Origin of the sequence: Neorhizobium sp. BT27B (genome assembly GCF_050455485.1) — a bacterium.
Classification (GTDB): Bacteria; Pseudomonadota; Alphaproteobacteria; order Rhizobiales; family Rhizobiaceae; genus Neorhizobium.
Map to the genome: position 1 here is coordinate 1 of NZ_JBCIYT010000008.1, position 114533 is coordinate 114533.

The 114533-nt window shown below is 57.6% G+C and carries 105 protein-coding genes and 6 pseudogenes (1 of these 111 running past the window's edge); 57 read left to right on the forward strand and 54 right to left on the reverse strand.

Annotated features, from left to right (window positions below; genetic code table 11):
* Window positions 1-308: hypothetical protein (locus tag AAIH70_RS20560; RefSeq protein WP_430035275.1), on the forward strand; the 308-nt coding region annotated here is incomplete at its 5' end.
* 413 nt (window positions 309-721) lie between these two features.
* Here the strand turns inward: AAIH70_RS20560 and AAIH70_RS20565 are convergent.
* Both AAIH70_RS20565 and AAIH70_RS20570 read right to left on the reverse strand, forming a co-directional pair.
* Window positions 722-1216, reverse strand: coding sequence for a ferritin-like domain-containing protein (locus tag AAIH70_RS20565; protein ID WP_430035683.1), 495 nt, complete (start codon window positions 1214-1216; stop codon window positions 722-724).
* A gap of 75 nt (window positions 1217-1291) precedes the next feature.
* Window positions 1292-2182 (reverse strand): PhnA-like protein, encoded by an 891-nt coding sequence (locus AAIH70_RS20570; protein WP_430035277.1) that lies wholly within the window; start codon window positions 2180-2182, stop codon window positions 1292-1294.
* 497 nt (window positions 2183-2679) lie between these two features.
* Here AAIH70_RS20570 and AAIH70_RS20575 point away from each other — a divergent pair, with 497 nt between their 5' ends.
* Window positions 2680-3084 (forward strand): host attachment family protein, encoded by a 405-nt coding sequence (locus AAIH70_RS20575; protein WP_132281894.1) that lies wholly within the window; start codon window positions 2680-2682, stop codon window positions 3082-3084.
* 120 nt (window positions 3085-3204) lie between these two features.
* Here the strand turns inward: AAIH70_RS20575 and AAIH70_RS20580 are convergent, their stop codons facing one another.
* Together AAIH70_RS20580 and AAIH70_RS20585 are read right to left on the reverse strand one after the other, a co-directional pair.
* Window positions 3205-3516: a hypothetical protein gene (locus AAIH70_RS20580; RefSeq protein WP_430035279.1), complete on the reverse strand. Its 312-nt coding sequence runs from the start codon at window positions 3514-3516 to the stop codon at window positions 3205-3207.
* A gap of 22 nt (window positions 3517-3538) precedes the next feature.
* Entirely contained in the window at window positions 3539-3985 is a 447-nt protein-coding gene (locus tag AAIH70_RS20585; RefSeq protein ID WP_245519446.1) for a hypothetical protein, read from the reverse strand.
* Window positions 3986-4474: 489 nt separating this feature from the next.
* Here AAIH70_RS20585 and AAIH70_RS20590 point away from each other — a divergent pair, with 489 nt between their 5' ends.
* The 3 genes from AAIH70_RS20590 (at window position 4475) to AAIH70_RS20600 (ending at window position 6051) form a co-directional block, all read left to right on the forward strand.
* A complete protein-coding gene (locus tag AAIH70_RS20590) occupies window positions 4475-4684 on the forward strand; it encodes a cold-shock protein (RefSeq protein WP_132281898.1) in 210 nt (69 codons plus the stop codon).
* Window positions 4685-4814: 130 nt separating this feature from the next.
* Window positions 4815-5039 carry a hypothetical protein gene (locus AAIH70_RS20595; protein WP_132281900.1) on the forward strand — a complete coding sequence of 75 codons (225 nt, stop codon included), beginning with the start codon at window positions 4815-4817 and terminating at the stop codon, window positions 5037-5039.
* 16 nt (window positions 5040-5055) lie between these two features.
* Complete coding sequence (locus tag AAIH70_RS20600) at window positions 5056-6051, forward strand: sensor histidine kinase (RefSeq protein ID WP_245519447.1); 996 nt, start codon at window positions 5056-5058, stop codon at window positions 6049-6051.
* Between the two features lie 324 nt (window positions 6052-6375).
* Here AAIH70_RS20600 and AAIH70_RS20605 read toward each other — a convergent pair whose 3' ends face one another.
* Complete coding sequence (locus tag AAIH70_RS20605) at window positions 6376-6708, reverse strand: ArsR/SmtB family transcription factor (RefSeq protein WP_430035284.1); 333 nt, start codon at window positions 6706-6708, stop codon at window positions 6376-6378.
* A gap of 476 nt (window positions 6709-7184) precedes the next feature.
* On the opposite strand from AAIH70_RS20605, the gene AAIH70_RS20610 reads away from it, so the two are divergent.
* The gene (locus AAIH70_RS20610) at window positions 7185-7484 is read left to right on the forward strand and encodes a hypothetical protein (RefSeq protein WP_132281203.1); all 300 of its coding nucleotides are present in this window, start codon (window positions 7185-7187) and stop codon (window positions 7482-7484) included.
* 78 nt (window positions 7485-7562) lie between these two features.
* Here the strand turns inward: AAIH70_RS20610 and AAIH70_RS20615 are convergent, their stop codons facing one another.
* The 10 genes from AAIH70_RS20615 to AAIH70_RS20660 all read right to left on the reverse strand — a co-directional run bounded on the left by AAIH70_RS20615 (window position 7563) and on the right by AAIH70_RS20660 (window position 19823).
* Window positions 7563-7916 (reverse strand): response regulator, encoded by a 354-nt coding sequence (locus AAIH70_RS20615; RefSeq protein ID WP_430035286.1) that lies wholly within the window; start codon window positions 7914-7916, stop codon window positions 7563-7565.
* A gap of 651 nt (window positions 7917-8567) precedes the next feature.
* Entirely contained in the window at window positions 8568-10226 is a 1659-nt protein-coding gene (locus AAIH70_RS20620; RefSeq protein ID WP_132281209.1) for a Na/Pi cotransporter family protein, read from the reverse strand.
* A gap of 103 nt (window positions 10227-10329) precedes the next feature.
* Window positions 10330-11376, reverse strand: coding sequence for a sn-glycerol-3-phosphate import ATP-binding protein UgpC (locus AAIH70_RS20625; RefSeq protein ID WP_132281212.1), 1047 nt, complete (start codon window positions 11374-11376; stop codon window positions 10330-10332).
* Window positions 11376-12224 (reverse strand): sn-glycerol-3-phosphate ABC transporter permease UgpE, encoded by an 849-nt coding sequence (ugpE, locus tag AAIH70_RS20630; RefSeq protein WP_430035289.1) that lies wholly within the window; start codon window positions 12222-12224, stop codon window positions 11376-11378. The genes AAIH70_RS20625 and ugpE overlap by 1 nt, the downstream gene beginning before the upstream one ends.
* A 9-nt stretch (window positions 12225-12233) precedes the next feature.
* Window positions 12234-13115, reverse strand: a complete 882-nt coding sequence (ugpA, locus tag AAIH70_RS20635; RefSeq protein WP_132281215.1) for a sn-glycerol-3-phosphate ABC transporter permease UgpA — start codon at window positions 13113-13115, stop codon at window positions 12234-12236.
* 67 nt (window positions 13116-13182) lie between these two features.
* On the reverse strand, window positions 13183-14487 hold the full coding sequence (gene ugpB, locus AAIH70_RS20640) for a sn-glycerol-3-phosphate ABC transporter substrate-binding protein UgpB (protein WP_132281218.1): 1305 nt from the start codon (window positions 14485-14487) through the stop codon (window positions 13183-13185).
* 91 nt (window positions 14488-14578) lie between these two features.
* On the reverse strand, window positions 14579-15400 hold the full coding sequence (locus tag AAIH70_RS20645) for an inositol monophosphatase family protein (RefSeq protein ID WP_132281221.1): 822 nt from the start codon (window positions 15398-15400) through the stop codon (window positions 14579-14581).
* 31 nt (window positions 15401-15431) lie between these two features.
* The gene (locus AAIH70_RS20650; protein WP_132281224.1) at window positions 15432-16490 is read right to left on the reverse strand and encodes an ABC transporter ATP-binding protein; all 1059 of its coding nucleotides are present in this window, start codon (window positions 16488-16490) and stop codon (window positions 15432-15434) included.
* A complete protein-coding gene (locus AAIH70_RS20655) occupies window positions 16487-18718 on the reverse strand; it encodes an ABC transporter permease (protein ID WP_430035291.1) in 2232 nt (743 codons plus the stop codon). The genes AAIH70_RS20650 and AAIH70_RS20655 overlap by 4 nt, the downstream gene beginning before the upstream one ends.
* Before the next feature lie 79 nt (window positions 18719-18797).
* Complete coding sequence (locus AAIH70_RS20660) at window positions 18798-19823, reverse strand: ABC transporter substrate-binding protein (RefSeq protein WP_430035293.1); 1026 nt, start codon at window positions 19821-19823, stop codon at window positions 18798-18800.
* 188 nt (window positions 19824-20011) lie between these two features.
* Here AAIH70_RS20660 and AAIH70_RS20665 point away from each other — a divergent pair, with 188 nt between their 5' ends.
* Both AAIH70_RS20665 and AAIH70_RS20670 read left to right on the forward strand, forming a co-directional pair.
* Window positions 20012-21013, forward strand: a complete 1002-nt coding sequence (locus tag AAIH70_RS20665; protein ID WP_430035295.1) for a LacI family DNA-binding transcriptional regulator — start codon at window positions 20012-20014, stop codon at window positions 21011-21013.
* A gap of 64 nt (window positions 21014-21077) precedes the next feature.
* Window positions 21078-21608 (forward strand): NUDIX hydrolase, encoded by a 531-nt coding sequence (locus AAIH70_RS20670; protein WP_430035297.1) that lies wholly within the window; start codon window positions 21078-21080, stop codon window positions 21606-21608.
* Between the two features lie 27 nt (window positions 21609-21635).
* Here the strand turns inward: AAIH70_RS20670 and AAIH70_RS20675 are convergent, their stop codons facing one another.
* Window positions 21636-22769, reverse strand: coding sequence for an ROK family protein (locus tag AAIH70_RS20675; RefSeq protein WP_430035299.1), 1134 nt, complete (start codon window positions 22767-22769; stop codon window positions 21636-21638).
* A 297-nt stretch (window positions 22770-23066) separates the two neighbouring features.
* Between AAIH70_RS20675 and AAIH70_RS20680 the strand changes: the two genes are divergently transcribed.
* From AAIH70_RS20680 to aphA, 11 genes are all read left to right on the forward strand, one after another.
* Window positions 23067-24059 carry an ABC transporter substrate-binding protein gene (locus AAIH70_RS20680; RefSeq protein WP_245519412.1) on the forward strand — a complete coding sequence of 331 codons (993 nt, stop codon included), beginning with the start codon at window positions 23067-23069 and terminating at the stop codon, window positions 24057-24059.
* 105 nt (window positions 24060-24164) lie between these two features.
* Window positions 24165-25247, forward strand: coding sequence for an ABC transporter ATP-binding protein (locus AAIH70_RS20685; RefSeq protein WP_430035302.1), 1083 nt, complete (start codon window positions 24165-24167; stop codon window positions 25245-25247).
* Window positions 25244-26926, forward strand: a complete 1683-nt coding sequence (locus tag AAIH70_RS20690) for an ABC transporter permease (RefSeq protein ID WP_430035685.1) — start codon at window positions 25244-25246, stop codon at window positions 26924-26926. Before AAIH70_RS20685 ends, AAIH70_RS20690 begins: the two co-directional genes overlap by 4 nt.
* 81 nt (window positions 26927-27007) lie before the next feature.
* A complete protein-coding gene (locus AAIH70_RS20695; protein WP_132281245.1) occupies window positions 27008-27973 on the forward strand; it encodes a protein phosphatase 2C domain-containing protein in 966 nt (321 codons plus the stop codon).
* Window positions 27974-28043: 70 nt separating this feature from the next.
* Entirely contained in the window at window positions 28044-29123 is a 1080-nt protein-coding gene (locus tag AAIH70_RS20700; RefSeq protein ID WP_245519414.1) for an SIS domain-containing protein, read from the forward strand.
* A complete protein-coding gene (locus tag AAIH70_RS20705) occupies window positions 29120-30037 on the forward strand; it encodes an ROK family protein (RefSeq protein ID WP_430035304.1) in 918 nt (305 codons plus the stop codon). The genes AAIH70_RS20700 and AAIH70_RS20705 overlap by 4 nt, the downstream gene beginning before the upstream one ends.
* A 20-nt stretch (window positions 30038-30057) precedes the next feature.
* Complete coding sequence (locus AAIH70_RS20710; RefSeq protein WP_430035306.1) at window positions 30058-31155, forward strand: N-acetylglucosamine-6-phosphate deacetylase; 1098 nt, start codon at window positions 30058-30060, stop codon at window positions 31153-31155.
* Window positions 31156-31209: 54 nt separating this feature from the next.
* Window positions 31210-31977, forward strand: a complete 768-nt coding sequence (locus AAIH70_RS20715) for a glucosamine-6-phosphate deaminase (RefSeq protein WP_430035307.1) — start codon at window positions 31210-31212, stop codon at window positions 31975-31977.
* Between the two features lie 67 nt (window positions 31978-32044).
* Entirely contained in the window at window positions 32045-32773 is a 729-nt protein-coding gene (locus AAIH70_RS20720; RefSeq protein ID WP_430035309.1) for an NUDIX hydrolase, read from the forward strand.
* A gap of 16 nt (window positions 32774-32789) precedes the next feature.
* Window positions 32790-34061 carry a D-tagatose-bisphosphate aldolase, class II, non-catalytic subunit gene (locus tag AAIH70_RS20725; RefSeq protein ID WP_430035311.1) on the forward strand — a complete coding sequence of 424 codons (1272 nt, stop codon included), beginning with the start codon at window positions 32790-32792 and terminating at the stop codon, window positions 34059-34061.
* A gap of 112 nt (window positions 34062-34173) precedes the next feature.
* The gene (gene aphA / locus AAIH70_RS20730) at window positions 34174-34869 is read left to right on the forward strand and encodes an acid phosphatase AphA (protein ID WP_430035314.1); all 696 of its coding nucleotides are present in this window, start codon (window positions 34174-34176) and stop codon (window positions 34867-34869) included.
* Between the two features lie 266 nt (window positions 34870-35135).
* On the opposite strand, the gene AAIH70_RS20735 is transcribed toward aphA, so the two are convergent.
* Window positions 35136-35576 (reverse strand): DUF930 domain-containing protein, encoded by a 441-nt coding sequence (locus AAIH70_RS20735; RefSeq protein WP_430035316.1) that lies wholly within the window; start codon window positions 35574-35576, stop codon window positions 35136-35138.
* A gap of 580 nt (window positions 35577-36156) precedes the next feature.
* Window positions 36157-38706 (reverse strand): HWE histidine kinase domain-containing protein, encoded by a 2550-nt coding sequence (locus tag AAIH70_RS20740; protein ID WP_430035318.1) that lies wholly within the window; start codon window positions 38704-38706, stop codon window positions 36157-36159.
* 341 nt (window positions 38707-39047) lie between these two features.
* Here AAIH70_RS20740 and AAIH70_RS20745 point away from each other — a divergent pair, with 341 nt between their 5' ends.
* From AAIH70_RS20745 to AAIH70_RS20755, 3 genes are all read left to right on the forward strand, one after another.
* Window positions 39048-40433 (forward strand): sensor histidine kinase, encoded by a 1386-nt coding sequence (locus tag AAIH70_RS20745; protein ID WP_430035320.1) that lies wholly within the window; start codon window positions 39048-39050, stop codon window positions 40431-40433.
* Window positions 40433-40807, forward strand: a complete 375-nt coding sequence (locus tag AAIH70_RS20750) for a response regulator (protein ID WP_430035322.1) — start codon at window positions 40433-40435, stop codon at window positions 40805-40807. Before AAIH70_RS20745 ends, AAIH70_RS20750 begins: the two co-directional genes overlap by 1 nt.
* A 121-nt stretch (window positions 40808-40928) precedes the next feature.
* Entirely contained in the window at window positions 40929-42659 is a 1731-nt protein-coding gene (locus AAIH70_RS20755; RefSeq protein ID WP_430035324.1) for a GAF domain-containing sensor histidine kinase, read from the forward strand.
* A gap of 178 nt (window positions 42660-42837) precedes the next feature.
* Here the strand turns inward: AAIH70_RS20755 and AAIH70_RS20760 are convergent, their stop codons facing one another.
* Window positions 42838-42984: a hypothetical protein gene (locus tag AAIH70_RS20760; RefSeq protein WP_165932174.1), complete on the reverse strand. Its 147-nt coding sequence runs from the start codon at window positions 42982-42984 to the stop codon at window positions 42838-42840.
* On the opposite strand from AAIH70_RS20760, the pseudogene AAIH70_RS20765 reads away from it, so the two are divergent.
* Window positions 42950-43345, forward strand: a pseudogene (locus AAIH70_RS20765) (OB-fold nucleic acid binding domain-containing protein); the annotation flags it as partial. The gene AAIH70_RS20760 and the pseudogene AAIH70_RS20765 sit on opposite strands and share 35 nt — an antisense overlap.
* Window positions 43346-43399: 54 nt before the next feature.
* Here AAIH70_RS20765 and AAIH70_RS20770 read toward each other — a convergent pair.
* Window positions 43400-43747: a DUF3253 domain-containing protein gene (locus AAIH70_RS20770; RefSeq protein ID WP_430035326.1), complete on the reverse strand. Its 348-nt coding sequence runs from the start codon at window positions 43745-43747 to the stop codon at window positions 43400-43402.
* A gap of 247 nt (window positions 43748-43994) precedes the next feature.
* Entirely contained in the window at window positions 43995-44672 is a 678-nt protein-coding gene (locus AAIH70_RS20775) for a ferritin-like domain-containing protein (protein WP_132281278.1), read from the reverse strand.
* 283 nt (window positions 44673-44955) lie between these two features.
* On the opposite strand from AAIH70_RS20775, the gene AAIH70_RS20780 reads away from it, so the two are divergent.
* The 9 genes from AAIH70_RS20780 to AAIH70_RS20820 all read left to right on the forward strand — a co-directional run bounded on the left by AAIH70_RS20780 (window position 44956) and on the right by AAIH70_RS20820 (window position 56427).
* Window positions 44956-45273 (forward strand): PepSY domain-containing protein, encoded by a 318-nt coding sequence (locus tag AAIH70_RS20780; RefSeq protein ID WP_132281281.1) that lies wholly within the window; start codon window positions 44956-44958, stop codon window positions 45271-45273.
* Between the two features lie 45 nt (window positions 45274-45318).
* Complete coding sequence (locus AAIH70_RS20785; protein WP_430035328.1) at window positions 45319-45930, forward strand: general stress protein; 612 nt, start codon at window positions 45319-45321, stop codon at window positions 45928-45930.
* 119 nt (window positions 45931-46049) lie between these two features.
* Complete coding sequence (locus tag AAIH70_RS20790; protein WP_430035330.1) at window positions 46050-49346, forward strand: GAF domain-containing protein; 3297 nt, start codon at window positions 46050-46052, stop codon at window positions 49344-49346.
* Between the two features lie 291 nt (window positions 49347-49637).
* Complete coding sequence (locus AAIH70_RS20795) at window positions 49638-50567, forward strand: ArsR/SmtB family transcription factor (protein ID WP_132281290.1); 930 nt, start codon at window positions 49638-49640, stop codon at window positions 50565-50567.
* A 141-nt stretch (window positions 50568-50708) separates the two neighbouring features.
* Window positions 50709-52220 carry an alpha-N-arabinofuranosidase gene (locus AAIH70_RS20800; protein WP_430035332.1) on the forward strand — a complete coding sequence of 504 codons (1512 nt, stop codon included), beginning with the start codon at window positions 50709-50711 and terminating at the stop codon, window positions 52218-52220.
* An 8-nt stretch (window positions 52221-52228) separates the two neighbouring features.
* Window positions 52229-53299 (forward strand): ABC transporter ATP-binding protein, encoded by a 1071-nt coding sequence (locus AAIH70_RS20805; RefSeq protein WP_132281296.1) that lies wholly within the window; start codon window positions 52229-52231, stop codon window positions 53297-53299.
* Window positions 53300-53385: 86 nt separating this feature from the next.
* Window positions 53386-54654 carry an extracellular solute-binding protein gene (locus AAIH70_RS20810; protein ID WP_132281299.1) on the forward strand — a complete coding sequence of 423 codons (1269 nt, stop codon included), beginning with the start codon at window positions 53386-53388 and terminating at the stop codon, window positions 54652-54654.
* Between the two features lie 91 nt (window positions 54655-54745).
* Window positions 54746-55600 (forward strand): carbohydrate ABC transporter permease, encoded by an 855-nt coding sequence (locus tag AAIH70_RS20815; RefSeq protein ID WP_430035687.1) that lies wholly within the window; start codon window positions 54746-54748, stop codon window positions 55598-55600.
* Window positions 55597-56427, forward strand: coding sequence for a carbohydrate ABC transporter permease (locus AAIH70_RS20820; RefSeq protein WP_132281302.1), 831 nt, complete (start codon window positions 55597-55599; stop codon window positions 56425-56427). Before AAIH70_RS20815 ends, AAIH70_RS20820 begins: the two co-directional genes overlap by 4 nt.
* Before the next feature lie 167 nt (window positions 56428-56594).
* Here the strand turns inward: AAIH70_RS20820 and AAIH70_RS20825 are convergent, their stop codons facing one another.
* Entirely contained in the window at window positions 56595-57755 is a 1161-nt protein-coding gene (locus AAIH70_RS20825) for an ROK family transcriptional regulator (RefSeq protein ID WP_430035336.1), read from the reverse strand.
* 183 nt (window positions 57756-57938) lie between these two features.
* Here AAIH70_RS20825 and AAIH70_RS20830 point away from each other — a divergent pair, with 183 nt between their 5' ends.
* The 7 genes from AAIH70_RS20830 (at window position 57939) to AAIH70_RS20860 (ending at window position 64784) form a co-directional block, all read left to right on the forward strand.
* On the forward strand, window positions 57939-59249 hold the full coding sequence (locus AAIH70_RS20830; RefSeq protein ID WP_430035338.1) for an extracellular solute-binding protein: 1311 nt from the start codon (window positions 57939-57941) through the stop codon (window positions 59247-59249).
* 75 nt (window positions 59250-59324) lie between these two features.
* Window positions 59325-60215: a carbohydrate ABC transporter permease gene (locus AAIH70_RS20835; RefSeq protein WP_430035340.1), complete on the forward strand. Its 891-nt coding sequence runs from the start codon at window positions 59325-59327 to the stop codon at window positions 60213-60215.
* A gap of 3 nt (window positions 60216-60218) precedes the next feature.
* Entirely contained in the window at window positions 60219-61136 is a 918-nt protein-coding gene (locus tag AAIH70_RS20840) for an ABC transporter permease subunit (RefSeq protein WP_430035341.1), read from the forward strand.
* 3 nt (window positions 61137-61139) lie between these two features.
* Complete coding sequence (locus tag AAIH70_RS20845; RefSeq protein ID WP_132281317.1) at window positions 61140-62264, forward strand: ABC transporter ATP-binding protein; 1125 nt, start codon at window positions 61140-61142, stop codon at window positions 62262-62264.
* On the forward strand, window positions 62261-63091 hold the full coding sequence (locus tag AAIH70_RS20850) for a glycerophosphodiester phosphodiesterase family protein (protein ID WP_430035343.1): 831 nt from the start codon (window positions 62261-62263) through the stop codon (window positions 63089-63091). The genes AAIH70_RS20845 and AAIH70_RS20850 overlap by 4 nt, the downstream gene beginning before the upstream one ends.
* 23 nt (window positions 63092-63114) lie before the next feature.
* Window positions 63115-63945, forward strand: coding sequence for a glycerophosphodiester phosphodiesterase family protein (locus AAIH70_RS20855; protein ID WP_132281323.1), 831 nt, complete (start codon window positions 63115-63117; stop codon window positions 63943-63945).
* The gene (locus AAIH70_RS20860; protein ID WP_430035345.1) at window positions 63942-64784 is read left to right on the forward strand and encodes an inositol monophosphatase family protein; all 843 of its coding nucleotides are present in this window, start codon (window positions 63942-63944) and stop codon (window positions 64782-64784) included. Before AAIH70_RS20855 ends, AAIH70_RS20860 begins: the two co-directional genes overlap by 4 nt.
* A gap of 187 nt (window positions 64785-64971) precedes the next feature.
* Here AAIH70_RS20860 and AAIH70_RS20865 read toward each other — a convergent pair.
* A pseudogene (locus AAIH70_RS20865) lies at window positions 64972-67327 on the reverse strand (hypothetical protein).
* A gap of 315 nt (window positions 67328-67642) precedes the next feature.
* Here AAIH70_RS20865 and AAIH70_RS20870 point away from each other — a divergent pair.
* Window positions 67643-68677 (forward strand): annotated as a pseudogene (locus AAIH70_RS20870) (Fic family protein); the annotation flags it as partial.
* Window positions 68678-68731: 54 nt separating this feature from the next.
* On the opposite strand, the gene AAIH70_RS20875 reads toward AAIH70_RS20870, so the two are convergent.
* The 5 genes from AAIH70_RS20875 to AAIH70_RS20895 form a co-directional block, all read right to left on the reverse strand.
* Window positions 68732-69163, reverse strand: coding sequence for a type II toxin-antitoxin system VapC family toxin (locus tag AAIH70_RS20875; RefSeq protein ID WP_132277628.1), 432 nt, complete (start codon window positions 69161-69163; stop codon window positions 68732-68734).
* On the reverse strand, window positions 69163-69462 hold the full coding sequence (locus AAIH70_RS20880) for a hypothetical protein (protein ID WP_132278033.1): 300 nt from the start codon (window positions 69460-69462) through the stop codon (window positions 69163-69165). Before AAIH70_RS20880 ends, AAIH70_RS20875 begins: the two co-directional genes overlap by 1 nt.
* Before the next feature lie 307 nt (window positions 69463-69769).
* Window positions 69770-70288, reverse strand: a complete 519-nt coding sequence (locus AAIH70_RS20885; RefSeq protein WP_207908284.1) for a hypothetical protein — start codon at window positions 70286-70288, stop codon at window positions 69770-69772.
* Between the two features lie 27 nt (window positions 70289-70315).
* Window positions 70316-70699, reverse strand: coding sequence for a hypothetical protein (locus tag AAIH70_RS20890; protein ID WP_207908285.1), 384 nt, complete (start codon window positions 70697-70699; stop codon window positions 70316-70318).
* Between the two features lie 131 nt (window positions 70700-70830).
* On the reverse strand, window positions 70831-71763 hold the full coding sequence (locus AAIH70_RS20895; RefSeq protein ID WP_132277630.1) for a LysR family transcriptional regulator: 933 nt from the start codon (window positions 71761-71763) through the stop codon (window positions 70831-70833).
* Window positions 71764-71875: 112 nt separating this feature from the next.
* Between AAIH70_RS20895 and AAIH70_RS20900 the strand changes: the two genes are divergently transcribed.
* Genes AAIH70_RS20900 through AAIH70_RS20915 form a run of 4 tightly spaced genes read left to right on the forward strand, consistent with a single transcriptional unit; the run spans window position 71876 to window position 74180 of the window.
* Window positions 71876-72706: an oxidoreductase gene (locus AAIH70_RS20900; RefSeq protein WP_430035348.1), complete on the forward strand. Its 831-nt coding sequence runs from the start codon at window positions 71876-71878 to the stop codon at window positions 72704-72706.
* Window positions 72703-73458, forward strand: a complete 756-nt coding sequence (locus tag AAIH70_RS20905; RefSeq protein WP_430035350.1) for an SDR family NAD(P)-dependent oxidoreductase — start codon at window positions 72703-72705, stop codon at window positions 73456-73458. The genes AAIH70_RS20900 and AAIH70_RS20905 overlap by 4 nt, the downstream gene beginning before the upstream one ends.
* Before the next feature lie 15 nt (window positions 73459-73473).
* Entirely contained in the window at window positions 73474-73953 is a 480-nt protein-coding gene (locus tag AAIH70_RS20910; RefSeq protein WP_430035352.1) for an SDR family NAD(P)-dependent oxidoreductase, read from the forward strand.
* A complete protein-coding gene (locus AAIH70_RS20915; protein WP_281033629.1) occupies window positions 73875-74180 on the forward strand; it encodes an SDR family NAD(P)-dependent oxidoreductase in 306 nt (101 codons plus the stop codon). The genes AAIH70_RS20910 and AAIH70_RS20915 overlap by 79 nt, the downstream gene beginning before the upstream one ends.
* Before the next feature lie 33 nt (window positions 74181-74213).
* Here AAIH70_RS20915 and AAIH70_RS20920 read toward each other — a convergent pair whose 3' ends face one another.
* Window positions 74214-74840: a TetR/AcrR family transcriptional regulator gene (locus AAIH70_RS20920; RefSeq protein WP_430035354.1), complete on the reverse strand. Its 627-nt coding sequence runs from the start codon at window positions 74838-74840 to the stop codon at window positions 74214-74216.
* 269 nt (window positions 74841-75109) lie between these two features.
* On the opposite strand from AAIH70_RS20920, the gene AAIH70_RS20925 reads away from it, so the two are divergent.
* Genes AAIH70_RS20925 through AAIH70_RS20935 form a run of 3 tightly spaced genes read left to right on the forward strand, consistent with a single transcriptional unit; the run spans window position 75110 to window position 78103 of the window.
* Window positions 75110-77173: a prolyl oligopeptidase family serine peptidase gene (locus tag AAIH70_RS20925; RefSeq protein ID WP_430035356.1), complete on the forward strand. Its 2064-nt coding sequence runs from the start codon at window positions 75110-75112 to the stop codon at window positions 77171-77173.
* 26 nt (window positions 77174-77199) lie between these two features.
* On the forward strand, window positions 77200-77490 hold the full coding sequence (locus AAIH70_RS20930; RefSeq protein WP_430035358.1) for a hypothetical protein: 291 nt from the start codon (window positions 77200-77202) through the stop codon (window positions 77488-77490).
* Between the two features lie 40 nt (window positions 77491-77530).
* A complete protein-coding gene (locus tag AAIH70_RS20935; protein ID WP_430035359.1) occupies window positions 77531-78103 on the forward strand; it encodes a hypothetical protein in 573 nt (190 codons plus the stop codon).
* A 317-nt stretch (window positions 78104-78420) separates the two neighbouring features.
* On the opposite strand, the gene AAIH70_RS20940 is transcribed toward AAIH70_RS20935, so the two are convergent.
* From AAIH70_RS20940 to AAIH70_RS20950, 3 genes are all read right to left on the reverse strand, one after another.
* Entirely contained in the window at window positions 78421-79995 is a 1575-nt protein-coding gene (locus tag AAIH70_RS20940; RefSeq protein ID WP_430035360.1) for a catalase, read from the reverse strand.
* Between the two features lie 491 nt (window positions 79996-80486).
* The gene (locus AAIH70_RS20945) at window positions 80487-80897 is read right to left on the reverse strand and encodes a hypothetical protein (RefSeq protein ID WP_132277646.1); all 411 of its coding nucleotides are present in this window, start codon (window positions 80895-80897) and stop codon (window positions 80487-80489) included.
* A 7-nt stretch (window positions 80898-80904) separates the two neighbouring features.
* Window positions 80905-81774: a TIGR02587 family membrane protein gene (locus AAIH70_RS20950; protein ID WP_430035362.1), complete on the reverse strand. Its 870-nt coding sequence runs from the start codon at window positions 81772-81774 to the stop codon at window positions 80905-80907.
* Between the two features lie 749 nt (window positions 81775-82523).
* On the opposite strand from AAIH70_RS20950, the pseudogene AAIH70_RS20955 reads away from it, so the two are divergent.
* A pseudogene (locus AAIH70_RS20955) lies at window positions 82524-84175 on the forward strand (alpha-amylase family protein).
* A gap of 21 nt (window positions 84176-84196) precedes the next feature.
* On the opposite strand, the gene AAIH70_RS20960 reads toward AAIH70_RS20955, so the two are convergent.
* From AAIH70_RS20960 to AAIH70_RS20985, 6 genes and pseudogenes are all read right to left on the reverse strand, one after another.
* Window positions 84197-85837, reverse strand: a complete 1641-nt coding sequence (locus AAIH70_RS20960) for a glycoside hydrolase family 13 protein (RefSeq protein ID WP_245519268.1) — start codon at window positions 85835-85837, stop codon at window positions 84197-84199.
* Between the two features lie 184 nt (window positions 85838-86021).
* Window positions 86022-87311: a DUF763 domain-containing protein gene (locus tag AAIH70_RS20965; protein WP_430035364.1), complete on the reverse strand. Its 1290-nt coding sequence runs from the start codon at window positions 87309-87311 to the stop codon at window positions 86022-86024.
* Window positions 87312-87374: 63 nt separating this feature from the next.
* On the reverse strand, window positions 87375-87875 hold the full coding sequence (locus AAIH70_RS20970) for a cupin (RefSeq protein ID WP_430035365.1): 501 nt from the start codon (window positions 87873-87875) through the stop codon (window positions 87375-87377).
* A complete protein-coding gene (locus tag AAIH70_RS20975; protein WP_132277656.1) occupies window positions 87872-88102 on the reverse strand; it encodes a hypothetical protein in 231 nt (76 codons plus the stop codon). The genes AAIH70_RS20970 and AAIH70_RS20975 overlap by 4 nt, the downstream gene beginning before the upstream one ends.
* 274 nt (window positions 88103-88376) lie before the next feature.
* Window positions 88377-88844: a large conductance mechanosensitive channel protein MscL gene (gene mscL, locus AAIH70_RS20980; RefSeq protein WP_430035367.1), complete on the reverse strand. Its 468-nt coding sequence runs from the start codon at window positions 88842-88844 to the stop codon at window positions 88377-88379.
* Window positions 88845-88994: 150 nt separating this feature from the next.
* A pseudogene (locus tag AAIH70_RS20985) lies at window positions 88995-89738 on the reverse strand (SDR family NAD(P)-dependent oxidoreductase); the annotation flags it as partial.
* Between the two features lie 180 nt (window positions 89739-89918).
* Between AAIH70_RS20985 and AAIH70_RS20990 the strand changes: the two are divergent.
* Entirely contained in the window at window positions 89919-90161 is a 243-nt protein-coding gene (locus AAIH70_RS20990) for a DUF2934 domain-containing protein (RefSeq protein WP_430035369.1), read from the forward strand.
* Between the two features lie 18 nt (window positions 90162-90179).
* On the opposite strand, the gene AAIH70_RS20995 is transcribed toward AAIH70_RS20990, so the two are convergent.
* From AAIH70_RS20995 to AAIH70_RS21015, 5 genes are all read right to left on the reverse strand, one after another.
* Window positions 90180-90410, reverse strand: coding sequence for a hypothetical protein (locus tag AAIH70_RS20995; RefSeq protein WP_132277664.1), 231 nt, complete (start codon window positions 90408-90410; stop codon window positions 90180-90182).
* A 112-nt stretch (window positions 90411-90522) separates the two neighbouring features.
* Window positions 90523-92256 carry a ubiquinone-dependent pyruvate dehydrogenase gene (poxB, locus tag AAIH70_RS21000; RefSeq protein WP_430035371.1) on the reverse strand — a complete coding sequence of 578 codons (1734 nt, stop codon included), beginning with the start codon at window positions 92254-92256 and terminating at the stop codon, window positions 90523-90525.
* Between the two features lie 324 nt (window positions 92257-92580).
* On the reverse strand, window positions 92581-92829 hold the full coding sequence (locus AAIH70_RS21005; RefSeq protein WP_430035373.1) for a hypothetical protein: 249 nt from the start codon (window positions 92827-92829) through the stop codon (window positions 92581-92583).
* 231 nt (window positions 92830-93060) lie between these two features.
* Complete coding sequence (locus AAIH70_RS21010; protein ID WP_430035374.1) at window positions 93061-93303, reverse strand: hypothetical protein; 243 nt, start codon at window positions 93301-93303, stop codon at window positions 93061-93063.
* A 10-nt stretch (window positions 93304-93313) separates the two neighbouring features.
* Window positions 93314-94735, reverse strand: coding sequence for a dihydrolipoyl dehydrogenase (locus AAIH70_RS21015; protein ID WP_430035376.1), 1422 nt, complete (start codon window positions 94733-94735; stop codon window positions 93314-93316).
* Between the two features lie 89 nt (window positions 94736-94824).
* Between AAIH70_RS21015 and AAIH70_RS21020 the strand changes: the two genes are divergently transcribed.
* Entirely contained in the window at window positions 94825-95016 is a 192-nt protein-coding gene (locus AAIH70_RS21020) for a hypothetical protein (protein WP_430035378.1), read from the forward strand.
* A gap of 165 nt (window positions 95017-95181) precedes the next feature.
* Here the strand turns inward: AAIH70_RS21020 and AAIH70_RS21025 are convergent.
* From AAIH70_RS21025 to AAIH70_RS21035, 3 genes and pseudogenes are all read right to left on the reverse strand, one after another.
* A pseudogene (locus tag AAIH70_RS21025) lies at window positions 95182-95601 on the reverse strand (glutathione synthase); the annotation flags it as partial.
* A gap of 44 nt (window positions 95602-95645) precedes the next feature.
* The gene (locus tag AAIH70_RS21030; protein WP_430035380.1) at window positions 95646-96281 is read right to left on the reverse strand and encodes a glutathione S-transferase family protein; all 636 of its coding nucleotides are present in this window, start codon (window positions 96279-96281) and stop codon (window positions 95646-95648) included.
* 80 nt (window positions 96282-96361) lie between these two features.
* Entirely contained in the window at window positions 96362-97339 is a 978-nt protein-coding gene (locus AAIH70_RS21035; RefSeq protein WP_430035382.1) for a L,D-transpeptidase family protein, read from the reverse strand.
* A 132-nt stretch (window positions 97340-97471) separates the two neighbouring features.
* On the opposite strand from AAIH70_RS21035, the gene AAIH70_RS21040 reads away from it, so the two are divergent.
* Window positions 97472-97729 carry a DUF6894 family protein gene (locus tag AAIH70_RS21040; RefSeq protein ID WP_430035384.1) on the forward strand — a complete coding sequence of 86 codons (258 nt, stop codon included), beginning with the start codon at window positions 97472-97474 and terminating at the stop codon, window positions 97727-97729.
* Between the two features lie 214 nt (window positions 97730-97943).
* Here AAIH70_RS21040 and AAIH70_RS21045 read toward each other — a convergent pair whose 3' ends face one another.
* From AAIH70_RS21045 to AAIH70_RS21065, 5 genes are all read right to left on the reverse strand, one after another.
* Entirely contained in the window at window positions 97944-99485 is a 1542-nt protein-coding gene (locus tag AAIH70_RS21045; RefSeq protein ID WP_430035386.1) for a response regulator, read from the reverse strand.
* Between the two features lies 1 nt (window position 99486).
* A complete protein-coding gene (locus AAIH70_RS21050) occupies window positions 99487-100056 on the reverse strand; it encodes a chemotaxis protein CheB (protein ID WP_430035388.1) in 570 nt (189 codons plus the stop codon).
* Window positions 100053-100886 (reverse strand): CheR family methyltransferase, encoded by an 834-nt coding sequence (locus AAIH70_RS21055; protein WP_430035390.1) that lies wholly within the window; start codon window positions 100884-100886, stop codon window positions 100053-100055. The genes AAIH70_RS21050 and AAIH70_RS21055 overlap by 4 nt, the downstream gene beginning before the upstream one ends.
* Complete coding sequence (locus tag AAIH70_RS21060; RefSeq protein ID WP_430035392.1) at window positions 100883-104263, reverse strand: response regulator; 3381 nt, start codon at window positions 104261-104263, stop codon at window positions 100883-100885. Before AAIH70_RS21060 ends, AAIH70_RS21055 begins: the two co-directional genes overlap by 4 nt.
* A gap of 609 nt (window positions 104264-104872) precedes the next feature.
* Window positions 104873-105076 (reverse strand): hypothetical protein, encoded by a 204-nt coding sequence (locus tag AAIH70_RS21065; protein ID WP_430035394.1) that lies wholly within the window; start codon window positions 105074-105076, stop codon window positions 104873-104875.
* A gap of 172 nt (window positions 105077-105248) precedes the next feature.
* On the opposite strand from AAIH70_RS21065, the gene AAIH70_RS21070 reads away from it, so the two are divergent.
* Entirely contained in the window at window positions 105249-105545 is a 297-nt protein-coding gene (locus tag AAIH70_RS21070; protein ID WP_132277684.1) for a BON domain-containing protein, read from the forward strand.
* Window positions 105546-106366: 821 nt separating this feature from the next.
* Here the strand turns inward: AAIH70_RS21070 and AAIH70_RS21075 are convergent.
* Both AAIH70_RS21075 and AAIH70_RS21080 read right to left on the reverse strand, forming a co-directional pair.
* Entirely contained in the window at window positions 106367-107137 is a 771-nt protein-coding gene (locus AAIH70_RS21075; RefSeq protein WP_430035396.1) for an MOSC domain-containing protein, read from the reverse strand.
* Between the two features lie 21 nt (window positions 107138-107158).
* Window positions 107159-108841, reverse strand: a complete 1683-nt coding sequence (locus tag AAIH70_RS21080; protein ID WP_430035397.1) for an FAD/NAD(P)-binding protein — start codon at window positions 108839-108841, stop codon at window positions 107159-107161.
* 188 nt (window positions 108842-109029) lie between these two features.
* Between AAIH70_RS21080 and AAIH70_RS21085 the strand changes: the two genes are divergently transcribed.
* Both AAIH70_RS21085 and AAIH70_RS21090 read left to right on the forward strand, forming a co-directional pair.
* Window positions 109030-109446 carry an NUDIX hydrolase gene (locus AAIH70_RS21085; RefSeq protein WP_430035399.1) on the forward strand — a complete coding sequence of 139 codons (417 nt, stop codon included), beginning with the start codon at window positions 109030-109032 and terminating at the stop codon, window positions 109444-109446.
* Window positions 109447-109538: 92 nt separating this feature from the next.
* Window positions 109539-110021 carry a pyridoxamine 5'-phosphate oxidase family protein gene (locus AAIH70_RS21090; protein ID WP_430035689.1) on the forward strand — a complete coding sequence of 161 codons (483 nt, stop codon included), beginning with the start codon at window positions 109539-109541 and terminating at the stop codon, window positions 110019-110021.
* A gap of 381 nt (window positions 110022-110402) precedes the next feature.
* Here the strand turns inward: AAIH70_RS21090 and AAIH70_RS21095 are convergent, their stop codons facing one another.
* Window positions 110403-111296 (reverse strand): LysR family transcriptional regulator, encoded by an 894-nt coding sequence (locus tag AAIH70_RS21095; RefSeq protein ID WP_430035401.1) that lies wholly within the window; start codon window positions 111294-111296, stop codon window positions 110403-110405.
* Window positions 111297-111426: 130 nt separating this feature from the next.
* Between AAIH70_RS21095 and AAIH70_RS21100 the strand changes: the two genes are divergently transcribed.
* The 3 genes in view from AAIH70_RS21100 to AAIH70_RS21110 are tightly spaced (at most 35 nt apart) and all read left to right on the forward strand, a layout consistent with a single transcriptional unit that may run on beyond the window.
* Window positions 111427-112977 (forward strand): ABC transporter substrate-binding protein, encoded by a 1551-nt coding sequence (locus tag AAIH70_RS21100; RefSeq protein WP_132277694.1) that lies wholly within the window; start codon window positions 111427-111429, stop codon window positions 112975-112977.
* 25 nt (window positions 112978-113002) lie between these two features.
* Window positions 113003-113884: a dihydrodipicolinate synthase family protein gene (locus AAIH70_RS21105; protein WP_430035403.1), complete on the forward strand. Its 882-nt coding sequence runs from the start codon at window positions 113003-113005 to the stop codon at window positions 113882-113884.
* 35 nt (window positions 113885-113919) lie between these two features.
* Window positions 113920-114533, forward strand: the 5' portion of a protein-coding gene (locus AAIH70_RS21110; protein ID WP_132277698.1) for a nucleoside hydrolase. 349 nt of this gene lie beyond the right edge of the window; only the first 614 of its 963 coding nucleotides appear in the window; its start codon is at window positions 113920-113922; the stop codon falls past the right edge of the window.

A 114533-nucleotide genomic window follows, 5' to 3' on the forward strand; every position in this document is an offset into this window, starting at 1 on the left:
GTCCACCTCTTTTTAAGTGGACACCACATGCCAAAGCTCAATCAATTGCAGAAGGTGCGGAGAAATTCGCGCTTACGCTCAAACGACCAGTTACACGATGTGAGAATGATTTTTATGGGCGGCCAACGGTCTCGAACCAACTTGGCAAGTTCAACGCCTTCGGCCTCGGAAAACAGGTCAATGTCCGTGATCATGAGACGAATATCGGGCTGCGTTTCCAGAACGCTTATCGCTTTGGCAGCATTTTCGGCTTCAAAAAACGTCATATCCCGCCTCTTGAATTTCCTCGACCATCAGGAACCTTATGACATGGTCGTCCTCGACGGCAAGAATGGTCGCAGCTCTCGGCATAGGTGGATACGCCCATCGTTTACTTTGTACGCTATAATACGCTCAGAACTGGTTGCGGTGATATCGGTTCCCTAGACGGTCGACAGAGCTGTGACGCAGTGGTCAGAAAATATCGGAGAAGATGAGGTTAGGTCCCGCGCCAACTCCACGGACCAAGTTGGTGAGTAGATGAGGGTGCCATTCAAAGCGAAGCGGCCGATCAGTGATGATCGGCCGCTTCGTGTTTGGAACCCATATCGCACCGGCGTCTTACTTTGCAGGAACAATCACTGCTCAGGCGAGGGCTCGGCGGCTTCGGATTCTGGATGACCCTTTGATGGTTGGCTCGGCCGAGCAGACTGCATTGCCTGCTCCCTATTTTCCCCTTGGTTCAGACTTCAGCGTTCTGGTTGACGACAGACGTCGCAAGCGAGGTAAGTGCAAGGTCCGTTTTCTGCTCTTCGTCCAGTGTCGTCTGCAAAAGGCCCGCGGCTTCGTTCAAGCCAAGTTCGAGCGCCCAAGGGCGCAAGGTGCCATATCGTGACATTTCGTAGTGCTCGACAGCTTGGGCGGCCGCGAGAAGGCCGGCGTCGAGCGCGGTCGATCCTTGGTACTCCTGCATGATCTCATCGGCCTCATCGGTGATGCCGAGAATGGCGCTGCAAGTCTTTGGTTCGGCTTGCTTGCCGATGAGCTTGAACACCTGTTCGATGCGCTCGATATGGACCTGTGTTTCGGCCAAATGCTTTTTAAAGGCATCCTTCAGCTGCCCGTTGCTGGCTGCTGTTTCCATTTTTGGGAGGGCATCGACGATCTTTCGCTCTGCAAAATAGATGTCTTTGAGGGTATCATGGAAGAGATTGTGAAGTTTCTTGTCACTAGCCATCATATGGCTCCTTGCAATCATGAGAACTGCCGCGGAGGTATTGCCCCGGCAGGCCGTCTGCGATTGGCGCCGGACTCAGATCGTGTCAGTGACGCTCAGACCGCGTTTCGTTCCATAGAGCCCACCGAACCAGGATGCGACTGCACCGAGCACCAGGGCAATGAAGCCGAGGATAGCGCCGGCTGATACAGTTGTTGCAGCCAGTTGCGCTGCCTCGAGTGCCTTCTGCTTGGCAGTAGCCATATTGTCGCGATAGGTTTTTTCGTACTGCTCTACCTGGGTCCGAGCTTGGTCCGCGGGGATGCCCTGCGAACGTGCAATGGCATCTGCCGCGCGGGTTCGTGTGTCTTCAGCCGCTGCCTGGTCACCCGTTACAACTGCCTGCATTGCAGTGACAGCTGCATCCTGCAGCGCCTTTGCATCGCTGCCGGTGGTGTTGCGAATCTGTTGCTCTATCCCCGCCATAGGATTTGCCGAATTCACCATTGCGGGGGCAGCTGATGCAGCTGTGGCCGCTGTCTGGCCGACGCCGCCGATAACGCTGGAGAGGCCACTGAATGCGCCACCGATCAAAGCTCCGACCGATGTCGTAAGAAGGTATAGTACGACAAGCGTTGTGACCGCCCAGGATGTCAGCCCGTGATAGCCGCCAGTCGACCGGCTTGCCCGGCCGGAGAGCCGACTTGCTACATAACCACCTAAAAAGGCCGAAACGATACCGGCAAGTACAAACCAGATCCCGCCACCGATTGAGAATGTTCTCACCTGCGGATTATCGGAGGTCGCAGGATCGAGAATGGCTGCGCCGATCCCGACGCCAAGGAGATTGAGAAGAAACTGGACGGCGAGCGCGATAACGACGCCTGCCAGAATTGCACCCCACGAGACTTTATGAAGCGATGCTGTCGAGTTGGGTAAGTTATCCAATGCATTTTCGACTGGGAGATTTGTGGAGAGGATGGTCATGATGACCTCCGTTGATGCCGTCACGGGTTCGTGAGTGAGGCAGCAACGTGTGGTGGAGGAGCATGTTCCTTAACAACGTATTTAATGTTGCCGGTGAGAAGGCGCATACGGCGCAGATTTTCCAGTCGCGGTATCTTGCGATGATTTCCATGCAGCCAATATTGGGCCGCGCTGGCATGCAAGCGCTTCTCATTTTCAAGCCTATCCTTTTGCGCAACGACGTGGTTTGCTCAACGTGTCATTGACAAAGCGCGCTCGCGTCTCGACCTCAAAGTTGAGTGAGTTCGTTGCGTCCTGATCGCGACCAGTTGCACTTAGTCCCGGTCGCCAAGTTGGCCTGCATTGGCTGCCAAACGCTATTGCAGCGATCGCTCGCCGGCATTCATTAGGGGCGCATGCAGGGAACTGATTGTCTGTGCCCGGGTTACTGTAGCCCTGAAACAAGCGCTGTTTCATCCAACAGGTTGAAGCGATGCTGCCCAAGATGGAGATCCTATATGCAACTTCCCCAGCACACAGTAATTGCTGTCGCCGATGGTGAGAAACTTGCTCTGTTCCAGAACGAAGGCGATGCGGCCAACGTCAAGCTCAAGGCAATGCCGTCAGCTGAGGTCGACGGCTCGAAGATCGCATCTGGCGCTCGCCATCCAAGCAGCGCTGCAAACCCTGACGATAGCCAGCAAGACGAGGATGGGTTCAGTAATGGCGTCGCTGGCTTGCTGAACGCTCGAGTGCTTGACGGCAAGATCAAGAGCCTTGTGATCGTGGCGGCGCCGCGCACGCTCGGCGAGATGCGCAAGAGCTACCATAAGTCGCTTTCCGACGTGCTGATAGGCGAACTGGATAAAGATCTTACGGGACATACTATTCCCGAGATCGAGAAAGCACTTGCAGCAGCTTGAGCTGCCGGCATGTCAAGACAAAGGGGGCGATCTGTAATGACCGGCCCCTTTGTCGTTTCAAGCTCATGGCGCTGAGGAAGCCACCTGCGCATCTCACGACCCGCCAGACTACTTAGACGGTCATCGCTCATGCGAGGGCTCTACGGCCTCGGATCCTGCTGAGGACAGCCTGTTAGCCGGCTCGCCAGCGACGCTTTCGGCGCTCGGTTGGCCATCCTCGCCACTCCAGGCGAGGTTTCGTTCCGCGGTTTCGATAGATCCTTCTACCGGATCTTGATCTGGGGGATCGTTAGAAAGAGCTGAGGCTTCACCGCTCATCGCTTTTTCGATGCCTCGTTCGGCCCCCCTGGCAAGTTTTTCGCGCGCGCGATCGGCCGTCTCGGGATCTGTCCGTGACGCATCACTTCCAAGATCATTTTGATCGTCAATCATAGTCGTGCTCCTCTGTTCGGATTCAACGTTCGCTGATGGAAGGAAGATGAAGCATGACCTCTCGCTGAGCTTTTTCGTCCAACGGCTCGACCTGTGCTTGCCACAACGCAGTCGCTTCCGCAGGCTCGTCTTCCCACGTCCGGGTGCTGACAATGTTGTCATCTACCTTGGCAAGGCGCCGTCCGCCCAGACGCATATACTCCATGGCGATCTGGTGCGATGATGTCTCCGCATCGTCTTCGCCAAGTTGATGCTCGACTTCATCCTGTGATTGACCAAGGACTTGTAGAAGCGCTGAGTGTTCTGGTTTCCCTGCTCGTTCATTCAGGAAATCAGCGAGTGGCGTTTTGGTCTCATGCCCTCCGGATGGCTCGTTCCCCATATGAAGGATGACTGCCTCGCCGCCGCTCATGTCCAACAACCAGCGATCACCGTTTGTGCTCACAGAAAATTCCTTGATTTCGCTCATTGGGTAGTTCCTTTTGGTGCAACTGGCTGGGGTGGTATCGACGCTAAATGCTCAATCGCGATAGGGTTTAGGGAGACCACAGTTTAAAGTGACCGACCGCTCGCGATGACGCGAGCAAATCACCAGTCGCCGCGCACAACGCGCGGCTTTACCGGCAGCTATCATGCGACACCATGCCCACTGCAGATGTCGTCGACGGAAATAATTCGGATAGCATTAAGGCGCTGAGGATGATGTCGTCGATCCGAGCTTGCCTTGGATTAATATGGGGTGTCGCAGCCAAGCTTCAATGGCGAGTCAAAACTAAAGGTTGACTTTGTATGTGTTGTCTCTATTTTAGGTTTTATCGATCTTTTGCTTGCTAAGCTTTGGTTACCGCGCGATTAGCACCGCGCCTTGAGCGAACTTTCCTTTCAAAAATATCGTTATTACCATCCGTGCAGCTCCGGTTCTGCGGCCCATAGTTCATGCTTTGAAAGGATCATCATCATGACCACAGGCACAGTAAAATGGTTCAACTCCACCAAGGGGTTTGGCTTCATCCAGCCTGACAACGGCGGCGAAGACGCCTTCGTTCATATCTCGGCAGTCGAACGCGCAGGAATGCGCGAAATCGTCGAGGGCCAGAAGGTTGGATACGAGCTCGAGCGCGACGTAAAGTCGGGCAAGATGTCGGCCTGTAATCTGCAGGCTGCCTGATCCTTACCCGGTTCCGTTCTTGACCACGGATGTACTGGCACTGACGAGACCGCGTTATCTGCGAGGCCGGGCTAATAGCCTGGCCTTTTTTTTGCCCTGATTTTTTGGGCGCCATTCCTTGGAATATACGATGACACAAACACGCGCGAAATCGCGACAGCAGGCCGAGACTGCTTTCAGCAACGAGCAGTCGCAATTCTTTGCTCGCGGTCACGCGGTTAAAGAAAAGGACGCCGTTGTCCAAGCCCGCAAGACCAAGACAATACGTCTTGGCGAAGCTCGGCTCGCAAGAAAGGCTCTTGACACTCAGGAGGCTTCCGCCGGCTTGACGAAGAAGCGCGCCGGCAAGACGTGACCTGAGGAGAACCTCTGTGACTGATGATCTGACTACCGAATGGAATCCGGATCAGCTACGACGCGCCTTCAAGGCTGCCGGAGTATCTCTTTGGACATGGAACGTCGATAACGATGCATTCATGATGGACCGGCGTGGGTATGAACTGTGGGATGTAGCTGCACACGGCAATCTGTCGTTCGAGGATTTGTCGGCCAAGATACACCCGGCAGACCGGGATAGGGTGCGCGCGGCTTTCGCGGCCACACGCGCGGTTGTCGGAGCCTACGAAATCGACTTTCGGATACTGAGCGCTCTTGATGTTCGCTGGATTTCGGCACGCGGACAGGGGAGTGACGAGGATATCGTCGCTCGTCTGATGACAGGAATTTTTCTTGACGTGACCGGCCGTAAGCAGGCCGAAGAGGGCCATGAACTTCTTGCAGGCGAAATGAGCCATCGCGTGAAAAACCTATTGGCTATCGCCACGGGGTTGACCCAGATAACATCCCGGTCGTCAAATTCGATCGCCGACATGACGTCTCAGTTGACCCAACGGCTGACCGCACTCGGGCGTGCCCATGACCTTGTACGGCCTTTGCCGGGAGGTCAGGGAAAGGCGGCGCTTTTGGGCGACCTGATCACGATCCTGCTTGCTCCCTATGAGGAAACGGCTGCATTCTCGGGACGCATCAGGGTCTCCGTCCCGAGGATGGGCGTGGGCGAGGGGGCCGCCACCGGATTATCGCTCGTCATCCACGAGCTCGCAACCAATTCCCTTAAATATGGTGCGCTCTCGCTCGCAGCTGGAACCCTTGACGTCTCGGGAACTGTCTCCGGAGATACTGTCATTCTAACTTGGACTGAGCAGGGAGGGCCTGAGGTGGTTACACCGGTGGGGGAAGGTGGCTATGGAAGCAGGCTACTTGAGCGAACAATGGCCGGGCACCTCGCAGGATCGATCACAATCAACTGGACGCCTGGCGGCGCGTTGGCGACGCTTAATATGGACGCTGCGCGGCTAGCTCTTTAGGTGTTTACGACTCATTCTTCATCAAATCGCCTCGCGTCGTTTTCCGCACATACAGCAATGAAGTGCGGGCGGCATATCTCTGGATGGACCCCATTGGTGACAGCGTGCTGGCAGAGATGGAGCGCTCTCCAGTAGATTGGGCCGGACCTGTGACCGATCGTCTTCATGTGTCGCAGCGCATCGGCCGGTCCCCATATTGTTTTGGTCAAAAGCGGCCCGTCGCCGACACAGACCGGCGTCTGCCAACGAGCCGCGAAATCTATTACAGTAACGCCCACGCCATTCTCCTTGTGTCTATCGAGATGCTCGTGTGAAAGGCAGATTTCATGCGGGGCCCGTTACAGAAGCCGGTCGCTTCTCGCTTAAATCGACCGAGGAAATCAGCGGGGAGACGGCCCCGAATATGTCGTAGAGAGTCTGCAACATGCGCCTGACCTCATCTGAATCGCTTCGATAGAACACCGTCTGGGCATGCTGCCGGGTCTGAACCAGCTTTGCACCTCTCAGTTTGCCAAGGTGCTGTGAAAGCGCCGATTGGCTGAGGCCTGCCATGACGGCGAATGGGCCAACCGAAATCTCCTGTTTGCTGACAATTTCGAGAATGAGGACACGCTTGGCGTTCGCCATCGCTGCAAGAAGGTTTGCGGCTTTCGCCACAAATCGCTCACAAGATAGGTCTGTGGGCATAAGTATCTCCGAGCGCACGAGCTCCATCCCCAGGACGGGGCAGGCAGATCTGCGGGATACGTGGGTGCAAACGAGAATTGCAATCTCGCGAACAGCCGCTACTCCTGCGGCAAGCCGCCAACAGTGGCAGCTATCGCGAGCACATGCAATATAAGTGTTTATGGATCGTCCAGGCTTGAAGGTCTCTATACAGGATCGACGATATGGTTCGTGATCGCAAAAAACTCGAACTCGCCTAGTCCGACACACTTGAACGCTCTGTTCAAGCCAGTAAGCCAGTGTGAAAGAAGATCCGCGAGGGCTCTCGACATCTGGATTAAAGGGTCAGCCTAGCTTTTGGCCGAGCGGCCCTTCGGGAAAGTGCGGTGAGAGTGTTGCGGAGATGACGCTTTCAAATAAGTTTCTCAATCGAAGGCATACGAGGCGAAGAGGTGAGTTGAAGGCCGATGAGAACCAAGTCGATGTGCCTCTGGCTGTCAGCACTTGCAATCCCAGTCTTTATCCTTGTTGCCGTGCAGGTCGACAAGCCCTCTTCGCCATCAATAGGCGGTGGAGGCTACGATCTTGGGCCGCTCGTTTATTCCTGGTTGTTGATCATGATCACCGTGCTGTGGTCAGTCTGTACCTTCGTCGCAGCAGTCAACTTCAAAGATCGAGCGTCGTCCAAGCGCGCTTTCATTCTAATGGCTATGGGCATTATCACCTTCACCGTGGTCCTTCTCGTCTATCACGATAATCTCTCGTAGGTCATGCTCGAGATGCGATTCCTGCGAGCCGACGGTAATGCTAAAATGGAGTGTGTAGGTCACTTCTGTCGAATGCGCTTATAAGTTGGAAAGTGCGCGAAGCTTGGCGATGATGATAGAAAAGTCATAAGGCTTTGCAAAGAACTCTGCCGACGCAGGAAGCGTCAGGTCTGCCGGAGTAAGGCGGCCCGACGACACAATGATGCCTGCATCTGGAAAGCGCTCGGCAACGGCATGAGCCAGATCCACTCCAGACAGCGTGCCTGGCATCTGAACGTCGGTGAAGAGAAGATGGACATGGCGATTTTCGATGACTGCGAGGGCATCGTCAGCCGTCTCGGCCTCGATGACGTGGAACCCAGCATCTTCAAGCGCGTCGATCACCGTCAGGCGGATCAAGGGTTCATCTTCAACGACAAGAACGGTTGCCACGCGTCGCCTCCAGTATGTTGCATCGCCAAACACCCGACCGTTGCAGTCTGGTCCTTGTCGGCGAAAGTTTGTCGCCTATTCGCTGATCCTGACAATCTCGCCATCAGCATTATCGCCTCTGCTCCAAGAGCCATTACCGGCAAGGGTCGATGCCGCAATAAAACTGCGGCTAGTCGAAACATCACGTAAACTCTAAGGTTGTGTGCTTATCCCCAGCCAAACGAACCTCCATATTCATGCGAGTCGTTCACCCTTGAGGACGTCCAGAGGGTCAAGTCTGAGGAGCCTGAGCTGAGCGGGCTGCTCGGCACACGGACAAAGGCGGGCGTCTTCAGAACCACTGCCGACTGATGGGCCGTCCGATTATTCAACAGCTGGATTTGGGAAGGCCTGAGTGCTTTTCATAATCCGCCACGGCCGCGATGACTGGGCGGGCCAACGGTCAAAAAAAAGGGCAAGTAGTTGCCAATACTGGACAATTATTCTTAGATATTTTCACTAGAACGGGTGCGAGAGTTCGTATCCCTTCAAGACCGACGTGGGAACTTGTCACCTTGGGAACTGATAATTGCAGGGGTTTACCTTACTTGACTAGCTATCGGTAAGATGAAACGCCCTAGCCATTCGGGCAAATAGGTGGCATTTTCCAAATCAGTGGCTCGTTGAGATCCTGCTTTGCAGCAGGTCGCCCTGCTGTTCAAGAACGGGATAGGCGGTTGCGGCGACAAGATGGGAGTTGATCTGCTTGAGGTCGCGCAGCAAATCGAGATGCAGGGAACTGGTTTCGGTTGCCGTGACATCTCCTTGCCGAAGCCTGTCAAAATGGGCTTTTGTGCCTTCGCGTTCCGCTTTCCTGAACGCAATTTTCTCTTCCACCAGCATGCGGGCCATTCGCCCGTCCTGCGACATGAACAAGGCGGCAGCGATTTGCAGGTTGGTCGCAAGGCGGTCGAAAAGAGCGTTCAATTCGCTTTTGGAGGTCTTTGAGAATGTCATGCCGCGCCGCAGACGTTTGGCGAGGTGTGGAAGTACATTCTGATCGAGCACGTCACCGGCATGTTCGAGCCCGGTGGAAAAGATCAGGATTTCTTCGAGCCTACGCTTGTCGGCATCACTGAGTTCGTCGGGATCGATGGAGGTCAGGTAGATCTTCACGGCGGTGTTGAGCCGATCGAGCACCGTATCCTGCTTGCGCAGAACTGACAGCGCCCGGCGATCGTTGGTCGAGAGTGACGCTTTGGTGCCCGCCAGCATTTCATCCAGAATATCGACGATCCGCAGGACCTCACGGGCTGCTGCCTGTAGCGCAACGATCGGTGTCTCCTTGGCCGAGGGATCGAGATAACGGGGCTGGCCTGGGTCGCTTTCGTCGATGCGTTGCGGCATGAACCGGACAAGAGCATTTGCGAATGGCGTCAGGAAGGGCATGAACAATGCCGCCACCACAAGGTTGAACACTGTATGGAAATTGGCCACCACGCGGCCGTCGTTGCTTCCAGAGGAGGTCATTAGGGTGGTGATCTGCTCGAGGAAGAGAAAAGCCAGCGCAACGCCGATGACGCGAGTGAGAAGGTTGCCGATCGGAAGCCGTCGCGCTGATAGATCGGCCCCTGACTGGCCCTCGACAACGGGATTGATGGCCGTTCCGAGATTGGCGCCCAGCGTCAGCGCACAGGCCTGATAGGGATCAAGAAGGCCCTGGCTTGCCAGAGACATGATCAGCAGCACCACTGCGACGCTGGAATGCGCTGCCCATGTCAACACTGCTGCCAGCAGGAGGCTGAGAAGGGGAGCCTTCGAAATTGCGTGGAGAATGGTCTCGAAGGCGGGTGTATGGGCATATTGCTCCAGCACATCGAGCAATTGATGCAGCGCCAGCAGCATGAAGCCGATACCGATGAACACGCGGCCAAGATCATGAACCTGCGGGTTCTGCACCTGCCGGAACATCAGGACGCCGATCAGGATGAGAGCCGGTGAAACTGCTGCGACATTGAAGGATAGCACCTGCACGATCAGCGTGCTACCGACATTGGCTCCCAGCATGACCGCCAACGCCGGCACCAGATCCACTAGCCCGCCGGCCGTAAAGCCCGTTGCCATAAGGCCCGTCGCCGTGCTGCTTTGCAGAACTGCCGTGACACCCATGCCGGCCAGAAAGGCTTTCAAGCGGTTGCTCAGCGCATGACCCAGAAACGAACGCAGGCTGGGTCCGAAGGCGCGCTGGATGCCAGTCTGCACCATGCGCGTCCCCCACAGAAGGAGCGCGATATGGCCGGCCAATGCGATCAGGGCTATGATGACGGACATGGATATTCCAGTCGAAAGCAATCGAATTTTCATTAGCCGTCTAATAATATTCAGGCTGTTGCGGTAATCAAGTGTCGGCAGGAAATGCTGCGCGATGATGCCGTCACGGGTTCCGCGGCTCCACGCGACGGCCTTCGGCGTCGAACAGGTGAAAACGATCCGGTGAGGCGGTCAGCGACAGTGTCTCACCGATCGCAATGACAGAGCGGCCGGGCACGCGGAACACGATCGCGCTGCCATCTTCCGTTAGGCCATGGACATAACTTTCCGCACCAACCAGCTCGACCGCCATCACCTGTACCTGCGTGCGAAAACCATCGTCCACAGCGGGATCCGCGATCAGGAGGTCCTCCGGGCGGATGCCGACAGTGGCCACATTGGCGGGCCAGTTCACGCCGCTACCCTGTTTGCCGGCCAGCGGCATCAGGTTCATCGATGGCGACCCAATGAAGGTGGCAACGAATGTGGTGGCCGGTTTTTCATAAAGCTCGATCGGTGTGCCGACCTGCTCGATGCGCCCTGCATTGAGCACCACCAGCCGGTCGGCAAGTGTCATCGCCTCCATCTGGTCATGGGTGACGTATATCGAGGTGGTAGCGAGCGAACGCTGAAGCCTGCGGATTTCGACGCGCATCTGCACGCGCAGCTTGGCGTCGAGATTGGAGAGCGGTTCATCGAACAGGAAGGCTGCCGGCTTGCGCACGATCGCACGGCCCATGGCGACACGCTGTCGCTGGCCGCCGGAAAGCTGTCGCGGCTTGCGGTCAAGAAACGGCTCGATTTCCAGCGCGCGGGCAGCCTCGGTAATGCGCCGGTCGATTTCGTCTTTCGGCGTATTGCGGTTCTTCAGGCCGTAAGCGAGGTTCTGGCGCACCGACATATGTGGGTAAAGCGCATAATTCTGGAACACCATGGCAATGTCGCGTTCCGACGGTTCAAGATCATTGACCCGGCGTCCGGCAATCGTCACGTCGCCGCCGGTAATGCTTTCCAGTCCGGCCACCATGCGCAGAAGCGTGGATTTTCCGCAGCCGGACGGGCCGACGAGCACGATCATCTCGCCATCCTTGATGTCGAGCGATACGCCCTTGATGGCCTCGATATTCGCACCATAGGTCTTGCGGACGTCCTTGAGTTCAATCGTAGCCATTACTTTTCGGTCTCCACCAAACCTTTGACGAACCAGCGCTGCATCAGCACCACGACGATGACGGGAGGGATGATTGCCAGGATCGCCGTCACCATCACGTAGTTCCACGGCGTCGAGGCATCTGCGAAATCCACCATGCGGCGCAGGCCGATGATGATCGTGTTCATCTCTGCCCTGTCGGTGACGAGCAGCGGCCAGAGATATTGCGTCCATCCGTAGATGAAGAGGATAACGAACAGCGCCGCGATATTGGTCATTGATAGCGGCAGAAGGACATCCTTCATGAAGCGGAACGGCCCGGCATTGTCGATGCGCGCCGCCTCCAGCATCTCGCCCGGAATGGTGAGGAAAAACTGCCGGAACAGGAAGGTGGCTGTCGCCGAAGCCATCAGCGGCAGGGTGAGACCGGCATAGGTGTTGAGCAGGCCGAGATCGACGATCACTTTGTAGGTCGGCAGGATACGAACCTCCACCGGCAGCATGAGCGTGATGAAGATCATCCAGAAAAAGCCCATGCGAAAAGGAAAGCGGAAGAATACGATGGCGAAGGCCGACAGGAACGAGATGACGATCTTGCCGATGGCAATGGCGATCGCGACGACAAAGCTGTTGAACAGCAGCCGTTCGAGGCTGACGCCGACGACGCGTTCGACGCCGCCGGAAATGGATTCCGTATAATTCTCCACCATATGCCCGCCCGGCAGAAGCGAAAGTGGTGGACGAACGATTGCGCCGGCCGGCGCCGTCGAGGCGATGAAGGTGTAATAGATCGGGAAGGCGACGATTATGATGCCGAGGATCAGCATCAGATGCGCCATCAGGCTTGCTACGGGTCTGTTTTCGATCATCTTTTCACCTCACGCATAATGCACGCGCCGCTCGACGAAGCGGAACTGGAAGGCGGTCAGCGCAATCACGATGACCATCAGGATGACCGACTGTGCGGCCGACGAGCCGAGATTGAGGTTCACGAAACCGTCGTTATAGACCTTGTAGACCAGCGTTTCGGTGGCCTTGGCCGGTCCGCCGCCGGTGACGGAATGGATGATGCCGAAGGTGTCGAAAAAGGCGTAGACGGTGTTGACGACCAGCAGGAAGAAGGTGGTCGGTGCGAGAAGCGGAAAGACGATTGTCCAGAATCGCCGTGCGCCGCGCGCACCATCGATTGCAGCGGCTTCCAGCAGCGATTTCGGGATGGCCTGCAGACCCGCCACGAAGAACAGAAAATTGTAGCTGATCTGTTTCCATGCGGCGGCCACCACGACCAGCGCCATGGCCTGATCACCGTTCAGCAGCGGATCCCAGGCGACGCCGTTGCGGCGCAGAATATAGGCGAACGTGCCCATGGCGGGGTTGAACATGAACAGCCACAACATGCCGGCCACGGCGGGCGCCACCGCGTAGGGGATGATCATCATCGTGCGGTAAAAACCTTTGCCGCGCACGACGAGATCGGCAGCCGTCGCCAAAAGCAAGGCGATGCCCATCGAGAGAAGAGCGGTTGCCACGCTGAACACGACAGTGACGCGCAGCGCATGCAGATAGTTCGGGTCCGACAGGATCGCCGAAAAATTGGCAAACCCGACAAAGGCGCTCTGCAGCCCAAAGGGGTCTTCCCGCATGGCAGACTGGTAAAGCGCCTGGCTTGCCGGCCAGAAGAAGAACACGATGGTCAGCACGATCTGCGGTGCGACCAGAAAATAGGGAAGGATCTTGTTCGGAAAGACGACGCTCTGCACCGGCAACCTCCTCGATATCGGGATAGCCGTCCGCATGGTTTTTACATGCGGACGGCGTATATGGATGTTATTTGCCGATCGCCTGCTGGATCGCCGCATTGCCGCGTTCGACGGCCTTGTCGAGCGCTGCCCTGGCATCCTGTTTGCCGGCCAGCATTGACTCGAATTCCTCGTTCATGATGTCGCGCACCTGCGGCAGGTTGACGAGGCGCACACCCTTGGAGTTTTCGGTCGGTGGCTTGCCCATCATCTGCAGAAGCGGCGTCTCGCGGCCGGGGTTCTTGTCGTAGAAGCCGGATTTCTTGGTGTCTTCATAAGCGGCCATTGTCACCGGCATGTAGCCGGACACCTGATGCAGGCGGGCCTGGATCTTGGTCTGCGACAGGAAGTTGAAGAAGGTGGCGACACCCTTGTATTCCGCATCGCTTTTGCCCGCGAACACCCACAGGCTTGCGCCGCCCGGAATGGTGTTCTGCGGCCGACCTTCGCCCTCATAATAAGGTAGCTGGCCGATCCCGTATTTCATGCCGGATTTGATGATGTCGCCAAGCCCGCCGGAGGATTCCGTCAGGATGCCGCATTCACCGGATGTGAACAGCTGCTTTGCTTCCGAGGTTCTGCCGCCATAGCGGAACGTGCCGTCCTTGGCGAGATCGGCGATCGACTGGAAATGTTTGACGAAGGGTTCGGCATTGAAGGCCAGCTTGACGTCGGTGCCGCCGAGGCCGTTTTCGTGGCTCGCATAGGAGAGATTGTTCCAGGCGGCAAGATTTTCGGTCTGGATCCAGGTCAGCCATGTCGAGGTGAAGCCGCAGTTCGCGGCCCCGCTGGACTTGATCTTTTTGGCGGCTTCAAACACTTCCGGCCATGTCTTCGGCGGCGCATCTGCGTTCAGCCCTGCCTTCGCAAACACATCTTTGTTGTAATAGAGGATCGGCGAGGACGAGTTGTAGGGGAAGGACAACATCGTGCCGTCCGGTTTCGAATAATAGGCGACGATACCCGGCAGGTATTGCGCCTTGTCGAATTTGAAGCCGCCCTTTTCCAGAACGTCGGCGACCGGCACGATAGCGCCTTGCGCGCCCATCATCACGCCGCTGCCGGCATCGAAAACCTGCATGATCGCCGGTGGCTGTTTGGCGCGGAAGGCGGCGATGCCAGCATTCAACGTTTCCGGATAGGTGCCCTTGAAGACCGGAACGATCTTGTAATCGGACTGGCCCTCGTTGAATTCCTTGGCAAGCTGGTCGATCACCTCGTTATTGGCGCCGGTCATGGCGTGCCACCAGGAAATTTCCGTGGCGGCCAATGCGCTGGATGCCATCAGAGCCAAGGCTGCGGTTGTCAGAACTGATGTCAGAACAGTCTTCATGGTCGTATTCCTCCCTTTCCATGAATAGGCCTGCCGCCCTATCCGGCGGTATTGTCTGAGGCCCTCCTCGGCCTCAGCATGTCCTTCGCAGCTACGCGGCGGCGACACCTTCCTTGTCGATACCGGAAATACGCAGCAGGTCTTCGATTGCGCCCGGACCGGCGGCGAGAACAGGTGCCCCCTTGGTCAGATGATCTCCTTCGCTGGGGAAAGGCAGAAACCAGCCTCCCGCTTCACGCACGAGGCAATAACCGCCAAGGCAATCCCAGGCATGCATGTATGGCTCGAAATAACCGACGAGGCGGCCTGCTGCGACATAGGCCAGCATCAGCGCACCGGAGCCCAGCCGGACGAAATTGCCACCGCTCGCCAGTAGATCCTCGACGATCTTCCCAACCGATTCCGGCGTCACATGATGATTGGCGCCGATACCGGTCACGGCATTGCGGATGGTTTTGGTTGTGCCAAGTTCAAGAAGCTTGCCATTCAGAGTGGCGCCTTGGCCCAGCGCGCTCGAATAAAGTTCGTCGTGGCACGGCACATGGATCACGCCGACGACCGGCTCGCCCTTGTGCAGCACGGCAATCGAAACGCACCAGTTCGGCATGCCATGCACGAAAGGGCTGGTGCCGTCGATCGGATCGACCACCCAGGTGTAGCCGCTATTGCCGCCGGTCAGGCCGTATTCCTCTCCGAGAAAACCATCCGCGCCAAAGGCATCACCCGTGCAGTTGCGGATCAGTTCCTCGACTTCGCGATCGGCGATCGAAACGACGTCCTGTGGATCGCCCTTGCTCTCGATCACCAGTGTGTCGCGGCGATTGAAGTAGCCGAGCGCAAGCTTGCCGGCTTCGACGGCGACGCGTTCGGCCAGCTTCCGGCGTTTTCTGATTTCGTCCTCTTGTGCTGCCATGGGCAAATATCCTTCGATCTGTGCAGGCGCATCACTGCGCGATGATGGCGATGCCGCGGTTTTTCAAACCGATCGCCACGCGGGTACCGGGTGCAAGAGGGCGGTCGACCGACGGGTCCACGATGAACAGGGTCCCGCCGCTCGTTTCCGCCTCGTATTCGATATGATCGCCCAGATAGGCCGCATGGCTGATGCGGCCCGGAAAGGCAGCCGTTTCGGCAGGCTCGAGCGTGATGGCGCTGGGACGTACAGCCAGCTGGTGCCTGCCGGGCCGGGCACCTCGGGCCGGCACGACGTGGCGCAATCCTTCGATGCTGATGGTCGCATCGCTGCCGGTGATGTCGATCACTTCACAGGGCACAACATTCGCCTCACCGATAAAATCGGCAATGAAAGGCGAGGCGGGGGCTTCGTAAAGCTCGCGCGGCGAACCCTGTTGGGCGATTTCGCCGTCCTTCATGACGATGATCCGGTCGGACACCGCCAGCGCCTCGTCCTGATCGTGGGTGACGTAGACGGCAGTAAACTGCAGGCGTTGCTGCAGCTCGCGGATTTCGGTGCGCACTCGACGGCGAAGGCGGGCATCGAGATTGGAAAGCGGCTCGTCGAGCAACAACACCTGCGGTTCAAGCACGAGCGCACGCGCCACGGCGACGCGTTGCTGCTGGCCACCGGAGAGTTCCGCCGGAAGCCGCCCGCCCATGCCGGCAAGGCCGACGAGTTCGAGCCCATGTTCGGCCTTCTGCCGCGCTTCCTTGCGCGGCAGACCGGAGGATTCCAGGCCATAAGCGACATTGTCGAGCGAATTCATGTGCGGAAACAGCGCGTAGGACTGGAACACCATCGACACATCGCGCTCGTTGGCGGGCAGCATGGTCACATCCTTGCCACCGATCAGGATACAGCCAGATGTCGGATGTTCCAGACCTGCCAGCATGCGCAGGGTCGTCGTCTTGCCGCAGCCTGAAGGGCCGAGCAGCGTCACCAGCGTGCCGGGTTCGACCGTGAGCGACAGGTCGGCGATGGCGGTGAATGCGCCAAACGTCTTGCGCACATTCTGGAATGTGACCGATCCGGCATTTCGGGTCATGCGGCTTTCTCCTTGGAGATGATGGGGAGGGTCGGCTGGTTCAGTCCGGCAACGCGGTTTTCGCGCCGCAGCCGTCGCTCGCCCACCAGCAATTGGAAGCCGGTGATGACGGTGATCATCACCACGATCAGCATGGAGGAATAGGCGATGGCGACGCCATACTCGCCGTTCTCGACCAGCCCGACGATATAGGACGTCGCCATGTTGTACTGGGCACTGACCAGGAAAACGACGGCGCTGATGGAGGTGATGGCGCGCACGAAAGAGTAGACCAGCGCTGCAGTGATGGCGGGGCGCAGCAGCGGCAGGATCACCTTGCGGGCGGTGCGGAAGGTGGTGGCGCGCAGCGTCATCGAGGCTTCGTCGAGGCTCTTGTCGAGCTGGCTCATCGCCGCGATGCCGCCGCGCACGCCGACCGGCATGTTGCGGAACACGAAACAGGCGATCAGGATCAGCGCCGTACCGGTCATTTCAAGCGGCGGCAGGTTGAAGGCCATGATGTAGCTGATGCCGATGACGGTGCCGGGAATGGCAAAACTCATCATCAGCGCGAATTCGAACAGCTCGCGCCCGGCGAATTTCTGCCGCACGATGACATAGGCCGTGGCAAGGCCGACCGCTGCCGTCAGCGGTGCGGCGATCAGGGCAATTTCCATCGTCGTCCAGAACGAGTTCCAGGCGACGCCTGTCCAGACCAGCGAGCCATCGCGGAACGTGATGGAAAACGCCTTGGCGTAATGGGCGAGCGTCAGACTGTTGTCGAGGCCCCAGGTTTTGACGAAACCGCCGAACAGGATCATGCCGTAGACAACGAGCGTAAAGATCATCCATGGAATGACCACGGCATGCACACCGATCGAAAGCGGTCTTGGCAGGGCGATATGGGCGCCGCTGTCGCCCTTGCCGGTAACGGTGGCAAAGTTCTTGCCCGACAGCCAGAGACGCTGGGCGAGGAAGGCGGACAGCGTGAAGCCGAGCAGGATCATGGCGAGCACGGCGGCGCGGGCCGGATCGTTCTGCGAACCGACGACGGCGAAGAAGATTTCCGTCGACAGAACGCCGTGGCTGCCGCCAAGCACCAGCGGATTGCCGAAATCGGCCATGCTTTCGATGAAGCCGATCAAAAATGCGTTGGCGAGGCCGGGCTTCATCAGCGGTAGCGAGACACGCCAGAAGGTGCGCCATCGATCGGCACGCAATGTCTGGGATGCTTCCTCCATCGAGGGGCTGACGCCTTCAACGACGCCGATCAGAACGAGGAAGGAAATCGGTGTAAACGACAGAACCTGTGCGATCCAGATGCCGGTCAGACCGTAAAGCCAGCGGCTCGGTTCGATGCCGAAAGTCGAAGACAGGCCTTGAGTGACGATGCCGGCACGGCCGAACAGCAAGGTGAGGGCCAGGCCGATCACGAAGGGTGGCGTGATGATCGGCAGGATGGTCAGAAGCCGCAGCCCCTTCTTGAACGGAAACCGTGTGCGGGTTGCGACAAGCGCGAAGGCAAGGCCAAGCGCGGTGGAGCCGGCAGCCGTCATGATCGCGAGGAACAGCGTGCGCCATGCAACACCGCAGCGGGCACCGCCAATGACGCAATCCAGGCTCCAGATCGAAGAGTCGACGAAATTGCGGGAAAAGCCGGCAAAATTCACCGAGCCATCGAAATCCTGAAAGGCACCGATGAACATGGCGCCGATCGGGTAAAACACGAAGACCGCAACGAGAAAGACCAGCATGGAAATGGTCGCGACGACAAAGGCATCGCCGCGCATGACGCCGCGTTCGGCAAGGCCGAAGGCGAATATCAGCACGAAGCAGATGGCTGACAGAACGGCACCCGCTCCCATCGGCGGCTGGCCGTCCGCCAGCGGACCGAAAATCGTTTCGCTGATCGTCCAGGTAAAACCGGTCATGCCGATTGCCAGTCCCTGCAGCGCAAGGAACAGCACGCCGAAACCGCCAGCAATGGACAGCAGTTTTCCGCGCAGCATCGGATCGGCGGTAAAGCGTGCGGCCACCGCCAGACCATAGGCAAGCAGGACGGCAATCAGCCACATGCGGCCATGCAGGGCGATTTGCAGGATGCCGGGTGCCACCGAAGGCTTGCCCGGAAAATCCGCCAGCCAGGTAAAGGCATAAAAGCCTTGTTCTATTCGATACCACGGCATGAGCACCAAGGCTGCAAAGCCGAGAGCCAGCACGATATCCATTCTGCGGTTATGATTGTTCATGGTGCGATGCGACCTCATCACATGACTAGTCGATCATGCCGCGCCCCGGTCAGCCGAAGCGCGGCAGACAGGCAAGGGATCAGTTGGCGTTGGCGCCGATTTCCTTGTCCCAGCGTTCCAGCACCTTCTTGCGCTCGGTCGGATCGCCATAGGTCTTGAAGTCGTAGTCGATCAGCTTGATGTCCTCGAAGCGCGGTGATTCCTTGGGAACCTCGGCTTGTCTGTTCGACGGCAGCTGGAAGGATTTTGCCTCCTTCATGTGCGACTGCACCTCGGCCGTCAGCGCCCAGTCATACCATTTCTTGGCGCTTTCCAGATTGCGGGCGCCCTTGATGATCGACATCGAGCCGATCTCGTAACCCGTGCCTTCGCAGGGCGCGATCGACTTGATCGGAAAACCTTCGACAGTCTGCGCCACGGCATCATGCATGAAAACGATGCCGAGGCCGGTTTCGCCGCGCGCTGCCGCCTTCACCGGCGCCGAGCCGGATTTGGTATATTGCGAGACATTGCCATTGAGCTGTTTCAGGTAATCGAACGCCTTGTCCTCGCCCATGATCTGCACCAGCGATGCGAGCGCGGTATAAGCTGTGCCCGAGGAATTCGGGTTGGCCATCTGGATTTCGCCCTTCAGGGCAGGGTCCAGCAGGTCGGCCCAGCACTTGGGCTCTTTGTAGTTCTTCTTTTTGAAGAGATCGGTATTGTAACCCCAGCCCAACGCGCCGGCATAAACGCCGACGGTTTTGTAGCCGGAGCTTTCCGCCTGTTTCTTGGCCCAGTCCTGCAATTCATCGAGATGCGGCGACTTATATTCCTGCGTCAGTCCTTCGGATGCTGCCTGCAGGTGCGGGTCGCCTGTCCCCGCCCACCAGATATCGGTTTTCGGATTGCGTGCCTCGGCACGGACCTTGGCATAGGTCTCACCCGAAGACAGGCGGACCATGTTGACCTTGATGCCGGTGTCCTTCTCGAACATCTGTTGCATCATTTCGCAGATCACCACATCGGCGGAACATATGAGGTTGAGGTCTTCGGCGGCTTTGGTCGCCGACGCATTCAACATCAGGCCGGCCAGAGCGGCCGACGCCATCAAAGCAAGACGCATGATATCCTCCCAGATTTGGATGACGCCTCCACATCATCCCGCTCTTGCAAGCGTGTGCAAAGGTTTCATGCGTTCATGCGGATTGTCAACCTCAAATATGCTAGGGCCAGATGCTGTGCATAAATGCGATGTCACACGCATGTTGCACTCCCTTGCAAAAAGATGCAGGAAAAGCGTGGGAGTATGTCGTGAGCCAGAAGATATTCGTGAGCGCCAAGGAAGTTGCGGAACGGGCAGGCGTGTCGCGCTCTGCCGTATCGCGTACCTTTACGCCCGGTGCCAGCGTTTCCGAAGAGACCCGCCGCCGTGTGATGGAGGCGGCGGAGGCGCTCGGTTATCACGTCAATCATCTCGCCCGCGGGCTGATGCGCAACGAGAGCGGCATCGTCTGTCTTATCGTTTCCGAGATGGATACGCCCTATCGCGCAAGCCTGATCCGGGCGATCTCCCGGCACCTTCAGAATGCCGCGAAGATTGCCATGCTGATCAACACCGATCGATCGGACAGAAGCGTCGACGAAGCCTTGAAGCTCGCCATCAGCTATCGTGCCGATGCCTCAATCGTCCTGTCAGGGATGCCGGACAAATCGATCACTGATCTGTGCGTAAAAAGCGGTCAGCGACTTGTTCTCATCAATCGCGACGAGGAGCGTGCAGGGGCTTTGATGATAAATCTCCGTGACCAGGAGGCGGCGCGGCGAGCCTTTATCGCGTTCCAGCGAGCCGGATGCCGCAGTCTCGCCTTCGCCAATTCCGATGTCGGCACACCCAGCCTGATGGCGCGCGAAGAGGGGTTTCGTGCGGCGGGACGAGAGTTCGGTATAGACGTGACCGTCGAGCGTTTCGGGCCGACCCGTTACCAGAGCGGTGTCGTGCTGGCGCAACGATTGCTGACGCGAGAGGTGCGGCCGGATGCGATCTTCTGCGCCAACGATCTTCTGGCCTGCGGCGTGATGGACACTGCCCGCCATCAGTTCAAGCTGGCCGTGCCGGATGATCTTTGTGTCGTCGGTTTCGACGATATCGAGCAATCCTCATGGTCATCCTATCAACTCACCACGTTCGCCCAGCCGGTGGATCGTATTGCCGAAGAAGCCGTTTCATGGCTGAGCCAGCCAATGACCGACAATGGTCAGTTTTGCAGAATGACCGCTGATCTGGTCTGGCGCGAATCCGTTAGGGGCGGATGATGCAGGCAAGGGTATGGCGCGCGAGCCCTATTGAACATTGATACTGTTTCGGTCAAAGCAGGTCATGAAAACCGTCAGGAAACAGAGCAAACCCAAGGAAACAAAGCCCAAGACCTTGCTGAGCCAGCTGGCGGCCATGCCTGACAAGCTGTTCAAGGAAGACTTTCGCCAGCAGTATGGCGCACTGTGTTTTCGCATCGTTGATGACGGCAATATCGAAATTCTTCTGATCACGTCGCGCGATAGCGGCCGCTGGGTCATTCCCAAGGGATGGCCGATGAAAAAGAAACAACCGCATGAAGCGGCCGCACTCGAAGCATGGCAGGAGGCGGGCGCCCGCGGTGTCGTCAGAAAGAAGCCGGTTGGCCGTTACACCTATCTGAAATGGCTGAGCGACCGTGATGTCTCGCCTTGCATGGTGGATATCTATCAGATCGAGGTCAAAGAGATGGCCGAGGATTTCAAGGAGGTCGGCCAGAGGAGGCTCGCCTGGGTCACGCCGGATGAGGCGGCGAGGCGGGTGCGCGAAATCGAGTTGAAATCCATTCTGGTTGATTTCAAGCCACGTGGCCGCGGGAAAAGTGGGCAGGTGTGAGATCCCGAGGGTGCGAACCCGGTTTTATCAGGCCCAGCCCTTCAATGCCCTGCCGGAATAATAACTTGGTGTCGTCGCCCGGTAGAGAGGGATCGTCGCCGCACCCAGATGCGGCACCTCGCTCAGGCCGGATTTGCGGATCTCCGGCGGTTCAACAAAAAAATCCTCGCCGAGGCTTTCAAGCGATCCCAACCTTTTGACGATCTCACCGATCAGCCAGTCCGGCAGCGAACCGCCGAACACGATGGCGGAAGGGTCGAGCGTTCTTGCAACGGTCAGTGCAAGCGCGCGTAGCTGGTCGGTCGCTCTTCCCAGCCATTCGGTCACTTTGGGATGGTCGGCATAACTTTCATCGATTTCGCATAGCCGGTTGATGGTGATGCCGCCGGATGCCAACTGATTGCACAGATCCTGGCCGGAAGGGCGGTGATGCGACTTTGGGAAAAGGCCGCCGAACTCGCCGGCATTCCTGTTGCTGCCACGATAGAGATGGCGTTGCACGACAACGCCGCCGCCGATGCCGTAGGTCAGCCAGATCATTGCGAAATTGGCGAGGTTTCGCCCGACCCCATAATAGAGTTCCGAGAGAATGACGGCCTTGCCATCATTCTCGTGATGCACCGGATAATCGAAGAAGGGCTGAAAATCCCGATCGACATCGACATCATGCCAACTCGCAAACTGCGGAATCTGGAAAACGTGGCCCGGATTGCGGGAGAAATGCCCCGGAAAGGACAGTCCGCATCCGAGGATGCGCGATGTATCGACATTCGCCTTCAGGACGACTTCGCGCGCGGCCGGTTCGGCGATGCTCATGATGTGTTGAAAACTGTGGTCCTGCAAATCCTGACGAATCTCGGCGCGGATCTGGCCGTTCAGATCCGCAACGCAAATTCGCAAATCGTCCGGGTTGAAATAGACGCCGAGAGTGAAGAGACCGTCGGGATCAAGCTCCAGGGCGGTCGAAGGCTTGCCCCTGCCGCCGCCGGTTCTGGCTTCATCGGCCTCCCGTATCATGCCGGCTTCCAGAAGGCTTGAGGTGAGACGCGTGAGCGTCGGTGCCGACACATCCATATCCCGCGCAAGTTCGGTGCGGGACATGCTTCCACGACCGCGCAACATCTCGATCAGGCGGCGTTCGTTATAGCCGAGATTAATCACGCCTGTTCCCCCATTACGCGAGCCGTCCGAGGCTTAGCGTAAATAGATAGTTCAAGCATGTGATTTCTTTGCCGGCTGTCGATCCAGACAGCGTTCTGCACAGCGGAGTGAGGGGAAAAATGGTTGCGTACCATATGGTTATATTAATTGTGACAGTTTCATGAAAACCGTCTTGACATATTTACTTACGTAATGAAAATTAAAAATAGGCGCCGACATGTGATCGATAGAACCGGAAAACCGGGCACAACATGGGTGAGACGCTCCCGGGAACCAAATATAAAAGTGGAGGCCATTTTGGGCTATTTTCGTAATGTTCTGACTGCTCTTGCGGCTGGTGCCGCCATGTTCGCATCCGTATCTGTCGCCCATGCCGATGGCACTGTCGTCGTTTATTCCGCAGCGCCGCAGCAGATGATGGATGAGTTGCTGCCGGCCTTCGAAAGGAAGACGGGCACCAAGGTCGAGCTGGTCAAGGCGGGTTCGGGCGAGCTGATGAACCGTATCAAGGCGGAAAGCGGCAAGCCTGCAGCGGACGTCATCTGGAGTGTCGATGGCACCGTCATCGATTTTTCTGCCGATCTTTTCCAGCCCTATGAGCCGAAGGAAGCATCGGCGATCACGCCGTCACTTTCGCCGAGCAAGAACTGGATCCCTTTCACGGCAGTCGTCACCGCGTTTATCGTCAACCGTGACGCGTTGAAGGGGGCGCCTGCTCCGACATCGTGGGAAGATCTTGCCAAGCCGGAATACAAGGGCCTGATCTCCTCGGCCCGCGCCGACCAGTCCGGTTCGGCCTATATCCAGCTGTCCACCGTGCTGCAGCTGTTCAAGCCTGAAGATAAGGCCTGGGACATCTACAAGGGCATTCTCGCCAACACCGTTTTCTCGACCTCGTCGGGCGCCGTGCCGCGTTTCGTCAATGACGGCGAACAGGCGATCGGCATCACCCTCGAAGACGCAGCGCTGCGCTACAAGCTCGGCAAGGCGCCGGTCGATATCGTCTATCCGAAGGAAGGCACTGCGATCGCGCCGGACGGCATGGCCGTCGTTAAGGGCGCCCCGAATGCTGAAAACGGCAAGGCATTCATCGATTTCATCGTGTCCAAGGAAGGCCAGGAAGTCGTCGCCAAGCACGGTCGCCGGCCGATCCGTGGTGACGTTCCTGCCAACGCTGCGCTCGTGCCGCTGACGGACGTTCCGGATGCGAAGTATGACTTCAAATGGGCTGCCGACAACCGCGATCGCGTCATGAAGGCCTGGAACGACGTCATGTTGGATATCCAGTAACAGAACCCGCGGCCATGACCCGTGAGATCATGGCCGCATCCTTTCGCAAATTCCTGTTCGTTTGACCGCAGGCGCCAATGTCCTGACGGTCCACGGAGATGCTTTATGTCCGCTGTCGAGATTTCCAGCATCCGCAAGAGTTACGGCGCGACGGTCGCTCTGTCGGATATCAATATTTCCATCCCTTCCGGCTCGTTTTTTACCCTGCTCGGTCCAAGCGGCTGCGGCAAGACCACGCTTTTGCGCACGATTGCCGGTTTTCATCAGCAGGACAGCGGCAGTATCGCGATTGCCGGCCACAAGATCGAAAACGTTCCCGCTCACAAGCGCGATGTCGGCATGGTGTTTCAGGATTATGCGGTTTTCCCGCATATCAGCGTTGCCGACAACATCGCCTTCGGCCTGAAGCAGCGCAAGGTTTCCCGGTCGGAGATCCAGAAGCGGGTTGCCGATATCCTCGATATCGTCCAGCTAAAACCCTACGCGCAGCGCATGCCGCACGAACTCTCCGGCGGTCAGCAGCAGCGCGTTGGCCTTGCCCGCGCGCTTGTCATCAATCCGCAGGTTCTGCTGATGGATGAACCGCTCTCCAACCTGGATGCTAAGCTGCGCGTCGATCTGCGCCGCGAGCTGCGTGCCATCCAGCAGTCGATGAACATCACCACCGTTTATGTCACGCACGATCAGGAAGAGGCGCTCGCCATGTCCGACTTCGTCTGTGTCATGTATGGCGGCGTCATCCAGCAGGCGGCGGCACCGTGGGAGGTCTATAACAGCCCGGCCAACCGTTTTGTCGCTTCCTTCGTCGGTGCCAACAATTTCATGGCGCTGTCCGTCGAAGGTGCACAGCCGGCAATTGCGGGCACATCCGTCGCGTTGCCGCAGCTGGCCGGCCTGCCGACAGGCCAGCCGATCGTTGCCGCAGTTCGCCCGGAATTCATCTCTGTCAACGCGGCCGTAGGCAGTGATGACCTCATTCGCCTTCCGGTGAAAATCCGTCAGGTCAGCTTTACCGGTCGCGAAATGGCGGTTGCTGCGGTGCTGGCATCCGGCGAGGAGATCGAGGCGATCACCAAGCCGACGCCGGATATCATCGCGCTTCACCCCAATGACGACGCCACCTTCGCCTTTGCCGCCGGTAGCGTCCAGTTGTTCGAGGACGGTGTCACCGGAGCGAGGTTGTTCTGATGAGTGTCGCCGCAACATCTGCCTTTTCAGGCCGCTTGAGAATGCCCGGTTTCTGGACGGTCATCACCATCCTCGCGGTTCTCCTGCTCGCCGTTTTCCTGCTTTTGCCGATCGTGAACGTGCTTGCGATCAGCTTTTTCGATGCCTCGACCGGTGATTTCGGCATTTCCAATTACGTGCAGGTTCTGACGCGCCGTTTTTATACGTTAGCGCTTTGGAATACGATCGTGATCGGCCTTATGGGCATGCTCGGCGCCTGCCTGATCGGCATTCCGCTGGCCTTTTGCACATCGCGTTATCGCATTCGCGGCCGCGCCGTCATCGCCACCTTTGCCGTTCTCGTACTGTGCGCGCCGCCGTTTATCGGAGCCTATGCCTGGATCATGCTGTTCGGCTCCAACGGTGCCGTCACCAATATCCTGTCGGCCATCGGCCTGCCGGCGCCGACGATCTACGGCATTCCCGGCATCGTCATGGTCTTCAGCCTGAAGTTTTTTCCCTACATCTATCTGATGACGGAAAACGCGCTGAACACGATCAACAAGTCCTACGAGGATGCCGCTGAAAATCTCGGCTGCACCGCGTTCCAGCGCTTCTACAAGGTCACGCTGCCACTGATCTTCCCGGCGGTCAGCACGGGCGCCATCATCTGCTTCGTCCTGTCTATCGCCGATTTCGGAACGCCGGCCATTCTCGGCCGCGGGGTTCGCACGCTGGCGACGATCGCCTATGCGCAGTACACGTCCGAAATGGGCGGCACACCGACCATGGCGGTCACCGTTTCGATGCTGATGATCGCCATTTCGATGATCGCGCTCGTGCTGCAGCGGCACATTCTTTCCAAGCGCAGATATGCCAGCGCCTTGACCAACCGGCCCGTCAAGAAGTCGATGTCACCGCTGAAGTCGATTCTGGTGCATGGCTTCTGCTATCTCGTCGTCTTCATCGCCATGCTGCCCGCCTTTACCGTCGTATACACGTCGTTCCTCGAAACCAGCGGCCCTGTCTTCACCGGCAATTTCGGGCTCGGTAGCTATGAGCGCATTCTTCGGGATAGTCCGCAGGCGATCTACAACAGTTTTCTGTTCGCGCTTGCCGCCGTCGCCCTGATCGCGGTGGTCTCCGGCCTGTTGTCGTTCATCGTGGTCAGAAAAAACAATGTCGTTTCCGGTTCGCTCGATCTGGTGCTGATGGTACCCTATCTCATTCCGGGCGTGGTCATGGCGATCGGTTATGTCGCGACCTTCCGTCATCCGCCATTCGATATCACCGGCACGGCGCTGATCATCATCCTGCTCGTCTTCATCCGGCGCCTGCCTTACGGCGTGCGCTCGACCACATCAATCCTGCGGCAGATCAAGCCCTCGATCGAGGAGGCGGCAGTCAATCTCGGCGCATCACCGGCGAAAACCTTCATGTCGATCACCGTGCCGCTGATGATGCCCGGCCTGATCATCGGTTCGCTGATGAGCTTCATCACCGCCATCAACGAACTGTCCTCGACGCTCATCCTCTACACGTCGCGGACCATTACCATGCCGGTGTTGATCTATGTGCAGGTCATCGACGGTGAGTTCGGCACGGCGGCGGCGCTTTCCACGCTTCTGCTGGCATCGACCGGGCTTTGCGTCTTCATCGTCTTCCGCTTTTCGGATCGCAAGGAAGCTGCCTTCGTCTGAGACTGGCCTTGGCCAATCGACAGTCCCGACCGGCGCCCTCGGGCGCCGGCTGGAGACCTGTCGCCAACAGGAATAGCATTTATGAATATCGAAGCATTTTCGCGCTCCAAATATAAGAACAGCACCAAGCCCGGCGACGACGTCGTTCTCATCGAACCGGACACTCTGCTGGCGGTTTTCGATGGCGCAACCGATCCGACCGGCGCCTTTTATGATGGCGAAAGTTCGGGTCGCATCGCCGCACGCAGTGCAGCCCAGGCGACCGCGAGGCTGGCCGCTTCCGGCAAGCTCATCTCCGCATCGAGCCGAGATATCTTCCAGGTTCTGAGCGACGCTGTCCGCGACGCCGCGATCGAACGTCACATCGCTCATCCGCCATCGACGACGGCTGCCATCGTCGTCAGCACCGGTGATCATTTCCGTCTTCTGGCCCTTGGCGACACCGGCATCCGTATCAATGGCAAGGTCATCTACCAGCACCATAAGCTGATCGACACGGTGAGCACGGCGGCCCGCATTGCCGTTCATGGCATTCTTTCGGGCCGGATGGACAACAGCGACGAAGCCGAGATGGCCACCCGCAAGGTGATTTTCGACGGTCTCGATGCGGCCGTTGAAACCGGTCGTTTGACGGAAGCCGATGCATCGGCTGCCATCGCCGCCGCCGTATCTGCCGCCGCGACATCGCCGAAGATCGCCGCGACCTTCCTGAAGGGCGGCATTCGTACGCAGTTCCATTATGCCAACAGCACGCAATTGCTCGGCTACGCCTCCATCAATGGCAAGGACATCATTGTCGATGGCATAACCGATGTGCTGTTGCCCAAGGCCGAGGTCAAAAGCATCGAGATCTTTTCCGATGGCTATGTCTCGATCCCGACCGATGGAATTCAGGTCGGCGACTGGGAGGCTGAGTTTGAACGGGTCGAGGCAGCCGATTTTCACAAGACGGGCGCTTTTCCGGCCGTGAAGGGTTCGACATCGGCCGAAAGCTGTGACGACAGGACGATCCTGTGCGCCATTCTCCCGCAGGCAACCGGGATATAATCCCGCCCGCATATCCCAATTTCCGCCAGCGTCACGCCGGCACTGAAACGAGCAAGAACAGGAACTGATCATGCGGCCCGAAGACAGCCAGACATGGAACGAGATTTTCGCACAGCCCCGGATCTGGGCCGAATGGGGCCCCATTCTTGCGAACCAGGCGCGAGACATAAGCGACTGGATCCGCGAGAAGCAGATCACGGAAATCATCTTCGCAGGTGCAGGCACCTCGGCCTTTATCGGTGATACGCTGAGCTTTGCGAAGACCTCCGGCCTGCTCATCAAGGCGATCCCGACAACGGACATCGTTGCGTGCCCCTTCGAATGCCTGCGGGATGATCCGCAGCTTCTCGTGGTGCAGTTCGGCCGTTCCGGCGACAGTTCCGAAAGCATCGGCACGCTCGATCTTCTGGATCGGCAGTTTCCGAAAGTGCAGCGGCTGAACATCACCTGCAATCCGACCGGCGCCCTTGCCACGCGACAGCCCGCAGGCGCCGGCGAGCAGAAGGTGATCGCATTGCCCGAAGCCACCCATGACAGCGGCTTTGCAATGACGTCGAGCTTCACGACCATGCTTTTGTCCGCACTGGCCTGCATCGATGAGCAGGCGGATGTGGCGGGAAATCTTGGCACGATCGCGGACAAGGCATCCGTCCTGTTGCCCGCGCTGCAGGCCATGACGCCGGCAAGGCCGGAGCGGGTCGTCTTTCTGGGATCGGGTGCCCTGAAGGGCGTTGCTCGCGAATCTGCCCTGAAGGTTCTGGAACTGACGGCCGGCCGAACCATGACCTCGTGGGACAGCACGCTCGGTTTTCGCCATGGTCCCAAGGCGGTCATCACCGGTCGCGACCTGATCGTGGTGATGATCCATCCCGATGCGCATACGGCGCTTTACGACTGGGATGTGGCCCGCGAAATCAAGGCGCAATATCCGGACGCCACGGTGCTGACGCTCGGCGGCGAAGGCTGTGACGTCGATCTGAGAACGCTCGGCGAGGCGCGCTGGGAGGCACCGCTCTATATTCTTGCCGCTCAGATTTGGGCTGTGGCGTGGTCGGGCGAGCTTGCGCTCAATATCGACAATCCGTTCGCGGGGCAGGGCAATCTTTCGCGCGTCGTATCCGGCGTGACGCTTTATCCGGTGCGGGCATGATCTGCGGCGGCATCGATATCGGCGGCACGAAAATCGAGGCGAGACTGTTTTCCGACGATCTCGCCACCGTCGAGATGCGACGTATCGCGACGCCGAAGGACAGTCTCTCTGACTTCATCGATGCCCTTGCAGAACAGGTGCGGTGGCTCGAGCAGCTTTCCGGCGAAGCGCAATCCTTGCCCATCGGTATGGCTATTCCGGGCCTGATCGATGCTCAAACCGGCCGCGCCTTCACTTCCAACCTGCCGGCCAGCGGCCATGACATCGGCTTGCTGTTGTCGAACGGGATCGCCCGCCGGCTGCCACTGATGAACGATTGCCAGGCCTTTGCACTTTCGGAAGCAAACGGTGGCGCGGGAGAAGGTTGCAGAAGCGTCGTCGGCCTGATCATGGGAACGGGCGTCGGCGCGGGGCTGACGATTGACGGCCGGCTGACGGAACGGTTCAACGGTTCGGCGCTGGAGGTCGGTCATATCGGCATTCCCGCCCATGTGCTGGTGCCGCGCGACCTGCCAATATGGCCCTGCGGCTGCGGCAAACACGGATGTTTCGAGCAGTATGTTTCCGGCAACGGCCTTGCCGCGCTCGGCTCCCATCGCCTTGGCCGCCCCCTGAAAGCAGAGGAAATCGTCGCGTCGGCGATGTCCGGTCAGGCAGACCATATGGCGTTGCTGTCGGAATGGGCTCACATCGCCGCGGAACTACTGCTGATCATCCAGCTTGGCCATGATCCCGATTGCATCGTTCTCGGTGGTGGACTGTCCGGCATCCCGAATGTCGTGCCGATGCTCGAAAAGCCGTTTCAATCGCTGCTGCTCGGAGAAATGCGGATGCCTTTTATCCGCACGGCCATTCATGGCGACAGTTCCGGTGCGCGCGGTGCCGCCATCATGGCGACCCGCCAGCTATCCTGACCCGTTTGGAGACTTTTCCGATGCGACAACTGATTGCCACCGATTACCTCTGGACCGATGGCGCGCTGCAAACTGGACTTGCCGCCGAACTGTCCGGTGGCGAATTGACAAGAATTCGGCCGCTTGAGAGCGGGGAGGTCCCTGACCGCCACGTCCATCTGCTCGGCCCTGCGCTGACCGATCTTCAGGTCAATGGCAGCGGCGGCGTCATGCTCAATTCCGCGCCGACGGCACAGACCATCGCTGATATCGTCAAGACCCAACGATCGCTCGGCACCGGCTGGGTCATGCCGACGCTGATCACCTGCGAGAGCGAGCGCATGCGCAAGACAGCCGCTGCGGCGCGGGACGCCTGGGGGCTGGATGGTTTTCTGGGGCTGCATATCGAAGGCCCGCATCTGAACGTGCTGCGCAAGGGGACGCATAATCCCGCCTTCATCCGCTCGATGGAGAATGCGACGCTAGAAATCCTTCACGACCTGCGCTCAGCCGGCATTCCGGTCATGCTGACGCTTGCGCCCGAGATGGTGGATGCGGAAACGATCCGCCGCATTGCGGATATGGGCGTAATCGTATCGGCGGGGCATACCGCCGCAACCGCACACGAGGCACGGATGGGGTTGGAAGCCGGCGTCAGCTGTTTCACGCATCTTTTCAACGCGATGCCGCCGATGGAATCGCGTGCGCCCGGTATCGTCGGCGTTGCGATCAATTCCGATGCCTATGCCGGCATCATCGTCGATGGTCACCATGTGCACTGGTCAATGGTCGCTCTGGCCTGCCGTGCGCGTCCCGTTGATGGACGTATGTTCATGGTTTCCGATGCGATGGCGACGATCGGGGGGCCCGATCATTTCGAACTCTACGGGGAAACCATCAGCGTACGTGACGGTGCATTGATCAACAGTGCCGGCTCTCTTGCCGGTGCGCATGTGGATCTTGCCACCTGCCTCTCGAACGCTGTCCATCACGTCGGGCTGTCACTGCAGGAAGCGTACAGCATGGCCGCCATGGTCCCTCGGGATGCAATGCGTATCGAGCGTCCGATACTTCGCTCAGGAACACCGGCTCACGAAATCCTCGCACTCGACGGCAATCTTCGTCGCATCTCACTTTGAACAAACACTTCGCCACCGGGCATCACGCTCCGACCTGTCTAAGGCTTGCACAAAATGGCTCTATCCTCGCAGACGACGGCACTGGCTCAGATTCCTCGCGTACATATCTTTCCGACGGCAGGTGAGGCGGCAGACGCGGTCGCGGAACATCTACTTGCAACGGTCAAGCGCAATCCGAAAAGCGTTCTTGGTCTGGCAACTGGCCAGACGCCGAGGCATGTCTATGCGAAGCTGGTCCATGCTTTTCGCGAAGGCAAGATCTCGTTTTGCGATGTCGAGACATTCAATCTCGACGAATATTGTGGCCTGACGGCCTCTCACCCGGATTCCTTTGCCGCGTTCATGCAGCGTGAACTGTTTGGTCTGGCTGATTTCGATCCGCGTAAGACCAACCTCATCAATGGCGATGTACAAGATGTCGTTGCAGAGGCCAGACGGTATGCAACGAGGTTGAAGGAAAGCGGCGCTGTCGATGTTCAATTGCTCGGACTCGGTACGAACGGACATATCGGTTTCAACGAGCCCGGTTCGGCCTCAGATAGCCATGTGAGAGTGGTGGATTTAGCCGATGAAACGCTTTCGGCTAATCAACCAAGCTTGATCGAACTTACGTCGGTGCCGGAGCGGGCGATTACCATCGGTATCGCCGACATTCTGCACGCGCGTGAAATCGTCATGCTGGCGACCGGTTCAGCAAAGGCAGGCGCCGTGCGTCGTAGTTTGCGGGAGGCTCCCTCCACTGATTGCCCGGCAAGTTTTCTCGGTACCCACCATGCAGTCCATTGGTATCTCGACAACGCCGCCGCTGCCGAAATCGGCTGAACACAGCATGTTCAGGTGACAACGAAAGACAATTGCCATGCCTCGTATAAGATTCAGCAGTCGGGAGTTGCGGCTCGCATTCGACGGATCATCAGTCGAATTCCCACCTGCATACAGCACGAAAGTCGAAAAATACTGGGCGAAGATCAATCACGAAGGTCGCTTTTTTAATGGGCCGGTTCTGTCTGCTTCATCCATTCCAAACGAGAACGAAGATTCCGCCGTCCATATGCAACTGACGGATTACGCACACTATCTGTACGCGGCGCAGGACGATGTTAACGAGTTTGATTGTCGCGCCGTTTTTTCAGCGGCGGTTGTCCTTACCTGCGACAACTATATTCTATTAGGACAGATGTCGTCGCACACATCGGCACCTTCGCAGATACAGTGCCCAGGTGGCGGCATCGAACTGGATTCCGATGGACAACTCGATGCTAAGCTCTGCTGCCAGCGTGAGGTCATCGAGGAACTGGGACCGGATTTCGGCGAAAAGCTAGAGCGGTATCGACCGCTTTGCATGAAATCAGGCGGTGACCTTTCCACCGTAGGAATTTTCTATGCACTGCGGCTCGATATGACTGCGGAGCAGGCTCAGTATTCCTTTTCCCATAACCGGGCAGCTCTGTGTGCTGCCGGCGAACGTCCCGAGTTTGATTGTCTGCATGCCGTGAAGTTCGAGCGCCGGGTGGTGGCAGAATTCGTCCAGACGAACCGGGAACAGGTCGTGGACTATCTCGCGCCGATCTTCCTGAGCGGTTGGCCCGATGTTTTCGAAGCCACTGCTTCCCCCTGATGCCACGGAGATTTTGATGACAAGCTCACCTCTTTTATCCTTGCGGCCGCGCCGTGATCGTGGCGAAAAATATGGAATAACATCGGTATGCTCAGCACATCCGGACGTCATTCGATCAGCTCTTCTTCTCGGGCGCAGTCTTGGCCAGCCGGTGCTTATCGAAGCAACCTGTAATCAGGTAAACCAGTATGGCGGCTACACCGGAATGACGCCGGCCGATTTTCGCGGCTTCGTCGAGCAGATAGCTGGAAGTGCCGGCTTCGACGTTGGAAGTCTCATCTTCGGTGGGGATCATCTCGGCCCTAATCCATGGAAACATCTGCCCGCAGTCGATGCAATGGCAAAAGCGCAGGAAATGGTCGCGGCCTATGCCAAGGCAGGATTCTCGAAGCTGCATCTCGATTGTTCAATGGGATGTGCAGGAGAACAAGAAGTTCTTGCCGATGAAGTCGTGGCCGAACGCGCGGCCGCACTAGCAGCGGTCTCTGAGAGCAAGAGCGCCAACCTGCCCGTCTATATTATCGGGACTGAAGTGCCAGTGCCGGGTGGCGCATCGCACGCCGTCGACCATCTGGATGTTACCGATCCGGCCGCGGCGCGCAGGACGTTAGATGTTCACTCGAAGTCTTTCGCAAAGAGGGGGCTCGAAGCCGCCTTTGAACGTGTCATCGGACTGGTCGTTCAGCCAGGTGTAGAGTTCGGCAACGCCAATGTGATTGCTTATGACCAGGATCGGGCAAAATCTCTCTCGCATGCGCTGTCTGACATGCCGAGTATTGTGTTTGAAGCCCATTCTACCGACTACCAAACCAAAGCAGCATTGTCCGCTTTGGTTGATGACGGATTTGCTATCCTGAAGGTCGGTCCGGGCTTGACCTTTGCTTTGCGCGAGGCGCTCTATGGTTTGGATCTCGTCGCTGCTGAACTGGACGGTGGTTCTCCGGGACTCAAGAATAAGTTGGAAGCGATCATGATGACTGATCGGGCGCACTGGGAGAAATACTATCCAGGCAATCTGACGGTGCAGCACGTTCAACGACATTACAGCTATTCGGATCGCATAAGGTATTATTGGAACCAGCCGGCTTCGCGGGCGGCTGTCGAGGGGTTGAAGCAACGATTAAGGAATGTCCGAATTCCGGAAACCTTGGTCAGCCAGTATCTCGCGCCGGCTGCTTCGCATGTAAGGTCCGGCGAAATTGAGCCAGAATTTGAAGCGATAAAGACAGCATATGTTCACGCAATTCTTCGTGATTACGCCAGCGCATGTGGCCATCACTTGAGTTGACTGTGTGATCATCGCGAGTGGATTTGCGCCCATTATCATTTACCCGCTGGTGGTATCGGTACCTCTGCCAGTCGCGCTCTAAACCCTACACGAATGTTTAAGGAGAATAGCGATGAAAGCAGTGAAGTTCGGGCTTGTCAGTATAGTCATCAGCGCATCCGTTTTTGGAATTTCGATGCCGACAGCTGCAGAAACCGGCGCATCCGGGGCCAGCACGGATGAGCTTTCCCATCAATATCCAATTCATTGGGTTGATATCGAAAAAATCGAAAAATCACTTGAGGGGCAACCGCCACTGACGGTCGGCTTTGACGTGGACGATACAGTTCTGTTTTCCAGCCCCTGCTTCTTTTACGGGCAGCAGAAATACTCTCCCGGTAAATTCGACTATTTGAAGAACCAGGAATTCTGGACAGATATTAATGCTAACTGCGATATCAACTATTCGCTTCCAAAAGAGGTTGCGGCCAAATTGATAGCCATGCACACAAAGCGCGGCGACAATATCTTCTTCATCACCGGGCGTACGGGCAGCCCAGGCGAACGGGTGACTGAAACGATCAAGCGGAATTTTCGCATGGCATCGATTAATCCAGTGGTATTCACCGCCGGTGATGCGACCAAGACGACTTTTCTCAAGGAGCACGCTGTAAAGATCTATTACGGTGATGCTGATGGAGACATGCGACAGGCCCTAGAGGTTGGTGCTCGTCCGATAAGAGTTCTGCGTGCCTCAAACACCACCTACAAACCCATGCCAAAGAACGGATCATTTGGGGAAGAGGTGATCGTCAACTCGGACCGTTGAGTGCGAGACAAGGTCGATCTCGTGAAATGATGTTCACCAATGGGCTCGAAACTGATTGGTCGCTTGTTGTATAAATATGAAATGATCGTAATTGATCGGCCCGCCGTCCAGAAATTGCGGGTCGAAGTGTGGGATGAGCAATTGCTCGACTAAGTGCTATCTAGCAAAGCCGGCACGCAAGAGCCGCGAAACGTAAAGCTTGGACGCCTGGTTCAGCGAGCAATTTTGTCTCGCCTCGTCCAAAGCTACGGATGGATCCCGAACAATCAATCGTACAAGAAATGCTTCTGCCACTTCGAGCGAGGCACAATCGGGCCGATTTCATAATTCAGTTTGTGTGCATCAAGATGCCGAAGACCAGTCGTACATGTGTACGACAATCGATACCATTCACCTCGGCTGCGTAGGACAGCGCCGGGGGCCACGAACGAGTTTTCGTCGCTGATCGTGTCGCCGAACGCATACGCGATAACTTTGTCGATGCTAAATTTTCGGCTTTCTCGATTTATCCGAAACATGACTTTGGTGTCGCCGGTTTGTTCAAGCCGAGTTTCAGGATCAAGCTTCATCAACTGTCCGTTCAGTCTCTCAACCTGCAAAGCGTGCGTGACCTCTGTCGAACTGAAAAATGCGATCGCTGCCCATAGAAAGACGAAGAGTTGCAACAGGGCTATTCGAACGGGTGTGTCTGGTTTCGCGCGTTCCATGACCCTGTTTAATGCTGTCGAACCTTACCGGTCAACGAAGTGATGAGAGTGGAACTCGCGCGCTTGTGGATAGGCGCATGCCATTCAAAATGGGGAGGCACAGGGAATATTCTTGTGACGTTGGGCAGAACCTTCTTTCTTGACGAGTGCTCTTTCTGGAGAAGGGCGGTAGATTTCCGCGCAGTGACTTGAACCGGCGACATATTTATTGAATTCATGATCGGAGGTCATTCAATTGCGGGTCGTAGGTACTGATCCCATCAAGAGCATGAGGCAGAAATTCCTGGCGGTAGTCTGTATCGGGCAACCGATAGAAACGGCCTTAGACCGGAACGAGAGGCGTTTGCTTCATTTGACCGCCGCCAGCACGCTCTGCTCCAGCTGTTGCAGACTGAAGGGCTTCGCCAAGATCTCGATGCTCGTTAGGCACGGGAGCCGCGCAGCGAGGACGCCCCCGGTTGGTGTCCCAGCGGACCCCGTTACCGTAAGCCTGGGTGTCGCCGCCGTCCTCAAGACGCTCGAAGACATCTTCTATCCATCGCCAGCGCGACTTCACAGGGTCACCTGACGTCAGTCAATATCAGACTGGAATGACCTGTTGAAGGGCGATGGCCAAAGCGCTCATCGCGACAGGCTTGCGCACGACCGGCACGCTGGAGAAGCGATCCGGGATGCTCACGCTGTCGCGGTAGCCGGTGGCGAAGACGTAGGGGACGTTGTGACGTTCAAGCTCGACAGCGACTTCCTCCGAAGAGGTCGACCCGAGGTTGAGATCAAGCACAGCGCAGGCTGGAACCGTCTCGGCGATTCTGTCGAGCGCAGTCTCGACATCGGCAGCTACGACAACCTCCAATGCCCCCATGGTCCGGAGCAGCTCCTCGGTATCCATGGCGATAAGCGCTTGATCCTCCACCAACAGAACTCGGAGGCCTACAAGCAGTTCGTCAGCCACGGAGATGTCCGACTGCTGACCAGCTTCCCGTTCGGTGACCGCATGCAGATGTTTGCCAGGGACCATGATCCTTGCCCGGAGACCTGCGGGCGCGAAGTCGATATCGACGGTGCCGCCAAGGTCGTGCGAGATGGTCTTCTCGATCAGGTTCGATCCGAAACCGCGCCGGGTGGGCTGCACCACTTCCGGGCCGCCGCTCTCAACCCACGAGAGCTCGCAGTTTCCTTCAGCATTTATTGACCAGGAGATGTCGAGCTTGCCCGATGGAACCGACAGGCTACCGTACTTGGCGGCGTTCGTCATCATCTCGTGAAGCAGGAGGGCAAACACCCCGAAAGCGCGCTCGGTGAGCCCGACCGGATCTCCGCCGATCGTGATCCTATCCGGCATCTGGGCGAAGCGGTGCATGCCAGCCTCGGCTTCGATAAGACCGCGCAACTCGCCACCATCGGTTCCGGCAAACGATTGGTCGTGTGCGTAGGAGAGAGCCCGAAGCCGTCCCTCGAACGACTTCGCGTAATCATCAACCGAGAGAGAGTTCGCTCCCGTCTGTGTCGCGATCGACTTCACCAGCGCCAGAATGTTCTTGACGCGATGGTTCAGCTCGGAGTTCAGCAACTTCCTCTGGTCTTCAGTTTTCTCACGCTGCTCCTCGGTTGCGTCGTTGTGAGAGAGCATGACATCCCGAACGTAGCCGCGGATGGCATCGGCGACGACCAGATCCGCATCGGTCCATGGAACCGACTTGTGCCGGACATCTTCCCTCCAGGTCTCGAAGCTGCCGCGTGGTGTCAGGCGCTCGCCCGACTCGGTTAGCTCGATCTTCTTTCGGGGTTCTCCGGCCCATTCTATCTGGTGCGCCTCTTCACTGCGGAAGAAGACGAGGAAGTCCGGAGCGGAAACCGAAATCGGGATGGCGAGCATTCCAGCGACGCGGGAGCCGTAGACGTTTTCGTTTCCGGTCTCTTCTCTGAGATCCTGCGTATCCCAGATGTTGCGGCCTGCCTTCTGCGAGATCAGTTCCATGAGAGACGGAACCACGTCCTCAGGCGGTGCGACACCGAATGATGCCCATTCTCCCTGCGTCCAGAGGCCTGCGCCATCGCTCGCGATCAGCGAGGAAAATTCGCGCAGTCTAGCCCGCAGCGTCAGTTCCACTGGATCAGCCGGGTCCACGCCAGCGATGATCGCGTCGAGGCGGGCGCGTGTCCCTACGGCAGCGGCCTTTTGGGCCCGATTTTCGATGGTCGCGACGTGAAGCGAGAAGTACTGAGCGAACATCTCAGTGGCGACTCGCAACGGGATGGAAAGATGCTTCGGTGTGTTGTGATGACAAGCGATCAGTCCCCACAGCTCGCCGTCAACGACGATCGAGATCGACATCGAGGCTGCTACACCCATGTTCTGAAGGTACTCGCAATGGATCGGCGACACGCTTCGCAGGTGGGCGAACGAGAGGTCAACAGGAGCCTCTTCATCGGAGATGCTCGGCTGCAGCGGCACGGGGACGAAGGATGCGTCGCCGATCACCCGTACCCAGTTCCGGACATAGAGCTTACGGGCCTGAACAGGAATGTCGGAAACCGGGAAATGCTGCCCCATGAAGCTTTCGAGCGAACCTTCCTTCGCTTCCGCCACGACGCGACCGGCTCCGTTGTGCAGGAAGCGGTAAACCATCACGCGGTCGTATCCGAGCATGGCCCTGATCAGGCGAGCTGTCGTCCGGAACAGGCCATCAAAGTCCTTCTGCGCGTCGACGCGTTTCATCAGCGACTGGGTCAGGTGGAGGGCGACCTCGGTATCTTCCAGTGAAGCCGGGCGTTCGAATTCGAGGAATGTTCGACCTTCATAACGGTGAACGGTGATGTCTGCGGTGACACCGCTGTCAACCATGTCGGCTTTGAGCACGACGGCAGCGATCTGCCCTGAACCTGCCTTGGCTACGGCGTTGGCGACGTTATGCGCAACGCCCGCTCCGACGACGTCGGCGAGTTCCGTTCCATGATAGTCGCGGTTGGTGTCGCCAAGGAATTCGCTGACGTTGGCCGATACAAATGAGACGAGGCCCGTCTCATCGTCTACGACCACCATGGCACCGTGCGGCTGGATGGAGCCGGGGATGTGAATGGGCTCCCGATCACAGTTCGTCAGATCGACCGTGCTTCTGTCATAGCTCAACGTCCGGTACTCGCTTTCCTGTAAGGGCGTGGATCGCCGATATTTGCCACAAGCAAACCCATGTCGCAACGTCTACGAAACGGGGGGCTCCAGATCAGCCAAAGGGAATCCTTGTTAGATTTCCGGGGCGCAGCTAGTTAGAAAATCGCATGCAAACGACGGGTTACGGGATTTCGTTCCACGATAGGACGCGCTAGCTGCATAATTTCGCATTGGCGGATGAAACCTTTTCCGATGTTTCAAGTTTCAGGTGCTGGGGAATGGGGACGTGGCTGCAGGCCGCTTAATCCTGACGTAATCAAATACGAACATGGTGTCGGACGGCCGGAGATTATGACCAATTGAATGAGCTTGCCAGACCGACGGATTTCGCCGCCATCCTGATGGGGATGCCGCAGCCCTATCTTGTTCTCGACACTGATCTTGTCATCGTCGGGGCTTCCGATGCCTACCTGAGCCTGACTGAGCGCACCCGAGACGACATCGTCGGACGGAGCATTCTCGAGGCGTTCCCGGAAAACCCTGACGCGGCCGGTACAGTGGAGCAGGGGCCGCTCGAAATCTCACTCCGTCACGCACTGGCTACGGGAAAGCCGCATGAGATGGCGGTTATCCAATACGATATTCCACAGCCGGGTGGCGGCTTTACTCAGAAGTTCTGGACTCCGATCCATACTCCTGTCGCAAGGCAAGATGGCACTATCCGATACATCATCCAGAACCCGATGGACGTGACCGAGAGCGTCGTCAAGCGGCGCGAGGCGGACGCACGGCTGCGTGTTGCGCTCCATGCCGCCGATCTGGCTTCTTGGGAATACGAACCGGAAACCGACATGTGGCGCAGGAGCCATGCGGTTGACGTGATGTTCGGTTTTTATCCCGGAGAGGGCGGTCCTGTCGCGAAGCCTTATTTTGCACGAATGCATCCAGACGATCTCGGTCGCGTTCAGCAAGTCGTTGCCAGCGTTCTGGACTCGCCCGACCAGACGGCAATGAACTTCGACTACCGCATCATGCTGCCGGATGGGAAAGTCCGCCACATCAATTCGCGCGGCGAGGTGCTCCGAACTTCAAGCGGCAAGGTTCGAATGATCGGTGTGATGATGGACATGACGGCCGAACGCGACCGCGAGGCGGAACTGTCGATGGCTTTGAAAGCACAGGAGCAGCTCCTTTCCGAAGTGAACCATCGCGTCAAGAACAGCCTCCAGCTCGTGGTCAGCACTCTTCGCCTGCAGGCCCGACGGCTGGAAAACCCAGTCGTTCTGCAGGCATTCGACGAGGCGATATCTCGCGTAAGGGCTATTATCTCGGTTCATGAGCGTCTTTACAGGACCCAGAATTCGCTGACCGTCGACATGTCTGATCACATCACCAAGCTTTGCCTTGATATTGCCGGATCGACAAAGGCACGCAGGATCGAGGTCACGGCCGACGAAATATCTCTACCGACCGAACGTGCGATCCCGATATCCGTTATTCTTAACGAGTTACTGAGCTCGCCGATGCGGAACGCGCTGAAGGAAGGCGCGGCCGTCCACGTATCCCTCCGGGAAATCGCAGGTGGTCTGATGGAGCTGGAAGTGAGCGATGCCGCGCAAGGCACGCTTTCCGATCTGTCACTCAAGCTCGTAAACAGCATGGCCTCTCAGATCGACGGTACGTTCCGGCAGTTGGAGGGAGCGATCTACAATGCGACGGTGACGTTTCCGAAGGAGCGCGACTGATGCCCCTTCGTGTGTTGATTGTCGAGGACGAGATGCTGCTCGCAATGGATCTTGAGGACATGCTTCTCGATGCGGGCTACGAGGTCGTGGGCCAGGCCTCCCATATGCAACAGGCTATCACGCTCGCCGAGCAGAACGTGGGCGTGATCGACGTCGCCATCATGGACATAAACCTCGCTCGAGGAACGAACGGGGTCGAGACGGCGGCTGCCCTACGGGAGCGTTGGAACATCCCGTCGCTCTTCGTCAGCGGGAACCTGGATGAGCGGACGCGGGAAGCCGCCCTGCCACTCGGACCGCTCGGCTTTGTGGGGAAGCCGTATTCCGAGAGGGAGGTACTCTCCTCTCTCCGCCAACTCGCGGTCTGTGACTGAATTTTCGGCAACCGCATATCTTTTGCAAAAGCCTCTTCACATAAGTTTTGCTATCAGAAATCGGAGCGCCGTGCGAACATGGGCGCTGATATAACGGCTAATACCGGAAAGACGATGGTCGATGGATCAGCGAACCAGACCTTCAACGCCACTCGCTTCTCTGTCCAAAGCTCTCGCGACGATCGCCCGGGCCCGAACGGTTGAGGCTGCCATTGAGACTGTTCGAGAGACCTCCCGGTCAGTGATCGGCTGCGACGGTATCGCGATAATCTTCAAGGATGGCGACCTCTGTCACTACGTCGAAGAAGATGCCATCGGCCCGCTTTGGAAGGGACAGAAGTTTCCTTCGATCGCCTGCGTCAGCGGCTGGTCGATGAGCAACAGGGCAACGGCGGTCATTCCTGACGTGACGAAAGATGACCGGATCCCTTACGAGCTCTATGCGGGAACCTTTGTCCGCGCGATGGCAATGGCGCCCGTCCGATCGGAGAACCCTGTCGGGGCGATTGGCGTATATTGGTCGCAGCCTTACACACCTGCTGACTGGGAGGTTGAGGCGCTCGAGGCGCTTGCCGAGGCCGCCGCTACCGCCCTGGAGAATGCCGCCTTCATCGAGTCCATGGCTTCGTCCAGGGTGCCAGCCAAGATTGACGTTGAGACGTCTGGTGAGGACTTCGCACACGATATCGAACGGGTTGCCGGGATCGCAGCCGTGCCGACGATGCTGGACGTTGTCCTGCGTATGACGGAAATGGGTTTCGCCGCGGTCGCGCGCGTCACCGAGAGCCGCTGGGTCGCTTGCCAGGTTCTCGACCCGGTCGGCTTCGGGCTAAAGCCCGGCGACGAACTTCCGATCGAGAGCACTCTCTGCAACGAGATTCGCAGTCATCGCCAGACGATCGTGTTCGATGATGCAGCGGAAGATCCGCAGTACCGGGATCATCATACCCCACGTATCTACGGTCTCCGCAGCTACATCTCGGAGCCTATCATTCTGGAGAACGGTGCCTTTTGGGGCACGCTGTGCGCCATCGACCCCAACCCTGCCAAGCTAAAGAACCCCGCAGTGCTGGGGGCATTCAAGCTATTCGCGGAATTGATCGCCCATCATCTGGATGCCGGGAAGAGGCTGGAGACAAGCAGTGCAGCGCTCGAGCAGGAACGGGCGCTTGCCGAACTACGCGAACAGTTCATCGCCGTGCTTGGTCACGATCTGCGCAACCCGATCGCGGCGATCGATGCGGGAACGACCAGGCTGCTGAGGGATGGATGGACCGACCGCAGTCCGGTCATCCTCAAGCTTATGAAGGCGAGCCTGTCCCGGATGTCAGGGCTGGTGGAGAACGTGATGGACCTTGCCCGGGCACGCATGGGGGACGGACTATCGCTTTCGTTATCAGAGGACGATCTTGCTCGAACGTTGCAGCATGTCATCGATGAGGTGCAGGTAGCCAATCCAGACCGTGAGATCACGGCATCCCTGAACGTTCCGGAAATTGTCTCCGTCGACCATCTTCGTCTGGCGCAGATGGTTTCGAACTTGTTGTCAAATGCAATCACTCATGGCGCACAGGATCAGCCGATCACGATCCGTGCTGAGGCAAGCGACGGGACGCTTGAGATCTGCGTGACCAACGGCGGAACGCCAATTGAAAAATCGCAGATCGACAAGCTCTTTCTGCCATTCAGGCGTGGCGAGGGCAAGTCCGGCACGCAGGGGCTTGGTCTTGGTCTCTACATCGCTTCGCAGATCGCGCAGGCCCATGCAGGGCGGATCGACGTAAGTTCAAACGAAGAGCAGACATGCTTCACCTTACGTATGCCGATGATTGCCGGAACCAGAGTTCGCTAAACCGGTCAGCATACGGTGTGTTCTTTGCAAGTTTCTGGTTGAGGTCGTGGGCTCACGAGTCGAGAGACCAGTTCCCGCCTCACGGCCTCCGTCAAACGGTGATTGCTCAAACGCCATGCCCCTCCCGCGAACGACCATTTACCGTCCATCCGGAGTTGCGGAAACGTCTGGTCTGTTATCAGTGACAATCAACAGGTAAGCCCCAGCGTGTATGCACCAGCTGCTTTTGGCCGCCGGCCGCGTTACCAACGATCTGCCCCATTTGGTCGGGGTTCGTCTGATAGGCGAGCATGCGCCAGCAGCCGGGATCAGTGAAGGATGTCATGTCCATCACCATCGAGGACGAAACCGGGCCGGCCAATATCGTCGTCTGGCCATCGCTGGTCGAGAAACGCCGTCGCATCGTGCTCGGCTCCAGTATGATGGTAATCAATGGCCGCATCCAACGCGAAGGCGAGGTCGTGCATCTGGTCGCGCAGCAGCTGTTCGATTTGACCGCTGATCTGTCAGGCCTGGCGGACCGGGATGCCGAGTTCAAGATGCCGGCGGGCAGAGGTGATGAGTTTGCTCATGGTGGTGGGCCGGATCCACGCGACAAGCCCAAGCCCGTGCTGACCCCTCGGGATATGTTCGTGCGCGATCTTCATATCGATACGCTGAAGGTGAAGGCTCGGAATTTTCAGTGAAATCTGATTTCTAACAATGGTCGGTTCCGATCCCATCCACAGCTTAAGGCGACATCAACATCTACAGCCACGCAGTCCGCCGCGCGTATTGACGGTAACCATGCTGTGCGCGACCAGTGGCGCGGTCGTGAAATAATCGCTCGACTTAGCCATTTTTCCGTGCTCACTTATTCGGTAGGGTCCTGCTCGCTTCTTCATAACGTTAGATTTCCAGCTGAGCGTGATCTCTCCTCGCGCAACCAGGGCATCCACCGACTCGTGTACCATTGACATATACTCACGCCACTTAAACGGGGAGTTCTGGTCGTTTGCAAGGGTGCGTGCAACTTCGCTCGGGCACGTTGTGCCGTTAGGTCGATCTGCGACACATCTCAAGATCGTCGATACAACATGCACGCTCATGGCTCAGCTTCAACCTCTGGGAACGCGTTCAGGTCAACCACGGCGAATAAAGGTTTCGTCTAGTAAGCATCAGCGCCGGCCAGACATCAAACTACAAATGCTGTGATGATGGCCCTCGTGGGCGTGTCCGATATCACGGTAAGCAAAACTGCCGGCACTTGGTGGAGTTTTGCTCTCTCTGAAGCCGACGAAAATGGAGCTGGTCGGCTTTAAAACCGACCAACCTGTTACATCCGGACGGCCTCGATTATTCGTCGTCGTACTCGGCTGCGGCAGCGTTCACCGAGTCCTCAGCGAGTTCCGTAAGATTGGCGTCGGCAGCTTTCTCCTGGGCAAGGATGTCATCAATGTGCTGCTTGGCTTCATCCATACCTAGAGCGTCCGCGAAAGCACGCATCGAACCGTAACGTGTGATCTCATAGTGCTCGATCGCCTGGCAGCTGAAGATGATCGCGGCGTCCGCAGCGACGCTTGTGCCGAAATCCTCAAGCAGGCTTTCGCTTTCTTCAAGAATGCCGTCGATAGCATCACACTTTTCAGCTTTGGCGCGTTTGCCGAGAAGCTCGAAAATCGCTTCGAGTTTTTCGATCTGGCCGGCTGTTTCATCACGATGCGAGGTCAGTGCCTCAACGAGTTCAGGATGATCGGCTGCCTTGATCATCTTTGGCAAAGACTTATAGATCTTTTTTTCGGCGTAGTAGATGTCGCCAAGTGCGTGCTCAAAGAGGTCAGAGAGGCTCTTGACGTCCTTTTGAGAGGCCCGTGTTTCTTTGCGAGCCGCGGCCTTGGTGGCCACCGCTTGCGCACGCTTCTTGCGCGTTTCGGTATTGGCAGTACCGCTCTTTGTCCCAGAGGCGCGCGCGGTCTTCTTTGCGACATTCTTAGAAGCCTTGTCATCCTTGGTGGACTTGTCGGCAGTAGCCATCGTGTTCTCTCCCTTGTGATGCCATGGAATAGGCGGGACAGAACGAGGGCGGTCAGCCAAGGTTCCGAACAATGTCAGCGGGGTCATTAATCGGCCCGGTCAACTCGCTCGGCGTCCGCTAGTAAGAACATGCGCAGCGGCTTTCAATGTCGTTTCGATCGCATTCCTCCAACCCCCGTCACAGACTCACGTGGAATCCAAGAGGTCCGGAAGTCGGAACCTTTCCCAACCTGAAGTGTTCTCCAGGTGCATTCAAAACGGTGCAGGATTTGGGAGTAAGACTATGAAAAAAATTGCTTTTGGCGTTGTCGCCGCACTTCTTTCCGCAAGCGCCGCCATCGCGCAGACCGAAGCACCGAAGACCACGCAGACGACACCTGCGGTCTCGAATTCGGGCGAGCAGAACCCGGGTGCGCCCGTGGCTGGCAAGAACAGCTTTACCGAAGCCCAGGCGAAATCCCGCATCGAAGAAGCTGGTTACACAGACGTATCGGGTCTCAAGCTCGACGATCAGGGTGTCTGGCGTGCGATGGGCAGCAAGGATGGCAAGCACGGCAACGTCGCGCTCGACTTCCAGGGCAACATCACGATGGCTCAGTAAGCCAGCTCTTCCAACAACAAAAACAAAACGACGAGGAAACCCCCAATGCCTACGATTACAGGTCTCTACGACTCCTACGACGATGCCCGCGCTGCCGTGAAGGCTCTCGAAGATGCAGGCGTTCCGTCCGATCACATCAGCATCATCTCGAACAAGGATGGCAAGGAAGATATCGAAGGGCAGGGTAACAACGCTGCCGAAGGTGCGGGTACTGGCGCTGGTATCGGCGCTGTCGCCGGCGGCGCGGGTGGTCTCCTGACAGGCCTCGGCTTGATGGCGATTCCCGGCGTGGGTCCTGTCGTGGCCGCAGGCTGGCTCGCAGCTACCGCTGTCGGGGCTGTCGCTGGTGCTGTTGCTGGCGGCGCTGTCGGTGGCATCGTCGGCGCGATGATCGAATCTGGCGTGAAAGAGGAAGACGCTCACGTCTATGCTGAAGGTGTTCGTCGCGGCGGCGCGGTAGTCGCTGCCAAGGTCGAAGAAGACAAGGTTGCCGCTTCCGAGGCTATCCTTCGCAGCACCCGGTCGGTCGATCTCACTGCCCGCCGCCAGGCCTACACCACTGAAGGCTGGTCACGTTTCGATGACGCCGCGGATCCCTATACGGCCGATCAGATCGCAGCAGAGCGTGGTCGCTACGGTCCAGACCCCCGCGCCTGACGCTGACTGATATTGCCAAGCTTCAAGGCTACTCGAGAGAGTGGCCTTTTTGCATTTGGGAACCTCAGAATTCATCGGTGGGCAGGTCCTCAATTCGGGCGTCTCTCGGCGGCGGAGAAATGCGGACGAAAGCGAGCGTTCCCAGCGCAACAGTGGTAAAATACCTGACTGTAATCGCCGTTGTCGCCTCTGGTAAAAATCACCCTGGCATCTACATTAGTGTTGAGAATACGCCGTTTGGCTATCAACAATTGAAAAGCGTTCTGCCGTCTGCTTCAGCATTACCCGGAAGCGCATTCCAGAATGATAATACTGGAGAGCTTCTTCCTATGCTCGAGTTGACGTCCGACCTGGATCAAAAACCTTCGGTGCCGTTTTGGAATGAGTCCGATCGTCTGGCCGCGATCGAGCGCTACACGATACTCGACAGTGGCCGGGAAGAGGCTTTTGATGATGTGGCCGAGTTGGCTGCGGATATCCTCGAAGCGCCCATTGCCGTGGTCAACTTTATCGCTGCCGATCGCCAATGGTTCAAGGCGGAGGTTGGCATCGGCACGGACACCCTCCCGCTCGATGTGTCCATCTGTCGGCACGCAATCATGCAGCCGGGCGTTCTTGTTGTGCCGGACCTCACGCAGGACCATCGCTTCAGAGGCAATCCGCTGATCCACATCGCCGACGGCCTGCGCTTCTACGCAGGCGCCGTTCTAGAGACGCCTGACGGCATACCGCTCGGCACGGTTTGCGTCCTGGATCGGAAGAGCAGGCCGCAGGGTATCAGCGAGCGGCAGAAACGCGCGCTTGAGGTGCTCGCCAAACAAACCATGGCGCGGCTAGAGCTCAGGCGATCGGAAAGTACCGCGCGGGCCGAGCGAGCGCGGGCCGAGAAGCATGCCCGTCGCCTTTCACTTGTCGCCAAAGCGTCGCCGATCCTGCTCGGGGCGGATGATCAGGTTGAGGCTGTGCGAACCTTATTCTTGCTTGTTGCAGACGAGTTTGGCCTAGACGTAGCTTTTCACTACCAGTGCGGCGACGGTGCGCTCAAGTTGATCACAGCAGTTGGGCTGACGCCGGAGCAGGAGCAAGCCGCGGCTCGGATTGAATTTGGCCAAACTGTCTGTGGGATTGTCGCGGTTAATCGTGCAGCGATGCACGTTACCGAAATTCAAACATCCGTTGTGGCGCACGCAGTATTCCTGAGGGTGTTGGGCCTCGATACCTATTTTAGCGCGCCGCTGCTCGCTGGGGGCGATCTGCTTGGCACTGTCTCATTTGGTCGTCGGGGTAAACCTTTCTCGCCAGGAGAACTCAACGCGCTGAGCGCAATCGCCGCCCAGCTCGCAACTGCGATCGAGCGTGGACATGCCGAGGAAGCCCTGCGCGAGAGCGAAGCTCGCCAGGCATTCCTGCTCTCGCTTTCTGACGCCATGCGGGTGCTCAAGACGCCGAAGGAAATCGCCGCGGTCGCGGCTGAGCGACTCGGTGAGCGTTTCAATCTCAGCCGGGTGTTCTATGCGGAGTATTTCGGCAGCCTCATGAAGATTGAGCGCGACTATACGCGCGGTGTCGATTCGATCGTAGGCGAACACGATCTTGCGGCGTTCGGACCGGAGCTGCTGCGCGCCTATCATGAGTTTCCGGTCGTCAAGGTCGACGATGTCCAGACAGATACGAGGTTCAATGAAGACGCTCGGGCCGGGCTCAGGGCCAGGCAAGTCGGCGCCTACCTTGATGTCGTCCTGTTCGAGGATGAGAATTGGGTCAGCTTGTTGGCCTTGCAGAGCACCTTTCCTCGTGCATGGACGACGTCAGAGGAAGGCCTGTTTCGCGAGGTGGCAGAGCGCGTCAGAGCAGCAAGCGAGCGCGCCCGCGCCGAGGATAGCCTTCGTGAGCTTAACGACACGTTGGAGCGGCGGGTGGCCGAAACCAGCGCAGAGCGCGACCAGATTTGGCGCCATAGCCTAGACTTGCTCTCGGTGATTGATCTGACCCGTGCAACGTTCGACACGGTCAATCCCGCCTGGACGGCAGCGCTTGGTTGGACGGCGGACGAGGTCGTGGGCCGGCCATTTGCGCAATTTGCTCATCCCGACGACGCAGAGGCAATCGCACACGCCCTTGAGCTTGTGCGGAACGGCGTATCGGTCACGCGCTTTGAAAACCGCTACCGGACCCGAGATGGCGCATGGCGCTGGCTATCGTGGGTCGCGGTGCCGGAAAGCGGCAAGCTTTATTCGATAACGCGCGACGTTACCGACGATAAAGCACGCCAAACTGAGCTAGAGGTCGCACAAGACGCGCTCCGGCAATCGCAGAAGATGGAGGCGATGGGCTTGCTCACTGGCGGCGTCGCGCACGACTTCAATAATCTGCTAACGCCTATAGTCGGCACCCTTGATCTGCTCCAGCGCAGGGGGGTGGGGAGTGAGCGAGAGCAGCGTTTGATAGCAGGGGCAGTGCAGTCCGCCGAACGCGCGAAGACTTTGGTTCAGCGGCTGCTCGCTTTCGCCCGACGTCAGCCGCTTCAGTCGGTGCCAGTCGATGTCGCTCAGCTCGTCGCGGGAATGGGTGAACTCATCGCAAGCACGACGGGTCCGCAGATTAGGGTTGTGGTCGAGGTGCCGGAGGACCTTCCACCTGCAAAAGCTGATCCGAACCAACTCGAGATGGCGCTCTTGAATCTTGCGGTGAACGCACGCGACGCAATGGGGGAGAACGGCGGTAAGCTGCGAATTTCTACCAGAGTGGAAAATGTTTTGTCGGGTCATCGAACAAACCTTCCGGCCGGTGATTATATCTGCGTGTCCGTCGCAGATACTGGAGCAGGCATGGACGAGGCGACGCTTGCTCGCGCAATTGAGCCATTTTTCTCGACCAAGGGCGTGGGGAAGGGTACGGGCCTTGGTCTATCGATGGTACATGGACTTGCGTCCCAGCTTGGCGGCGCACTCACCATCCAGAGTTGCCTCGGACTGGGAACCAATGTTGAACTGTGGTTGCCACTGAGCGCTGCTACTCCGGAAACCGCCGACACCGTTGCTGATTTGCTCGAGGTGCCACACACTTGCGGGACCGCACTCCTTGTCGACGACGAGGACCTGGTGCGGATGAGCACGGCAGATATGCTCGGCGACTTGGGCTACGCGGTCATCGAGGTGGCTTCCGGCGAGGAAGCTCTCCATCTGATCAAGTCTGGGACGCACTTTGATCTTCTTGTGACCGACCATCTGATGCCTGGCATCAGCGGGACCGATCTGGCTCGGGAAGTAAGGAGCGTAAAGCCTGACGCACCCGTTATTCTGGTTTCTGGCTATGCCGATAACGAGGGCGTGGATCCCGATATTCCGCGCCTGACGAAACCCTTCCGCATAGACGAACTGGCGACGATGCTCGCGCAACTGGCGACCACAATCTGACCTCCGTTTGAGGAAGTGCTGGTTTGTCAGGTCCTCAAGCTATCACCGCCTAGCGGTATTCAGGACAGCCCCTGCCATGCCGGAAATCAGACCTTTGTTCGGATTGAAATTGGTTGATAGCAAGTCACTTGAACGACGGGTCGCAGGTTCGGCTCCGCTCAAGCGCTTGATACTTGATTATCGACGTCGTTCGTCAATCAGCGCATTTGACTGCAAAGTGCCGAAACTTGATGTTTATCTGCATCAGGAATTCCGATATGCATGTCTGATTGTGATATGCAGGCTCGCTCCATGAACCCGAAATTTCTTGTGATAGACCCCGAGAAGGATATCGCCGCCATCAAGGGCGTTTCATCCTTGCCACGTATCAAGCTCTTGAAGGAGTTGTCGAAGCGACCCGGCATCAATATCAACGACTTGGCGCAAGCGGCAAACCTCCCGCAGTCTTCCGTCTCGACGCACTTGCAGGTCCTCGAAAAGGCCGGGCTGGTGAGGATCGAAGTCCAGAAAGCGCGCAAAGGCAACCAGAAAATCTGTTTTGCCATCTATGACGAACTCATCGTCACCTTCCAGCCGAAAACGCAGGAACTGGCATCCGACCTGATCGAGGTGTCGATGCCGCTCGGGCTTTACACAAACAACGCCGTTACAGCCCCCTGCGGCATCTGCTCGACGGAGGGTATCATCGGCCTCCTCGATGTTCCGGAAACCTTCATGGATCCGGAGCGGATGAAGACGAGCCTCCTGTGGTTCACCAGCGGTTTCGTCGAATACCAGTTCCCGAATAATGCCAAGCTGCGCGGCGATGCGATAGAAGCCGTTGAAATCGTGATGGAAGTCAGCTCGGAAGTGCCGGGAACGCTTCCCAATTGGCCATCAGATATCGTGCTTTCCATCAATGGTCACGAAATCGGCGTTTGGACATCGCCGGGCGATTTCGGCGACCGGCGCGGGACCTATACGCCCGACTGGTGGAAGCTGAAGGGGTCTCAATACGGCATGCTTAAAACATGGTCGGTGACGGAGGCCGGGACCTATGTGGACGGCTTGAGAATTTCCGATGTGGCGACCTCCTATCTTGCTCTCGACGAACATCGGTCCATCCGTATTCGGGTTGAAGTCAAGGCCGACGGCAAGCATCCAGGCGGCATCAACATCTTCGGCAAGGGTTTTGGAAACTATGAGCAGGATCTGCTGTTGCGCCTGAAAACCAAGCAATAAGTCAGATCGTCGGTCTGCAATCCGCCTGTTTTTGCTGCGGTGCATCACAATTTCCCCATTGACTTCATCGGCCATCTCTAATGAGTATATCGAAAAATACGATTTATATCGTTTATTTGATTGCTTCTGGGAGGAACAAGCATGAAGGCACGCATCGCCGTTCACCGCGATTTCAAGATCAGCGATATCGATCAACGGCTGTATTCGGCCTTCATCGAACATATGGGCCGCGCGATCTATGGCGGTATTTATGAGCCCGGGCATCCCAAGGCTGATGCCAATGGTTTTCGTACCGATGTCCTGAAATTCGTTCAGGATTTGAAAATTCCGGCCATCCGGTATCCGGGCGGAAATTTCGTATCAGCCTATCGCTGGGAAGATGGTATCGGCCCGCGCGATCAGCGTCCGGTCCGTCTGGATCTCGCCTGGCGCTCTAAGGAAACCAACCAGATCGGCATCAATGAATTTTCCGAGTGGGCGGATATGGCCGGCATCGAGATGATGCTGGCGGTGAACCTCGGCTCGCGCGGATTGGAAGATGCACGCAACTTCCTCGAATATGTAAATTTCCCATCGGACACGAAGTGGAGCGACCTGCGCCGCTCGCATGGCCGCAAGGACGGTTACGACGTCAAGATGTGGTGCCTCGGCAACGAGATGGATGGCCCCTGGCAGATAGGCCACAAGGTGGCAACCGAATACGGACGTCTCGCCAATGAAACCGCCAAGGCGTTCAAGGGTTTTGACAGCACGATCGAGGCGATCGTCTGCGGCAGTTCCAACGACGGGATGGCAACCTACCCGGAATGGGAACGCGAGGTTCTCGAGGAATGCTACGAGAATGTCGATTACATCTCGCTGCACAAATATTTCGGCAATTCCAGCAAGGATACGCTGAATTACTTTGGCAAGATCGAGGAAACCGGCCGTTACATCCAGACGATTGCCGGCACGATTGATTACGTCAAATCGAAGAAGCGCGCCAAGAACGACGTCCATATCTGCTTCGATGAATGGAATGTCTGGTATCATATCCGCGAGGAAGACAGTCATCGCTGGCGCACCTGGGACTGGCCGGAAGCACCAGCGCTGCTGGAAGAAACCTACAATTTCGAGGACGCGCTTTTCGTCGCCGGCCTGCTCAACGAGTTCATCCGCCGCTCCGACCGTGTCCGCATCGCCTGCATCGCGCAGCTGGTCAATGTGATTGCGCCCATCCGCGCCGAAAAGAACGGTCCTGCATGGCGCCAGACGATCTATCACCCCTATCGTTTTGCCTCGATCTTCGGTCGTGGCGAGGCGCTGCGTGTGGCGGTCGATGCGCCGACCTATGATTGCCAGGTGGCCGACGATGTTTCCTATCTCGATGTCGCGGCGGTGCGTAACCGGGACGAAGGCCTGCTGACGCTGTTCGTGGTCAACCGCCACCTGACGGAAAAGGCGGAGCTTGATGTCAGCCTCACCGGGTTTGCCGACATTTCCTTGTATGAACATCATGCCATGGAGGGATATAATCTCACCGACACAAACGGCCCGGACAAGCCGGATCACGTCGTACCGAAGGCGGGCAATGGCGTCGGCGTCGAGGACGGAAATCTGAAGGGCGCGATCGCCCCGCTGTCCTATCACGTTTTCCGTCTGAAGGTTTCGTGAGGTCCGGCATGGGGATCACGCTTCGCAATGTCAGCAAGAGTTTTGGCGCACTCGGCGTCGTTCATGATGTCAGTCTCGATATCCCGACTGGTGACTTCGCCGTCTTCGTCGGGCCATCTGGCTGCGGAAAGTCAACGCTGCTGCGCATGATCGCAGGGCTGGAGGAAACGACGGCGGGTTCGATATCGATCGAGGGCCGGGATGTTACCGATGTCGAGCCGGCCAAGCGTGAAGTGGCGATGGTTTTCCAGTCCTACGCGCTTTATCCGCATCTGACCGTATTCGAGAACATGGCCTTTTCGCTGCGGCTGAAAAAGACACCAAAAGCTGAGGTCAACGATATGGTGCAGGAGGCGGCCCGCATCCTGCATCTCGAGGAACAGCTGCAGAAACGGCCATCCGAACTCTCGGGTGGCCAGCGCCAGCGCGTGGCCATCGGGCGGGCGATCGTGCGCAAACCAAAAGTGTTTCTGTTCGATGAGCCGCTGTCCAATCTCGATGCCGAACTGCGCGTGCAGATGCGGCTGGAACTTGCCAGACTGCACAAACAGATCGGTGCCACAATGATCTACGTCACCCATGATCAGGTCGAGGCAATGACGTTGGCCGACCGCATCTTCGTTCTGAAAAGCGGGGTTTTGCAGCAGGCGGGAAAACCGCTCGAGCTTTATGATGATCCGCACAACCAGTTTGTCGGAGGCTTCATCGGCTCGCCGGCCATGAACTTTTTGCCCGGCAGGGTGGCGGCAAGACAGAACGGCATGATCCGTGTCGCGCTCGATGGGCTCGGTTTCGAACTGTCGGCAAAGTCGGATGCCAGCGTTGCCGAAGGAACGGCGGTCAAGGTCGGCATCCGGCCCGAGCATTTGCATCCGGCCGAGGGTGGTTTCGAGGCTGTTGTGGATATGGCCGAGGATCTCGGCGGCGTGTCCTACCTGCATGCGTGCCTGGTGACGGGCAAGGACATCGTGGTGGAATTGCGTGGCCGCCGCGAAAATTTCGATGGCAGAAAGATATCGCTTTCGGCGGATGCAGGGGAGGTTCTGCTCTTTGCCGAAGACGGCAGCCGGTTGCGATAGGAATTCGCGCCGGAGTTCAGGGAAATGGCAGACATTTCAACCCGCCACCTTCGGGAGAGGTGGCTTCGTGATGGAGGACACTTCAAATGTTGTGCAGAAAGCTTTTCGCGGCAACCGCGATCGCCCTAATGTCCGTACCGGCTCTGGCTGCGGAAAACATCACCTGGTGGGATTTCTTCTCCGGCGGTGATGGCGTGCGCATGAAGGCGCTGATCACCCGTTTCAACGAGGAACATCCGGGTATCAAGATCACCGGCACGACGCTGGAATGGGGCGTGCCCTTCTACACCAAGGTGCGCACTGCCGTTGCCGTGGGGCAGGGACCTGACGTAATGACCTACCATCTGTCGCGCATGCCGCTGGGGCTGAAGGAAGGCGTGCTGGATGAAATCACCGACAAAGACCTGACCGATGCCGGTCTGACCAAGGACAGCTTTTTTCCCGCAGCGCTTCAGGCCGCCAGCGGCGATGACGGCAAGCTGCATGCGGTGCCGTTCGATATCCATTCGATCGTGCTCTATTACAACGCAAAATTTCTCGAAGGTTCGAAATTCCTCGATGCCAATGGCAAGCTGACCGGCATCAACAATCTCAAGGATTTCGAAGAAGCGCTGACCTACGCCAAGGAAAAGGGCGCCGAGGCACCGGTTTCCTATGCCACCGGCGATGATGGCGCGACTTACCGCGTGTTCTACACTCTGTTCCGCCAGCTGGGCGGCGAGCTGATCACCGGCAACGAGGTTCTGGCCGGCGACAATCTCCAGAAAGCCGCCAAGGCGATCGAGGTGATGACCAACTGGCAGACCAATGAGTGGCAGCCGGAACAGGCGGAATATGAAGCCTCCGTTGCGTTGTTCACCTCCGGCAAATCGGCCTTTTCGCTGAACGGCGTCTGGGAAGTGCCGACCATGGTCGACCTCGATAAGAAGGGTTCGCTCGGTTACAAATGGGGCGCCGTGCAGGTGCCGAACCTGATGGGCACGCAGACCACATGGGCGGATTCGCATTCCTTCGCCATTCCCGCCAACAACAAGCTAACACCGGAAAAGCGCAAGGCGGTGATGACGGTGATTGGCTGGATGGAAAAGAACGCGATTGCCTGGGCCGATGCCGGGCATATTCCCGCCTTCAAGCCGGTGGCCGAAAGCGCCGAGTTCAAGAAGATGGAGCCGAACGCCACCTATGCGGCGCTGGCCGAAACCGCATCCTATGATCCACGCTCATCCATCGCCGGTGTCGGTTCGCCGATCTATGACGCTGCCATCAACATCATCTCGCCCGCCATCCACGGTTATGCGGAGCCTCTGGCCGCTGCCGAGCAGATGAAGTCCGACCTGCAGAACGTGTTGAAGTGACACCGTCAGCCGTGGCCGCCGCTCTTCGGCGGCCACTCTCACGAGCATGGAGGTTCAAGACGTGGCAATACTGACTAATCGGCGCAAAGAAATGGCGGTGGCGGCTTCGCTTGTGGCGCCCTTCGTGCTGACATTCGCGCTGGTCTTTCTTTATCCGGCCATACGGCTGGTGGAGTTGAGTTTTACCAACAGTCCGCTGATCGGCGAGGGTGAGTGGGTCGGTTTCGACAATTTTAGCCGCCTGCTGTCTGACAAGCTTTTCCTGACGTCGCTCAGGAACAACGGTTATTTCGTCCTCCTGACGGTTATCCCGACCACGGTGCTGGCGCTCTGCATTGCGCTGATGATCAACCGGCTGCGCGGCTCCGTGCAGGCCTTGGCGCTCGCCATCTTTTTCCTGCCCTACATCCTGCCTGTGTCCGTGGTTACGCAGATCTGGACGTGGATGCTGGATTTCCAGTTTGGCGTTTTGCAGCCGGTCATCGCGTTTTTCTTCGGCAAGTCCGTCGCGGTGTTCAAGAACCCCTATTGGGCCATGCCGACGGTGGCGCTGGTCACCATCTGGTGGACCAACGGTTTTAATGTCCTGCTGTTCATTGCCGGCCTGCGCAACATTCCAAAAGATTATTACGAGGCGGCCCAGCTCGATGGCGCCACCCGCATGCAGCTTTTCCGCCGGGTCACATGGCCGCTTCTGTGGCCGGTGACGGCGCTTGTCCTGACATTGCAGATGATCCTGCAGCTGAAGATCTTTGATCAGATCTATCTGCTGACCAAGGGCGGGCCGTTCAATTCGTCCTATGTGATGCTGCTGATGGTCTATCGCGAGGCTTTTCAGCTCAATCACGGCGGTTATGCCTCGGCCATCGCGCTGGTGCTGTTCATCGTCATCGCGGCCTTCTCCGTGCTGCAATATCAACTTCTTCGCGCCGGAGGCCGCCGATGACATCGCTCCGCAAACTCGAAAACGGTGTGCTGACGGTCGGTACCTTCGCCGCCGCCGCCCTGTGGATCTTTCCACTCTACTGGGCCTTCATCACCTCGATGCGCTCGGAAGATAGGGTCGTCTCCAAGGAGGCCGGCGTCATCCCCGACGAGTTTAATCCGGCCGCCTATATCGACATTCTCTGGAACACCAATCTCGTCAGCTGGTATATCAACTCGATCGGCACGGCGGTCATTATCACGTTCACCGTCATCGTTTCGGGCATGATGTGCGCCTATGCGATTTCGCAGATGCGCTTTCCCGGTCGCCGCATTCTTTATGGCGTCGTGCTGGCGAGCTTCATGGTGCCATCGCAGGCGCTGGTGGTCACGCAGTTTATCCTGATGAACGACATGGGGCTGATCAACACATGGGCCGGCATCATCCTGCCGCAGTTGATCGTTCCGGTGGTCATCATCGTCTACAAGCAGTTCTTCGATGCCGTGCCGAAGGAACTGCGAGAAGCCGTCGTGCTTGATGGTGGTGGTGATTACACGCTGCTGTTCAAGGTCTACCTGCCGCTCAACTGGGGCATTACCACAGCACTTGCCATCATCACCTTCATCATGGCGTGGAACCAGTTCCTCTGGCCTTTCCTGGCGGTGACCACGGAGGACAAGATGACAATTCCGGTCGGCATAACCCAGGTCAACGACGCGTTCGGTGTGTTCTACGCGCGCCTTATGTCCGTTGCGCTTCTTGGTGCCATGCCGGTGGCGATCGCCTACCTGATTTTCCAGAAAAAGGTGACCGAGGCAGTGATGATCTCGTCCGGTGTCAAAGGTTAGCAGGCGCCTCTTGAGCCGACGTTCGACCATGTCCTTGCTGAGCAATTGCCGTCTCTAGAAACGGACTGCGCATCTCATCGTGACGGGCTGGTTCGCCAAACAGCATCTTTTGGGTGGTGAGAGTTTCGATCTTCAGCAGGAGCTACTGAGATTGCCTGCCGCCAAGCCTAATAGAACATCCGGCGAAACGGCATGACGGCTGCCCCCATGGCGGCAGCATCACTGGTTATCTCCGAAATAATCAACTTCGGTCCGCCACGATGCACGCCATAACGGGGGCGATCGAAAATCTTCGTCCGCTCGATCAGCATGGATGCCAGTGCGGGGGGAATCTGGCCGCCGAAGACGATCGCCTGGGGGTCGAGTGTGGCCCGGATGGCGTTGACGAGGCGGATATAGGCGGGCGTCACCTCCTCCACCCAGTCTGACACGCCAGGCCAGTCCCGATCGAAATGGCGGCGCATGTAATGGATCGAGGGTACGTTGACACCGTTTTGGTTCAGCCGGTCGATGAGATATTGCAGGGCAGGGCGCCGGTCGGTCTCGATCTCATCATACAGTCCGGAAAATTCGCCGGCATTGCCATTGCCGCCTTGCAGGAGGTCGCCGTCGATGATCACGCCGCCGCCAAAACCGTAGTTGAAGCTCAGATAGGCGAAATGCCGGATGAAGCGGCCGGTCCCGAACATCGATTCTGCAATCGCGCCAGATTTTCCGCCATTGATAACCCATGTGGGTCGGTCGAAAAGCTCGGTGATGATCGGGCCGAGCTCGATCATCGACCACTCGTGAAGTGGCAGCGGCGCGTTATGGCGCGTGCCATCGACATGGTAGCCGGCAATCGCAAAACCGATACCGAACAAATCATCCCCGGCGAGGCGGTTCTGCTGTTGCAACTCGACGACCTGCCGCTTCACCACCTGTAGCGCCTGATGCATCGTCGTTTCGCGAAGCGGTACTTCCCGCTCGCCCAGAATTTTGCCGGCAAGATCGATGAGGCAGATGCCGATGATGTCGGTATTGACGGAGATGCCGCAGGCATAGGCATGGCCGCCGTTCAGGCGCAGCATCGGGCTGGGTTGCCCGCGCCCAAGCCCCGGTTTGGCCGAGCCCAGCAAAATGACATTGCGGTCTGCGAGGTGATCGAGGATGCGATGAACCGATTGCTGCGTCAGGTCGGTGTGCCCGGTGATCTCCGAGCGGGAGATGCCGGGATTGCGCCAGATCAGTTGCAGCAGCTTGCGCTCATTGGAGGAGACGACTGTCGTCTCGTTTGCCCGGAGAAAGCGCTGTGCAATCAATGCCTTGGGAACATAAACACCTGACACGCCAAAATACCTTACTGGATAAGTGTAATAATCACGTTTTTTCTCATCGCAACTTATGCCTGCTTAGCGGCCAACAACTGTCCTTTCAAGCCATTTTCATCGTCATGTATTTGTTACACATAAAGCGTAATAAACCGCCGTCAGGATCGGGCGAGGCTCGGTCGACCCGAAAAGGCAAGGGCGATGATGAACAAGTTTACTCTGGCGGCCGTGGCTGCCGTGATGGCGGGCGCCGGGTCCGCACAGGCCACCGATATCGAATTCTGGTATGGCAACACCGGCAATGTCGAAGTCGCCATCAAGGCACAATGCGATGCCTTCAATGCCTCCCAGAGTGAACACAAGGTCAACTGCGTCGGCCAGGGCTCCTACGAAGTGTCCATGCAAAAGGCGATTGCCGCTTACCGCGCCAAGAACCACCCGGTTCTCATCCAGTTTTTCGATGCCGGTACGCTCGACCTGATGCTGTCCGGCGCTGTCGAGCCGGTTCAGGACCTGATGCCGGAAGTGAAGTGGGACAGCTATATCGCCGGTGCCCGCGCCTATTACGAAACCTCGAAGGGCAAGCTGTTCGCCCAGCCCTACAATTCCTCGACGCTTTTGTTCTACACCAACAAGACCGAGCTCGAAAAAGCCGGCATCACTGAGACGCCGACGACGTGGGAAGGCATTATCGAAGCCGCCCGCAAGCTGAAGGCCGCCGGCCATGCCTGCCCGTTCGTCACTGATGGCGACACCTGGCGGATCCTCGAGCAGTTCTCCGCCCGCCACGGCCTACCGATCGCCACCAAGCACAACGGTTATGACGGTCTCGACGCCGAATACGTCATCAACAGCACCTTTGCGGCAAAACATCTCGCCAATCTGGTCGAATGGCGCAAGGAAGGTCTCGTTCGTCTCGCGGCTGATACCAAGGCAGGCAACTACACCGCCGCCTTCAATGCCGGCGAATGCGCGATGATGGAACAGTCGTCCGGTTCCTACGCCGCCGCCGCCAAGGCTTTCGACGGCAAGTATGAACTGACCGTCGACATGGCGCCGATGTACAAGGATTACACCCGTCACAACACCTTTGTCGGTGGTGCTTCCATCTACATCATGAAGGGGCACGACAAGCCCGAGATCGAGGCAGCAAAAGCCTTCCTCGACTTCCTGCGCAAGCCGGAACAGCAGATGGCTTTCACCGCCGCCACCGGCTACGTTCCCGTCACCACCGACGTTCTGGATACGATCGCCAAAAGCCCGGACGCCAATTCGCCAAAGTATGCCACGGCCAAGGTCGGCGTCGAATCCATGAACCAGCCGGCCACCGCCGATACGCGCGGCATCCGCCTCGGCTTCTACGTGCAGTTCCGCGAAGTCTTCATGGAAGAAACCCAGAAGGCCTTTGCCGGCCAGCAGACCATGCAGGTCGCACTCGACAACACCAAGAAGCGCGGCGACCAGCTGCTGCGCCGTTTCGAGCAGACCTACAAGGGCAAGCAGCTTCCCTGATCAGGGTCTTTCGAGACCTTCCAAAGCATGGGGCGGTTTTCCGCTCCATGCCTTCTCTTATTCGGAACTGTGTTCATGTCGTCGGAATCATCCCTGTTCAGCCATCGCTGGCTGCCCGCTCTTTTGCTGGCGCCGCTGATGCTGCTGATCGTGCTGTTTTTTTATGTGCCGGTCTTCCAGGCCTTCTACTGGTCGTTTTTCCTCGAGCAGCCTTTTGGCGGCGGTTCGGAATTTGTCGGTCTGCAGAACTTTCAGCGCGTGCTGAGCGATCCGGAATTCTGGGGCGCGACCGGGCGCACGGTCATCTTCATGCTGACGGCATCGTCGCTTGCGGTCGTCGTGCCGCTGATGCTGGCGGTGGCGGCCGATCGCAAGATCGGCATGTCCTATCCGGCTCGCAACATTCTCGTCTGGCCGAAGGGCATTGCCGGTGCCTCGATCGGTGTCGTCTTCGCCTTCATCTTCAACCCGTTCGTTGGCCTGATGGCGCCGCTCAATGCGCTGTTTCCCGGCCTGTGGAACCCCGGTATCGACGGCACGGATGCGTTCGTGACGCTGGTGGCCGCCCATGTGTGGAGCGGCATTCCGTTCAACTTCGTCATCCTGCTCGCCGGCCTGCGGTCGATCCCGCCCACCATGTATCAGGCCGCCGCCATGGATGGCGCCGGTCCCTGGCGCCGTATCTTCGATGTGCAGCTGCCGCTGATCATGCCGCAGCTGTTCCTGACCTTCGTGCTGGAATTCACCGAAAGCATCACCTCGGTCTTCGCGCTGATCGACACCATTACCGGCGGCGGTCCGGGCGGCTCCACCACGCTGCTCGTCTACAAGATCTATGTCGACGGTTTCCGCGGCTTCGATCTTTCCGGCGCCTCCACCCAGACGGCCATCCTGATGGTCTTTGTCCTTCTTCTCGCAGCCTGCCAGTTCTTCTTCCTCGGCCGGCGCATCAATTACGAGCGCTGAGCCATGGTCGAAAACGCACGTTCCATCAACATCGCCGCCAGCATCCTGCTCGCCATCGGCATACTCTATATCGTCGGGCCGCTATACCTGACGCTATCCACCGCCTCGCAGTCCTATGAATACATGCTGCGCAACGGTCTGGCCTGGGTTCCGGGCACCGAGTTGTTCGCCAATATGGGCAAGGTCATCCACGATACGCGCATCCCGGTGCAGATGCTCAACAGCATGATCGTGGCCTTTTCCAATGCGCTCGCCACCTGCGTCCTGTCCTTCCTGTCGGCCTATGCGATCGTCTATTTCCGCATTCGTTGGGCGGGCGTGGCCTTTGCGCTCATTCTCGCCACCATCATGCTGCCGCTCGATATCCGCGTCATCACCACCTATCAGGTGGCGTCGAACATCTTTTCGCCGCTGAATGGGGTGCTGGATTTCACCGGCCTCAACAGCCTGATCGAAATGGTTTTTGGCGCGCCGGTCCAGTTGGAATTGAGCGTACTCGACACGCATTTCGGCCTGATCGCGCCGCTGGTGGCGCATGGCACCGGCACGTTCCTGTTCCGTCAGTTCTTCCTGACGCTGCCCAAGGATCTGTTCAAGGCGGCGCGCATGGATGGGGCAGGGCCGATCCGTTTTCTCATCGATATCCTGCTGCCTCTGGCCCGTCCCAGCTTTGCCTCGCTTTTCGTGCTCACCTTCCTCAGCGGCTGGACGCAATATCTGTGGCCGCTGGTCGGCGCCTCGACACCCGACATGCAGACCGCCGTCGTCGGCCTTGCCCGCCTCGTGCCGGATGCCGACGGCCAGGTGCCCGATTTTCCGATGATCATGGCCGGTGCCGTGCTCGTCTCACTCGTTCCGCTCACGATGATCGCTCTTCTGCAGCGCTTTCTCGTCCAGGGCCTCGTTCTTTCGGAGAAATGATCCATGACCGCCATCGACTTAAGCATTCGCGCCGCCGCGGCCGAGATCGAGCTTATCGGCGTCACCAAATCCTATGACGCCAAAAACACCATCATCCCGGCGATCGACGTGACCTTGCGTCCCGGTGAATTCACCGTCGTGCTCGGCCCATCGGGCTGCGGCAAGTCCACGCTTCTGCAGATGATCGCCGGTCTGGAACGCGTTTCCGGCGGCAGGATCGTCATCGGCGGCCGCGAGGTGCAGGATCTGGAACCGAAACATCGCGGCTGCGCCATGGTGTTCCAGAACTATGCGCTCTACCCGCATATGACGGTCGCGGAAAACATGGCCTATAGCCTCAAGGTCGCCGGCGTTTCCAAGTCCGAACGAGCCGAGCGTGTCGCTACGGTCGCAAAAATGCTCGGCCTTGCCGATTACCTCACCCGCAAGCCGAGCCAGCTTTCCGGTGGCCAGCGCCAGCGTGTCGCCATCGGCCGCGCCATTATTCGCGAGCCGGGCGTGCTGTTGTTCGACGAGCCGCTGTCGAACCTCGATGCCCAGCTGCGCCACGACATGCGTGTGGAGCTTGCCGAACTGCATCGCCGCATCGGCGCCACCAGCGTGTTCGTGACGCATGATCAGGTCGAGGCAATGACGCTCGCCGATCGTATCCTTATCCTCAACAAGGGCCATATCGAGCAATTCGATACGCCGAAAGCGATCTATCACCATCCGGCTTCGGTCTTCGTCGCCAAATTCATCGGCTCGCCGCCGATGAACATTTTGGAGGTCGAAGGAGACGGTTCCGTGCTGCGCCTAGCCGATGGTCAGGTCGTTGCCAACTATTCCGGTACGGGTAAATTCCAGCTCGGCATCCGCCCGGAAGATATTGCCGTCAACGAAGGCGGTTCCATCAAGACGGAAATCCGTTACCGCGAGGACCTCGGCTCGCACGAAATTCTGGAAACGAAGATTGCCGAACAGAACCTGCGGATCGCCATGCCCTTCGGCGTCGAGATCGATACGACGCGGACCTTGTCGCTGTCCTTCCCGCAGGCGCGCCTGCATCTCTTTGACGGTGACACCGGCCGCGCCATCGCCAACGCTTTCGGTGGCGCGCAACCGGCATCGGTGAAGGAATACCAGTGAGCTACAGGGAATTTATCGCCGACAAGGCCCGCGATTGCGTCGTGGTTGCGCATCGCGGCATCTGGCGCAATGCACCGGAAAACAGCCTGTCCGCTATCCAGCGTGCCATCGATGCCGGTTATGATGTCGTCGAGATAGATATCCGCCGCAGCGCCGATGGCGGCCTTTTTCTGCTGCATGACGAAACGCTGGAGCGCATGACAGGTCTCGGTCAGACGCCGGAGGCGCTGTCTTCAAGCGACCTTTCGGTTCTGCGCCTGCGCGATCGCGATGGCGGCGAAAACAATGCCTTCACGTTGGAAAAACTGCCGAGCCTTGCCGAAGTCTTCGAACTGACGCGGGACCGCATCTTCCTGCATCTCGACGTCAAGGAACGCGAGGTGATCCCGGATGTGATCGCTCTCGCAAAGGACATGGGTGTCGAGCATCAGGTTGATTTCTGGGCCTCGCTGAAAACCGAAAAGGATTTTTGCTGGATCGGAAAAACGATCCTTCCGCATGAGGTGCTGTTTCTGGCAAAAACCCGGCTCAACGTGCCGGGTGCTGCTACGCAGCTGGCTCTGCTGGAAGAACTCTCTCCCTCGGTCTGCGAAATCTATTTCGACAGGTTGGAAGAACTTGCTGCCCTGACGGACCTCACCCGCAACACCGGCATGGCGCTCTGGGTCAACACGCTCGACAGCGTTGCCTGCGCCGGCTTCACCGATACGGCGGCCCTTGCCGATCCCGATGCCGTCTGGGGCCGGCTGATCGATGCCGGCATTTCGGTCATCCAGACCGATGAGGCCGCTGCACTCAAATCCTATCTCGCGGCCCGCCGCACCTGAATACTCTCCAAGGAACATATGAAATGACGCATTACGTAGATTATATCGCCGACCAGAAACGCGATCCCGCCATCGTTGCCCATCGCGGCGCGTGGCATGGGGCACCGGAAAACAGCCTCGCGGCCATCGAGCGCGCGATCGCCGTCGGCGCTGACGTCGTCGAGCTCGATATCCGAAAGAGTGCTGATGGCGAACTCTTCATCATGCACGACGACACGCTGCTGCGCATGGCCGGTATCGACCGCGACGCCGAAACCTTTACCATTGCCGAACTGAAGGCCATTGCGCTGCGTGAAGATGATGGCGGCGAACATCGCGCCACGACGGATCAGCGTATTCCGACTTTGAAAGAGGTTTTGGAAATCATACGCGGACGTATTTTTACGGATCTCGATCTCAAGGATCGCGGCCTTTTCTCGGAAGTCGCAGCCTGCGCCCGCGAGATGAATGCCGCATCCTATGTGGACCTGAAGACCCGTGTCATGACCCGCGAGGAGCTGGACTGGGTGCGCGCCCAGAACATCGACGGCGTGGCCTTCATGGCGATGTCGAAATTCACCGCCGAGAGCATCCACGAAACCATGGCACTGCTGTCGGAAATCAGGCCGTTCATGTGCGAGATGCGTTTCGACAGCCTCGACACCATCAAGGCCAACCGCCAGATTTTTCGCGACGCCAACATGGCTTTGTGGACGAACACGCTCAACATGGAAGCCAGTGGTGAATGGGTGGACAAGACGGCGCTTGCCGATCCCGATCGCATCTGGGGCACATTGATGGAGGCCGGTGTCAGCGTTTTCCAGACAGACGAGCCGGAAGCGCTCAAAGCCTATCTGCAGGCACGCCGCGCATGAAAACCGTTTCGGACGAACTGCTGAATGAATTTATGGGCATAATGCGCGAGGCGGCAGACAGAGAGATCCTGCCGCGTTTCCGTTCGGTCACGTCAGATACCATCCGCGCCAAGACCATGGCGGACGATATCGTCACCGATGCGGACATCGCCTCCGAGCGCATGATCAGCGAAAAGCTCGCGGCGCGTCTGCCGGGCATCACCATCATCGGCGAGGAAGCGGTGTCGGATGATGCATCGGTTCTCGCAAGGCTTGCCGATGCGGAGCTTGCGGCGGTCATCGACCCGGTAGACGGCACCTGGCATTTTGCCCATGGCACGCCGATGTTCGGCAGTATTCTCGCCGTCGTTTCCGGCGGGCAAACCATTGCCGGCATCATTCATTATCCTGTTCTGGGTGATTTTCTGGTGGCACGACCGGGACAGGGCGCATGGCACGTGGCGGCAGACGGTTCACGCACACGGCTTTCCGTCGCCATGCCGACACCGGTAGACGAGATGCACGGGTTCATTCCGCTGCATATGTTCGAACCGGATCTGCGAGCTGAGCTGGCGCCGCGCCTGCTAAAGTTCCTGCGGGTAACGACATGGCGTTGCTCGGCCTGGGAGTATCGCATGCTTGTGACAGGCGCTATGAGCTTCTGCCTCAATGAGAGTCTGAAGCCCTGGGATCACGCGGCCGGTGTTCTGATCCATGCGGAGGCGGGCGGATATGCGGCGACCATCACGGGTGAGGTTTATCGTCCGACGATGACGCAAGGGCACCTGCTGACGGCTCCGAACAAGATATCTTGGGACGCCGTTCGAGACACATTGTACTCGGATCCAGCTTTGAGATAATTCTACCGGTTTAAAAAGCAGCCTGGGGCTGCGCACCCGTTCTCACGTGATAAATCATATGAGTTTCAGGCGCTTAAACGTTTTGATGAGCATGGCACTGGTTCTGATCCCCTCAAGGTGCGAAACAAGGACGCTCGGCCCAGACGCAATAAGGTTTGCGCATCCGAGCCGAGCAGCTCACTTTAGGTTACGCGGCTTCCCAAACCTGATTGAGGATTTTGGCAGCGAGAGCCGCCTTGTCCTGCGGCAGAAAGCGACCGTAGTGCTGCTGCACAACATCGGGCGTGTCCTGAATGGCGTAGCTCGCCTGCTCATATGATCTGGTCTGCTTCAGGATATGCGTCGCAAGAATGTCCCGCAGGTTATGGGGGCCATGCGGCAGCAGTCCCTTGATCGCACCTCGCCCGGTGTAGGGATTGTAGATACCGTAGCGTTGTATGACGGTCCGCCAGGCTTCGTAGAAAGTGGTTGAGTTGTAAGCCGCATCGATACTGATCGTTTTCACCGTTTTGACGAAGAGGGTGCCGGGATCTTTTGCACCATCCAGCAGGACACCTCGATGGCGATCGATATAAGCATCGAGATATTTGTAGAGGTCGAGCAGATCCGGCAGGATCAGTCGAAACGGCTTTTGCCCGAAGAAGGATGAGCCCGAGTTCTTGAATGCGACGGATGGGATCAGGACTTCCCACCCATGATCGCGATCGCTCCAGCGCAGCTCGCCGCATCTCATGTCTTCAAGCCTGCGTTCCGATGTCGGATGATGCCCGCGCGGACAGACACGCAACTGGCGAAGGTTCTTCTGCCGAAGACCGAGATGCAATCCAAGACGGAGCAGCAGGAATGAGCGTACGGCTTCGGCGGCAGACCGCGGATATCGGCTTTCATCCGGCATGCGTTTCAGGATCTCGTCAGTGATCTTGCGATATTCCGCCAGTGGACTATCCGCTTCAAGGACACAGGATCGGTTCGAACGGATCGCGATGGACGCGCATGACGCGCTGGATCTCCTTTGATCGGTTGGCGGCATGCCGATGAAACGCATCGCAGGCACCATGCCAGTCGCGGGTCGCAAACTCGATCTCTTCATGCTCAATCAAGCCTTCGATAGGTCTGACGTTCTTGAGCAGTTCCGGATGCTGTCGAACCCAGCCGACATCGGCGCGAGTAAGAGCTTGCGCGACCATCAGCATGTCTTCTTCCCATTTGGTATAAAAGCCACGGCGCTGTTCGCGCCATTGAAGGTACCAATCCCAGACGCCGGGGAAGACGAGAAGGCCGAAGCTCAACTGGCTGACGGGCACGCCGCGACCTTTTACGGCACCGTTTGGCGAGGCGGCCAGTGCGCCAAACATCAAGCCAAGATGCTCGATCTTCTGAGAGGCCGTTTCCTCACCCCAGACGCCGTTCCGTTGGAAACCAATCGCAGTCAGTGTCGAGGTTTTGAAACGAATGAGGTCAGCCATTTCCATGGCAAGTCTCGGCGGTGCGTCGACGACGCCGGAGAGCAGATCAGGATCATCAAACTCAGGCACCGCATTCTGATTTTCGCCGACGGCGGATGCCAAGGATCTGGGCGATAGAGAACTTCCGCCATAAGTGATACCGGGAAAGCGGATGGCATAACGCTGCTTGACGGCCGCTGCCTGATACCGGCGGTATTCCGTCGCACCGGAAATGATCACCCGGCGTACCCAATCGACGATCTCCTGACGCTTGGCAAAGGGCAGGCTGCTGAAATCATCCGGGAGATGCAATGACATCCTGCGCCGCTCAGCCGGGCTGATATCACCGAGATCATGACCGTAAAACGAGCGTGCCTGATGCAGCAGCTTATCTTTGAAATATTCTTCTGGAAGGCGATAGCGTCGCTCAATGCGTCGGAGGATTTCGAAACTTGCGACAGATCTTGGCACACGCTCGCCTTGGATCCACGATAGCAGCGTTTTTTTGTCGGAAGTCTCATTCAGTTGCACAACGGCGCGGTGGAGTTGCCAGTAGGTGTCGCCGAACCGACGCATATGATAGGCCAACGCATCCTGAAAACTTGCCGGGTCTTCTTTCGCTTCGAACAGTGGTTCAGGGAATGGACTGATTGGTTTCGGTGCAGGCCCGCGCGGTAGCGACGCAGAGTTGGCAAAGGTACCGTCTGCCGCGGCGCGCTGCGGCTCTCTGGGCGAGGGGGAGGAGGCTGCCTTTCTGGTCGGCGCAATCTTGTCCGGGCGGACTGTTGGCTTTGGTGTCCGTCTCTCTTCGGCTGCTGGTGTTCCGCCGAGCCATCGGATGATTGCCTCCAGTCCTGGTCGGAGCTGCTTTTTCAATTCTGTGGTCAGTTCTGCTATTATTCCACAGGCCTGTCCGATCATGGACCAGTCGATACGACCATTCAGGAGCGGGGGCAATTTGCGGTAGACGATCAAACTGACCAGGTAGGGCCGGATGTTCTCCAGTACCCGTTTGGATGCAATCGGCGCGATACGCAGCTCGCAGAATTCGGATATTTTTCGCTGAAAATGGCGTGATGAAATGTCTTGTTTGAGCATGTTTATTCCGTTTCTCTCGGCACCAGTGCTGAGGGCGAGCGGGAATATGAGGCGAGCTTTAAGAAAGGATGTATCGGGCGTACATTTTCGAGACTGCCTGATCGTCGGGTTATGCCGTGAAACAAATCACTCGGCATCAAAGCTCGGGAGTTCGGCGCCCGCGTCGTTAATTAAGCTCGCTTATCTAAGCTTGTTGCTTAATTAAATTGAAGGCGTCTTGTTTAAATAGTGGCTGGCGCTGATAATGGGTTATGTCTGATTCCGTATCCAAAAATCGCATGGGTCGTTTTGTCGAAACGATCGCCGCCAGTGAAACAGCGCGCGCTAGGGCGTCTGGACGGTATCACAATGCTGCTGCCGCGACAGGAGCTGTTTCTATACATGTATGTGAGAAAGGAAGCCGTTCTTTCTTCGCAGATTGAAGGCACGCAGTCGACGCTTTCCGACCTCTTGCGGTTTGAGACAGAAGCTCAAGCGGGCCAACCGGTTGACGATATCCGTGAGGTATCCAACTATGTTGAAGCCATGATGTATGGTTTGGAACGACTGCAAACGCTCCCCATGTCGTTGCGTCCGATCCGTGAAATGCACGCCAGGCTCCTACACAGTGGGCGAGGAGGCACTAAGGATCCTGGAGAATTCCGCCGCTCGCAAAATTGGATTGGCGGAACGCGGCCCGGTAACGCACTTTTTGTGCCGCCACCCATAACTGAAATGTCCGGTTGCCTGGATGCGTTCGAACGTTTCATGCATGACGACCAGTCGCGCTTGCCGGCACTGATCAAAGCTGGACTGCTGCATGTGCAGTTTGAAACGATCCATCCGTTTCTCGACGGTAATGGTCGTATCGGCCGTCTGCTTGTAACCCTGTATCTATGCATGAACGGCGTTTTGCGAAAGCCGCTGCTCTACCTCAGCCTCTATCTGAAGTCCCATCGGAGAGGGTATTATCGTTTGCTGCAGGAAGTCCGCGAAAATGGAAATTGGGAAGCCTGGTTGGACTTTTTCCTGACCGGTGTGGCCGACACTGCCAATCAAGCGTTTGAAGCTGCGACGCAAATCGTCGATCTCTTCAAGGAAGATCGGGAACGGATCACGATGGAGAGTGATATAGCAGGCTCGGCCCTTCGTATTCACGAGCTATTCCAGCAGAATCCTTTTCACACCGCCAACCAGATTGTCCAGATAACAGGTCTGTCCGCACCTACGGTCAACACTGCACTTACCGATCTGGAGCGATTGGGCATCGTTGATGAGGTGACTGGCCGCAAGCGCGGCCGCGTGTTCAGCTATCGACGATATCTTGCAATTCTAAGCGAGGGCACCGATCCCCTGCCTCTCAGTTCATGAGAAATAGGTGGGCCAAAGGTTCGACTTCATCAAGAGCAAACTTTGGCAATTGACTCAGATTGTGGTCGCACGGAGGGGATTGATAATGTCGATCCCCTGAAAATCTCGCTCATTATCGGTGACAACGATGCAGCTATTGGATTGCGCAATGGCAGCAACGATTGTGTCCAAGGCACTCCGTGGGCGGCCCGTCGCCTTTCCGTGTGCCATTAGCTCGCCCCAGATCAGAGCTGCCTTTTCGTCGAACGGAAGCACGCGACCAGCAAAAAGCGATTGCGGCCCTTCATTGCCGACAAACCAAGCTTCGAGGGCGGCTCGCTTCTTTCCCGCCGGCTTCTCCAGTATTCCTCGGTATATCTCGGCGACAGTAAGCGAAGCGATGAATAGATCTTCGTCCGCTTGCTCGGCCATCCATGCCATCAGTGACGTCGAAGGCTCTGGTTTGGTGATATTGCTAAGAATGTTGGTGTCGAGCAAATACCGCATCACAGATCTATCGCGCGACCTTCTTCGCGTGAACGGGCGGTGTCGAGATCGGCTCCAACCATCGGTGATCGACGGAGAGCCGCTAGAATGCCACCTTTTTTAGGCGGCTCTCCGGCAAGCGTTTCGCTGACAACGGCACGCAGATTGGCTGCTTCTGGACCATCTTCTGCCAATCTGCGAGCGAGTGATCTAATTAAACCGCGATCACTGTCCCGCCCGAGCACCTCAAAACGAGCAAGGCCGCGATCGCCCAAGCGGCTTCTGTAATTCTGAATTGCGCGTGTCTGAGAGCTACCCATCGCATCCTCCGGATATTTCCAGTAATATAGCCGGACACAATGGTCTCTGCAAGTCGTCTGGAGATAGGATGGGTGGGCTTGGCTGATGAGCCGCATACATGACAATCGTGGGTCAGTGGTCGCAATATCATCAAGACCTTTGAATAGCGCTTCTGTCCGAGCGAAAAAAGTCATGCGCTGGCGACCAAGCGCCAGCGCCGATTTCATCGACTTGCAAACTCGCCCCGAACTCTCACCCAACCTCAAGTGCGACCAGATTACCACCTTGTTCTCTGAGCCAAGTTAAATAAGCAGAACGATCGAGAACCTAATACGGAAAATACAGGCCGGGCTGCGTAGGTGGTCCGTCCAGACCTGCCAGCCTTTCGATGATCATGCTTGTGCCGAGCGCCGTTAGTGCTGCGGCACCACCAGGATGAAATACCGCATGACGGCTTTGCAGCCTTTGTCCGTAGTGGCTTTCTCCCGCCAACTCGAGGATGATTTCCGTCGATTTCGGTTCGCCGCGGCGGCGCGATGAACTGACCGCTGTGGCGATATTAAATTCCACGTTTTTCGCACCGGTTTCCGCGGCCAGACCGGCAACATCGAGGGAGGAAAAGCCTGACGCCTCAATCACCGTCCTATCGATGGCGCGAAAGCTGGTTCTGGCTTTGTCCGGGCTGCGCCAAATCCAGGCACCGTCGCGACTGGACAGTGCGGATGGCAACATCTTGTTCAGGCGCTCGAAATCTTCCGCGACGGCCGGCCCCCCGCCATCCTCCTCGTCAACGAGAGCGTTGATGACGATAGTGTCAATTCGTGAGAATGCCTTGGCGCATTCCAAGGTCGCGACAGTCGTGGCACCCACAAGCTATTCGTAACCCAGCACGATCGCCGATGCTTCGGGTCTGTGCATGTAGACAGCGACTTCGGGCGCGATCTCGAATACACCCCACGATATGCCGAGATGCGGTATGTTGCGCGCGTGCGCATAGCCGAGGCTTGCCAGCCGTTCGTCCGAATAGAAGATGGCCACAGCGCGAACCGGTCGATCTCCAAGACCTAAATCCGGGGCTTCGGAGTCGAGGAAGACACCTTCCGCGTTTCCGATCTCATCTGCGGCCTTGCGGGCCTTGCCAAGATCACGGCCACCAATCAGTAACGGAAGCTCACGGTGAGCGTTGCGCAGAGCATCCGCGGTTCGTCTGCCAATCGAACCAGAGCCATCCATCAACAGTACTGGAGCCGTAGTCATAAGGCATGTCCTTTCTTCGACGGAACGTTCGTGGGTCATCGGAAAAAGGTCGTCAGTGGAGGTTTGTTCCGATTGTTCGGCATTCGCGGCGGTTGCTGATCAGACAGGTCCAGACATTCGGGCGACTAAGCTCATACCGGTTGCTGGCGTTCCATGTCCGAAGAGCCGGCCCGAAGCGCGTCAATAAAGGCGCGCAGTGCCGGTGCCATCTGACGCTGCTGCGGATAGCCGATGAACAGGCCGGGAAAGGGTGCCGACCATGGTGTCAGCAGCGGAATCAATTGGCCGGCTGCGATATGAGGCGTCACGGTGTCCTCGATCGCAAATCCAATGCCGATGCCGCTCAAAGTCGCTTTCAGAGCGCTTTCCTTGTCGCTGAACACCAGCGGACCATCAACGGTGACGCTGAACCAGTTGCCGTTTTCGACGAACTCCCAGGCATAGGGTGTCGGACGGCCCGGCCAGCGCCAGCGGATGCATCGGTGGTTGACAAGATCGCGCGGATGATCGGGATGCCCATGCCGTTGCAGATAATCCGGCGTTGCCACAGCGATCTGCCGTAGGTCCGGCCCGAGGCGCACCGCAATCATATCCTTTTCGATGACTTCTCCAATGCGAAGGGCAAGGTCGTAACCCTCTGCGACGATATCGATGACCTCGTCATCCAGAGTGATATCAAGCATCACGTCGGGATATCGGTCGGTGAAGCTTTTCAGAATTGGGTCGATGTATTTCCGCGCTGCGGACCGGAAAGTATGGACCCTGACAGTGCCGGCGGGCCTTTCACCGGAATGCCTGACCTGCGTTATGGCGCCGCCCAGTTCGAGCGCTGCAGGCTGCGCCCGTTGAAAGAGATTTTCTCCCGCCTCGGTCAGCGACACATTTCTCGTGGTGCGGTGCAAGAGCCGCACGCCGACATGATCTTCAAAATTGCGGACCATCTGACTCAGCGCCGAGGGCGAGACGTCCAGTTGTTCGGCCGCACGGCTGAAACTGAGGCATTCTGCCACCGCGATAAAGGCGCGAAGCTGATTGTAGTCCTGACTGCCGAGAAGTTTGGTCATGATCTTTTTCGGAAATTGATTAGCTTGGCTAATAAGGTTTGTAATTTTTGACCGTATTATAAAGTTTGGCGCCATGTCTCATTTTAGTTGCATCCATTCAAAGGAGCACATCATGACGACTTGGTTCATCACGGGTATTTCGCGCGGGCTTGGCCGTGCCTTGGCTGAGGCCGCTTTGGCCGAAGGCGATACGGTTATCGGCACTGTGCGAAAAGGACCAGTTTCACTCGATCACCAGACGGGCACGCTTTGCGTGCTGACTGTCGATGTTGCAGAGACAGGTGCGGCGGAAGCCTGTGTGTCCGAAGCTTACGAGCGTGTCGGCCAGATCGACGTCATCGTCAACAATGCGGGTTACGGTCTCCTCGGTGCGCTTGAAAGTGCGACCGATGAAGAGGTCGAACGGCTGTTTGCGGTGGATGTCATCGCGCCGTTCCGTATCATCCGGGCCGCCTTGCCGCATCTTCGCCGGCAGAAGAGTGGTCATATCGTCAACATCACTTCGATCGCCGGGCGTGCGCCATCGACCGGCTCGGCCATGTATTCTGCTGCCAAATCCGCTCTGGAGGGCATGTCTGCCGCACTGTCGCTCGAAGTTGCGCCGCTTGGCATCAAGGTAACGGCAGTGGCGCCCGGTGCCTTCAGGACGGATTTTCTGTCCCCCCACTCGATCCGCAAGAGCGGCGAGGCCGATGGCGCCTATGCCGAAACGATCGGGCGCAGCGATGCGGCATTCAATGCCGCAGCCGGTCGGCAGGTGGGCGATCCCGAGCGTGCCGCCAAGGCTATCATCGCAATGGTTCGCGCAGCCAATCCGCCGCTGCATCTCCTTCTCGGAAGTGATGCTTTACAGCGGGCCCGTACCAAACTCGACCAAATCGTCGATGAGATCGACGTCTGGGAAGCAACCACGCGCAGCACGGATTATGAGGACAGGCCATGAGCACGGCGACAGGTTCAAGCTTTGACCTTTCAGGCGAGGTCGCCGTTGTGACGGGAGCTGCGCGTGGCATCGGTCTGGCGACGGTAAAACTGCTCAAGGCAAGGGGCGCCTGCGTTGTGGCAAGTGATGTCAGTCCTGCAGTCGGCGACCTTGCCGCGCACGACGTCGCGGCTTTTTGCGGCGATGTCTGCGAGGAGAAGACGGCTGCCGGCACCATCGCTCTTGCGCTCAAACGTTTCGGCTCGGTGGACATTCTGGTGAACAATGCCGGCCCCACAATTAACAAAACCCTGATCGACATGAGCGTCGCCGACTGGGATCAGATCATGGCAGTCAACGTGCGGGGCAATTTTCTTCATTCCCGAGAGGCCGTGAAGGTCATGATCGCCCAAGGGGCAGGGGTCGTCGTCAGCGTAGACTCGATTGTTTCGGCGGTGGGCATGAAGGACACGTCGGTTTATGCCGCCTCGAAGGGTGCGATCGCCCAACTTACCAAAGTTATCGCCGTCGAATACGGCGACCGCGGTATCCGGGCCAACGCCGTCGCGCCCGGCGTCGTCGTCACCGATATTCTGGACGGTATCGTCGAAGATAGCAGGTCTGCCCTTTCGGGTTACGGCGGCGCCCATCCCATCGGGCGTGTCGCCCAGCCAAACGACATTGCGGAAGTTATCGGCTTCCTCGCGTCACCAGCATCCGCATTCATGACGGGTGCGCTGGTGATGGCGGATGGCGGCTACACCGCAATTTGAGAGAAGAAGACAATCATGACCAAGTCCATTCTGATCGTCGCCGCGGAACGTGGCCTCGGCCTCGGTCTGGCCAGGCAATTCTTTGATCGCGGCTGGTCCGTTGTTGGCACAGCAAGGCAGGGCGCGGATATCCATGATCTACAGCGGATCGGAGACAGTGATCCTTCCCGCTTGGCGACGGCCTTCATCGACGTGACGGATGCAGCGCAGATTGCACCATTTCTGTCATCACTTGGCGATCGCCGGTTCGATGTCATTTTCTTCAATGCGGGCATCTGGGGCGCATCGCACCAGAATGTCCTCGAAGCGACGGACGCCGAGTTTGCGCAGATCATGCTCACCAATACATTCGCCCGATGCGGCTGGCCCGCCATTTGCTGGAAAGGCTCGTCATGCCTGGTGGCACAATGGCATTCATGTCGTCACACCGCGGCAGCATTTCTATCAATGTCGAAGGCGGCCTGGAACTCTATCGGGCAAGCAAAGCTGCATTGAACATGTTGGCGCGCGGCATTTACGCCGAAAACCGCGACAAGGGGCTGACCGTGCTGTCAGTGCATCCGGGCTGCGTGAAAACGGCCATGGGAACGCTGGATGGCAGTGTCGAGGCCGAAACTGAAATCGAGCCAAGTGTGCTCGGTGTTGCCGATGTGGTCGAAAGACACATGGTTTCCGGTGAAAACCTCTATCTGGATTACCAGGACAACCATCTAGACTGGTGAGCTTTGCGGCCTGCGATGTGACAATGGCGGTGACTACCGCCCCCGAGGCGTCACGGGATCGCAGAATGACAAGGTGCTGGCGCGGCGTATGGCCTGGGCCAGTCGATCGTTGCTCTCGGTCAAAGTCGGAACCTGTCCGTATTTGACCGCGGCACGACTGATGGTCTCGTCGATGACCCGCATGGCGGCCGCAACGGTGGCCGCGCAAAGCCTCACCTCGAAATCGGAGGGAGACAGTTCTAGTCGGGTGGCGATGACGCCAGCCATCAGGTCTTCGGTCGCGCGGGTGGACATGAACCAAGGCTCCAGAAGCGCAGGTTCTTCGTCCAGCCGCGCGATCAGGTGCACAACAAGCTTGCTGTCCTCGATCTCTTGAGCGTCTATTTTGCTCATGTCGTAATTGATCTCCAAAAAGCGCTCGACGGTCATATCGAGCGGCCATTTCTGAAGCTTTGCAGCAAGGTTTTGCGACATGCGGGCAAAGAGAGGCTCAATGCAGCTCTCCTTGGTGCGGAAGTAACGCCACAACGTCCGCTTGGATATGCCCGCCGTCTCGGCGATCTCGTCCCCACTCGTGCCGGCTACCCCCTTTTCCAGAAACAGGCGCGCAGCACTTCGTGCCACTTCAATATGGGCCCCGTCCCGAATTGTCCTGCTCATCTGCGTCTCCAAATCACGAATTCTGTAGCTTATATGGCGTAAAATGACATTTCCTTAAGGCTCAAATTCGCCGGAGGACGCGCATCGGAACAATTACACACCACAATAATGACACTAAGTGCCATTATCCGATTTGCCTATGTCAATACATTCGGCTTTGCGCCATCAACCTATTCCCGCCGGGGCCACCCATGAGAACACCAGCAGCAATTGCCATCTCCCTTTTTTTCCAGATTCACAACGTGTCCGCCCAGCCCATGGAGGATAATTTGCGGAAAATCACCTATCCGCCCACCGAACGCATCGACGTGACCGAGGAGCATTTCGGCCGGACTGTCGTGGATTCATACCGTTGGCTCGAGAATGATGCACCGGACGACCGCGCCGTGGCGGCCTGGATCGAGGCGCAGACTGCGGTCACACGTAAGCATCTCGACGCGCTTCCCGGCAGGGAGCATTTTCGCAAGCGAATAGCGCAACTGCTCGATTACGATCGCTATACCGTGCCGCGCAAGCGCGGCGACCGATACTTCTTCAACGTCATCAAGGGGAATGAAAACCAGCTCTCCCTCTATGTCCGTGACGGCGTCTTCGGCGAAAGTCGCGTGCTTATCGATCCCAAAACGTGGTCGGAAGACGGTGCCGACGCGCTGACCGACTGGAGCGTGTCCGATGACGCCCGCTACGTCGCCTTCGGCGTACAGGAAGGCGGCACCGACTGGCGGACCATCAAGGTGCTCGACGTCGAGAGCGGCAAGGAACTCGGCGATGCGCTCGATGGCGCGCGCTTTACCCGCCTCGCCTGGGCGCCCGACGGATCGGGCTTCTTTTATTCCCGCATGCCGAGACCCGCAAAGGGCTCAAGCAAAGGATCGGTCGTCGCCAATCACGCCGTTTACTTCCACAAGCTGGGTACGGGCCAGGCCGAGGATCGCCTGATCTACTCGACACCTGATCGCCCTGAACTGCTTCATGGAGCGGACCGTGTTTCCGGTGGTCGCTACCTGACCATTTCTTCGACGCCCGGCACGAGCGAAAGCGCTTTGACCGTCGTCGATCTCGAGGCGAGCGACTGGACGCCCCGGACTGTCGTGGCGGACATGGATTCCGCGTGGTCCGTCATCGGCAATAGCGGCAGCACGCTGATCCTCACGACGACGCACGGAGCCGAGCGCGTGCGCATCGTCTCCCTGGACCTCTCCGAGGAAAACCCAGAGCCGAAGGAGATCGTCGCCGAGGCCGCCGACGGCGCGGTGCTGGACGCCGTGGTTCTTGCCGGCGATACGCTGCTGGCGAGTTATCAGATCGACGTCAATACGGAGATCCGCCGCTTTACGCTCGATGGAAAGCCGGACGGTACCGTCGATCTGCCCGGGGTCGGAAGTGCCCGGTTTCTGGAAGGCGACGCCAAGGAGGCCTTCTTCGTCTTCACCAGCCATGACGCGCCGATAGCGATCTACCACTACGACCTGGCCTCCAAAGCCGTCACGCCCTGGGCGGAGCCGAAGCTGCCGATTGACCTCGACAGCATTCATGTCGAGCAGCGTTTCTATCGCTCGAAGGACGGCACCGAAGTGCCGCTGTTCCTGATCCGTCGCAAGGATGTCACCAGCGCGGCACCCACTCTGCTTTACGGCTATGGTGGTTTCGGCATCAGCCAGATCCCGATCTACAATCCGATCCAGCTCGCGTGGGTGGAACAGGGTGGGGTGCTGGCCGTCGCCAACATTCGCGGAGGTGGCGAATATGGCCGGGCATGGCACCGCGCCGGCCAGCTTGAAAACAAGCAGAACTCTTTCGACGACTTCATCGCCGCCACCGAATTCCTGAAGCGGACGGGCATCACCTCACAAGACGGCCTTGCCATCCAGGGCGAGTCCAACGGCGGACTTCTGGTCAGTGCCGTCACCAACCAGCGACCCGAGCTGTTCGACGTGGCGCTGCCGGGTGTCGCAGTCACGGACATGCTGCGCTACGACCAGTTCACTGGCGGCGGATTATGGAAAGGCGAGTTCGGCAGTCCTTCAGAAGAACGGCACTTCCGTAACCTCATGACCTATTCGCCCTATCACACGATCCGACAGGGATCGGATTATCCGGCAATTCTGGCGACAACGGCAGATGCCGACGACCGTGTCGTGCCTGCCCACACGTTCAAATACATCGCCGCTCTGCAGGCCGCGGATCTCGGCGAAAAACCACGCCTCGTGCGCACCGATACGCGCGCGGGCCACGGCGCCGGCATGCCAATCGACAAGGTCATCGCCCAGCATGCCGACATGTGGGCCTTCGCCGCCTACTGGACGGGCCTGAAAATGCTGCCGACCAAATGAAACGCTTGAATGGGAGAATGAAGAAAATGACTAAGAAACCCACCAACCATCTGGCTAAAGCCGCGACATCTCTCTTCGGAAGTGTCTTGGTCACCTTGACGCTGGCAAGTTGCACGACTGCTGGCGAAGACCGCCATGACGACAGACACCGATGCTCACACGACAGACACTATGACGATTGCATGTACATGCAGCAGCATCGCCGCGATCGCGAACAGCTCATTAACCAGGAAAGAGCCCTCATCAATGCCGAGCAGGCACGCGAGAATCTCAGAATGCTGCGGGAGATCAGAAGAAAACGCGGGGAACATCATTGAGCGCTACCGCTTTTGTATTCGATAGCAGGAGACAAGTCCGATGAATGAACGATCGCCGGTTTCAGCGAAGGATCGAGTATCCGAGATACTGAGGCGCAACGAACGGGCCATGATGGCCGCCATTCTCAAGACATGCGACGAAGTCGCGTGGGCCACCGCAGATGAACTCAAGTTGGCAGGTGTCGAACCCATCAAGATGAGGGACGGCTATTTCTCTTCGGTCGCACTTCATCAGCTGTTTCTACATCAATGCGGCGCGGACATGGAAACGAGCAAGGGCGGCGATCCGAAACGCGCCGCCCAGTTGCTTCTCGCCGGGAGGAGAATTTCCGCCCATTACTGGGAAGGCATCGATGCGAACGAACAAGCAGGCAGGAGCGATATAGCTATGGACGACGAAGAAAGGCGCGAACTCGCCGAGAGTGCACATAAAGCGGCATCTAGGGGCGTTTTGCGGGCTCTCATCGAACAGGCGAATGCGACCAATCCGGATCTGCGCAACCGCATCACCACCGATATCGAGGCTTTTGTCGCAGAGCTTGCGCCGCAATCGGAGACGGACCGCTATTTTGCCGAACTTGTGCGGGAGAACGTCGAACTGCTGCTGCAATGATTAGCAAGTTGATACCCGTTCAGTCATCTTCGGGGGAATGCTAAGAGCGATATCGCTCATGCAAAAAGTTGCGTAAACTAATGTTTTATATAAATAAATTATAGCTCGATTTAGGATGGTGAATGGTTCGATCCCCATCAAGAGCTTGATGCTCGTCTCGTCGCCATTTAACTATCGGTTTGAAACCGAGGCCTAAGGGACCCTTTGTGCCTCCCTGACACGATCCCAGTCGCAACCGCTCTCGAAGTGTAATGTAAAAGCGATAGGAGCCCACAAAGTGACAGTCACTTTGTGGGCTCCAAACCCACTTTTTGCAGTCAAAGCGTTTTTTGAGTTTCACCTTTGGCGATCGACGATGTCGCGGGAATGCCTTGATATCCCGATATCGATTCAGCGCTCGCCATCCCTGGAGAATTCGAGGTGCCGCCGAGCAAATCGCGGGTAGCCTTCTCAATTCGGTCACCAATCTCTTTGTCGACATTGCGCCAGTAATTGAAGGCACGCACCAAAATTGCCTCACTTACCCCGTCGGCGAGATGCCCTGCGACATTTTTGACGAAGCGTTCACGTTGCGCGTCGTCCATGACCTCGCGTACGAGCGTGCCGGGCTGGCTCCAATCGTCATCATCTTTGCGCAAGGAGTAGGCTGCTCGCACCATGTCGCCATCGGCAAACCATGTTGCCTCTCCTCCTGTTTCCGGTTGTGCGCCAGGGCCGCCGTATGAGTTGGGAGCATAGACCGGATCAAGTGCGTTCACCGTCCGGCCGCGCCCGGCACGGGAATAAGAATGGACTTCCGCTGCCTTAGCCTGATTCACGGGGATTTGCTTATAGTTCACTCCGAGGCGGGCACGGTGTGCGTCGGCATAAGAAAACCCGCGCGCGAGAAGCATCTTGTCAGGGCTCAGTCCAATGCCTGGCACCATGTTGTTGGGTTCAAATGCCAGTTGCTCGATTTGGGTGTCCCAATCCACTGGGTTCGTATCGAGGGTTAGCTTGCCTACCTCGATCAGAGGGTAATCCTCGTGCGGCCATGTCTTGGTGAGGTCGAATGGGTTGATCCGGTATGTCTTTGCATCGTCGAACGGCATCACTTGGAACTTCAACGTCCAACTTGGAAACTCGCCTTTGGCAATGTGGTCGAACAAGTCACGACGGTGATAGTCTCCGTCTTGCCCAGCCATCTTGTCAGCCGCGTCTTGTGTCAGATGCGCGTTACCGTCGCCCAGATCGGTGTGGAAATGCCACTTGACCCAACACTTTTCGTCTGTTTCGTTTATAAGCATATAGGTGTGGCTTCCGTAGCCGTGCATCTCGCGCCAGTTTTTTGGCACGCCGCGATCGCCCATAAGGTACGTGACCTGGTGCGCACTTTCAGGGCTAAGCGTCCAGAAGTCCCACTGCATATCATGGTCGCGCAGTCCGTTGTCGGCCCGGCGCTTTTGGCTGCGGATGAAATGCTGGAACTTCATAGGGTCGCGAATGAAGAAAATCGGCGTATTATTGCCGACCAGGTCGAAATTACCGTCTTCTGTGTAGAACTTGACCGAAAAACCACGTGGGTCTCGCCAAGTGTCGGGGCTACCGCGCTCACCAGCTACGGTGGAGAAGCGAACTGCCGTCTCTACCCTTGCTCCGGGTTGAAGGAATTTCGCTTTGGTGAATCTTCGTATGTCGTTCGTTACTTCAAAATGGCCGAACGCGCCGCTTCCCTTGGCATGGGGTTGCCTTTCAGGGATCCGCTCTCGATTGAAATTCGCCATTTGCTCGATCAGGTAGTGATCGTTCAGTACGATCGGGCCGTTTTTTCCTACCGTGAGTGAGTGCTCGTCACTCTGTACAGGAACACCTGCATCGGTTGTCGTGCGGGGAGCGGATTTTTCGTCTGCCATGGACCTGCCCTCGGAGTGTGTGTTGGGGATAGGTCTACAAAACGGCAGCTTGAGCGCTAGGTTCCATAGCGACTACTGGACGGGATGGCCGCAGCTCCAGACCAGAATTAAAGGACGCGTGATCGTAATGACATCGGCACCGCTATCTGCGTCGAGCCTTTCCTCCCAGTCAATAGCATCCATTTTACGTGAGCTTGTTGCCCGCCCGCTTTTCATGCCGAGAATCCAGGCGCTTCCCATTGCGTGGCAACTTAGCAGATAAGGGCGAGGGAATGACAATGCAGTCGGATCAATAATTCAAGCAGCGCGGTGTTGGCTCTCGTGCTGAAAGAATGCGATTTTCCGTTCGTATGTCGTCGGTTCGAATCCCTTCAAGAACTTTATCTGAAGCACTCCAAGGTTCAATCGAATACTCGCGAACAACCGCAGTCCAGATCGAAAAACATTAGACCTTGCTTGGCAGTTTAGTTTGGGCCTTAACCGCTATCGAGCTACGGCTCATCAAAAGCCGTTGCTCTGACCTTTAGGTCCTTCCCAGCCGGATTCTGCTGGAAAATCAGCCCGCCACCGACCTTCGAGTGCCCAGGAACGAAGTCCAACACGGTTTCGGAGCTTTCCAGAACCAAAGCCCGCTCTCTTAATTCACCTCGAATTTTCACCTGGGACGCAGTTGCACTAGAATCGTTGTGAATTTCGAACAGAACCTGAAACCCATCGCTGCGCTCTTCTGTCCTCACAACGTTTCCATGAAGGTTGGGTGACGTGTCTCGGTCCATCACCCCATCCTTCCCTATCCAGACGATCACGACGAGGACGATGATTCCTGAGACGGCGCCTGTTATCCATTCGATCCAGTGAGGGGCACCGGGCTCAATGTTTTTATCATTGGAGATTTTTGTCATTGCAGCCTCACAGGATCAGGCGAGCGGCCGCCGCGCCGATGGCGCCGGGGAAGCTCAATATCACGATGGTCATCAGGGTTTGAGTGGATCCGATGTCATCGGTTCTGTGAAACGTCCACAGGCAGTAGGCACTAATCAAACCAGCGATCAGATACCCAGGCAATGTGAAACGGACAAAGGCATGCCAACTCGGTGTGCCCTCGGCGAGATCATGGCTGCCCCTAAAAGACAGGGCGTATACAAAACCATGCATCACCACCAACGAGGCGGCGATGATCACGAGGGCGTGCCAAGGCGTCATCTTATATGACAGTAGGATCATTTCTTCCGTGGGCGCGACGTTGAGGTTGAGGAACAGGGCACCGACAGCCATGAGAAACAACTCACCGGCGTAGCTTGTCTCCCCTTCGTGAACAGGGTCGCCATCGTCACCTTCCTCCTCGACACCTTCCTCACCCGACTGCCCACCAAGTTGGCTTCGACCCAGCATCGCACCGATACTCGCGGGAACGGCCTGGAGCGCGATCATCCCGATGATCTCGTGCGCTGACTGGTCGTGCTTGATGACCCCCATCGCGACCAGGATCAATGCGCAGGAAATGATACCAAGAGCATAGGCAATGCTGGCATCCCGGACTGCTTGCCGCCATGTCGACGTCTCTTCGAAACCCACCCTGTCGGCGAGAATGATCAGCAGAGGGATGTTGGCGAGGAGCAGCAAGAGGAGCCGGGTGCGGTCGATGTAGACGCCCAGCTGCCACATCTCCATCGTCATAAGCATCGGCAGCGCGAAAAGGAGGGCTCCCGCGATACCGCGGGCAATCCCTGCGAAAAATTTGCGGGTGTTAAAATCCTCGCGCGTCGTCGCAATATCCATGCCGCTTTTCCTCTAAGCAAAGAATTCCCACCAGACCAAAATAGAGGCAGCGGCATTGGGGTCCAGAGCAAATGGGGGATGAACAGCGCAAAGAGTCGGAGGGAACCTCCAGGCAGCTTGTATGATGCGTATTGGTGGAATGCCTCTCGACGGGCGTAATGAGAAATCTGTCCCACGATCCTTGGACGCCGGCCGTGGCGCCAAACTGGCTCTATAACGGAAAAATCCATCCAGAAAGCCGAAACTGTGATGCAACATCGGTGACCTATTTCCACCCCCGCAGGGACCAACGAGGCCATAGAATCAGCTTTCCCTACCGGCGCGGGTGATAGGGCGTGATCTTGCCGCTGGTGACCGGAATGAAGGCACCCGTCATGTCGCTTCTACGTTCAGAAGCCAAAAGGAAGTAGGCTCCTCCAGCAGGCTGGCCGGTGCGGCCGATTAGGTCTGTTGTCCGATCTTCGCGGCTTTTTCGGCCGGCAGGTGGACGGAATAATGGGTTCCAGATCGGGCCGGAGGCGCCCGGATTCACGCGAATGCCTTTTCAGCAAACATTTCCGCAAGCCCGGCCGAGAGGCAATCTGCGTATGACGATGCCTGGCGATATGGGGATGGGCTTTGGCTCTTCGCGCAACTGTCGAAATCTTTGCCGGAAAGCCGACCTGGCGGGCTCGGGACTTCGATGCATGGAACCAATCACGCAGTCATGCGCTTGCCAGCGTATCGGCTGTGATTGGGAGGGCCCCTGTGTGATCAACGACCTCTGGTACAAGAACGCGATCGTCTATTGCCTCTCTGTTGAAACCTTCATGGACGCCAATGGCGATGGGGTCGGAGATTTCCAGGGTCTTCAGCGCAGGCTGGATTATCTGGCGGGCCTCGGTGTCAACGCAATCTGGCTGATGCCGTTTCAGGCGTCACCGGGCCGCGACGACGGCTATGACATCTCAGACTATTACAATGTCGATCCTCGTTATGGAACACTCGGTGACTTTGTCGAGTTCACTCATGGTGCGAAACAGCGCGGCATCAGGGTCCTGATCGACCTTGTCGTAAACCATACGTCGGATCAGCATCCTTGGTTTAAACAGGCCTGCGCCGACAAGAATTCCCGCTACCGCGACTGGTACGTGTGGTCAAAAAAAAGGCCCGACAATGCCGACGAGGGCATGGTCTTTCCCGGTGTCCAGAAATCGACATGGACGCGGGACGAAAGTTCCGGCGAATATTACTTCCATCGTTTCTACGAATTCCAGCCGGATCTTAACACAGCCAACCCGCATGTGCAGGCCGAACTCCTGAAGATCATGGGGTTCTGGATCCAGCTCGGCGTTTCCGGCTTTCGCATGGACGCGGTGCCGTTTGTCATCGCCGAGAAGGGCGCGGACGTGAAGAGGTCAAAACCACAGTTCGACATGCTGCGCAGTTTCCGCGAGTTTCTGCAATGGCGCATGGGCGACAGCGTCATTCTTGCCGAAGCCAATGTGGTGCCGAAAGAGAATCTTCAGTATTTCGGTGAGGACGGCGACCGGATGCAGATGATGTTCAACTTTCATGTCAATCAGGCGCTGTTTTATGCGCTCGCCAGCGCCGACACACGTCCTCTGGCCAAGGCAATGCACGAAACCCAGGAACGACCGCAGACTGGGCAGTGGGGTATCTTCCTGCGCAATCACGATGAGCTTGACCTTGGCCGACTGACGGAAAAACAGCGACAGACGGTATTTTCGGCTTTCGGCCCGGATAAGAACATGCAGCTTTACGACCGCGGTATTCGCCGCCGTCTGGCACCAATGGCGGCGACATCCGCCGTCTAAAACTGGCATATAGCCTCATGTACTCGCTGCCCGGTACCCCGGTACTCCGCTACGGCGACGAAATCGGCATGGGCGATGATCTTGATCTGCCGGAGCGCAACTGCGCGCGCACACCTATGCAATGGTCAAACGAACCGAATGGCGGCTTCACGAAAAGCGACAGCCCGGTCCTGCCGGTAATATCGGAAGGGCCTTACGGCTACGATCACCTGAATGTTGCCTTTCAAAGGCGTGATCCCGAGTCCATGCTCAACTGGACAGAACGGATGATCCGTATGCGCAAGGAAGCGCCGGAGATTGGCTGGGGGACATTCAGCGTTCTCGGTTGTGGTGATGCGGGCGTGCTTGCCATGCGATACGACTGGCGCAACAACGCCGTCATCACCATTCATAATTTTCATGATCGACCGATGCAAATCGAGTTCGCAGCCGGCGAAGGTGGCGACCTGCTCATCGATATCTCCGACGGCAGCGATAGCCGTACCGACGGGAAGGGGCGACATCATATGGTCATCGAGCCCTACGGCTATCGCTGGTATCGTGCGGGTGGTCTCGACTACCTGCTGAAGCGCAGCGATGTTTGAATCATCTGAGCTTCTTTTCTATTAGGTCTGCAGCACGGCGAAGGCCTCGTAAGGCTTGAGTTCAAGCCGCGGTGCTCCAAGCTCGCGTGGTTCGTAGTTATGGCTCAGGCATACGCCTATGATACGAATGTCGGCGGGTATTTCGATCGATTGCGGTTGTGGTTTGAAATTGGCGATCACAACAAGGCAGGACGTCCCCAGCGTTCTTGAGTAAACGAAGACATTCGGGTCATCGTCAAGCCAGGATTCAAACTTGCCGTAGACGATGACCGGGTGGGTTTTACGCAAGGCAATGAGCCGTCGGTAATGATGCCAGATTGAACTCGTGTCGGCGACCGAGTCGGCGGCATTGATGGATTTGTAGTTTTCGTTGACTTCAATCCATGGAATTCCGCTCGAAAATCCTCCTGCGGCCTCATTGCTCCACTGCATGGGCGTACGGGCATTGTCGCGGCTGCTTTCGTTCGCGCCCTTGAGAAAATCGTCTGCCAGCCGGCCGGCATCGAGGTGCAGCTTGTGCATGTTGAGTGTCTCGATATCGCGATATTGTTCTATCGTCGTGAACGGCACATTGGTCATGCCGATCTCTTCGCCTTGATAGACAAAGGGCGTTCCCTTGAGGAGATGCAGCACAGTTGCCAGCATCTTGGCCGATTCCACCCTATACCCCGCAGCATCACCGTAACGGGACACCGCCCTTGGCAGATCATGGTTGCCCCAGAAAAGGGAATTCCAGCCATCCGTCTCCAGTGCACGCTGCCATTTGCCCAGGACCGTCTTGAGAGCGACAAGATCCAGCGGTTTTGGCCGCCACTTTCCGTAAAGCACGTCCCATTGCAGCGTGACATGCTCGAACTGAAATACCATGGACAGTTCGGCCCGGTCCCGGCTCGAATAGAGCATGGCCGTTTGCGGGGTCGCGCTCCACGTCTCGCCCACGGTCAGCAGATCGCGGTGGCCATAAGTCGCCGCATTCATTTCCTGAAGATAGGTATGGAGCTGCGGACCGTCGGTGACGATTTTTTGGTCGGCGTCCTTCCCGATATAATCGATGACGTCCATGCGGAAACCGGCAATACCACGGTCAATCCACCAGTTCATCATGCTGTAGATTTCAGCGCGAACCCTCGGGTTTTCCCAATTGAGATCCGGCTGACGACGGGAAAACAGATGCAGATAGTATTCGCCACTTGCTTCATCGAATGTCCACGCGGGGCCGCCGAAAGATGACTGCAGATCGTTCGGTGGGCCGCCATCCGTTAGCGGTTTGCGCCAGATGTAGAAATCTCGATATGGATTGTCTTGCACGCCCGTCCTCGATTGAACGAACCAGGGATGCTCATCGGATGTGTGGTTGACGACGAGGTCGAGAATGATCCCGATCCCACGGGCCTTTGCCTCAGCAACGAGGCGATCGAAATCGTCGAGGGTGCCGAATTCCTCCGCAATGGCGCGGTAATCGGAAATATCATAGCCGTTATCATCCATCGGCGAACGATAGATAGGAGATAGCCAGATCACGTCGATGCCAAGGTTTTTGAGATAGTCCAGCCGGGAAATGATGCCGGCGATGTCTCCGATGCCGTCACCATCCGAATCGCTGAAGCTGCGAGGGTAAATCTGGTAGGCCGTTGCTGTGTGCCACCATTCTTTCAGTGGCAATCCAGGTTCTGTTAAGGCTGTAATCTGGTCCACGCATCGGCTCCCGTCCTGACGACATATCGATGGGAAACACCGTCCCAATGCAGATGTTCCGCCATCGCGACACGGTGGTGGAGGGCGGCGCGCTCAAGCCCCATGTGTCGCTTGAAATGCGCAATGCTGAGCTATGCGGACAGTCTGTACCTCAACCGGATTTTTTCCCGATTTCTTCGTCGCGGTTCATCGAGCCCCGGTGCTCGGCAGCATCACGCTCCCACCCGAAAACACTGCGGCCACCCCGGTCGTGCGACTGCGCGAACTCCCCGGCAACGATCTCCTTCAGATCTGGCCCGGTGACATACCGCTCCATCTGCCGTGCTTGGGCGTCGAGCCTTTGCAAGGCTTGCAATTCCTCCTCGCGTCCCAGACGAGCCTTTCCGACCGCCGATTTCATAACGCGGATCGTCTCGTCATAGACTTTTAGCGGAACCGGGAAGGGATGACGATCCTTGCCACCATGGGCCAGTGAGTAGCGAGCCGGATCGGAAAAGCGGCACGGTGTTCCATGCACCACTTCCGAGACCATCGCTAACGCGCGAACCGTTCGCGCACCGACGCCCGGTGTCAAGATAAGTTCCTCGAAATCCTTTGGTCCACGGTCGGCCGCCGCTGCCATCGCGCCGTGAAGACGCCGCATGTTTATATCGGACTGCCGCACATCGTGATGATCCGGCATGATCAGATGTGGAAGCGACGGTTGCTCTGCCGGTCCCCGTGGCGATGTCGGCGGCTCCAGCGCCGAGAACTCACGTAGGATGCGATCGGGACCCAATGTCGCGAGCAAATCGAGTTGGCCCAAACGCGACGGTGCTGCCCTGTGGTCGGCCAGATTGACGATATTGCCTTGCTGCCTGCCCTCGATTGCGGAATGCGGATTATCGATGAAGCTGGTCATTCCCTCCGACAGCCAGTGATAACGACGTGCTTGCCGCCTGTCGCCATTCATTCCTTGCTGAACGACCACCCATTTTCCCGTATCGGTGACGATGAAACCGTGAAGGTAGAGGTCAAACCCGTCCTGGACGGCTGCACTATCGACTTTTGCCACGAGGCGGCTGGCACTGACCAGCCCCTGGCCGTCAAGACCAGCGCGCTCCGCAATAGCGACAAGTTCGTCTGGCGTCCTTCGTGAATGCTGTCCCCGACCGCCACAGACATGGATACCAAGTTCGTTTGCCATGGGGTTGAGGCCGCGCTTCAGAGCGCCGAGGACACTGGTCGTAATGCCGGAAGAGTGCCAGTCCATCCCCATGACACTTCCGAACGATTGGAACCAGAAGGGATGGGCCAGACGCCGCAGGAGTTCGTCGCGGCCATAATGGATGACGATGGCTTCCGATATGACGGCGCCCAGCCGCGTCATCCGTTCGCCAAGCCAGCGCGGCACGCGCCCGCCGTGAAGTGGAAGATCGGCACTGCCCGCTCGTTTGACCATGTCGCGCTTATAAGGCGAGAAGAACGTTTCTGACAGGAAAATCGGTGAGATCGCCTGGTTCCATCATGTCGGTAAGGGCTTACCCTGCCACAGATCCGTGACGCCCCCTGTTTTGCCCAAAACCGGATCGCTCGATGGTGCCGGCAGCGACAATATTGTTTTCAAATGCTCCGGCGAGGCAAAAGTTGTCAGGAGATCGGCTTCCTGACCCGGCGGGTAGGCGCCAATGACCTGAAAGTCGCCAGAGCAGCTAAGGTTCATATGGCCGGTGCCGGCCGGTAGGAGAAGGCAATCTCCTTCTTCGACTGTGATGGCCGCGCCGTCCGGTCCGCCGATCAGCAAGCTCGCATTGCCCTTTTGAATACCCAAAACTTCATGCGCGGTGGAATGATAGTGTTGGTAATCGAAGACGCCATTGGTCCACAGGCGGCCCCATCCGTTAGAACGAAAGAGTGTTTCAAAAGTCATACCGTGCAAGGGCGCAGCTTTGTAAACGAGGACGGGAAAGCGCTGATTGTTCGGCACGAAGCTGCTTTCGCGAAAAGACAGCGTCTGAACCGTCATTTCGAACCCTCTGCGCCGTCTGCCTCGGTCACTGAAGGAAGAAACGTTTCCACATCCCGCTTCTTTTCCTCCGGCAGGGTCGCGATATGGTCGTCCCAGAACCGCGCAGCTTCCGGTGGATCTCCGTCCCATTCGCGCGAAGACCCGAGATTGTCGTCGATCACCGCAATTCTGCGGCCACCAAGGGTCCGATAGTCATCCGCGAGGCGTTTTGATGTATTCTCCATCTGGTTCTCCTTTCATGAGCGTCCGTGATGAAACCGAGCGTCCGCCAATCTTGTTCCAACGGTGGTTGTACAGGTCGTTTCCAGGCGAGCGCCCTCCTAATGAGCAAAACGAAAGCGGTCCCCAGTTGCACTTGGAAACTAGGCCTTGCGCTGCTTGGTGCGCCAAATTCACGCGGATATGCGTGCGGCCATAATGGATGGAGGCCGCCAAGTTCTGATTTGGCGACCACCATCCCAAGACGAGCTCGCGGCCACCGATATGGATGAAGTCGGATCAGAGCTTGGCCGTCGGGTAGGTGGGCTCTGCTTCCTTGCGGGCCAGAAGATCGCGAATTTCCGTCAGGAGGCGAACGTCTGCCGGCGGCGGTGCTGGCGGTGTTTCGCCGGTCTTCTCGTGATGTTCGACCTGATGGCGCAGGAAGTTCACACCCTTGACCATCAGAAAGATGATCCAGGCAAGGATCATGAAGTTGATGAGCACGGTTATGAAATTGCCGTAAGCCAATACTGCGCCCTGTTCCCTGGCTGCAACAAGTGTCGGCGCGTTGACGGCGGAAGACAGCGGGAAAAAGTAATTCGAGAAGTCGAAGCCGCCGAACAGCGCTCCGACGACCGGCATGATGATATCATCGGTCAGCGATTTGACGATGCCGCCAAAGGCGCTGCCGATGATCACACCGATAGCGAGGTCCATGACGTTGCCGCGCGCGATGAATGCCTTGAACTCGTTGATAACGCTCATTTTCAGCCTTTCGCTTAGAGGATGAAGGCTGAACGGCGAAGCCGTTGGAGATGTTCCGACTCAAGCACCGCTTAGCCAAGGGATCTTCGCCGGAAAGACTGGTTGTGGGGCGCTCCGGCCGCCGGCTGAAGCGCCCCTTGTGTTTTTGCATTACTGGGGCGGCTGCCCGTTCGAAGCTGAAACACCACCATCGACCGGCAGGTTCACGCCGGTTACGAAACACGCATCCTCGCTGGCGAGAAAGGCAATGACGGAGGCGACGTGTTCCGGCTGTCCGGGCCCTCTCAGCGCGAAGCGTTCGTTGAATTTCTCGAGCAGTTTTTCGTCGCTCATCATGTCTTCTGTCATCTCGGTGCGGGTGAGACTTGGGCAAACAGCGTTGACGCGCACGCCTTCCTTGCCGTGATCCATCGCCATCGCGCGGGTGAGGTTGACCACACCGCCCTTGGCGGCGTTATAGGCGGCCATCGACCAGTCGCCACCCGTGCCGGACACCGATGCGGTGTTGACGATGGAGCCGCCGACATATTTCAGGTGGGGCAGGGCGGCCCGGCTCATGAAAAAAACGCCATCAAGATCAGTTGCCATGACCTTGCGCCAAGCATCGGTCGAGAGCTCATCGACCTTGCCCTGCGCATGGACACCTGCATTGTTGACTAGCGTGTCGAGCCTACCGAAACGGTCAGTCGTTTCCTTGAAGATCTTTTCCGCATCGCTTTCGATGGAAACGTCCGCTTCGACGATCAATACGCGGTCCTGCTGAAATCCGCTGGCGGCTTTTTCGAGCTTTGATTTTTCCCGGCCGACGAATACGACGCGAGCGCCTTCATCAAGGAACCGCAATGCGGTGGCTTTGCCGATGCCGGAGCCGGCGCCCGTAACGATAACAACCTGGTTTTCAAATCTCTACATGGAATGTCTCCGCATTGAATGATCCTCCGAATGGCAACGGGGTGACGGCTAGAGTGTTCCCACCTGAAGGGCTGTGCTGCTACGACTGACATCACGTTCGAGTGCGCAGGGAACCGGGACGTCGCGGGCCAGTTCTTCGATGGCCTCAAGGAGGAATTTTCAATGATCGACAAAGAACAACAGCAACGCGAACGTGCCTATAAAATCTGGGAGGACGAGGGCCGTCCGGACGGTGCACATGCCGATCACTGGCAGCGCGCAGAACGCCCCGATGATCTGGCCGACCAGGAGAGCGACGATGTCACGAAGGTCAATCAACGGGCTGACGACGAGTTTGCAAATGACAAGGACGAGCCGGATAATGGCGCAGACATCCGTCCGCCATCGACTGTCGCGCCGGATTAAACCTGCTGACCTGCGGGCTCAGCCCGCACATCTCAAGCGGTGGTCGGCGGCGATTGAATAGACGCGTTCCAGCGCATCACGGTCGCTGACGCGGTCGTCCGACATGGCCATTATCGATGCCCGGCAGATTCTCTTGTCCGAAGAGCTATCGCATCGGCTGGTGACGAAATCATAGAGTTCATGATCGCACAGTCCGTCGATCAGTCCGCGGACGAGTGTGTCGTAGACGCTGGTCAGTTTCCGGCCCATATCGTTTTCCGCCATTACCACGGGTTGGACTTGTGAAGAAAACGGAAGCGACGGCAAATAGTTTCATGGCTGGACCGTGGATGTGACAAGGATCGTCTGCACGAGGCGTTGATCAGCGCCTTCGCGAAAAGAAATTCGAGACGGTAACGTCGATGAGTTCGTCGCCTCGCCCGTTCATCACGGCTTTCGCTGCCCACAGGCTCATGCCCATGACCTGAGCAGCCTCGATCTTCGGCGGGATGGATAGCTCTTGCGGGTTTGTGACGACGTCCAAAAGGGCCGGGCCGGGGTGCCGCAGGATGGCTTCGATGCTGCGCTCGAGCTCGATCGGGTCCTCAACGCGGATGCCGTGAATGCCTGCCGCGCGTGCAACCGCAGCAAAATCCGGGTTCTTGAGATCCGTGCCTGTCTCCAGATAACCGGCGGCCTTCATTTCCATCGCGACAAAACCCAGCGATGAATTGTTGAAGACGATCACCTTTATTGGAAGACCCTGTTGCGCCAACGTGAGAAAATCGCCCATCAGCATGGTGAAGCCGCCATCCCCTGACAAGCTGATCACCTGACGCTCCGGGAAAGCGGCCTGCGCGCCGATCGCCTGAGGCAATGCATTGGCCATCGAGCCGTGGACCAGAGAACCGATCATCCGGCGCCTGCCGTTCATCGTCAGATATCGCGCTGCCCATACGGTTGGTGTGCCGACATCGAAGGTGAAAACTGCATCATCGTCCGCCTGCTCGCTCAAGAGACGTGCGACATGCTGGGGATGGATCGGGCCGCCTTCCTTGCCGTGGGCGAGGTCATCGAGACCCTGCCTTGCCTTTTCATAAGCGGCAAGGCAGCGATCAAGGTGCTTGGTTTCAGTCTTGTCTTCGAGATGTCGCAGAACCGCGCGAAGGGTGGATTTCACATCGCCGACGATCGCAAGATCGAGCGGCGTCCTGCGTCCGAGATTTTCGGGTCGAATGTCGATCTGTATGACCTTGGCGTCGGTCGGATAAAATTGCCGATAGGGAAAGTCCGTGCCGAGCATGACCAGCGTATCGCATTCGAGCATCGCCTTGTATCCAGACGAAAAACCGATCAATCCGGTCATTCCGACGTCATAGGGATTGTCCCATTCCACATGCTCCTTGCCACCGAGCGCATGGACAATAGGCGCCTTCAGCCGTCCGGCAAACTCGACAAGCGCGTCATGGGCACCCGCGCAGCCGCGACCGCAAAGAAGTGTGACTTTAGAACTTGTATTCAGAAGCTCGGCAAGTTGGGCGATCTCCTCGTCGGGCGGGACGACGTTTGGTTTGCGCAGGCGAAGTGAGCCGCTCGTGGAGATTTTGGCCGAATAGTGGCTGAGCGCCACGTCGCCCGGAATGACGATGACCGCAACGCCACCTTTGCCGATGGCGGTGCGGATCGCCGCTTCCAACACGCCCGGAAGCTGTTCCGGTTGTGTCACCAGTTCGCAGAAATGGCTGCATTCGCGGAAAAGCTGATCAGGATGCGTTTCCTGAAAATAGCCCCTGCCAATCTCGGACGAGGGTATCTGTGCCGCGATTGCCAGGACCGGCACCCCGGATCGGTGACAATCGAACAGGCCGTTGATGAGGTGGAGATTGCCAGGACCGCAACTGCCGGCACATACGGCAAGTTTTCCGGTGAGATGGGCTTCGGCGCCTGCAGCAAAGGCGGCCGTTTCTTCATGACGCGTATGGACCCATTCGATATCGCCGCGCTTTCGCAAGGACTCCGTCAGACCGTTGAGGCTGTCGCCGACCACGCCGTATATCCGTTCGACGCCTGCGGAATGGAGAACTTCGGTCAGGACATCGGCGACTTTGGACTTCATCGGATCTTCCTTCATCTGCGTCTGTGAGTTCGTATCAGGAGGACTTAGGTGACTGGAGTGCTTTTCCAAGCCGAGGCGGTGCCACTCGTTTCACCAGAGCAGGCGTTCGAACTCGCCAGAGCCGACACAGACGAGGTTCCCGCGACCCTATCAGGACCGCTTGGAAAACCAGTATGCATAGAGCGTACCTTCGTCTGGGTATCATGGCGATCCCTGGCGTGTGTCGGGTTATCGCGGCAGGCTGACTTGCGGCAACAGTAGCGGGGCAGTCACAGGTGCCGCTGCCAGTGGGGCACGGGCGGTCTGATCGACGCGGTGGTTGAGTCAGGGAGGTCGGAAGAGGATGCACAAGTCTGTGCAGAAGGCATCCGCCGGGGTGGTGCCGTCGTTGCTGCAAAGGTCGACAATGACACCCTTACGGGAGCGGAAAGTGTTCTTGCCGGAACCCGTGCTGTCGATTTCACTGAACGTCGCCGCGACGACAACATGGCCGGATGGTCGAGATTCGATGAAGCTGCCGATCGCCACAGGGCTGAACAGACTGACGCCTAACGCGGCCGCTATTGTCCGCATGCACGCGTCTAACATTCATCTTGCAAAGCGCGATGGCCAACCTGGCGTAGGGCGGCCATTTTCATACTTCAGATCAGAAACCTGCAGATCCGGACCGTCACGATGGTTTTGTTGAGTGCGCGTTTTTCGGCGGCGCCAACGTGGTGAGTGTGTTGCACGCACTGATGCGCCTATGCCAGAGGCCGGCGCAGCGCCTCACAAACTTTGCTTACTCACGTGAGTATTTGGCCTTCAATTGAAATCGCCAAGGCTGCCCGCTTGCCAGATGACGACAGGCTCGCCCTCTTCGCCCACGACAGGCTTTGCCTCGCGTTTCCATGCCACCGCGCCGGCATGGCTTTCGGCCAGCCGTCGCGCTTGGGCAATTGCCGTTTCATCGTCTGGAGCCTGTCTCGGCTCGAACGCAGGCACAGCCTGCCCTGTGCGATCGAGATCAAAGGCGACAACGAACAGTGATTTGTAGGCACCAGGCATCGATAACTCCTTACACTCCTGGGACTGAACCTTCATCACGGTCAGGCCCAAATGAAACCTGGCTTTGGCTGCAGATTTGTCTTAGTGCAGATCGCAGGCCTTCCTCGTATGTGGGGTGGTAGAAGGGCTTGTCGAGCAATTGCATGGCCGTCAACCCATCTTCGATGGCCCAGGCGACCAGATGCGCGAGATGCTCGCCTTGCGGTGCTGCCATTGCGGCGCCTGTAAGCTTGCCCGTCTCGTCGGCATAGATCCTGATCATTCCTGCATTCTTCGCCTCCACCTTTGCACGGCCCTGATCAGAAAAATCGGCAACGCCGACTATAGTATCCTCGCTCGCCGGCGCGCCGATGGAAGCACTCGGGGGATCGGTGAACGTGATCGCCAGGGGCGTCGATCGTTTCGACGGGCGGATATCGGGATGGCGGGCCGCGTTGTTGCCGGCGATCGCGCCTTCTGCCGAGGCTTCATGCAGGACCGGTACGTCGGCATCGCAGTCGCCGGCGAGAAAGATCGACGATTGCCCGCATTGCATGGTCCGGCGGTCGAAGGCAGGCGTACCGTGTTCGTCAAGGTCAAGACCGGCACTGGCAAGGTTGAGATCTTGCAGGTTTGGCAGTCTGCCGGCGGCGACAAGAACGTGCGTGAAGCGTTTTTTGCCGTCGGATTCGCCCGACCACGCGAGTTCGATTGTCTGCCCGGTTTGCGAGGCGCGCACCTTCACTCCCAGATGGATGGCGAATTCGCGTTCGAGCAAGCCGCGCAGCGTCCTTGCAATGTCCTCATCCTTCAACGCCGCAACGGCGTCCCCTTCATCGAAAACAATAACCTCGACGCCAAGGCGGGAAAATGCCTGCGCGAGTTCAAGCCCGAGTGGTCCCGCGCCGATCACCGCCAGCGATGATGGGAGATCGTCAAGTTCGAACACCGTTTCGTTGGTCAGGATGTTGTTCATGCCGTCAAAGGTTTCCGGAATACTGGGGCTTGATCCAGTGGCGATGACGACCGATCTGGCGTGAACAATTTTGCCGGCAACCTCCAGACGGTCGCGGTTGATGAACTTCGCCTTGCCCTTCAGTTTTGCACCGTCAGGCAGGTCTTCGATGGATTCGCGGGCCGAAGACACGAATTCGTCACGCAGGGTGCGGACGCGGTTCATGACTGCCTTGCCGTCGATGGTCACCTTGTCCGCATGGATTCCGAACTGTGGCGCACCGTGGATACCATGCGCGACATTTGCCGCGGCGATCAGAAGTTTTGAGGGCATGCAGCCGACCGATGCGCAAGTCGTTCCGGCAAACCGGTCATCGATTAGAAGGGTCCTTGCGCCGGCGCGCCGGGCGCTACGTTCCGCCGCCAGCCCGGCGGTGCCCGCTCCAATCACGGCTACGTCGCATTCGATGTCGATTTTACGGTTTGGGTCTGATGGCATTCCGGCTTGTCCTTGATCACATGCAAGCCTTTGGAACAGTTGCGTCGGCAACTTCGTTCCGTTCATAGATCAACAAAAGCGAGGACCCGATGACCAAATCTGCAAGTAAGCACGCGCCGGTTGAAGAAAGGGATGCCGAGGCTGCCGAAAAGGCGCACGGAGACAAGAGCGCTTGGGAAAAAGTGCCAGCCGGTGAAGAAACCGAAGGCGCAACAAATGCTCTGGAAACGCCCGTCGCCCCGCCCGACATGGCAAAGGATCGCCGAGGGACGAAGGAATAAAACATTCTGCCCGATCGCAGCGCGAACCGGACCATGAACATCTCGAATGCGCAGCGTCAGGCTGGACAGGATTTCAGTCTTGAGGAGACGCCGGAAGAAAGGCTCTTGGATGCGGGGAGGAGGATTGCCGCGGCGAATTCTTTAGGTCGACCGCGGCGGCGTTTGTCACAATGTCGCAAGCGCCCTGTTGTCGATCTTTCCAGCGTAGTTCCTGCGCATCTCGACTTTCTGTACGAGCGCGGTGATGACGTCGACGGAAAGATCCACGCCCTGCAGTTGTGCAATATCCTGCAGTCCGCCCGGACTGAACACGTTGATCTCGAGGATCTTGTCGCCAACGATGTCCAGCCCGACCAGGAACATGCCGTCGCCAATCGGCTTGGGTCCCACCATTTCCGCGACCTCGAGAATTTCCGCAGTAATGTCGGCCGGAGCTGCTGTCCCCGCAACGTGCATGTTTGAACGAGCTTCACCCTTTGCCGGCACACGACGCAGCGCCGCATAGACGCTGTCCCTTTGTAGCGGGCGACCGTTCATCAGAAACAGCCTTATGTCGCCTGCCGTCGCATCGGGATGGTAGCCTCGGCAATCAGATACGCTGGTCATACTCCGCGATCGAGCCCTATCCATCAGGCGTAAGCATATTCGCCGCCTTTGGTGAGCGCCATCCGGTAGGCCGGACGAGAATGGATCCTGTCGAGCCAGGCCATCGTCGCGGGCTTTGATGCGTCAAGTCCGGCGCGACCTTTCGCCACTTCAACCGGAAAGCTCATCATGATGTCGGCGGCCGTGATTACGTCTCCTGCAAACCAGGGTCGATCGCACAGTTCCTGCTCGATGTAATCAAGATGGCGATCGATCATCGGCTGGATGCGTTTGGCGCCCTTTTTTCCCAGTAATGGCACTCGGCTGACGGCGAGTTTTGCAAGCATCATCGGCATAACCGAACCCTCCGCATAATGGAGAAACTGGCGATAGCGAAGTAGTCCAATGGCGTCATTGGGGGGGCCGAGCCGTCCACCGGCCTTTTCCACCAGATATTCGCAAATTGCCCCGGTTTCCACCAAAGTGACGGGCGAGGTTGAATTCCGGTCTTCCAGTATCGGCGCCTTGCCGAGAGGATGGATCGACCGCAACTCTGGTGGAGCGAGCATGGTTTGGGGATCGCGCTTGTAGAAGCGGATCTCATAGGGAAATCCCAATTCCTCCAGCATCCAGATGATACGCTGCGAACGGCTGTTATTGAGATGGTGCAGGATAAACATGGTCACTCCCTACGAGGTACGATACCTCGACACTATTGCGTGCTCTTCCAATGCATGGTGGTCGACCCTGATGTCGAAGGTTATTCAACGATATCGACCATCACACCCGGCTTCACCATGCCTGCCAGTTCCTCCACATCCCAGTTCGTCAGCCGAATACATCCGTGTGATCCAGCCTTGTCGATGAGCGTCGGCTCCGGAGTGCCATGAATTCCGTAAGTGGGCTCGGAAAGATCGATCCAGACGGTCCCGACGGGATTGTTCGGGCCGCTTGGCAGCTTCAGAACCTTCTTGTTGCCGCCCTGCTGAAAATTGATTTTTGGGTTGTAGGTGTAATCCGGCATGCGTGCCACACCTTCCACCTTGTGGGATCCGGAAGGTGTAGGATTATCGTCACTGCCGATGGTTGCCGGATAGATTGTCAGGATTTTTCCGTCCTCGGCGTAAGCGACCACTTGCCCTGTGCGCCGATGTGCCTCGATGCGCGTGACGATGCCTGTTTTTGGCTTGTTGGGTGCTGTGACGACGATTGTTTCACCTGCGACGAACCTGGATGTCGGGTTCAGAGTCTTCAACAATCTGGGATCCATGTGAAAGCGCTCCGATAAACGCTCGGCAACGCTCGTGAAGCCCAGATGCTCCATGGATGCCTGATCCGCATAGTCCTGCGGGATGGCATCCACCAGACCTTGCGTGTCTTCACTCGAGATCTGATAGTTTCCGACAACCGGGCTACCGTCCTCCAGCTGCCCGAAAACGCCATCATCCAACTTGCCATCGATCGGCAGGCCGCTCATGGCTTCGAATGCGGCAATCGCCTTGCTGACATTCGCACCATACTTCCCGTCAATCACGCCAGGGGATGCTCCGGCGCGATCAAGAAGTACCTGCAGGCGGATCATGGCCGGGTCTGGCAGTTCCGGCGGCTGGGCAGGCCTGTCAGCAGGAATTTCGACAATGGGCGTGGCATTGATTGTTTCGATCGACAGCGTCTGTGCGGCGGCAGCGCTGGAAAGAGCAGCAGTTATGGTGAGGGTGAAGATGATCAGATTTTTCATGGAAGCTCAATTCCTTGGCCGCGATGCGGTTCCGCCGGTCAGATTATTTCGCGGATAATCTGCGATGGTTTTGAGGCAAAGGAACCTATGCGAGTGCCTTGGAATTATCGTGTCACATCAAAGGGAGCTGCAATGCCGAGATACTTCTTCAACTATCGGACCAATAGCATTTTGGAAAAGGATCCGGATGGAACGGAACTGCCCTCAGATGAAGCTGCGCTGGACGAGGCACGGCTCGCAGCCCGAGAGCTTTTGGCTTCCAAGGTTCGTCAAGGCGAATGGGTGGATGGGGATGCGTTCGAGGTGACCTTGGCAGACGGTACCGTGGTCCATACTCTGCCATTGCGTTCAGTCCATAAACTCGATCATGACATCGGCCGGGATTCTTGAGCGGAGCGCGTGCCGCTCGGGCACTTCGATGGGGCAGGCGTCAGCTTACACCGCAGCGATGCTCGGAAATGAAGCGATCAAAGGGAAAGACGCTAACGCACCTGCGGAGAATGCGGGCCGCCGGGAAGGACGCGTGCTCAGATCAAGCGCCGCATGACGAAGATGTCGAGCGTTCCCGGATAGCCACTGAACCGTCTGCGAAGGTCGAAGCGGCCTACAGCGCGGCAAACACCTTCTGGAGTTGCTCTAGGGGGACGGGTTTTGTCAGGTGGAAATCAAACCCGGCCTCCGTCGCCAGCTCCTTGTCCCGATCCTGACCCCAGCCGGTCTGTGCGATGATCGGTGTATGTTCGAACTCGGGCTCGCCGCGAAAGGCCTTGCAGACCTCGTAACCATTCATCCCCGGCAGACCGATATCGAGCAGAATGACATCCGGACGGTAGTGCCGCGCGGCGTCCAGAGCCTCACGGCCATCATGGACTGCTTCGAACTCGTGGCCGATGTCTTCCAGCATCATGCCCAGCGTGTCGGCGATAATCGGATTGTCATCGACCACAAGCACTTTAAGCGAACGGAAGGATGCCATTTCCTGGTTCTGCTGTATGGCGACCTCCGGCTGTTCTGGCGCAGCCGCCATAGGAACCCTGATCGTAAACCGGCTCCCCTTGCCGGGTCCGGCGCTGTAGGCGTCAACCGAACCGCCGTGCATTTCGACAAGTTGCCGGACCAGTGCGAGACCGATACCCAATCCGCCCTGCGATCGCTGCAAGTGATCATCGATCTGCGTGAAAAGATGGAAGACCTTTGATTGCATGTCTGACGGAATGCCGACGCCGTTGTCAGTGACCCGAATAGCCACTTGCTGTCCGTCATGGGTCACATGGAGATCGATCAGTCCATCTTCGGGCGTGTATTTGGCCGCATTGTTCAATAGGTTCGAGATCGCTTGCGACAGTCGCACCTGATCACCGTCCACCCACACGACATCGCTTGGCATCGCGATTGTCAGCTTGTGACCGGCACCGTCAATCATGGGTCGGCTGGATTCCACGGCCGTCCTGATGATTTCATCCATGCGCACCGTGTTTTTCCGAAGTTCGATTTTGCCCTGGCTGACACGCGATACATCGAGAAGGTCATCGATAAGTCTGACCAGATGGACTAGCTGCCGATCCATCATGTTGCGGATCTCGGCGGCATTCGCGCCACCGGGATTGCGTTGCAGAATGTCGAGTCCATTCCGCAGCGGCGCCAGCGGGTTGCGCAATTCGTGCGCCAGCGTGGCCAGAAACTCGTCCTTGCGACGATCGGCATCCTTCAGCGCCTCGGCTTGCTGTTGCAACTCGTCACGCTGTGCTGCGATCTGCTGGCGCTGGCGATAAAGTTCGAAGAAAACCTCCGCCTTGCTGCGCAGGACATCCGGCTCGATCGGCTTTTGAATGAAGTCGACGGCGCCCGCCTCGTAGCCCTGAAACCGCCACCGGCTATCGGTCGTATTCCCAGCAGTGACGAAAATGATCGGCACCCGACGCGTGCGTTCATTTCCACGCATCAGTTCGGCCAGTTCGAAGCCATTTAGACCGGGCATCTGAACGTCGATCAGGGCAAGCGCCACGTCATGTTCCAGGAGAAGCTCCAGCGCCTGATCGCCGGAGCGGGCCTTGAGCAAGTTGAGACCGTCACGACGAAGCAGGGCTTCGAGAGAGATCAGGTTCTCCTCGAGATCGTCTACCAAAAGAAACGAAACCTGGCCCATATCAGCCGATCCTCCTCAAATATCCAGATATGCCGTCGAGCGACAGGACTGTCGCGTCGGGGCACGAAGCCAGGCCTGCCTCGGGCATTGCAGCGGCAAATGCAGTCTGTGGATCCTGGATGATGACATGGCCGCCAGCCCTCGAGATGGCAAAAACGCCTCTTGCGCCATCGTGATTTGCGCCCGTCAGAAGCACGGCCACGACCGCAGCTCCGTAGACGTCTGCGGCGCTTTCGAACAGCACATCGATGGAGGGTCTGGAGAACAGGACCGGCTCTTCGTTGGTCAGGCCCAAGGTTCCTTGGTCTTCGACGAGAAGATGGTAATCCGGTGGCGCGAAGTACGCCGTCGCCGGCCGGATCGGCTCCTTGTCCTCAACCTCTATGACCTCGATGCTGGATTTGGCGCGAAACAGCTCCGCCAGCACACTGCGCTTGTCGGGCGGGATATGCACGACGACCATGATGGGGAGGCGAAAATCCCCCGACAGCGTCGGCAGGATGCTTGTCAGAGCTTCCAGCGCGCCGGCAGACGCTCCAATCACGACCGCTTTTGGATCGGTGCGTATCATTTTCCGATCCTCTGATATATTTTTTCCTGGCGAACAAATTCGCTGAAGTCGTCTGCATGTGCCGAAAAACGAAGGCTTTCCTTGGCGCCGATGCCCAGAAAGCCCTTACGCGCAAGTGAATCGCGAAACAGACCGACCGCGCGATCCTGCAGCGCCTTGTCGAAATAGATCATGACGTTGCGGCACGAGATCAGGTTCATTTCACCAAAGACCGCGTCTGTCACAAGACTATGATCGGAAAACACCACGCGGTCGCGCAATGTCCGATCAAACGACACCCGCCCATAACCGGCGCTGTAATAGTCGGACAGGGAAGACCTGCCTCCGGATTTGCGGTGGTTTTCGGTAAACAGCTGTATGCGATCGACATCGTAGACGCCGGCTCCGGCGATCTGCAATGCATCCTGATTGATATCGGTGGCGTAAAAGATCGTCCGATCTTCCAGTCCTTCCTCCCGAAACAGGATGACCAGTGAATAGAGTTCCTCGCCGCCGCTGCAGCCGGCAATCCAGATCTTGAGCGAGGGATAGGTCCTCAGATGCGGCACGACGATCTCGCGGATAGCCCGGAAATAGCCCGGATCCCGGAACATTTCGCTGACCTGGACGGTCAGATAGCCGAGCAGCCGCGGCAACATGGTTTCGTCATGCAGGGCGCGTTCCTGCATCGCCGAGATCGTTGCAAAGCCCAGTTGTTCCCGCGCCTGACGCAAACGGCGTTTGATCGATCCCGTGGCGTAATTCCGGAAGTCGTAATGATAGCGCAAGTAAAGCGCTTCAAGCAGCAGCCGGATTTCGATATCTTCGACCTTGTCAAATGTCTCGATCATCGGGGCATCCACACGCGTACCAGGGAGAGCAGTTTTTCCACGTCGAGCGGCTTTGCCATATAATCGTTGGCGCCGGCCTCAATGCAGCGTTGCTGATCATCCGGCATGGCCTTGGCGGTCAGGGTGATGATCGGAAGTTTTTTCCATTCAGCATTCCTGCGGATGGCGCGGGTTGCCGTCAGGCCATCCATGACCGGCATCATCACATCCATCAGCACAAGGTCGACAGCCTTTTCCGGATCACCCTGGGCCTGCTCAAGCTTGCCGAGGGCCTCCTGACCGTTACGGGCGATTTCGATGATAGCGCCCCGTGGTTCAAGGATGTTGGTCAGTGCGTAGACATTGCGGACGTCATCCTCGACGATGAGGATTCGTCTACCTTCCATGAGCGCATCGCGGTTACGCGCCTTGCGGATCATTTTCTGCTGTTCGTCGGGCAATTCGGACACGACCTGATGCAGGAACAGGGACACTTCGTCGAGAAGGCGTTCCGGCGACTTGGCGCCCTTGATGATGATGGACTTGGAATAACGGCGCAGCCGCTGCTCCTCGTCCGCGGAGAGAACGCGCCCCGTATAGACGATGACCGGCGGAAAGGAATGGCTGCTGTCACCGCTGATCGTTTCCAGAAGGGAATAACCGGATGCGTCGGGCAGGGACAGGTCGAGCACCATACAGTCGAATGTCTGCTCCTTGAGAAGCGTCAGGCATTCGGCTGCAGTTCCGGCGCTTACCGTCTCCACCTCATGGGATGTCAGGAGCTTGGCCACGGCCTCGCGCTGGACTTCGTTGTCTTCGACGATCAGGACGCGATGAACGCCCTGCGACAGTTTTGCGTCGAGCTTATGCAGGACCTCGACCAGTTGCTCGCGCTGAACCGGCTTCATGATGTAGCCGACAGCACCGAGCGAAAGCGCGGTCTCCGTATAGTCGTCTGCCGAAACGATGTGGATGGGAATATGCCGGGTGCGGACATCGCGCTTCAGGCGGTCGAGGACCGACAGGCCGGATTGGTCCGGCAACCCGACATCAAGCACGATCGCGTGCGGCATATGCTGTTTGGCAAGCTCGAGCGCCTCTTGCGCCGTTCCCGCGACAAGAGCCCGGAACCCCATTTCGCGGGCGAGATCACGCAGGATCGATGAAAACGTGTCGTCGTCTTCGATGACAAGCAGCGTGCGCCGACCCTCGCTTGCGACCGCCCTGTCGTCTTCTACAATCTGATGGCTGTGTGCGTATGGAGCCGGCTTTTCTTCCGTAACTTCCCGCTGATGCGTGGCGACCGGATCGGCGGTGCGGATATCGCGCGACACGACATGCGATGGGTCATAAGAGACCGGAATGACCACCGTGAAGGTGCTGCCTTGATTGTGCCGACTTGTCAGATGGATGGCGCCGCCCAGCAACCGGACCAATTCCCTGGAGATCGACAGGCCGAGCCCGGTCCCACCAAACCTGCGACTGATTGTGCCATCGGCCTGGTGGAAGGCTTCGAAGATATTGCGTTGCTGATCCTCGGCGATGCCGATGCCGGTATCCGTGACCGCCAGTGCCAGTTGATCGTTGGCGGCAATGCGGAGCGACAGGACGACCTTGCCTTTTTCTGTGAATTTGAATGCGTTCGACAACAGGTTTTTTATGACCTGCTCAAGACGTTGTGGATCGGTCTCGATCACCGCCGGTGCTTCGGGAGCGATCTCGATTTCGAACCCAAGCCCCTTCGATTTCGCAACCGGGTCGAACAGCTGTCTCAAACTTCCGACCAGCCTTTCGAGCGACACCGGTTCCGGTCTGATATCGACATGGCCTGCCTCGATCTTGGAGAGATCGAGAATGTCGTTGATCAGGTTGAGGAGATCGTTGCCCGACGACTGGATGGTCTGGGCGTATTTGACCTGCTCGCCTGTTAGATTTTCGTCCGGGTTGTCGGCCAGCAGTTTCGCCAAAATGAGTGACGAGTTGAGCGGTGTGCGCAGCTCATGCGACATGTTAGCGAGAAAATCGGATTTGTACCGGCTTGCCTGTTCAAGCTCGCGCGCCTTGAGCTGGACGGAGGCGTTGACCCGCTCGAGGTCATCACGCTGGCCTTCGAGCTGCTGGGCCTGTTCTTCAAGCTGCGAGTTCGTCTGTTCGAGTTCGACCTGCTGCTGCTCCAGTCGAGCCTGTGATTCCTTCAGTGCCCGGCCTTGTTCCTCAAGCTCCTCATTGGAGACCCGCAACTCTTCGCCTTGCACCTGCAACTGCTCGGCCTGCCGCTGCGTCTCGCGCAGGAGGTTCTGAAGATCGCTGCGGTATTTCGCCGATCGTACGGCCGTGGCAATGGAGGCGGATGCCTGGTCAAGCAGGCTAAGGATGGTGTCGTCGACCGGACGAAGGAAGCCAAGCTCGATGACCGAGTTCACCGCGCCATCAATGCTGCCGGGTGATATCATCAGATGACGGGGCTTGTCGGCGCCGAGAGCCGATCCGAATGCAAGGTATCCATCCGGCAGGTGTTCGATGATGATCGGCTTGCCTGCTGTGACCGCCTCGCCGAGCAAGCCCTCTTTCGCCCTGAATTGGTCTGGTATGCTTGCACTATTGGGAACGCCCCAGGTCGAGACGCGCTGGAATTGATCATCGTCCTTGACAAAGATGGCGCCGGCAACAGCACCGGTGTAGCGGGTGAGGAAATCGAGAATGCTGTCGCCGAGGTCTTCGGTTCGCCGATCGCCCGTCACGGCCGTGTTCAATGCGACTTCACCTGACTGCAGCCAGTTCTGCCGTCGCCTCGACAGTGTCGCCTGACGCACCAGAACTGCGATTGCGATCGTCAGCAGGACGCCGAGCAGACCAGCGAGAACGCTGCTGGCGAAAGCTGTCGTGTATGCGCTTTCCATCTCAGTGAGCCGGATTCCTCGGAGGCGAGCCTCTTCCTGCCGCATCGCGGTCAGTTGCGCGCGCACGGCATCCATCTCGACCTTGCCGCGGTCTGAATTGACGACCGCAAGCGCCGCCTCGGCGCCTTGCGTGCGCCGAAGCTCAATGGTCTCACGCAACTCGGACAGTTTGCCATCGACATGCTCTTTGAGCGTCGCGAGCCTCTGCTGTTGTGAAGCATTGTCACTGATCAAGCCCGCAAGCGCCTCCAGGCGCCTTGGAATGGCATTGATCGCCGTGTTGTAGGGCTCGAGATATCGGTCGCTGTTCGTGAGCAGGAAGCCTCGTTGGCCCGTTTCGGCGTCCTGGATGTAGGAAAGAAGGTCCGATAGCCCGACGATGACCTCATGCGAGTGGACGACACGCTGATTGTTCGCGCGCAAGGTTTGCACATTGTACCAGGAAACCCCGGCGCTGATGACGAAAAACGCCAGCGCGGTCAGTAGGCTTACGGACACCGATGGGTCGAGTCCGAGGGTCCGCCTTGAAGGCGCCGCAGCATTGGACGTTTTCATGAAAATCTCGAAATGAGGAGGGGAGGTTGAGATGGCGCTATCGTTAGCGGGAATGTGATGTGGTCGCAACGATGGGGTTCATAGGCGGCTTCGCAACCAGGTTTCTGGAAAGTCACTCTTGGCAATTTTCGCCGGATAGCATCCGGTTTTGAAAATAGCGGCGCCCGGGGAGAACGCCGAAATTGCTTCACGGCAAAATATCCCGCAGACCGGAGCTATCTGTAACATTCCAAAGTTGTTCATTTTTTTGATAATGCCTCACATCCAGCCGCTAAACGCATAGCCACGAAGAATGTTCCGCGCACGATATCTTTTTTCTCGGGAGGCTGCGCGATAGGAGATGGAAAGCTGTCAGGTTCGTGTTTTTCCAAACTTCTGACGCCAACCTGACGCTTTTCTTACGGCTGTAGTTGTCCCGGCGTGCTGGCTCGGACGTGACGGTTGCGTTGGAAGCGCGTGGGGCGGCGTATTATTGGGGCCGAGAGTTTGCGAGCATGGGTCATAACATTCGGCTACCCCCCTCCAAACCTCGCGCGAACGTGGCGACGTAGGTCAATGATCGGAAACAGCATGGCGTCGATGCGCGCCAGCGGCGACGGCCGAAAAGTCGATGCTGTTTACCACTTCAGCTTCATCGTCGTTTGCCGGTTTGTCAAAGATTGGTGTTTTCGCCAGCTCTCTGAGGGCAGCGGCAAGTGCCGCAAGTTGCTGTGCGATCTCAGTGATCGACAGCGACGCCAAATCGTCCTGGTTCATAAAGCCTCCGTATTAGCGGCGGGAACGCAGAACAACTATCGCCTGTCGCTAAATTAGCGGCATGCCCATAAAATGATAGGGGGAATTCGGGACAATTTCTCGGTGGCTTAGGAACCTAAACCAGACTTGAATGTTTTATTCATCTGAGGTTCATGTTTCAGCGGAGTTTCCAATGTTTCTCAATACATTCAATGCCGGTGCTGCGTTTGGTTTTTCCCGCGAGACCGGAACGTCTTGCGGTAAGCCGGCGATCGAAGCTGAGATGCGATACCTGGAAGACGTCGATTGCAGCGACGTTCTCGTCGAGGAGAGCGGTCAACACATTATTCTTGATGGTACGGTCCCATCGGGTCGAGAGCTTTCAAAAATCGTTCGTCTCGCTTCTGAGATTGCCGGGAGGGACAATATCATCTGCCAGCTGATCGTTGTGCCCAAGCACAAAAGCGACGTGTCTTTCATGTTAGGCTGAAACAGCCATGAGAGACCGCTGAGAGGCCCATTTGGAGCGGGCTTTTCAGCTGTGCAGTTCCCGCTCCTTTAGTCCGCAATGCTATCGTGGGACAGTGAGAGTGCCAAAGACCAGCACTGTCTAATACCGTACAAACCCCGTTTTGCTGATGCAGCATCTGAAAATGCCTCTATGCTTCTTGTTGAATAGGCAATTACAGGAAAACTTTGTCTCATAATTCGTTTAGATGGTTGCAGCCGCCGGGCTCGGATCGCTGGTTAGGTTTTTACCAGGGCGACAAGCGCGCCGAAGTCTGGGCCGATGGCCTTAAAGGAAACCGGGTTGCTCGATGGTGCTGGGAGGTGTCCGATTTCAGGTTGACCGGCAACATTGGAGGCACGGGCGACGATGACATGATCGTTACTCAGCCCAAGTCATAGCAGCCAATGCGTATCTGGATCGGTGCCCGAAATCCCGATAGTCGCCCGGACGGCACTCACAGATGCGATAGGGTGACTGTCATCGGAGAGCACGCGGTCGCTGGGTGTCTAAGCAACTGCGGCTTCACGAGATCTCCATTCGATCGTGACTAAGATGGTTAGGCCAAATCGCTCAGATCGGTAAGGTCCCGGTGCCTGGACATCGCGGACTCCAGTGTCGCGCGCATGTGGTGTCCCTCGCGGTAGAGATTCAAGATGATCACGCCAGCGGGGTTCAGCTTCCGGTGTGCATTGTGAAATTTTGTTGCTCGACAAGCCAACTCTCGAACCTTGCTCCTCTTCGAAATCATTGATCGGTGGGTCGAACGCTTGCAAGAACAAATCACCGCGGGTCTCTGTTCGTCATGCGGGTGTCGTCAATGCGCTTCGTGAAACCGAAGCCCCGACACGGACCCGAGCAGGTTCTTTGACCTCGCAATACACACCCAAAGATCTGCTGGCATGCCTAACGATTGACCTGAGAATCTCAGCCTGTTCGTCCAAACCTGGCTGGGCAACCAGCGTCATGCCGCAGCGCTTTGCCGGCTCCGTTATTTTGGTCATCAAGCCATCAAGATGGACCGTTTTACCGATCCACCGCATCTCCACAAAACCTGTCTCGGATTGCACTTCAACGAGGATGTTCGGGCGAAATCGACGTCGATCGATTTGAGATGTCGGCACGATCGTTTCCAGTTCTTGCAATGAGGCGGTTGTTACGAGGTGGATAGGAGCGAGACTGTAGCGGTTGCTCACCTGCGGGAGCGATGCGGTTCGCGCGTCGGTTCCTCCATAACGGCCGACCGCAACGTCAAACCCGAAATGTCCACCCAGCATCTTCCGCAGGCCCGGATCTGTCAGATTGAGCCAGGACCCGTCCGGGAAACCAATCTTGGGCCCATCCGCATCGATGGCGCTGCTCAGGAAGAGTGCCGGGCGCCATCTCGGCTCTTTTTCTGGCGCTGCCACGGCCCCAGAAACCGGGTCGAATAGAGCGTATTGACGATCGCCATGAACGCCACTTGAGCCGACTATCGCTTCGCGGCATAACTCGCCACCCAGCGAGCTGACCGGGTAGCGCCATATTTCCTTGATGGTACCGATTGTTTCCATAATTCGCCAATGCGAGGACATCGGCTTTGTTCCCTCTGCCGTTCAGGCTGACAGCAGCACAGGCGCTTGCGCACTCAAGAGATCCTCCAGGACGGCGTGTGCTGCGGTTTCGCCAAGCTCGGCGGCGCTGGTTATACCCTGGACGAATGGGTGCTTGTGCAAGAGGAAAGGAATGGCAACACAATATAGCCGGTTGGTTAAGGGCGCGGTTTTAAGAGGTCTATAACAGTCATCGACGTCGATCCCGCCAGTTCGCTTGAATGTCGCACATTCGTCGTCACCAATAAGGTTCGCGGGCTCGGGCGTAGCAGCCGCCCTGACGCCGCTTTGTTTCAGCAATGTCGGGAAGGGAAGGTCCTGCGCCGAAAGTGAGCTTTGACCGGTCGCGTCGATGAATGTGTCGAACACTTCCTTTCTGCTTCCGATGTTGATCTGTGCGCCGCGCGCCAAGTCGCCCGTTTCGATCTCATAGCTTTCTTCCAGCCGGATAATCTCGAGCCGGCCGGAATTTCGGAGCGCCAGTAGCCGTTTGATCGATAGATGCGGTACGGTCGCATATTCATCGACAAAGATGCTCTTGAATGAGCGATTGAAGCGCCGCAGGTCATCGGTGTTGAGATGCGGGATAGCCCGCGCAATGATCTCATGTGTGATAAGGATCGCGTAGCGCCACGGAACGGTGAACTGCCGTTCGATATTGCGCTCGGCCTCCGCCAGGTTGGATGCGGCCCAGACAAAGGGATCGACCTTCGAACGTCGACCGTAATAGGCGTCCGCAAAGGTATCGACTGTCACGAGGCTCAAACCAATCTCGGCAGCATAGTTCGGATCTGCTGTTGTGATTTCCTTGCGGAAAAGATCGAAGATCCTGTCAAGCAATCCGGATGGGCCAGATGCTATTTCTTTGTCGACTGCCTGCTGCGTGCAGAAGGCAGGGTTCAAATACGGAAGGGGACAGTAGAAATCCGCCTCCGGCAGCAGTCCCTTGCGCGACATCATCGCAGCCGAAAAATCTTTGTAGGCAGCCGCTGGCTGGAATTGCAGATCGCCAGCCCCATCAAGGACAAACGATCCACGCGACGATGCAACCGTCAACAGCGCATCGATCCCGCTCAATGACGTGCCCAGTACCCCAAGCCGGCCATGGCCTGCCGATTTAAGCGCCGCTGCCGGCCACGGGGAGGAAAAGTAGCCGGGCCGGATTTCGGTATGCGCTGGCCAGCTATGTCCAGTTGCCATCACGACGTGGTCGAACACCGCGTCGAATTCTTCGTCAGGTGAACCGACCCTGATACGGATATCGTCTGTGTCGAGCGCAATGTCGTTCACCCGGTGGCCGCTGTGCACTTCGATAACGTGGCCATGGTTGCGACCGTCCGCTAGGATCGTCGCAAATTGATCCTGGAAATAGTCACCAAGGACCAGCCGAGGATAGAATTCTCGCCCGTTGATGTTTGATCGCACGATTGAGAACATGGCGAGATAGTTGTCGCTTCGACGGCTCAGCCAATCAACGAGCGTTTCAGGAAGCATCGGGATCTCGATGCTTGGAATGTTGGAAAGCATGACCGGATCATTGGCGTCGGGAAGATAAGGCGTGCCTTTTCCCGCATTCTGCTCGGCCTCATATATGCTGATGGTGAGCGGAATGGTGGATTTGATAAGGTTCTTTAGCGTGAAGATGCCGGTGGGACCTGAACCGATTATGCAAATTCTGCTGCGCATACGCCATTACTCCAGCGCCGCCCATCGCGGCACCCTCATCTAACGGCGACCGTCGCATGCTGTTCCGGCGGGGAGGGAATTCGTACGTTTCCAGACTGACCGCGGGACAAATATGCGGTGGAACCGGATGAAGATGGATCTGTTGTCCTTGGCCTGGAAACAGCACAATCCAATTTGCAGGGGAAACAATGGCTCGGCTTGTATGCGCGATTTTCATAGACGGCGAGAAGGCCCTGCTCGTGAAGCGCGCCCATCACCGAAAATGGTCGCCAGACAAATGGGATATAGTCGGTGGCCATGCGGAAAAAGGCGAGGGCCTCGATATCGCCCTTGTTCGTGAATGCCTGGAGGAAGTCGGATTGACACCCCTCGCATTCAATCAGATCGCCATCCTGTATGAAGATGAGGATGAGAAGCAGAAGTCACCGTTTCACATCTACGTCGTCAGGCAATGGACCGGCGGTTCCGCTGAATTGCTTGGCCATGAACATTCGGAACTTGGCTGGTTTTCTGTCGACGAAATCGACGCGCTTGAACTGGCAATGCCGGACTATAGAAAAGTGCTGATCGACAGTCTGCGTCAGGTTCAGCCACTCCGGCAATGACGACCGCATGAGCATACAGTCCTGTCGTCGGATTTTCTACGGGAACGTCGCTGCATCTGTCTCGTTTGTCCTTCGCAACGAAGGAGATTTTTATGACTGAAGCGAGTGACGATACTGCAAGGGTTTGGGAACTGATCGACAAGATCGGCTTCTGCATGCTGACGACGCAAGGTGGCGGTGTCCTGCGTGCCCGTCCAATGTCCGCCTACGCAGATCGCAGCCAGAACGCCGTCTATTTTCTGACGGACGTAGCCAGTCACAAGGATGAGGAGATCGCTCGTTCTCCAAACGTCTGCCTGGCATTCGCAGACTCCAAGGGCCAAAAATATGTTTCCATTTCCGGCACGGCCGAAATCCAGAACGATCGCGAGAAAATCCGCGACCTTTGGGCGACGCCGGCCAAAGCTTGGTGGGATAGTGCCGAGGATCCAACGATCCGAATTCTCAAAGTGATTCCGTCCTCGGCTGAATATTGGGATAGTCCGGGCACTGTCATCAGCTACATCAAGATGGCAGCAGCTGCGGTCAGCAGTGCTCGCCCTGATCTTGGCGACAACGCAAAAGTGACGATGTAAGCCGCAGGTTAAACAGAAACCGAACGGCTCGCGAAGAGCCGTTCGGCATCGCTGTTTATAGGAATTAGCGAACCATTCCGTAGACGAAGCCGGCCAGGGCCGCGATGCCTATTGCCTGAAGCGGTTGCTCGCTCACCTGCACTCGCTCAAGGTATCGCGCGTTGGAGATCTTCACCAACTACAATCAAAGTTGCTGACTAAAATCTAACACAAACGCTTTCGAGGCCCCCTGTCAGGATTGTTCTTAGATGGGAGGAGAATTCGACGGGTTCCTATCTAATACGATCACAAGTATAATCAAAACGCTTAAATGATTGAAAGCGCGAGCATTAATATGTGTCTCACTAATGCCGCCGGTTCGATCTCGTCATGACCTCCTCTCTATGTGAGCTCTTCCACGCTCATCATGCTCCGCATCCTTGCGATCAGCTCATCAAGAACAGCTATTCTCTGAGCGCCGACGGGTCGTACTGCGTAGTAAGATACCTCGATTTTCGGCTCGAATGGTATCGCCATAACCTGCGCTCCGGCCGAGCGAAGGCTGGTTTGGTCGACAAGGCCGACGCCCATGCCTGCTGCCGCGAAGTAACAGCAGTTCAGCATCGACGTCTCCATCGTGCTGATGGGCTGTTGCTCCTCTATCGAAAAGGCGCGATCGAGCGCTAGCCTCAATGGGGAGTTTCGACCGGGCAGAAGAACGCGCTCATCGAGAAGGTCGTTGGGAGTGACGACGTGACGGGATGCCAGACGGTGATCCATCGTCATGGCCGCGACCGCATTCGAACTGTGCAGAAGCACGGCATTCTTGTCGGCCATCCGGGGCGATCCGAAAACAAGCCCGAGATCGTAGCGGTTCTGATCCACCATGTCCCAGATGTAACGGCTGTTCTCGACATCGATGACCAGCGGAATGTCCAGTCGGTCGCCGATCACATCGATGATCGCCCTGTGAAGATATGGCCGAACGAGAGACGTGACGCTGCCAATCCGCAGAACCGTGTTCTTGTGCAGGCGGATATCATCAGCAGCCTGCGCGATCTGGTCAAGACCGAGATAGAGCCGCTCCACCTCGCGATAGAACTGCGTCGCCTCCGCCGTCGGCACCAACCGGGCGCCCACCCTCTCGAACAGCGTCATCTGCACGATGTCCTCAAGGTCACGGATGAGGCGACTGACGGCTGGCTGTGTGACGTTCATCGCGTCGGCAGCAGCCGTTATACCGCCCGCCATCATAACCGCCCGAAAAGCCTCCACCTGCCTAGGTTTCAGTTTCAATTTCTACCCTCCCATAACATCTCGGCATGAATTAAGTACAAAATGCAATTTTTCTTTTGTCAGGTAAAACGTTAATTGAAGTTTACCCGCAGGGAGAGTGCGGACTGGACAACTCGGAGGAGTCCCCATTATGAAGTTTTGTGTGTTCGCAGCCGCATTGGCAGCGTCTGTATTTGCCATGCCGCTCGCAAGCCAGGCTCGGGATCTGACCGTTGGTCTGTCCGCTTCGACGACGTCCATGGACCCGCAATTCTATGTCGTTGGCCCGAACAGCGCGATGGCGCGCAACATTTTCGATGGCCTCGTCAATCAGGACGACAAGCAGCAGATCCAGCCGGCGCTGGCTGTGTCCTGGAAGATCGTTGATGACACGACCTGGGAATTCAAGCTGCGTGAAGGCGTGAAATTCCACGACGGTAGCGATTTTGCCGCTGAAGATGTGGTTGCCAGCATCAAGCGCATTCCGCTCGCATCGACCAATAGCCCCAGCTCGTTTGCGGCTTATGTGAAGGCGATTACCGAAGTCACCGCCGTCGATCCGCTGACCGTGCGAATCAAGACATCCGGCCCGACACCTCTGCTTTTGAACAACCTTAGTCGCATCGCCATCCTGCCGGCCGAGATGGAAAAGGTGCCGACCGGTGACATGAACACCGGCAAGGGTGTCATCGGCACCGGCCCGTTCAAGTTCGTCTCATGGTCGCCGGACGACAATGTCGTTGTCGCCAAGAATGACACCTATTGGGGCGAAAAGGCCCCGTGGGACAAGGTGACGTTCCGCGTCTTCAAGAACCCGAGCGCCCGTGTTGCCGCCATGCTTTCGGGTGATGTCGATATGATCGAGAACATCCCGACTGCCGATACGCGCCGTCTGGAAGCCTCCGATCAGATGAAGGTCGTCAACATTGCCGGCAACCGCATCATGTATCTGCACATGGACCAGAACCGCGAGCAGTCGCCGTTCGCCAAGGGTGCCGATGGCAAGAACCCGCTGCTGAACGCCGATGTTCGCCGCGCTTTGTCGCTGTCGATCAACCGCGAAGCGCTGGTCGATCGCATCATGGACGGCCAGGGCGTGCCGGCCGGACAGGTCGTGCCGGAAGGTTATTTCGGGTATGATCCGGCCATCAAGGTCGATGCCTATGATCCGAACAAGGCGAAGGAACTGCTGGCCAAGGCCGGTTATCCGGATGGTTTTGCGCTGACATTCCACGCCTCCAACGACCGTTACCCGAACGACAGCAAGGTTGCGCAGGCGATCGGCCAGTTCTTCAGCCGTGTCGGCGTAAAGACCGAAGTCGCCACCCTGCCGGGCAGCGTCTATTTCACCCGCGCCTCGAACCTCGAATTCTCGTTCATCATGGGCGGCGCGGCCGTTGAAACCGGCGAAGCTTCGGGTGTTCTCGGGCCGATCCTCGAGACCTATGGCGAAAAGGCCGGTCAGGGCAATCGCGGCCGTTATTCCAACCCCGAATTCGACAAGGCTTTGAACGAAGCGCGTTCGACGCTTGACGATGCCAAGCGCGAGGAACTGCTGAAGAAGGCAACGGAAATCGCCATGGGCGATCTCGGTGTCATCCCGGTCTTCTACCTCGCCAACACATGGGCGGTGAAGAGCGACATCAACTATGCCGGTCGCTCGGATGGTTACACGCTTCCCTACTATGTGAAGCCGAACTGATCGAAAAAAACAGGAGCGGTCCACCATGTCTTTCAGCGGTGTCTTTCCCTATCTCGTTTCTCCGATCGGTCCGTCCGGCGAGGTCATTCAGGGTGTGCTGACGGATCTGGTGGATCACCTGATCGATGCGGGCGTGCATGGTCTCGCTCCGCTCGGTAGCACCGGTGAATTTGCCTATCTCTCCCAAGACCAGAGACGTCGCGTCGTCGACACGGTGATTTCGGCCAATCGCGGCCGGGTTCCCGTTGTCGCCGGCGTGGCGTCGACCTCGACCGCCGATGCCCTCGCACAGACGGAATACATGGTCGAAGCTGGGGCAGACGGCATTCTGGCCATTCTCGAAGCCTATTTCCCGGTGAGCGACGAGGGTGTGGAGGCCTATTTTACGGCGATCGCCAAGGCGGCCAAGGGACGGCCGGTGGTGCTCTACACCAATCCGCAGTTCCAGCGGTCGGACCTGTCGCTGCCGGTGATCGAACGACTGAGCCGCATCGACAACATCCGTTACATCAAGGACGCCTCCACCAATACCGGACGTCTCCTCTCCATCATCGAGCGCACCCACGGCCGGATGGAGGTGTTTGCCGCCTCCGCCCACATTCCGGTCTGCGTGATGATGATCGGCGGCGTCGGCTGGATGGCGGGGCCGGCCTGCATCGTGCCCAAGCAAAGCATTGCGCTTTACGAGGCGGCCAAGGCCGGCGACTGGACACGCGCCATGGATCTGCAAAGGCCGATGTGGAAGGTCAACGAGATCTTTGCGAAATACTCGATCGCCGCCTGCATCAAGACGGCGCTCGACCTGCAGGGTTTTGCCGTAGGCGCCCCCATGCATCCGCAAATGCCGCTGAATGAGGCGGCACGCGCGGAAATTGCCGGCGTGTTGCGCGATGTCGGCGCGCTCTGAAGCTTTTTATACCACAGACATTGAGGCATTGTTTTATGAAGCCGATTTCGATCATCGTCGATTGTGATCCCGGTATCGATGACACGATTGCACTGTTGACCGCATTCGTATCGCCGGAACTGAACATCCTTGGCATCACGCCGGTTAGCGGCAACCAGCCGCTGGAGCGTACGGTGCGCAATGCGCTGCAGGTCTGCGAGCTTGGTCAGCGCACCGACATTCCCGTTTACGCCGGCTGTTTCCGGCCGATGCTGCGCGAGCCGATCCATGGCCAGTTTCACGGCAAGACGGGCCTCGGCAACACGACGTTGCCGGAGCCGGTCAAGAAGGCGGAAGACGTGACCGCAGTTGATTTCCTCGTCGAAACGCTCGGCAAGGCCGCCGAAAGTGGTGAACGCATCACGCTCTGCTGCCTTGGCCCGATGACCAATGTTGCCGTCGCCCTGCGCATGAAGCCTGCGCTTGCAAACGGTATCGAGCGTATCGTCATGATGGGCGGTGCCTATCGCGAGCCGGGCAACCGCACGATGACTTCGGAATTTAACGTTCTCGCCGATCCGCATGCGGCGCATGTGGTGTTTTCCAGTGGTATCCCGATCGTGGCGCTGGCGCTCGATGCCACCCATCAGGTGATGCTGAAGCCGGAACA

What these genes read in the sequence shown, in the direction of transcription:
- AAIH70_RS20565 (WP_430035683.1), bottom strand. Translation starts at nt 1,216, where the DNA reads ATGGCTAGTGACAAGAAACTTCACAATCTCTTCCATGATACCCTCAAA.
- AAIH70_RS20570 (WP_430035277.1), bottom strand. Translation starts at nt 2,182, where the DNA reads ATGACCATCCTCTCCACAAATCTCCCAGTCGAAAATGCATTGGATAAC.
- AAIH70_RS20575 (WP_132281894.1), top strand. Translation starts at nt 2,680, where the DNA reads ATGCAACTTCCCCAGCACACAGTAATTGCTGTCGCCGATGGTGAGAAA.
- AAIH70_RS20580 (WP_430035279.1), bottom strand. Translation starts at nt 3,516, where the DNA reads ATGATTGACGATCAAAATGATCTTGGAAGTGATGCGTCACGGACAGAT.
- AAIH70_RS20585 (WP_245519446.1), bottom strand. Translation starts at nt 3,985, where the DNA reads ATGAGCGAAATCAAGGAATTTTCTGTGAGCACAAACGGTGATCGCTGG.
- AAIH70_RS20590 (WP_132281898.1), top strand. Translation starts at nt 4,475, where the DNA reads ATGACCACAGGCACAGTAAAATGGTTCAACTCCACCAAGGGGTTTGGC.
- AAIH70_RS20595 (WP_132281900.1), top strand. Translation starts at nt 4,815, where the DNA reads ATGACACAAACACGCGCGAAATCGCGACAGCAGGCCGAGACTGCTTTC.
- AAIH70_RS20610 (WP_132281203.1), top strand. Translation starts at nt 7,185, where the DNA reads ATGAGAACCAAGTCGATGTGCCTCTGGCTGTCAGCACTTGCAATCCCA.
- AAIH70_RS20620 (WP_132281209.1), bottom strand. Translation starts at nt 10,226, where the DNA reads ATGTCCGTCATCATAGCCCTGATCGCATTGGCCGGCCATATCGCGCTC.
- AAIH70_RS20625 (WP_132281212.1), bottom strand. Translation starts at nt 11,376, where the DNA reads ATGGCTACGATTGAACTCAAGGACGTCCGCAAGACCTATGGTGCGAAT.
- ugpE (WP_430035289.1), bottom strand. Translation starts at nt 12,224, where the DNA reads ATGATCGAAAACAGACCCGTAGCAAGCCTGATGGCGCATCTGATGCTG.
- ugpB (WP_132281218.1), bottom strand. Translation starts at nt 14,487, where the DNA reads ATGAAGACTGTTCTGACATCAGTTCTGACAACCGCAGCCTTGGCTCTG.
- AAIH70_RS20645 (WP_132281221.1), bottom strand. Translation starts at nt 15,400, where the DNA reads ATGGCAGCACAAGAGGACGAAATCAGAAAACGCCGGAAGCTGGCCGAA.
- AAIH70_RS20650 (WP_132281224.1), bottom strand. Translation starts at nt 16,490, where the DNA reads ATGACCCGAAATGCCGGATCGGTCACATTCCAGAATGTGCGCAAGACG.
- AAIH70_RS20655 (WP_430035291.1), bottom strand. Translation starts at nt 18,718, where the DNA reads ATGAACAATCATAACCGCAGAATGGATATCGTGCTGGCTCTCGGCTTT.
- AAIH70_RS20660 (WP_430035293.1), bottom strand. Translation starts at nt 19,823, where the DNA reads ATGCGTCTTGCTTTGATGGCGTCGGCCGCTCTGGCCGGCCTGATGTTG.
- AAIH70_RS20670 (WP_430035297.1), top strand. Translation starts at nt 21,078, where the DNA reads ATGAAAACCGTCAGGAAACAGAGCAAACCCAAGGAAACAAAGCCCAAG.
- AAIH70_RS20685 (WP_430035302.1), top strand. Translation starts at nt 24,165, where the DNA reads ATGTCCGCTGTCGAGATTTCCAGCATCCGCAAGAGTTACGGCGCGACG.
- AAIH70_RS20695 (WP_132281245.1), top strand. Translation starts at nt 27,008, where the DNA reads ATGAATATCGAAGCATTTTCGCGCTCCAAATATAAGAACAGCACCAAG.
- AAIH70_RS20700 (WP_245519414.1), top strand. Translation starts at nt 28,044, where the DNA reads ATGCGGCCCGAAGACAGCCAGACATGGAACGAGATTTTCGCACAGCCC.
- AAIH70_RS20705 (WP_430035304.1), top strand. Translation starts at nt 29,120, where the DNA reads ATGATCTGCGGCGGCATCGATATCGGCGGCACGAAAATCGAGGCGAGA.
- AAIH70_RS20710 (WP_430035306.1), top strand. Translation starts at nt 30,058, where the DNA reads ATGCGACAACTGATTGCCACCGATTACCTCTGGACCGATGGCGCGCTG.
- AAIH70_RS20715 (WP_430035307.1), top strand. Translation starts at nt 31,210, where the DNA reads ATGGCTCTATCCTCGCAGACGACGGCACTGGCTCAGATTCCTCGCGTA.
- AAIH70_RS20725 (WP_430035311.1), top strand. Translation starts at nt 32,790, where the DNA reads ATGACAAGCTCACCTCTTTTATCCTTGCGGCCGCGCCGTGATCGTGGC.
- aphA (WP_430035314.1), top strand. Translation starts at nt 34,174, where the DNA reads ATGAAAGCAGTGAAGTTCGGGCTTGTCAGTATAGTCATCAGCGCATCC.
- AAIH70_RS20735 (WP_430035316.1), bottom strand. Translation starts at nt 35,576, where the DNA reads ATGGAACGCGCGAAACCAGACACACCCGTTCGAATAGCCCTGTTGCAA.
- AAIH70_RS20750 (WP_430035322.1), top strand. Translation starts at nt 40,433, where the DNA reads ATGCCCCTTCGTGTGTTGATTGTCGAGGACGAGATGCTGCTCGCAATG.
- AAIH70_RS20755 (WP_430035324.1), top strand. Translation starts at nt 40,929, where the DNA reads ATGGATCAGCGAACCAGACCTTCAACGCCACTCGCTTCTCTGTCCAAA.
- AAIH70_RS20760 (WP_165932174.1), bottom strand. Translation starts at nt 42,984, where the DNA reads ATGACATCCTTCACTGATCCCGGCTGCTGGCGCATGCTCGCCTATCAG.
- AAIH70_RS20770 (WP_430035326.1), bottom strand. Translation starts at nt 43,747, where the DNA reads ATGAGCGTGCATGTTGTATCGACGATCTTGAGATGTGTCGCAGATCGA.
- AAIH70_RS20775 (WP_132281278.1), bottom strand. Translation starts at nt 44,672, where the DNA reads ATGGCTACTGCCGACAAGTCCACCAAGGATGACAAGGCTTCTAAGAAT.
- AAIH70_RS20780 (WP_132281281.1), top strand. Translation starts at nt 44,956, where the DNA reads ATGAAAAAAATTGCTTTTGGCGTTGTCGCCGCACTTCTTTCCGCAAGC.
- AAIH70_RS20785 (WP_430035328.1), top strand. Translation starts at nt 45,319, where the DNA reads ATGCCTACGATTACAGGTCTCTACGACTCCTACGACGATGCCCGCGCT.
- AAIH70_RS20790 (WP_430035330.1), top strand. Translation starts at nt 46,050, where the DNA reads ATGCGGACGAAAGCGAGCGTTCCCAGCGCAACAGTGGTAAAATACCTG.
- AAIH70_RS20795 (WP_132281290.1), top strand. Translation starts at nt 49,638, where the DNA reads ATGAACCCGAAATTTCTTGTGATAGACCCCGAGAAGGATATCGCCGCC.
- AAIH70_RS20800 (WP_430035332.1), top strand. Translation starts at nt 50,709, where the DNA reads ATGAAGGCACGCATCGCCGTTCACCGCGATTTCAAGATCAGCGATATC.
- AAIH70_RS20805 (WP_132281296.1), top strand. Translation starts at nt 52,229, where the DNA reads ATGGGGATCACGCTTCGCAATGTCAGCAAGAGTTTTGGCGCACTCGGC.
- AAIH70_RS20810 (WP_132281299.1), top strand. Translation starts at nt 53,386, where the DNA reads ATGTTGTGCAGAAAGCTTTTCGCGGCAACCGCGATCGCCCTAATGTCC.
- AAIH70_RS20815 (WP_430035687.1), top strand. Translation starts at nt 54,746, where the DNA reads ATGGCGGTGGCGGCTTCGCTTGTGGCGCCCTTCGTGCTGACATTCGCG.
- AAIH70_RS20820 (WP_132281302.1), top strand. Translation starts at nt 55,597, where the DNA reads ATGACATCGCTCCGCAAACTCGAAAACGGTGTGCTGACGGTCGGTACC.
- AAIH70_RS20830 (WP_430035338.1), top strand. Translation starts at nt 57,939, where the DNA reads ATGATGAACAAGTTTACTCTGGCGGCCGTGGCTGCCGTGATGGCGGGC.
- AAIH70_RS20835 (WP_430035340.1), top strand. Translation starts at nt 59,325, where the DNA reads ATGTCGTCGGAATCATCCCTGTTCAGCCATCGCTGGCTGCCCGCTCTT.
- AAIH70_RS20840 (WP_430035341.1), top strand. Translation starts at nt 60,219, where the DNA reads ATGGTCGAAAACGCACGTTCCATCAACATCGCCGCCAGCATCCTGCTC.
- AAIH70_RS20845 (WP_132281317.1), top strand. Translation starts at nt 61,140, where the DNA reads ATGACCGCCATCGACTTAAGCATTCGCGCCGCCGCGGCCGAGATCGAG.
- AAIH70_RS20855 (WP_132281323.1), top strand. Translation starts at nt 63,115, where the DNA reads ATGACGCATTACGTAGATTATATCGCCGACCAGAAACGCGATCCCGCC.
- AAIH70_RS20860 (WP_430035345.1), top strand. Translation starts at nt 63,942, where the DNA reads ATGAAAACCGTTTCGGACGAACTGCTGAATGAATTTATGGGCATAATG.
- AAIH70_RS20875 (WP_132277628.1), bottom strand. Translation starts at nt 69,163, where the DNA reads ATGCGGTATTTGCTCGACACCAACATTCTTAGCAATATCACCAAACCA.
- AAIH70_RS20880 (WP_132278033.1), bottom strand. Translation starts at nt 69,462, where the DNA reads ATGGGTAGCTCTCAGACACGCGCAATTCAGAATTACAGAAGCCGCTTG.
- AAIH70_RS20890 (WP_207908285.1), bottom strand. Translation starts at nt 70,699, where the DNA reads ATGACTACGGCTCCAGTACTGTTGATGGATGGCTCTGGTTCGATTGGC.
- AAIH70_RS20895 (WP_132277630.1), bottom strand. Translation starts at nt 71,763, where the DNA reads ATGACCAAACTTCTCGGCAGTCAGGACTACAATCAGCTTCGCGCCTTT.
- AAIH70_RS20900 (WP_430035348.1), top strand. Translation starts at nt 71,876, where the DNA reads ATGACGACTTGGTTCATCACGGGTATTTCGCGCGGGCTTGGCCGTGCC.
- AAIH70_RS20905 (WP_430035350.1), top strand. Translation starts at nt 72,703, where the DNA reads ATGAGCACGGCGACAGGTTCAAGCTTTGACCTTTCAGGCGAGGTCGCC.
- AAIH70_RS20910 (WP_430035352.1), top strand. Translation starts at nt 73,474, where the DNA reads ATGACCAAGTCCATTCTGATCGTCGCCGCGGAACGTGGCCTCGGCCTC.
- AAIH70_RS20915 (WP_281033629.1), top strand. Translation starts at nt 73,875, where the DNA reads ATGTCGTCACACCGCGGCAGCATTTCTATCAATGTCGAAGGCGGCCTG.
- AAIH70_RS20920 (WP_430035354.1), bottom strand. Translation starts at nt 74,840, where the DNA reads ATGAGCAGGACAATTCGGGACGGGGCCCATATTGAAGTGGCACGAAGT.
- AAIH70_RS20930 (WP_430035358.1), top strand. Translation starts at nt 77,200, where the DNA reads ATGACTAAGAAACCCACCAACCATCTGGCTAAAGCCGCGACATCTCTC.
- AAIH70_RS20935 (WP_430035359.1), top strand. Translation starts at nt 77,531, where the DNA reads ATGAATGAACGATCGCCGGTTTCAGCGAAGGATCGAGTATCCGAGATA.
- AAIH70_RS20940 (WP_430035360.1), bottom strand. Translation starts at nt 79,995, where the DNA reads ATGGCAGACGAAAAATCCGCTCCCCGCACGACAACCGATGCAGGTGTT.
- AAIH70_RS20945 (WP_132277646.1), bottom strand. Translation starts at nt 80,897, where the DNA reads ATGACAAAAATCTCCAATGATAAAAACATTGAGCCCGGTGCCCCTCAC.
- AAIH70_RS20950 (WP_430035362.1), bottom strand. Translation starts at nt 81,774, where the DNA reads ATGGATATTGCGACGACGCGCGAGGATTTTAACACCCGCAAATTTTTC.
- AAIH70_RS20965 (WP_430035364.1), bottom strand. Translation starts at nt 87,311, where the DNA reads ATGGTCAAACGAGCGGGCAGTGCCGATCTTCCACTTCACGGCGGGCGC.
- AAIH70_RS20970 (WP_430035365.1), bottom strand. Translation starts at nt 87,875, where the DNA reads ATGACGGTTCAGACGCTGTCTTTTCGCGAAAGCAGCTTCGTGCCGAAC.
- AAIH70_RS20975 (WP_132277656.1), bottom strand. Translation starts at nt 88,102, where the DNA reads ATGGAGAATACATCAAAACGCCTCGCGGATGACTATCGGACCCTTGGT.
- mscL (WP_430035367.1), bottom strand. Translation starts at nt 88,844, where the DNA reads ATGAGCGTTATCAACGAGTTCAAGGCATTCATCGCGCGCGGCAACGTC.
- AAIH70_RS20990 (WP_430035369.1), top strand. Translation starts at nt 89,919, where the DNA reads ATGATCGACAAAGAACAACAGCAACGCGAACGTGCCTATAAAATCTGG.
- AAIH70_RS20995 (WP_132277664.1), bottom strand. Translation starts at nt 90,410, where the DNA reads ATGGGCCGGAAACTGACCAGCGTCTACGACACACTCGTCCGCGGACTG.
- poxB (WP_430035371.1), bottom strand. Translation starts at nt 92,256, where the DNA reads ATGAAGTCCAAAGTCGCCGATGTCCTGACCGAAGTTCTCCATTCCGCA.
- AAIH70_RS21005 (WP_430035373.1), bottom strand. Translation starts at nt 92,829, where the DNA reads ATGCGGACAATAGCGGCCGCGTTAGGCGTCAGTCTGTTCAGCCCTGTG.
- AAIH70_RS21010 (WP_430035374.1), bottom strand. Translation starts at nt 93,303, where the DNA reads ATGCCTGGTGCCTACAAATCACTGTTCGTTGTCGCCTTTGATCTCGAT.
- AAIH70_RS21015 (WP_430035376.1), bottom strand. Translation starts at nt 94,735, where the DNA reads ATGCCATCAGACCCAAACCGTAAAATCGACATCGAATGCGACGTAGCC.
- AAIH70_RS21020 (WP_430035378.1), top strand. Translation starts at nt 94,825, where the DNA reads ATGACCAAATCTGCAAGTAAGCACGCGCCGGTTGAAGAAAGGGATGCC.
- AAIH70_RS21030 (WP_430035380.1), bottom strand. Translation starts at nt 96,281, where the DNA reads ATGTTTATCCTGCACCATCTCAATAACAGCCGTTCGCAGCGTATCATC.
- AAIH70_RS21035 (WP_430035382.1), bottom strand. Translation starts at nt 97,339, where the DNA reads ATGAAAAATCTGATCATCTTCACCCTCACCATAACTGCTGCTCTTTCC.
- AAIH70_RS21040 (WP_430035384.1), top strand. Translation starts at nt 97,472, where the DNA reads ATGCCGAGATACTTCTTCAACTATCGGACCAATAGCATTTTGGAAAAG.
- AAIH70_RS21045 (WP_430035386.1), bottom strand. Translation starts at nt 99,485, where the DNA reads ATGGGCCAGGTTTCGTTTCTTTTGGTAGACGATCTCGAGGAGAACCTG.
- AAIH70_RS21050 (WP_430035388.1), bottom strand. Translation starts at nt 100,056, where the DNA reads ATGATACGCACCGATCCAAAAGCGGTCGTGATTGGAGCGTCTGCCGGC.
- AAIH70_RS21055 (WP_430035390.1), bottom strand. Translation starts at nt 100,886, where the DNA reads ATGATCGAGACATTTGACAAGGTCGAAGATATCGAAATCCGGCTGCTG.
- AAIH70_RS21065 (WP_430035394.1), bottom strand. Translation starts at nt 105,076, where the DNA reads ATGAACCAGGACGATTTGGCGTCGCTGTCGATCACTGAGATCGCACAG.
- AAIH70_RS21070 (WP_132277684.1), top strand. Translation starts at nt 105,249, where the DNA reads ATGTTTCTCAATACATTCAATGCCGGTGCTGCGTTTGGTTTTTCCCGC.
- AAIH70_RS21075 (WP_430035396.1), bottom strand. Translation starts at nt 107,137, where the DNA reads ATGTCCTCGCATTGGCGAATTATGGAAACAATCGGTACCATCAAGGAA.
- AAIH70_RS21080 (WP_430035397.1), bottom strand. Translation starts at nt 108,841, where the DNA reads ATGCGCAGCAGAATTTGCATAATCGGTTCAGGTCCCACCGGCATCTTC.
- AAIH70_RS21085 (WP_430035399.1), top strand. Translation starts at nt 109,030, where the DNA reads ATGGCTCGGCTTGTATGCGCGATTTTCATAGACGGCGAGAAGGCCCTG.
- AAIH70_RS21090 (WP_430035689.1), top strand. Translation starts at nt 109,539, where the DNA reads ATGACTGAAGCGAGTGACGATACTGCAAGGGTTTGGGAACTGATCGAC.
- AAIH70_RS21100 (WP_132277694.1), top strand. Translation starts at nt 111,427, where the DNA reads ATGAAGTTTTGTGTGTTCGCAGCCGCATTGGCAGCGTCTGTATTTGCC.
- AAIH70_RS21105 (WP_430035403.1), top strand. Translation starts at nt 113,003, where the DNA reads ATGTCTTTCAGCGGTGTCTTTCCCTATCTCGTTTCTCCGATCGGTCCG.